102 protein-coding genes and 5 tRNA genes (2 of these 107 only partly in view) are annotated in these 113081 nt (G+C 70.7%); 36 read left to right on the plus strand and 71 right to left on the minus strand.

From position 1 onward, the window contains the following. Positions 1-831, minus strand: partial view of a translation elongation factor 4 gene (gene lepA / locus ACFVR6_RS04005; RefSeq protein WP_386959073.1) — the beginning only. It extends 1020 nt beyond the left edge of the window; 831 of the gene's 1851 nt are visible here — the first part of the coding sequence; its start codon is at positions 829-831; its stop codon lies beyond the left edge, outside the window. 223 nt (positions 832-1054) lie between these two features. Here lepA and ACFVR6_RS04010 point away from each other — a divergent pair, with 223 nt between their 5' ends. After that, positions 1055-5782: an ExeM/NucH family extracellular endonuclease gene (locus ACFVR6_RS04010; RefSeq protein ID WP_386959075.1), complete on the plus strand. Its 4728-nt coding sequence runs from the start codon at positions 1055-1057 to the stop codon at positions 5780-5782. A gap of 69 nt (positions 5783-5851) precedes the next feature. Further along, a complete protein-coding gene (locus ACFVR6_RS04015; RefSeq protein WP_386959077.1) occupies positions 5852-6586 on the plus strand; it encodes an alpha/beta fold hydrolase in 735 nt (244 codons plus the stop codon). Here ACFVR6_RS04015 and ACFVR6_RS04020 read toward each other — a convergent pair. Next, positions 6525-7847 (minus strand): MFS transporter, encoded by a 1323-nt coding sequence (locus ACFVR6_RS04020; protein ID WP_386959079.1) that lies wholly within the window; start codon positions 7845-7847, stop codon positions 6525-6527. The genes ACFVR6_RS04015 and ACFVR6_RS04020 overlap by 62 nt on opposite strands. 241 nt (positions 7848-8088) lie before the next feature. Between ACFVR6_RS04020 and rpsT the strand changes: the two genes are divergently transcribed. Further along, complete coding sequence (rpsT, locus tag ACFVR6_RS04025) at positions 8089-8349, plus strand: 30S ribosomal protein S20 (RefSeq protein WP_386959080.1); 261 nt, start codon at positions 8089-8091, stop codon at positions 8347-8349. Positions 8350-8787: 438 nt separating this feature from the next. Here rpsT and holA read toward each other — a convergent pair whose 3' ends face one another. The 5 genes from holA to ACFVR6_RS04050 form a co-directional block, all read right to left on the minus strand. Beyond that, positions 8788-9840 carry a DNA polymerase III subunit delta gene (gene holA / locus ACFVR6_RS04030; RefSeq protein ID WP_386959082.1) on the minus strand — a complete coding sequence of 351 codons (1053 nt, stop codon included), beginning with the start codon at positions 9838-9840 and terminating at the stop codon, positions 8788-8790. Positions 9841-9849: 9 nt separating this feature from the next. Beyond that, the gene (locus ACFVR6_RS04035) at positions 9850-12228 is read right to left on the minus strand and encodes a ComEC/Rec2 family competence protein (protein WP_386959084.1); all 2379 of its coding nucleotides are present in this window, start codon (positions 12226-12228) and stop codon (positions 9850-9852) included. Next, positions 12225-12842: a helix-hairpin-helix domain-containing protein gene (locus ACFVR6_RS04040; protein WP_386959085.1), complete on the minus strand. Its 618-nt coding sequence runs from the start codon at positions 12840-12842 to the stop codon at positions 12225-12227. The genes ACFVR6_RS04035 and ACFVR6_RS04040 overlap by 4 nt, the downstream gene beginning before the upstream one ends. 292 nt (positions 12843-13134) lie before the next feature. Beyond that, the gene (leuS, locus tag ACFVR6_RS04045; RefSeq protein WP_386959087.1) at positions 13135-15714 is read right to left on the minus strand and encodes a leucine--tRNA ligase; all 2580 of its coding nucleotides are present in this window, start codon (positions 15712-15714) and stop codon (positions 13135-13137) included. Positions 15715-15784: 70 nt separating this feature from the next. Beyond that, positions 15785-17101, minus strand: a complete 1317-nt coding sequence (locus ACFVR6_RS04050; RefSeq protein ID WP_386959089.1) for an anthranilate synthase component I family protein — start codon at positions 17099-17101, stop codon at positions 15785-15787. A 41-nt stretch (positions 17102-17142) separates the two neighbouring features. Here ACFVR6_RS04050 and ACFVR6_RS04055 point away from each other — a divergent pair, with 41 nt between their 5' ends. From ACFVR6_RS04055 to ACFVR6_RS04070, 4 genes are all read left to right on the plus strand, one after another. Further along, positions 17143-17826, plus strand: coding sequence for a DedA family protein (locus tag ACFVR6_RS04055; protein ID WP_386959091.1), 684 nt, complete (start codon positions 17143-17145; stop codon positions 17824-17826). 5 nt (positions 17827-17831) lie between these two features. Continuing rightward, positions 17832-18881 carry an App1 family protein gene (locus tag ACFVR6_RS04060; RefSeq protein WP_386959093.1) on the plus strand — a complete coding sequence of 350 codons (1050 nt, stop codon included), beginning with the start codon at positions 17832-17834 and terminating at the stop codon, positions 18879-18881. A gap of 85 nt (positions 18882-18966) precedes the next feature. Then, entirely contained in the window at positions 18967-19683 is a 717-nt protein-coding gene (locus tag ACFVR6_RS04065; protein WP_386959095.1) for an SOS response-associated peptidase, read from the plus strand. 206 nt (positions 19684-19889) lie between these two features. Further along, a complete protein-coding gene (locus ACFVR6_RS04070) occupies positions 19890-20780 on the plus strand; it encodes a 3-methyladenine DNA glycosylase (RefSeq protein WP_386959097.1) in 891 nt (296 codons plus the stop codon). Here the strand turns inward: ACFVR6_RS04070 and ACFVR6_RS04075 are convergent. Continuing rightward, positions 20765-21976 (minus strand): glycoside hydrolase family 3 N-terminal domain-containing protein, encoded by a 1212-nt coding sequence (locus tag ACFVR6_RS04075; RefSeq protein ID WP_386959099.1) that lies wholly within the window; start codon positions 21974-21976, stop codon positions 20765-20767. The two genes, ACFVR6_RS04070 and ACFVR6_RS04075, sit on opposite strands and share 16 nt — an antisense overlap. Before the next feature lie 51 nt (positions 21977-22027). Then, a complete protein-coding gene (locus tag ACFVR6_RS04080) occupies positions 22028-22642 on the minus strand; it encodes a GyrI-like domain-containing protein (RefSeq protein ID WP_386959101.1) in 615 nt (204 codons plus the stop codon). A gap of 57 nt (positions 22643-22699) precedes the next feature. Between ACFVR6_RS04080 and ACFVR6_RS04085 the strand changes: the two genes are divergently transcribed. Then, positions 22700-23461, plus strand: coding sequence for a ZIP family metal transporter (locus ACFVR6_RS04085; protein ID WP_386959103.1), 762 nt, complete (start codon positions 22700-22702; stop codon positions 23459-23461). 14 nt (positions 23462-23475) lie between these two features. On the opposite strand, the gene ACFVR6_RS04090 is transcribed toward ACFVR6_RS04085, so the two are convergent. Further along, on the minus strand, positions 23476-24636 hold the full coding sequence (locus tag ACFVR6_RS04090; protein ID WP_386959104.1) for an MFS transporter: 1161 nt from the start codon (positions 24634-24636) through the stop codon (positions 23476-23478). Between the two features lie 43 nt (positions 24637-24679). Here ACFVR6_RS04090 and ACFVR6_RS04095 point away from each other — a divergent pair, with 43 nt between their 5' ends. After that, positions 24680-25255 carry a TetR/AcrR family transcriptional regulator gene (locus ACFVR6_RS04095; RefSeq protein ID WP_386959106.1) on the plus strand — a complete coding sequence of 192 codons (576 nt, stop codon included), beginning with the start codon at positions 24680-24682 and terminating at the stop codon, positions 25253-25255. A gap of 60 nt (positions 25256-25315) precedes the next feature. On the opposite strand, the gene ACFVR6_RS04100 is transcribed toward ACFVR6_RS04095, so the two are convergent. Then, positions 25316-26068: a MerR family transcriptional regulator gene (locus ACFVR6_RS04100; RefSeq protein ID WP_386959108.1), complete on the minus strand. Its 753-nt coding sequence runs from the start codon at positions 26066-26068 to the stop codon at positions 25316-25318. A 148-nt stretch (positions 26069-26216) separates the two neighbouring features. Beyond that, positions 26217-26292 (minus strand) — tRNA-Ala (locus ACFVR6_RS04105). Positions 26293-26416: 124 nt separating this feature from the next. Here ACFVR6_RS04105 and ACFVR6_RS04110 point away from each other — a divergent pair. Further along, the gene (locus ACFVR6_RS04110; RefSeq protein WP_386959109.1) at positions 26417-26842 is read left to right on the plus strand and encodes a VOC family protein; all 426 of its coding nucleotides are present in this window, start codon (positions 26417-26419) and stop codon (positions 26840-26842) included. A 3-nt stretch (positions 26843-26845) separates the two neighbouring features. On the opposite strand, the gene rsfS is transcribed toward ACFVR6_RS04110, so the two are convergent. From rsfS to rplU, 9 genes are all read right to left on the minus strand, one after another. Continuing rightward, positions 26846-27223, minus strand: a complete 378-nt coding sequence (rsfS, locus tag ACFVR6_RS04115) for a ribosome silencing factor (protein WP_386959111.1) — start codon at positions 27221-27223, stop codon at positions 26846-26848. Beyond that, positions 27220-28290 carry a hypothetical protein gene (locus ACFVR6_RS04120; protein ID WP_386959113.1) on the minus strand — a complete coding sequence of 357 codons (1071 nt, stop codon included), beginning with the start codon at positions 28288-28290 and terminating at the stop codon, positions 27220-27222. The genes rsfS and ACFVR6_RS04120 overlap by 4 nt, the downstream gene beginning before the upstream one ends. Further along, positions 28287-28883 (minus strand): nicotinate-nucleotide adenylyltransferase, encoded by a 597-nt coding sequence (gene nadD / locus ACFVR6_RS04125; RefSeq protein WP_386959114.1) that lies wholly within the window; start codon positions 28881-28883, stop codon positions 28287-28289. The genes ACFVR6_RS04120 and nadD overlap by 4 nt, the downstream gene beginning before the upstream one ends. A gap of 9 nt (positions 28884-28892) precedes the next feature. Then, on the minus strand, positions 28893-29117 hold the full coding sequence (locus tag ACFVR6_RS04130) for a hypothetical protein (RefSeq protein ID WP_386959116.1): 225 nt from the start codon (positions 29115-29117) through the stop codon (positions 28893-28895). A 49-nt stretch (positions 29118-29166) separates the two neighbouring features. Next, a complete protein-coding gene (locus tag ACFVR6_RS04135) occupies positions 29167-30435 on the minus strand; it encodes a glutamate-5-semialdehyde dehydrogenase (protein ID WP_386959117.1) in 1269 nt (422 codons plus the stop codon). Between the two features lie 9 nt (positions 30436-30444). Then, a complete protein-coding gene (gene proB / locus ACFVR6_RS04140; RefSeq protein WP_386959119.1) occupies positions 30445-31281 on the minus strand; it encodes a glutamate 5-kinase in 837 nt (278 codons plus the stop codon). Further along, positions 31278-32792: a GTPase ObgE gene (gene obgE, locus ACFVR6_RS04145; protein WP_386959121.1), complete on the minus strand. Its 1515-nt coding sequence runs from the start codon at positions 32790-32792 to the stop codon at positions 31278-31280. Before obgE ends, proB begins: the two co-directional genes overlap by 4 nt. An 83-nt stretch (positions 32793-32875) precedes the next feature. Beyond that, a complete protein-coding gene (gene rpmA, locus ACFVR6_RS04150) occupies positions 32876-33133 on the minus strand; it encodes a 50S ribosomal protein L27 (RefSeq protein ID WP_191717567.1) in 258 nt (85 codons plus the stop codon). 18 nt (positions 33134-33151) lie between these two features. After that, positions 33152-33460, minus strand: a complete 309-nt coding sequence (gene rplU / locus ACFVR6_RS04155; protein WP_191717568.1) for a 50S ribosomal protein L21 — start codon at positions 33458-33460, stop codon at positions 33152-33154. Between the two features lie 226 nt (positions 33461-33686). Here rplU and ACFVR6_RS04160 point away from each other — a divergent pair, with 226 nt between their 5' ends. Continuing rightward, a complete protein-coding gene (locus ACFVR6_RS04160; RefSeq protein ID WP_386959123.1) occupies positions 33687-33953 on the plus strand; it encodes a DUF4031 domain-containing protein in 267 nt (88 codons plus the stop codon). Positions 33954-33960: 7 nt separating this feature from the next. Here the strand turns inward: ACFVR6_RS04160 and ACFVR6_RS04165 are convergent, their stop codons facing one another. Further along, positions 33961-36420 carry an Rne/Rng family ribonuclease gene (locus tag ACFVR6_RS04165; protein ID WP_386959125.1) on the minus strand — a complete coding sequence of 820 codons (2460 nt, stop codon included), beginning with the start codon at positions 36418-36420 and terminating at the stop codon, positions 33961-33963. A 291-nt stretch (positions 36421-36711) separates the two neighbouring features. Between ACFVR6_RS04165 and ACFVR6_RS04170 the strand changes: the two genes are divergently transcribed. Continuing rightward, positions 36712-37287 (plus strand): vitamin K epoxide reductase family protein, encoded by a 576-nt coding sequence (locus ACFVR6_RS04170; RefSeq protein ID WP_386959127.1) that lies wholly within the window; start codon positions 36712-36714, stop codon positions 37285-37287. Between the two features lie 150 nt (positions 37288-37437). Here the strand turns inward: ACFVR6_RS04170 and ndk are convergent, their stop codons facing one another. The 4 genes from ndk to ileS are packed head-to-tail and all read right to left on the minus strand — an operon-like array spanning position 37438 to position 43019. Then, positions 37438-37851, minus strand: a complete 414-nt coding sequence (ndk, locus tag ACFVR6_RS04175; RefSeq protein WP_386959129.1) for a nucleoside-diphosphate kinase — start codon at positions 37849-37851, stop codon at positions 37438-37440. Position 37852: 1 nt separating this feature from the next. After that, positions 37853-38275, minus strand: coding sequence for a DUF4233 domain-containing protein (locus ACFVR6_RS04180; protein ID WP_386959131.1), 423 nt, complete (start codon positions 38273-38275; stop codon positions 37853-37855). Beyond that, positions 38263-39615, minus strand: a complete 1353-nt coding sequence (locus tag ACFVR6_RS04185; RefSeq protein WP_386959133.1) for a bifunctional folylpolyglutamate synthase/dihydrofolate synthase — start codon at positions 39613-39615, stop codon at positions 38263-38265. Before ACFVR6_RS04185 ends, ACFVR6_RS04180 begins: the two co-directional genes overlap by 13 nt. Then, positions 39612-43019: an isoleucine--tRNA ligase gene (gene ileS / locus ACFVR6_RS04190; protein WP_386959135.1), complete on the minus strand. Its 3408-nt coding sequence runs from the start codon at positions 43017-43019 to the stop codon at positions 39612-39614. The genes ACFVR6_RS04185 and ileS overlap by 4 nt, the downstream gene beginning before the upstream one ends. Before the next feature lie 221 nt (positions 43020-43240). Between ileS and ACFVR6_RS04195 the strand changes: the two genes are divergently transcribed. Further along, positions 43241-43900, plus strand: coding sequence for a pentapeptide repeat-containing protein (locus ACFVR6_RS04195; RefSeq protein WP_386959137.1), 660 nt, complete (start codon positions 43241-43243; stop codon positions 43898-43900). A gap of 25 nt (positions 43901-43925) precedes the next feature. On the opposite strand, the gene ACFVR6_RS04200 is transcribed toward ACFVR6_RS04195, so the two are convergent. The 5 genes from ACFVR6_RS04200 to ACFVR6_RS04220 form a co-directional block, all read right to left on the minus strand. Further along, the gene (locus tag ACFVR6_RS04200; RefSeq protein WP_386959139.1) at positions 43926-45455 is read right to left on the minus strand and encodes a dipeptide ABC transporter ATP-binding protein; all 1530 of its coding nucleotides are present in this window, start codon (positions 45453-45455) and stop codon (positions 43926-43928) included. Next, positions 45452-46264: an ABC transporter permease gene (locus ACFVR6_RS04205; RefSeq protein WP_386959141.1), complete on the minus strand. Its 813-nt coding sequence runs from the start codon at positions 46262-46264 to the stop codon at positions 45452-45454. The genes ACFVR6_RS04200 and ACFVR6_RS04205 overlap by 4 nt, the downstream gene beginning before the upstream one ends. After that, complete coding sequence (locus ACFVR6_RS04210) at positions 46261-47277, minus strand: ABC transporter permease (protein WP_386959143.1); 1017 nt, start codon at positions 47275-47277, stop codon at positions 46261-46263. Before ACFVR6_RS04210 ends, ACFVR6_RS04205 begins: the two co-directional genes overlap by 4 nt. After that, complete coding sequence (locus ACFVR6_RS04215) at positions 47274-48878, minus strand: ABC transporter substrate-binding protein (RefSeq protein ID WP_386959145.1); 1605 nt, start codon at positions 48876-48878, stop codon at positions 47274-47276. Before ACFVR6_RS04215 ends, ACFVR6_RS04210 begins: the two co-directional genes overlap by 4 nt. 198 nt (positions 48879-49076) lie before the next feature. Continuing rightward, the gene (locus ACFVR6_RS04220; protein WP_386959147.1) at positions 49077-49901 is read right to left on the minus strand and encodes an endonuclease domain-containing protein; all 825 of its coding nucleotides are present in this window, start codon (positions 49899-49901) and stop codon (positions 49077-49079) included. Positions 49902-50223: 322 nt separating this feature from the next. Here ACFVR6_RS04220 and valS point away from each other — a divergent pair, with 322 nt between their 5' ends. Then, a complete protein-coding gene (valS, locus tag ACFVR6_RS04225) occupies positions 50224-52797 on the plus strand; it encodes a valine--tRNA ligase (protein ID WP_386959148.1) in 2574 nt (857 codons plus the stop codon). 1 nt (position 52798) lies between these two features. Continuing rightward, the gene (locus ACFVR6_RS04230) at positions 52799-53047 is read left to right on the plus strand and encodes a hypothetical protein (protein WP_386959149.1); all 249 of its coding nucleotides are present in this window, start codon (positions 52799-52801) and stop codon (positions 53045-53047) included. A gap of 7 nt (positions 53048-53054) precedes the next feature. On the opposite strand, the gene ACFVR6_RS04235 is transcribed toward ACFVR6_RS04230, so the two are convergent. Together ACFVR6_RS04235 and ACFVR6_RS04240 are read right to left on the minus strand one after the other, a co-directional pair. Next, complete coding sequence (locus tag ACFVR6_RS04235) at positions 53055-53294, minus strand: hypothetical protein (protein WP_386959151.1); 240 nt, start codon at positions 53292-53294, stop codon at positions 53055-53057. Continuing rightward, complete coding sequence (locus ACFVR6_RS04240) at positions 53291-53914, minus strand: ArsR/SmtB family transcription factor (protein WP_386959153.1); 624 nt, start codon at positions 53912-53914, stop codon at positions 53291-53293. The genes ACFVR6_RS04235 and ACFVR6_RS04240 overlap by 4 nt, the downstream gene beginning before the upstream one ends. Positions 53915-53998: 84 nt before the next feature. Here ACFVR6_RS04240 and ACFVR6_RS04245 point away from each other — a divergent pair, with 84 nt between their 5' ends. Continuing rightward, positions 53999-56053 carry a M3 family metallopeptidase gene (locus tag ACFVR6_RS04245; RefSeq protein ID WP_386959154.1) on the plus strand — a complete coding sequence of 685 codons (2055 nt, stop codon included), beginning with the start codon at positions 53999-54001 and terminating at the stop codon, positions 56051-56053. Between the two features lie 24 nt (positions 56054-56077). Here ACFVR6_RS04245 and ACFVR6_RS04250 read toward each other — a convergent pair whose 3' ends face one another. From ACFVR6_RS04250 to ACFVR6_RS04275, 6 genes are all read right to left on the minus strand, one after another. Continuing rightward, entirely contained in the window at positions 56078-57196 is a 1119-nt protein-coding gene (locus tag ACFVR6_RS04250) for an epoxide hydrolase family protein (protein WP_386959156.1), read from the minus strand. Between the two features lie 54 nt (positions 57197-57250). Continuing rightward, a complete protein-coding gene (clpX, locus tag ACFVR6_RS04255) occupies positions 57251-58516 on the minus strand; it encodes an ATP-dependent Clp protease ATP-binding subunit ClpX (protein ID WP_386959157.1) in 1266 nt (421 codons plus the stop codon). A 168-nt stretch (positions 58517-58684) separates the two neighbouring features. After that, positions 58685-59353: an ATP-dependent Clp protease proteolytic subunit gene (locus ACFVR6_RS04260; protein WP_386959159.1), complete on the minus strand. Its 669-nt coding sequence runs from the start codon at positions 59351-59353 to the stop codon at positions 58685-58687. A 22-nt stretch (positions 59354-59375) separates the two neighbouring features. Further along, positions 59376-60023 (minus strand): ATP-dependent Clp protease proteolytic subunit, encoded by a 648-nt coding sequence (locus ACFVR6_RS04265; RefSeq protein WP_386959161.1) that lies wholly within the window; start codon positions 60021-60023, stop codon positions 59376-59378. A 134-nt stretch (positions 60024-60157) separates the two neighbouring features. After that, positions 60158-61726 (minus strand): trigger factor, encoded by a 1569-nt coding sequence (gene tig / locus ACFVR6_RS04270; protein ID WP_386959163.1) that lies wholly within the window; start codon positions 61724-61726, stop codon positions 60158-60160. A gap of 75 nt (positions 61727-61801) precedes the next feature. Then, a tRNA-Pro gene (locus ACFVR6_RS04275) sits at positions 61802-61875 on the minus strand. Between the two features lie 116 nt (positions 61876-61991). On the opposite strand from ACFVR6_RS04275, the gene ACFVR6_RS04280 reads away from it, so the two are divergent. After that, a tRNA-Gly gene (locus tag ACFVR6_RS04280) sits at positions 61992-62065 on the plus strand. A gap of 328 nt (positions 62066-62393) precedes the next feature. Here ACFVR6_RS04280 and ACFVR6_RS04285 read toward each other — a convergent pair. Continuing rightward, positions 62394-62933 carry a gamma carbonic anhydrase family protein gene (locus tag ACFVR6_RS04285; protein WP_386959165.1) on the minus strand — a complete coding sequence of 180 codons (540 nt, stop codon included), beginning with the start codon at positions 62931-62933 and terminating at the stop codon, positions 62394-62396. Between the two features lie 117 nt (positions 62934-63050). Here ACFVR6_RS04285 and ACFVR6_RS04290 point away from each other — a divergent pair, with 117 nt between their 5' ends. Continuing rightward, positions 63051-63536: a Dps family protein gene (locus tag ACFVR6_RS04290; protein ID WP_386959167.1), complete on the plus strand. Its 486-nt coding sequence runs from the start codon at positions 63051-63053 to the stop codon at positions 63534-63536. Between the two features lie 49 nt (positions 63537-63585). Here ACFVR6_RS04290 and ACFVR6_RS04295 read toward each other — a convergent pair whose 3' ends face one another. Genes ACFVR6_RS04295 through ACFVR6_RS04315 form a run of 5 tightly spaced genes read right to left on the minus strand, consistent with a single transcriptional unit; the run spans position 63586 to position 68516 of the window. Continuing rightward, complete coding sequence (locus ACFVR6_RS04295) at positions 63586-65088, minus strand: amidohydrolase (protein ID WP_386959169.1); 1503 nt, start codon at positions 65086-65088, stop codon at positions 63586-63588. Next, complete coding sequence (locus tag ACFVR6_RS04300) at positions 65085-65726, minus strand: FMN-binding negative transcriptional regulator (RefSeq protein ID WP_386959170.1); 642 nt, start codon at positions 65724-65726, stop codon at positions 65085-65087. The genes ACFVR6_RS04295 and ACFVR6_RS04300 overlap by 4 nt, the downstream gene beginning before the upstream one ends. After that, positions 65723-66721 carry an Fpg/Nei family DNA glycosylase gene (locus ACFVR6_RS04305; RefSeq protein ID WP_386959172.1) on the minus strand — a complete coding sequence of 333 codons (999 nt, stop codon included), beginning with the start codon at positions 66719-66721 and terminating at the stop codon, positions 65723-65725. Before ACFVR6_RS04305 ends, ACFVR6_RS04300 begins: the two co-directional genes overlap by 4 nt. Beyond that, positions 66721-67266, minus strand: a complete 546-nt coding sequence (locus ACFVR6_RS04310) for a ribose-5-phosphate isomerase (protein WP_386959174.1) — start codon at positions 67264-67266, stop codon at positions 66721-66723. Before ACFVR6_RS04310 ends, ACFVR6_RS04305 begins: the two co-directional genes overlap by 1 nt. Before the next feature lie 47 nt (positions 67267-67313). After that, positions 67314-68516 carry a ferrochelatase gene (locus tag ACFVR6_RS04315; RefSeq protein ID WP_386960239.1) on the minus strand — a complete coding sequence of 401 codons (1203 nt, stop codon included), beginning with the start codon at positions 68514-68516 and terminating at the stop codon, positions 67314-67316. 157 nt (positions 68517-68673) lie between these two features. Here ACFVR6_RS04315 and pepN point away from each other — a divergent pair, with 157 nt between their 5' ends. The 4 genes from pepN to ACFVR6_RS04335 all read left to right on the plus strand — a co-directional run bounded on the left by pepN (position 68674) and on the right by ACFVR6_RS04335 (position 74583). Continuing rightward, positions 68674-71229, plus strand: coding sequence for an aminopeptidase N (gene pepN, locus ACFVR6_RS04320; RefSeq protein ID WP_386959176.1), 2556 nt, complete (start codon positions 68674-68676; stop codon positions 71227-71229). Between the two features lie 105 nt (positions 71230-71334). Continuing rightward, positions 71335-72420 carry a mechanosensitive ion channel family protein gene (locus ACFVR6_RS04325; protein ID WP_386959178.1) on the plus strand — a complete coding sequence of 362 codons (1086 nt, stop codon included), beginning with the start codon at positions 71335-71337 and terminating at the stop codon, positions 72418-72420. Then, a complete protein-coding gene (locus tag ACFVR6_RS04330) occupies positions 72417-72884 on the plus strand; it encodes a globin (protein ID WP_386959180.1) in 468 nt (155 codons plus the stop codon). The genes ACFVR6_RS04325 and ACFVR6_RS04330 overlap by 4 nt, the downstream gene beginning before the upstream one ends. A gap of 37 nt (positions 72885-72921) precedes the next feature. Next, on the plus strand, positions 72922-74583 hold the full coding sequence (locus ACFVR6_RS04335; RefSeq protein WP_386959182.1) for an FAD-binding dehydrogenase: 1662 nt from the start codon (positions 72922-72924) through the stop codon (positions 74581-74583). 33 nt (positions 74584-74616) lie between these two features. Here ACFVR6_RS04335 and ACFVR6_RS04340 read toward each other — a convergent pair whose 3' ends face one another. Beyond that, positions 74617-75288: a hypothetical protein gene (locus tag ACFVR6_RS04340; protein WP_386959184.1), complete on the minus strand. Its 672-nt coding sequence runs from the start codon at positions 75286-75288 to the stop codon at positions 74617-74619. 85 nt (positions 75289-75373) lie between these two features. On the opposite strand from ACFVR6_RS04340, the gene ACFVR6_RS04345 reads away from it, so the two are divergent. Further along, positions 75374-76222: an acyl-CoA thioesterase gene (locus tag ACFVR6_RS04345; protein WP_386960242.1), complete on the plus strand. Its 849-nt coding sequence runs from the start codon at positions 75374-75376 to the stop codon at positions 76220-76222. A 10-nt stretch (positions 76223-76232) separates the two neighbouring features. Here the strand turns inward: ACFVR6_RS04345 and ACFVR6_RS04350 are convergent, their stop codons facing one another. The 4 genes from ACFVR6_RS04350 to ssb are packed head-to-tail and all read right to left on the minus strand — an operon-like array spanning position 76233 to position 79583. Further along, positions 76233-76697 carry an acyl-CoA thioesterase gene (locus tag ACFVR6_RS04350; RefSeq protein WP_386959186.1) on the minus strand — a complete coding sequence of 155 codons (465 nt, stop codon included), beginning with the start codon at positions 76695-76697 and terminating at the stop codon, positions 76233-76235. 19 nt (positions 76698-76716) lie between these two features. Further along, positions 76717-78396 carry an energy-dependent translational throttle protein EttA gene (gene ettA / locus ACFVR6_RS04355; RefSeq protein WP_386959188.1) on the minus strand — a complete coding sequence of 560 codons (1680 nt, stop codon included), beginning with the start codon at positions 78394-78396 and terminating at the stop codon, positions 76717-76719. A 50-nt stretch (positions 78397-78446) separates the two neighbouring features. Beyond that, entirely contained in the window at positions 78447-78953 is a 507-nt protein-coding gene (locus ACFVR6_RS04360) for a DUF6993 domain-containing protein (protein WP_386959190.1), read from the minus strand. Between the two features lie 45 nt (positions 78954-78998). Then, entirely contained in the window at positions 78999-79583 is a 585-nt protein-coding gene (ssb, locus tag ACFVR6_RS04365; protein ID WP_386959192.1) for a single-stranded DNA-binding protein, read from the minus strand. 412 nt (positions 79584-79995) lie between these two features. Between ssb and ACFVR6_RS04370 the strand changes: the two genes are divergently transcribed. Beyond that, positions 79996-80247: a hypothetical protein gene (locus ACFVR6_RS04370; RefSeq protein WP_386959194.1), complete on the plus strand. Its 252-nt coding sequence runs from the start codon at positions 79996-79998 to the stop codon at positions 80245-80247. A 1-nt stretch (position 80248) separates the two neighbouring features. Here ACFVR6_RS04370 and ACFVR6_RS04375 read toward each other — a convergent pair whose 3' ends face one another. After that, positions 80249-81679 (minus strand): MocR-like transcription factor YczR, encoded by a 1431-nt coding sequence (locus ACFVR6_RS04375; protein WP_386959195.1) that lies wholly within the window; start codon positions 81677-81679, stop codon positions 80249-80251. Positions 81680-81740: 61 nt separating this feature from the next. Here ACFVR6_RS04375 and ACFVR6_RS04380 point away from each other — a divergent pair, with 61 nt between their 5' ends. Then, a complete protein-coding gene (locus ACFVR6_RS04380; protein ID WP_386959197.1) occupies positions 81741-82358 on the plus strand; it encodes a membrane protein YczE in 618 nt (205 codons plus the stop codon). 3 nt (positions 82359-82361) lie between these two features. On the opposite strand, the gene ACFVR6_RS04385 is transcribed toward ACFVR6_RS04380, so the two are convergent. Continuing rightward, positions 82362-82574, minus strand: coding sequence for a methyltransferase (locus ACFVR6_RS04385; RefSeq protein ID WP_386959199.1), 213 nt, complete (start codon positions 82572-82574; stop codon positions 82362-82364). A 99-nt stretch (positions 82575-82673) separates the two neighbouring features. On the opposite strand from ACFVR6_RS04385, the gene ACFVR6_RS04390 reads away from it, so the two are divergent. From ACFVR6_RS04390 to ACFVR6_RS04415, 6 genes are all read left to right on the plus strand, one after another. Then, positions 82674-82746: transfer RNA gene (locus ACFVR6_RS04390), tRNA-Arg, on the plus strand. A gap of 42 nt (positions 82747-82788) precedes the next feature. Continuing rightward, entirely contained in the window at positions 82789-83415 is a 627-nt protein-coding gene (gene orn / locus ACFVR6_RS04395) for an oligoribonuclease (RefSeq protein WP_386959201.1), read from the plus strand. Positions 83416-83452: 37 nt separating this feature from the next. Further along, a tRNA-His gene (locus ACFVR6_RS04400) sits at positions 83453-83528 on the plus strand. 176 nt (positions 83529-83704) lie between these two features. Then, complete coding sequence (locus ACFVR6_RS04405) at positions 83705-84055, plus strand: metallopeptidase family protein (RefSeq protein ID WP_386960245.1); 351 nt, start codon at positions 83705-83707, stop codon at positions 84053-84055. After that, the gene (gene clpS, locus ACFVR6_RS04410; RefSeq protein WP_386959203.1) at positions 84055-84351 is read left to right on the plus strand and encodes an ATP-dependent Clp protease adapter ClpS; all 297 of its coding nucleotides are present in this window, start codon (positions 84055-84057) and stop codon (positions 84349-84351) included. Before ACFVR6_RS04405 ends, clpS begins: the two co-directional genes overlap by 1 nt. Beyond that, positions 84348-84857, plus strand: a complete 510-nt coding sequence (locus tag ACFVR6_RS04415; protein WP_386959205.1) for a DUF2017 family protein — start codon at positions 84348-84350, stop codon at positions 84855-84857. Before clpS ends, ACFVR6_RS04415 begins: the two co-directional genes overlap by 4 nt. 45 nt (positions 84858-84902) lie before the next feature. Here the strand turns inward: ACFVR6_RS04415 and ACFVR6_RS04420 are convergent, their stop codons facing one another. The 6 genes from ACFVR6_RS04420 to gatC all read right to left on the minus strand — a co-directional run bounded on the left by ACFVR6_RS04420 (position 84903) and on the right by gatC (position 90654). Further along, positions 84903-85496 carry a hypothetical protein gene (locus tag ACFVR6_RS04420; protein WP_386959207.1) on the minus strand — a complete coding sequence of 198 codons (594 nt, stop codon included), beginning with the start codon at positions 85494-85496 and terminating at the stop codon, positions 84903-84905. After that, positions 85471-85791, minus strand: a complete 321-nt coding sequence (locus ACFVR6_RS04425) for a hypothetical protein (RefSeq protein WP_386959209.1) — start codon at positions 85789-85791, stop codon at positions 85471-85473. The genes ACFVR6_RS04420 and ACFVR6_RS04425 overlap by 26 nt, the downstream gene beginning before the upstream one ends. Before the next feature lie 55 nt (positions 85792-85846). Then, positions 85847-87112 carry a DNA polymerase IV gene (locus tag ACFVR6_RS04430; protein ID WP_386959211.1) on the minus strand — a complete coding sequence of 422 codons (1266 nt, stop codon included), beginning with the start codon at positions 87110-87112 and terminating at the stop codon, positions 85847-85849. Between the two features lie 196 nt (positions 87113-87308). Further along, positions 87309-88847, minus strand: a complete 1539-nt coding sequence (gene gatB, locus ACFVR6_RS04435) for an Asp-tRNA(Asn)/Glu-tRNA(Gln) amidotransferase subunit GatB (RefSeq protein ID WP_386959212.1) — start codon at positions 88845-88847, stop codon at positions 87309-87311. Further along, a complete protein-coding gene (gatA, locus tag ACFVR6_RS04440) occupies positions 88847-90358 on the minus strand; it encodes an Asp-tRNA(Asn)/Glu-tRNA(Gln) amidotransferase subunit GatA (protein ID WP_386959214.1) in 1512 nt (503 codons plus the stop codon). The genes gatB and gatA overlap by 1 nt, the downstream gene beginning before the upstream one ends. Continuing rightward, the gene (gene gatC / locus ACFVR6_RS04445; RefSeq protein ID WP_386959216.1) at positions 90355-90654 is read right to left on the minus strand and encodes an Asp-tRNA(Asn)/Glu-tRNA(Gln) amidotransferase subunit GatC; all 300 of its coding nucleotides are present in this window, start codon (positions 90652-90654) and stop codon (positions 90355-90357) included. The genes gatA and gatC overlap by 4 nt, the downstream gene beginning before the upstream one ends. A gap of 70 nt (positions 90655-90724) precedes the next feature. On the opposite strand from gatC, the gene ACFVR6_RS04450 reads away from it, so the two are divergent. Beyond that, the gene (locus ACFVR6_RS04450) at positions 90725-92425 is read left to right on the plus strand and encodes a long-chain-fatty-acid--CoA ligase (RefSeq protein WP_386959218.1); all 1701 of its coding nucleotides are present in this window, start codon (positions 90725-90727) and stop codon (positions 92423-92425) included. A gap of 4 nt (positions 92426-92429) precedes the next feature. On the opposite strand, the gene ACFVR6_RS04455 is transcribed toward ACFVR6_RS04450, so the two are convergent. The 4 genes from ACFVR6_RS04455 to ACFVR6_RS04470 form a co-directional block, all read right to left on the minus strand. Further along, positions 92430-92924 (minus strand): DUF4262 domain-containing protein, encoded by a 495-nt coding sequence (locus tag ACFVR6_RS04455; RefSeq protein WP_386959220.1) that lies wholly within the window; start codon positions 92922-92924, stop codon positions 92430-92432. Positions 92925-93022: 98 nt separating this feature from the next. Then, complete coding sequence (gene ligA, locus ACFVR6_RS04460) at positions 93023-95350, minus strand: NAD-dependent DNA ligase LigA (protein ID WP_386959222.1); 2328 nt, start codon at positions 95348-95350, stop codon at positions 93023-93025. A 28-nt stretch (positions 95351-95378) separates the two neighbouring features. Continuing rightward, entirely contained in the window at positions 95379-96476 is a 1098-nt protein-coding gene (gene mnmA, locus ACFVR6_RS04465; protein WP_386959224.1) for a tRNA 2-thiouridine(34) synthase MnmA, read from the minus strand. A gap of 9 nt (positions 96477-96485) precedes the next feature. Further along, positions 96486-97670, minus strand: coding sequence for a cysteine desulfurase family protein (locus tag ACFVR6_RS04470; RefSeq protein WP_386959226.1), 1185 nt, complete (start codon positions 97668-97670; stop codon positions 96486-96488). Between the two features lie 83 nt (positions 97671-97753). Here ACFVR6_RS04470 and glgX point away from each other — a divergent pair, with 83 nt between their 5' ends. From glgX to glgB, 3 genes are read left to right on the plus strand one after another with little or no spacing between them, the layout of a single operon-like run. Beyond that, positions 97754-99838, plus strand: coding sequence for a glycogen debranching protein GlgX (gene glgX, locus ACFVR6_RS04475; protein ID WP_386959228.1), 2085 nt, complete (start codon positions 97754-97756; stop codon positions 99836-99838). A gap of 47 nt (positions 99839-99885) precedes the next feature. Further along, positions 99886-101970 carry an alpha-1,4-glucan--maltose-1-phosphate maltosyltransferase gene (locus tag ACFVR6_RS04480; RefSeq protein WP_386959230.1) on the plus strand — a complete coding sequence of 695 codons (2085 nt, stop codon included), beginning with the start codon at positions 99886-99888 and terminating at the stop codon, positions 101968-101970. Then, positions 101967-104108, plus strand: a complete 2142-nt coding sequence (glgB, locus tag ACFVR6_RS04485; RefSeq protein ID WP_386959232.1) for a 1,4-alpha-glucan branching protein GlgB — start codon at positions 101967-101969, stop codon at positions 104106-104108. Before ACFVR6_RS04480 ends, glgB begins: the two co-directional genes overlap by 4 nt. A 591-nt stretch (positions 104109-104699) precedes the next feature. Here glgB and ACFVR6_RS04490 read toward each other — a convergent pair. Both ACFVR6_RS04490 and ACFVR6_RS04495 read right to left on the minus strand, forming a co-directional pair. Beyond that, positions 104700-105641 carry a tetratricopeptide repeat protein gene (locus ACFVR6_RS04490; protein WP_386959235.1) on the minus strand — a complete coding sequence of 314 codons (942 nt, stop codon included), beginning with the start codon at positions 105639-105641 and terminating at the stop codon, positions 104700-104702. Further along, the gene (locus tag ACFVR6_RS04495) at positions 105638-107422 is read right to left on the minus strand and encodes a glycosyl transferase (RefSeq protein WP_386959237.1); all 1785 of its coding nucleotides are present in this window, start codon (positions 107420-107422) and stop codon (positions 105638-105640) included. The genes ACFVR6_RS04490 and ACFVR6_RS04495 overlap by 4 nt, the downstream gene beginning before the upstream one ends. 160 nt (positions 107423-107582) lie before the next feature. Between ACFVR6_RS04495 and ACFVR6_RS04500 the strand changes: the two genes are divergently transcribed. Next, positions 107583-108656, plus strand: a complete 1074-nt coding sequence (locus ACFVR6_RS04500; protein ID WP_386959239.1) for an AI-2E family transporter — start codon at positions 107583-107585, stop codon at positions 108654-108656. Positions 108657-108707: 51 nt separating this feature from the next. Here the strand turns inward: ACFVR6_RS04500 and ACFVR6_RS04505 are convergent, their stop codons facing one another. From ACFVR6_RS04505 to pyrH, 7 genes are all read right to left on the minus strand, one after another. Beyond that, positions 108708-109427 carry an alpha/beta hydrolase gene (locus ACFVR6_RS04505; RefSeq protein WP_386959241.1) on the minus strand — a complete coding sequence of 240 codons (720 nt, stop codon included), beginning with the start codon at positions 109425-109427 and terminating at the stop codon, positions 108708-108710. Position 109428: 1 nt separating this feature from the next. Beyond that, complete coding sequence (locus ACFVR6_RS04510; protein ID WP_386959243.1) at positions 109429-109713, minus strand: hypothetical protein; 285 nt, start codon at positions 109711-109713, stop codon at positions 109429-109431. Between the two features lie 11 nt (positions 109714-109724). Further along, positions 109725-110303 carry an aggregation-promoting factor C-terminal-like domain-containing protein gene (locus tag ACFVR6_RS04515; protein WP_386959245.1) on the minus strand — a complete coding sequence of 193 codons (579 nt, stop codon included), beginning with the start codon at positions 110301-110303 and terminating at the stop codon, positions 109725-109727. A gap of 170 nt (positions 110304-110473) precedes the next feature. Continuing rightward, a complete protein-coding gene (locus tag ACFVR6_RS04520; RefSeq protein WP_386959247.1) occupies positions 110474-111082 on the minus strand; it encodes a DivIVA domain-containing protein in 609 nt (202 codons plus the stop codon). Then, a complete protein-coding gene (locus ACFVR6_RS04525) occupies positions 111079-112101 on the minus strand; it encodes a phosphatidate cytidylyltransferase (protein WP_386959249.1) in 1023 nt (340 codons plus the stop codon). The genes ACFVR6_RS04520 and ACFVR6_RS04525 overlap by 4 nt, the downstream gene beginning before the upstream one ends. A gap of 8 nt (positions 112102-112109) precedes the next feature. Next, positions 112110-112664, minus strand: a complete 555-nt coding sequence (frr, locus tag ACFVR6_RS04530; protein WP_386960248.1) for a ribosome recycling factor — start codon at positions 112662-112664, stop codon at positions 112110-112112. Positions 112665-112730: 66 nt separating this feature from the next. Beyond that, positions 112731-113081, minus strand: partial view of a UMP kinase gene (gene pyrH / locus ACFVR6_RS04535; RefSeq protein ID WP_191717630.1) — the 3' end only. The gene runs 369 nt beyond the window's last position; only the last 351 of its 720 coding nucleotides appear in the window; the start codon falls outside the window, past its right edge — the gene reads right to left on this strand; it ends in the stop codon at positions 112731-112733.

A 113081-nucleotide genomic window follows, 5' to 3' on the forward strand; every position in this document is an offset into this window, starting at 1 on the left:
CTTCACGCCCGTGATGAGGTAGCCCACTTCGCCGACGCCGAGACCCTTCGAGGGCACGGGTTCGGGGCTGGACACGCCGATCTCCAGCAGTTCGTGCGTCGCGCGCGTGGACATCATCTGGATGCGCTCGCGCGGCTCCAGCTTGCCGTCGATCATGCGCACGTAGGTGACGACGCCGCGGTACGCGTCGTAGACCGAGTCGAAGATCATGGCGCGGGTCGGCGCGTCGGGATCGCCCTGCGGGGCGGGGATGTCGCGCGCGATGCGGTCGAGCAGCTCCTCCACGCCCACGCCGGTCTTGCCGCTGACGCGCAGCACGTCCTCGGGGCGGCCGCCGATGAGACCGGCGAGTTCAGCGGCGAACTTGTCGGGGTCGGCAGCGGGAAGGTCGATCTTGTTGAGCACCGGGATGATGTGCAGGTCGTTCTCGAGCGCGAGGTAGAGGTTCGCCAGCGTCTGCGCCTCGATGCCCTGCGCGGCGTCGACGAGCAGGACGGCGCCCTCGCACGCGGCGAGGGAGCGGCTGACCTCGTAGGTGAAGTCGACGTGACCGGGGGTGTCGATCATGTTCAGCGCGAAGGTCTGGTCGTCGCTGGCCCACGGCATCCGCACCGCCTGCGACTTGATCGTGATGCCGCGCTCGCGCTCGATGTCCATGCGGTCGAGGTACTGCGCGCGCATGTCTCGGTCGGAGACGACGCCGGTGATCTGCAGCATGCGGTCGGCCAGGGTGGACTTGCCGTGGTCGATGTGGGCGATGATGCAGAAATTGCGGATCTGCTCGGGCGGCGTAGCGGCGGGAGCAAGAGGCTTCAGGGCACGGGGTGACATGTCGCGTCGAGTCTACCGGCGTGCGGCCGAACGCCTGTCGGTACGCGTCTGCGGCGTGGCCTAGCGGAAGTCGGGAAGGCGCGCCATCGACACGCCGTCCATCCGTTCGTGAGAAGAAGTTAACCAATCTGACCCTTGCCGAAGGTGCCCGTTTGACCGAATGCTCAATGAGGCGGACGGTGTCTGCGCGAATCCCACGCGCCCGAGCCGCTCGGAGATGACCGTGACCCACCGCACCTCGCCTGTGCCCTCGCGCCGATTCGGCCGCCGATCCATCGCCGCCGTTGCGGCCTTCGCCACCACCGCCGCGGGCCTCGCGCTCGTGCCGACCGCGGCGACGGCGGCCGTCTCCGTCGACGCGCCGGTCGTGATCTCGGAGGTGTACGGCGGCGGCGGAAACGCCGGCGGCGCGTTCAACCGCGACTTCATCGAACTGGCGAACGTCTCCGACGCCGCGGTGGACCTCTCCGGCTACAGCGTGCAGTACGCCTCCGCCACCGGGGGCAACTGGCAGCTGACGCCGCTCACCGGCATCACCCTGCCCGCCGGGGCGCAGCTGCTGATCGGCGCTGCTCCAGGGGCGGATGCCACCCAGCCCGCCATCACCCCCGACGTCGATGGCGGCCTCGCTCTCAGCGGCAGCCAGGGCAAGGTGGCGCTGGTGTCGACGCAGACGCCGCTCTCCGGCTTCAGCGGCCTCGTGGGCCTGCCCGAGGTCGTCGACTTCGTCGGCTGGGGCGCGGCGAACCACTTCGCCGGCGCGGCGCCGGCCCCGGCGACGACCAATCCCCAGAGCATCAGCCGCAACGCCGAGTTCGGCAACACCGCCGACAACGCCGCGGACTTCGCGCTCGCCACACCCACCCCGGTGGGACGGGGCGGCACCGAGCCGGAACCCGAGCCGGAACCGGAGCCCGAGACGATCGCGATCCGCGACCTGCAGGGCACGACGGACACCTCCCCGTACGCGGGTCGCACCGTGACGACCAGCGGTGTCGTCACCGCGCACTATCCGACGGGCGGCTTCGGCGGCTACGTCATCCAGTCCCCCGGCACCGGCGGCGCGCTGGATCCCGCGACCCACGGGGCATCCGACGCCGTCTTCGTCCGCGCGCCGCAGGCGACCGGCGAGGTCGCCCTCGGCGACACGGTGGAAGTCACCGGGCTCGTCGGCGAGTACCAGGGGCTCACCCAGATCGAGGTGGCCCCGGGCGCGGCGACCACGCTCGAGGATGCCGCAGCGCCCGTGCCGGCGACGCTCGCATGGCCGGCCGATGCGGCCCAGCGTGAGGCGCTGGAATCGATGCTGCTGGCTCCACAGGGCACGTTCACCGTCACGAACACCTACTCCACCGGCCAGTACGGCGAGGTGGGTCTCGCCGCCGGCGATGAGCCGCTGCGCCAGCCGACGGACGTCGCACGCCCGGGTTCGCCCGAGGCCGCGGCCGTGGCCGCCGACAACGCCGCACGCGCGGTGACCCTCGACGACGGCGCGAGCACCAACTTCCTGAGCGCCGCCAACAGCGCCCTGACTCCGGCCTATGTCTCGCTCGTCGAGCCGGTCGTCGTCGGTGGCACGGCGACCTTCGCCGCCCCGCTCATCGTCGACTTCCGCAACGGCGCCTGGAAGCTCAACCCGACCAGCCCGCTCGTCGGCGACGGCTCGGGTGACGACACGGTGACCTTCTCGAACCCGCGCACCGCGGCCCCCGACGACGTGGGCGGCGACGTCTCGATCGCGTCGTTCAACGTGCTCAACTACTTCACCACCCTCGGCGCCTCGACCCCCTCCTGCGTGGCATACACCGACCGCTTCGGCGACGGGGTGACGGTGCGGGAGGGCTGCGACCAGCGCGGCGCCTGGGATGCCGATGACCTGGCACGTCAGCAGGCGAAGATCGTCGCGGCGATCGAGAAGCTCGACGCCGACGTGGTGGGCCTGATGGAGATCGAGAACTCCGCCGCCCTCGGCGAACAGGCCGACGAAGCCACTGCGACGCTCGTCGCGGCCCTGAACGCCGCGGCAGGCGAAGACACCTGGGCCTACGTCGCGTCGTCGGCGGACCTCCCCGACCCCGCGGGCCAGGATGTCATCACCAACGCGATCATCTACCAGCCGGCTGCCGTAACCCCCGTGGGCGCCGCCCGCGCGCTGGGCGACCAGAGCGGTGACGACCAGGCATTCGGCAACGCCCGTGAGCCCATCGCCCAGGTGTTCGAGCCGACCGGCGGCGGCGAGCCGGTGCTCGTGGCGGTCAACCACTTCAAGTCGAAGGGTTCGGCGGGCCCGTGGCCCGGCGACGCCGATGCCGGCGACGGGCAGGGTTCGTCGAACGAGTCCCGGGTGCGCCAGGCGACGGCGCTGCGCGACTGGGTCACCGAGATCCAGGGCGATGTCGACGCCGTCGCACTCGTCGGCGACTTCAACTCCTACGGCTACGAGGACCCGCTCCAGGTGCTCTACGACGCCGGCTACGTCAGCGCCGAGCAGGCCTTCGACGTGGACACCCGGTCGTACAGCTTCTCGGGCCTGTCCGGCTCGCTGGACCACGTGCTGCTGAACGCCCAGGCCCGCGCCCGTGCGACCGGTGCCGACATCTGGAACATCAACTCCGGTGAGGCGCTCGCTCTGGAATACAGCCGGTTCCGCTCGCACGGCACCGAGTTCTACGCAGCCGATGTGTACCGCTCGAGCGACCACGACCCGATCAAGGTCGGGCTCACCGCCGACGCCGCCCCGGTGGCGTTGACACTCCTCGGGATCAACGACTTCCACGGGCGCATCGACGCCAACACCGTGAAGTTCGCCGGCACCGTCGAGCAGCTGCGGGACGCGGCATCCGGACCCGTGCTGTTCCTCTCGGCGGGCGACAACATCGGCGCCTCGCTGTTCGCCTCGTCGGTCGCGCAGGACCAGCCCACCATCGACGTGCTCAATGCGCTCGGCCTGCACTCCACCGCGGTGGGCAACCACGAGTTCGACCGTGGCTGGGCGGACCTCGACGGCCGCGTGCAGGATGCCTTCGATGCGCCGCAGCTCGGCGCGAACGTCTACCTCGCCGGCACCGACACCCCGGCGCTGCCGGAGTATTCGCTGCACGAGGCGGACGGGCTCACGGTGGGCGTCATCGGCGCCGTCACCGAGGAGACGCCGTCCCTCGTCTCCCCCGCCGGCATCACCGACCTCGAATTCGGCGACCCGGTCGCAGCGGTCAACCGCGTGGCGGCTCAGCTGAGCGACGGCGACGCCGCGAACGGCGAGGCTGATGTGCTGGTGGCGCTCTACCACGAGGGCGCCGGGGCCGGCACGCCGGACGGTGCGACGCTCGAGCAGGAGCTCGCGGCCGGTGGGCCGTTCGCCGCCCTCGTGAACGACACCGCCGCCGAGGTCGACGCGATCTTCACCGGCCACACGCACAAGGAGTACGCCTGGTCGGCGCCGATCCCCGGCACCGACCGCACCCGCCCGATCGTGCAGACCGGCTCCTACGGCGCGCGCATCGGCGAGATCACGCTGACCGTCGACCCGAGCACCGGTGAGGTGTCGGCACACACCGAGCGCAACGTCGCACGCACCACGACCGCCGACGCGGAACTGATCGCACAGTTCCCGCGCGTGGCCGAGGTCGACCGCATCACGAAGGCCGCACTGGCTGCAGCGGCGGAGATCGGCAACACCGGCGTCGGTGAGGTGGCCGCGGACATCACCACCGCGCACGCGGGCGGTTCGTTCGTGGACGGCGTCTGGACCGGCGGCACCCGCGACGACCGGGCATCGGAATCGACGCTGGGCAACACCGTCGCCAACATGCTGCGCGACTCGCTCGCCGACCTCCCCAACGGCGCCACGATCGGCGTCACCAACCCGGGCGGCCTGCGTGCGGACCTGTGGGACACCCAGGCGGAGTTCGGTGCGCAGGCCGTACCGGCACTCCCCGACGGTACGGTGTCGTTCTCGCAGGCCAACGCGGTGCTGCCGTTCAACAACACGTTGGGCCTTGTGACGCTGACCGGTGAGCAGTTCACCACGATGCTCGAGCAGCAGTGGCAGACGAACCCCGACGGCACGGTGCCGCAGCGCCCGTACCTGCAGCTGGGCCTCTCGGACAACGTCACGTACACGTTCGATCCCGCCCTCCCCGCGGGGGACCGCATCACCTCGGTGACGATCGACGGTCAGCCGCTGGATCCGGCGGGCGAGTACCGCATCGGCACGTTCTCGTTCCTGGCGGCGGGCGGCGACAACTTCCGCGTCTTCACCCAGGGAGCCGACTACGTCGACACCGGGCTCGTGGACTACGAGGCGTGGGTGGACTACATCGCCGACTCCTCGCCGCTGGCGCCGTCGTTCGCACGTCACGCCGTGCAGGTCAGCGGTGTCCCGGAGGTCGTGGAGGCAGGAGCGGCCGTGCAATTCGCCGTGGCCGGCCTCAACCTCACGAGCCGTGGTGCGCCCGAGAACACGGTGCTGTCGGTGGCGCTCGGCGACACCGTGCTCGGCGAGGTCGCGGTCACGGCGGGCGCGGCGACGGTCGCCGTCTCCCTGCCGGCGGACGTGCCCGCCGGTGCCGCGGCGCTCACCCTCACGGCCCAGCCCTCGGGCACCGTCGTGACCGTGCCGATCGAGGTGGCGCAGCCGGTCGTGCTGGCAGAGACCACCACGCACCTCGTGCCGCTGCTGCCGGTGCACATCAACCGCTTCCTGCCGACGACGCTCGTCGCGTACGTGCAGCAGAGCGGTGCGCGCCCGGCCGGTGTGGTGGAGTTCCGCGAGGGCGGCGCCGACGGCACGGTCGTCGGCACCGCCACCGTGCGCAGCGACATCGCGTCGCTGCGGCTCGGGACGCTCAGCCGCGGCATCCACACCTACACAGCGGTGTTCGTGCCGGCCGACCCCGGCACCGTGGCGGGCTCGTCGAGCCGCACCGCCACCGTGCGGGCCATCGGCTGAACCGGCCACGCCGGCCGGCGGCGGGTGGGGCCCTCCCCCTCGCCGCCGGTCGGCTCGTAGGCTGATGCCATGACGGTGCAGGTCGTGCTGGTGCATGGGATCCGCACGTCGGCGAGCATGTGGCGCGCGCAGGTGGCCGCTCTGACCGGGCAGGGCGTGCCCGCCCACGCGGTGGACCTCCCCGGTCACGGCACGCGCATGGCCGAGACGTTCACGCTCGACGGCGCATTCGCGACGATCGACGAGGCGGTGCGGGATGCCGCGACCCGCGGCCCCGTGCTGCTGGTGGGGCACTCGATGGGTGGCCTGCTCGCCACGGAATACGCGGGGCGGGAGCAGCGTCCACCGCTGGCCGGTCTCATCGGGGCATCCTGCACCGCGATCCCGCGCGGCGTGGGCCTGGCCGCCTACCGGCTGATCGCCCGGGGGTTCGATGCCCTGCCGGGTCGGGGCATGTGGTTCACGCAGCGGATGCTCGCGCGCACTCTGCCGGAGGAGACGCGCGCCGACTTCGGCGCCGGCGGCTACGCCTTCGACGCGCAGGATGTGGCGATGCGGAGTCTGTCGGTGCTCGACCTGCTCACCGCGCTGCGGCGCATCGACGTGCCCACGTGGTTCGTGAACGGCCAGTACGACCAGCTGCGAGTCAACGAGCGCCTCTTCGTGGGCCTGGTGCCGGGGGCCGAGCTCATCGTCGTGCCCCGCACGACCCACCTCGTCACAGCGATGCGCCCCGACGTGTTCAACGCCGTGCTGCGACTGGCGATCGCGACGATCGAGCGGGACGCACCCGCGCCGTCATGAGCGCGCCCGCGACCGAGAAGGCGGCGGCCGCGGCGAAGAGCAGCCAGAACCCGCCGACCGCGGCGACGAGCAGCGCGCCCACGAGCGGGCCGAGCAGCTGCCCCAGGTTCGCCGCGACGTTGACGATGCCCAGATCGCGCGCATGGTCGGCTTCGCTGGGCAGCAGGTCGGTCGCCAGCGCCAAGCCGACCGACGTGAACGCCCCGTAGCCGACGCCCAGCAGGGCACCGGCGATGAGGGTGGTCCCGTAGGCGGGCGCGACCGCCAGCACCACCGCCGCGACGGCTTGGATGAGGGCGGATGCCACGACGATGCCGGTGCGGCGCTGCGTGCGGTCCGACAGCCAGCCGCCGGCGACGGAGGCGAGGACGACGAAGACCGTGTAGACGAGGATCAGCAGCAGCAGGTCGTCCTCGGCGCCGGCGGCGGGGCGGCGGAGGCCGTACAGGAGGAAGAACAGCAGCAGCGCCGTGCCGAGGCCGTTGCCGATGTTCACGACCAGGCGGCCGGACACCACCCAGAGGAAGTCGGGGTCGTGGAGGGCCTCGAGGCGGCGGGGGCGGGCGGGGTGGCCGGTGGGCTCGTGGGCGGTGGCATCCCGGGTGTCGGGATGCCGGGCGTCGGGATGCCGGGCGGGGGTCGGTGAGACGTCGACGACGGGGTCGGGCAGCAGCAATGCGGCCACGGTGCCCACGACCGCCATGAGCACGGCCAGGAGCAGGTACCCCGTGACGATGTCGAGTTCCAGCAGGGCGATCACGCCCACCCCGACGACGAGCCCGAGCGCCTGGGCGGAGCCGACGGCGCCCGACGCGGCGCCGCGTTGCGTGGTGAGCTGATCGGCGATGAGGGCCGTGAACGCGGCGGATGCCGCGGCGAACCCGACCGACACTCCGATCCAGGCCGCGCCGATGAGCCAGGGACCGTCGGCGAACGCGGTCGCCACGAGGGCGGCGGCGGCCAGCCAGCTGCCGCCGAGCGCCCATGGGCGGCGCCGGCCGAGGCGGGAGCGGGTGCGGTCCGACAGCGCACCGGCGATGGGGCCGACCACGATCGAGGCGACTCCCCCGGCAGCGAGCACGACGCCCGACCAGATCACGCCCGCGATCCAGCCGTCGGCGTCGTCGGGCGTATCCAGCTGCAGAGGCAGGAGGAGCTGGATCGGCACGAGCTGCACCGCCCAGAGTGCGAGCCATGCGAGGGTGAACAGGGTGAACCAGCCGGCGCCGACGCGCGGGCGGGATGCGGCAGAGTGCGTCATCGCAGTCCTCCCCCGGCGTCTCGGCCGGGCGGCGAGCCGGTCGGGTGCCGGCGCGACCGATCATGCCGTACCCGGGACCCCTCGCGCGAGAGGTGGCGCGTGACGGGGCGATGCCCGCGGACCTGCTAAACTCGGTACTTGACTTGCGTGTGGGCTTCCACTCTCACACGACCGTCGGGCGGCATCCCTCTACTGGTGCCCGACATTCCACCGATCACTCCGAACGAAAGATACGTCGAACGTGGCGAACATCAAGTCGCAGATCAAGCGCAACAAGACCAACGAGAAGGCGCGCGAGCGCAACAAGGCCGTCAAGAGCGAGCTGAAGACCGAGGTGCGTCGCACCCGCGAGGCCATCGCCGCCGGCGACAAGGCCGCAGCCGAGAAGGCTCTCGTCAAGGCGACGAAGAAGCTGGACAAGGCCGTCAGCAAGGGCGTCATCCACGAGAACCAGGCTGCGAACCGCAAGTCGGCGATCGCGAAGCAGGTTGCCGCGCTCTGAGCGTAGCCGTACCGAAGGCCCGTCCCATCCGTGGGGCGGGCCTTCGTCGTTCCCGGCGTCGTCACCCCGCCGGTTCGGCGCCGGGCTGCTCCCGGGCTGCTCCGGTGTCACTAATGGCGGGTGTTCCCACGCCGCACTGTGCGGACGTGACACCCGAGCCGCCCGGGGGCGGCCGCGGTGGGGTCGGGGCGGTTCCGGTGTCGCTTGCGGTGGGTGTTTCGGCACCGCACTGTGCGGACGTGACACTTGCGCAGCCCGGGCGCCCGGGCGCGGCAGGCGGGGGCCGAGGGGGCGCGCCGGGGCGGTTCCGGTGTCGGTTGTGGTGGGTGTTTCGGCACCACACTGTGCGGACGTGACACTTGAGCAGTCCGGGCGCCCGCCGGGGTCGCGCGGGCGGGCGGCGACGCGCGGGCGGCGACGGGCGGGCGGCGCGGCGGGTCAGGAGCCGAAGGGCTGCCGGGTCGCGATCACGGTGACGAGACGTTCGACGGCGAAGACGGCATCGCGGGAGCCGCCCTTCACCTCGGCATCCGCCCGTGCTGCCGCTTGGATCGCCATGCCCAGCGACGTCTCGTTCCAGCCCATCAGGTCACGGCGGGCACGGTCGACCTGCCAATCCTTGAGCCCGAGGCGGGCGGCCAGCGCCGACGACGAATCGCGGTGACCCGCGACCCGCGCCATCGTGCGCAGCTTCGATGCGATCGCGGCGACCATGGGCACGGGGTCCGATCCGGATGCCAGCGCCTGGCGCAGCGCCAGCAACGCCTCCCCGTAGCGGCCGGCGATGGCGGTGTCGGCCACCGCGAACGCGGAGGTCTCCACACGGCCGCCGTAGTACCGGGTGACGATGGCCTCGGTGATGTCGTCCGGGACGTCGGAGATGAGCTGCTGGCACGCGGCGGCCAGTTCGGTGAGGTCGTCGGCGAAGGCCGAGACCAGAGCGCGCAGCGCGGGAGCCGCGATGCGCTTGCGCGCCGCGCTGAATTCCCCCGCCGCGAAGTCGTAGCGGTCGCTGTCGCGCTTGACCGCGGGGCACGCGACCTCGACACCGCCGCCCGTGCCCGCTCGGATCGCGTCGAGGAGCTTCTTGCCGCGCACGCTCGACCCGGTGTGCCGCAGCACGACCGTGGCACCCTCCTGCGGATGCTCAAGGTACGAGATCGCCTCGGCGAGGAACGTGTCGGAGCACCTCTCGACCCCCGACACCCGCACGAGCCGGGGCTCGCCGAACAGAGACGGCGACGTCACGCCGAGCAGTGTGCCGGCGGTGTAATCGTCGGCGCGGATGTCGGTGACCTCGAGGCTCGGATCCTCGGTGCGCAGATACTCGCGGATACCGGCGATGGCGCGCTCGGCGCAGACCTCTTCCGGCCCGGACACCAGCACGATCGGCGCGGGCTCCGGGCTCCGCCAGGAAAGCTGACGGATCTTGCTCGCCGTAGCCTTGCCCGCGGGCTTGCGTGCAGGGGGTCTGCGCGCGGGAGGAGCCATGCCTCCAGCCTATCCCGGGCCGTGGACACCGCCGCTCGGCGGAGCGCGCTCGCGCCACACCGCGAGGGCGCCGTCCGCCACGGCCACCACGACGATCCCGTCGCGATCCGTGCGCGCGGTCGAGGCGCCGAGGGATGCCAGGAGTCGCAGGATCTCCGCGCGCGGATGCCCGTAGTCATTGTCCTCGCCGACGGTCACGACCGCGACCACGGGCTGCAGCGCGCGATACAGCTCGTCGGCCTGGTCGGCGCTGCCGTGGTGGGCGATCTTGACCAGCTGGTAGCCGGATCGAAGCCGCCCCGACGCCAGCAGCGTGCGTTGCGGCGCCGCCGAAAGGTCGCCCAGGAACAGGCTCGTCGGCACACCACCCCCGGCGATCTCGAGGACGACCGAGCTGTCGTTGCCGGGGAGGAAGGCAACGGAACCCGAAGTCGGCCACAGCACGCGCCAAGCGGCATCCCCGAGCTCCCCCGCCAGCCCGGCTGCGGCGTCCGTGAGGTGAGCTCCTCCCTCGGTGAGGCGTCGCAGCACGGCGTGCGCAGCGGCATCCGGGACCGGTCCGTGCAGAGCGAGCTCCACGCGGCCGTTCACCGCGGCGATCCCGCCGACGTGGTCGACGTCGAAGTGGGTCAGCACGAGCAGATCGATGCGGCCGACCGCGAATCGCCGGAGGCACTCCTGCAACCGCTCCGGATCCGGTCCGGTATCGATGAGCGCGATCGCGTCGGCCGAGCGCACGAGTACGGCGTCGCCCTGGCCGACGTCGCACGCCGCGACGGACCACGCCGTCGGCACCGTGGTGGGAGCCAGCACGCCCGACAGTGCGACGCCGCCGGCCCCGACCCCGATCAGCGCTGCGAGTGCGGCGGACGCCACCGCGCGGGTCACGCGCACGACGGGTCCGCGCCCGCGTGCGATGAAGACGACGACGATCGCCGCGCCGACGCCGGCCAGCGACGCGATGCCCCAGCCGCTGTCCAGCCAGGGCACGCTCGCCCCCGGCAGACGCGCGACGGTCTCCGCGGTCCCCGCGATCCAGGTCGCAGGGATCCACGCCACGGCTGCGAGCCCCGCCTGGAGCACGGGAATGGGCGCCGCCAGGCACGCGGCGAGCCCGACGATCGTCGCGAGGGGGGCGGCAGGGGCGGCGAGCAGGTTCGCGGCCACGCCGTAGAGCGACACCGACGGCTCCACGATGATCAGCAATGGGCCGCACGCGAGTTGCGCCGCCAGCGGCACCGACAGTGCGAGGGCGAGTGGCCGCGGCATCCACCTCGCGATGCCGTCGGCCAGGGGGCCTGCGAGCAGCAACAGGGATGCCGTCGCGGCGACCGACAGCGCGAACCCGATCTCCCCCGCGAGCCAAGGATCGCCCACGAGCAGGACGACCACCGCGAGGCAGAGCATCGACAGCCCCGCGCCGACGCGCCCGAGCAGCACCCCCAGCATCGCGACGGCCGCCATGACCGCCGCCCGCGCCACGCTGGGCTCCGGTGTCACGAGCGCGACGAAGCCACCGAGCGCGACGAGCGCGACCAAGACGCGGATGCCACGCGTGGCGCCGCAGAGCGCCGCGATCGCGAACGCGATGCCGACGACGAGGGCGCAGTTCGCCCCGGACACCGCAGTGAGGTGTGAGAGCGACGACGCCTTCATCGCGGCATCCAGCTCCGACGAGACCGACGCCGTGTCGCCGACCGCGAGACCGGGGACGAGCCCCGCACCCGGCGGCGGCAGATCGTGCGCGGTGGCGACGAACCGCTCGCGCAAGTGGGCGGTCGTCGCCAACAGTCCCCGCGGCGGGTTCACCACGTCGGCACCGGTCGTCGCCTGCACGATGAGCACCGAGCGCTCCCCCGCATCGGCGCGGAAGGCCGTGCCGAACACCTCCACGCGGGCACCCGGAGCCAGATGCGCGAGGCCGCGGACATCCTCGGGTGACACCCGCACCGTCACCGGGAGCGCGACCGCGTGGACGTCGACCCCGATACGCACCTGGTCGACGACGGCATCGAAGCCGAGCCCCCGCGCGGTCGGCTCGACCTTGCCGGTCACCGTCGCCGTGATCCGCAGCGCGCGGCCGCCGTCGATGGACAGGTGGTCGATCGAACGGCTCGGCTGGGCGAGCGCCAGATGCGATAGCACCGCGGCCGCACCCGCGCATGTGAGCACGGCCACCGCGGCGGTCGTGCGCGGTGTGGGGCGCCGCGCGGTCGCAGTGAGGACGAGTGCACCCAGGCAGGCGGACCAGGCGGCGATCGCGGCCCACGCAGCATCCGGCGCGACGTGCGTGTCGGCGTACACGGCTCCCCACAGTGCGGCGGCCCACGCGCCGGCCGCCACTGGAATGAGGCGCAGATCGCGTCGCCTCGCGCGCCGCAGGCTCACACGGTGACCAGCTCGCGCAACGCCGCGAGCATCTTGTCGCCGATCCCCGGCACCGCCAGCAGGTCGTCCACGCTCGTGAACCGGCCGTTCTGGTCGCGCCAGTCGATGATGCGCTGTGCCATCGCGGGCCCGATTCGCGGGAGGGTGTCGAGGGCGGCGAGGTCCGCGGAGTTGAGGTTGACCTTGCCGCCGGGGACCGTCGCGCTTCCCCCGGTGCTCGACAGCGGTGCAGGCGGGGGCGCCTCGCCGATGGCCGGCACGTGCAGCTGCTCACCGTCGGTCACGATGCGCGCGAGATTCACCGCCGCCTGGTCTGCGGTGTCGGTGAAGCCGCCTGCGGCGGATACGGCGTCCACGACGCGGGCGCCCTCGTCCAGTCGATACAGGCCCGGCGCCATGACGGCGCCGGAGACGTGGACGTAGACGGCGGGCGCCGGCGGGGAGGCAGCGAGGGTGGCATCCGTCTCGGTGATGGTGATCGTCTCGACCGGCGCCGTCGTCGTGCGCAGGATGCCGATGGCGACCGTCACCGCCAGCGCGGCGATCACGACGACCGTCACCGCGCCGACGCCGAGGCGCCGTCGGGCACGCGGTGCAGGGTCGTCGACGGTCACGCAGTCACGCTAGGCGCGGTTGCCGGGCATGAGGATGCCGCTGGGGACCATCCGTGGAGAGGTCGCCCGAATCAGCCGCGGTGGAGGTGGCGGCGTGCCGGCGCGGCGGTGTGAGCGGCCCCCGGCATCCCTCGCCACGTTTTCGGGGATCGCCGGTTCTTCGGAGCGACGCGCCCCGGAGCCTCCGAAGAACTGCAGATCTCCGCAGAACTGGCGAACGGGCGCCCCGCGCCCCCCCCACACGACGGCGGGGCCGCGGCACACGCCGCGACCCCGCCTCCGAGACTCCGGCTCAGGCCGTGGTGAAGCTCACGACCTTCGGCGCCCGCACGACGGCGCGGGTGATCTCGCGGCCGGCGAGCGAGCGCACCACGCGCTCGTCACCGCGGGCCATCGCTTCCAGCTCCGCGGCATCGATGCGCGCCGAGACCTCGAGGGTCGCGCGCACCTTGCCGTCGATCTGCACGATCGCCTTGACCGAGTCCTCGACGAGGAGCGTCGGGTCGGCCTGACGCCACGGCACGAGGCCGATGAACGGCTCGTATCCGAGGATCGACCACATCTCCTCCGCGGTGTGCGGGGCGAACAGGTCGAGCACCATCGCCGTCACTTCGGCGGCTTCGCGCACGGCCGGGTCGGCCGCGCCCGCACCGGAGTCGATCGTCTTGCGGGTGGCGTTGACGAGCTCCATGAGGCGCGCGACGACGACGTTGAACTTCGTCTGCTCGACCAGGCCGGGGGCGTCGGCGAGCAGGCGGTGGGTCACGCGGCGCAGCGCGGGGTCGCCCTCTGCCCACACGACGTCGGGCTTGCTGCTGACATCGCCCGCGATGCGCAGGGCGCGCGCCAGGAACTTCGCCGCCCCCACGGTGGAGACGTCTGCCCAGTCCTTGTCGTCCTCGACGGGGCCGGCGAATGCCAGTCCCACTCGCAGCGCATCGGCGCCGTGGGCGTCGAGCTCCTGCTGGAACAGCACCAGGTTGCCCTTGCTCTTGGACATCTTCGCGCCGTTCAGGATCACCATGCCCTGGTTGATCAGGCTCGAGAACGGCTCGGTGAACTCGACGTGGCCCATGTCGTAGAGGGCCTTCGTGATGAAGCGCGCGTACAGCAGGTGCAGGATGGCGTGCTCGACGCCGCCGATGTAGAAGTCCACCGGACCCCAGCGGTCGGCCTCGCGCTGCGAGAACGGCTGCGTCTGGTCGCCCGGCGAGAGGAACCGCAGGAAGTACCACGAGCTGTCGACGAACGTGTCCATCGTGTCGGGGTCGCGGCGCGCCGGCTCGCCCGTCTCCGGGTCGACCGTCGTCACCCACTCTGTCGCCGCTCCCAGCGGCGACGAGCCCTTCGGCGTGAGGTCGAGGCCCTTCACCGAGGGCAGTTCGACGGGGAGCTGGTCGGCGGGAACCGGCACGATGCGGCCGTCGTCGGTGTGCACCATCGGAATGGGAGTGCCCCAGAACCGCTGACGCGAGATGAGCCAGTCGCGCAGGCGATAGGTCTTCGCGGCGCGGCCGGTGCCGGCAGCCTCGAGCAGCTCGATCGCGCGCGCGATGGCGTTGCGCTTGCTCAGCCCGTCGAGCGGGCCGGAGTTGATCATGCGGCCTTCGCCGGTGAGTGCGATGCCGGTCTTGACCGGGTCGGTCTCGTCCGCGGCATCCGCACCCGGGTCGACCGGCACGCCCTCGTCGTCCAGTTCGATCACCGGAATCGCACCGGTGACCGGCGCGCTGGTGTCGACGACGACGCGCACCGGCAGGTCGAACGCGCGGGCGAAGTCGAGGTCGCGCTGGTCGTGCGCGGGCACGGCCATGACGGCGCCGTGACCGTAGTCGGCCAGCACGTAGTCGGCGGCCCAGATCGGCAGGCGCTCACCGTTGACCGGGTTGATCGCGTAGCGCTCCAGGAAGACACCGGTCTTCGGGCGGTCCGTGGACTGCCGGTCGATGTCGGTTTCCTTCTGCACGCGCTCCAGGTAGTCCTGGAACCGCATGCGCACCTCGGCGGATGCGCCCGCGGCGAGTTCGGCGGCCAGGTCGGAGTCGGGCGCGACGACGAAGAACGTCGCCCCGTGCAGCGTGTCGGGGCGCGTGGAGAAGACCGTGACCTTCTCGGCGCGGCCCTCGATCTCGAAGTCGATGTCGGCGCCGATCGAGCGGCCGATCCAGTTGCGCTGCATCTGCAGCACCTTGTGCGGCCAGAAGCCTTCAAGCTGATTCAAGTCGTCCAGCAGCCGGTCGGCGTACTCGGTGATGCGGAAGTACCACTGGGTGAGCTTCTTCTTCACGACCTCGGTGCCGCAACGCTCACAGCGCCCGTCGACGACCTGCTCGTTGGCGAGCACCGTCTGATCGTGGGGGCACCAGTTGACCGGGCTCTCCTTGCGGTAGGCCAGGCCGCGCTCGAACAGCTGCTGGAACAGCCACTGGTTCCACTGGTAGTAGTCGGGGTCGCTCGTGTGCAGCACCCGGCTCCAGTCGAACGAGACGCCGTACTGCTTCAGGCTCGCCTTCTGCTGGTCGATGTTGACGTACGTCCACTCACGCGGGTCGGCGCCACGCTTGATGGCGGCGTTCTCGGCGGGCAGGCCGAACGAGTCCCACCCGATCGGGTTGAGCACGTTGTAGCCGCGGTGGCGCCAGAAGCGGGCCACGATGTCGGAGTAGAGGTAGTTCTCGGCGTGACCCATGTGCAGGTCGCCGGAGGGATACGGGAACATCGCCAGCACGTACTTGCGCGGACGGGTGTCGTCGTCACCGCCGGCGCGGAACGGGTCGGCCTGCTCCCAGAGTCGCTGCCACTTCTCCTGAATCGCGTGCACGTCGAATCCGGCGCTGTCGCCGGCGGAGTCTGAGGAAGGCGTGTGGGACACGGAATATTGCCAATCGTGGGGTACTCGGGTCGCGTGAAACGCGTCGTTCCACATTACCGGACGGGCTGTGTCACCAGCCGGGGGGAACGTGTGCGCCCAGGGCCGCGAGCGGGGCGCGGGCCTTCACCGCGACCTCCGCGACCTCTGCAGCTGGGTCGGAGCCCCATGTGATGCCGCCGCCGGCGCCCACGTACGCGCCACCCGGATGCACGACGATCGAGCGGATCACCATCGCGAGATCCAGTGCCCCGTCGGCGCCCACCCATCCGAAGCAGCCGGCGAACACCCCGCGCGGCGCCGCCTCGAGCCGGTGGAGGATCGTCATGGCCGACAGCTTCGGCGCCCCGCTCATGCTGCCGGCGGGGAAGGTCGCCGCCAGCAGCTCCCCCACCGTGACGTGCGGCAGCAGCCGGCCGCTCACGGCGCTGACCAGTTGGTGCACCGCCGGGTAGGACTCGACCGACAGCAGGGCGTCGACGGCGACGGATGCCGGTGCGCACACGCGCGACAGATCGTTGCGCATGAGGTCGACGATCATGACGTTCTCGGCGCGTTCCTTAGGGCTCGCCTGCAGTTCCGCCGCCAGCGCGGCATCCGTGTCGGCATCCGTCCCCCGCGGACGGGTGCCTTTGATCGGTCGCGTGCGCACGAGCCCGTCGGCCGCCTCGAGGAAACGCTCGGGACTGGCCGAGACGAGCGCGACGTCGTCGCTGCGGATGAGACCGCCGTGATGCGCGGGTGAGGACGCCCGCAGCCGCAGGTGCGCGGCCACCGGGTCGATCGGCTCCGCCGCGACGACGTCGAAGCGCGTGGTGAGGCACAGCTGGTAGGCGTCGCCCTCGCGGATGGCGTCGCGGCACTGCTCGATCCGGCGCGCGTACGCGGACGCGCTCACGCGGGCGCGCGCGACCCGCGGTGCGGCCGGGGTGAGCAGGGGACGCGGGGCGCTCGCCCATGCGGCCGCCTGGGCCGCGAAGGCCTCGACCTCGGCAGCGGGCGCGACGGCCCACATCCGACCCTGAGAGTGGTCGAACGCGACGAAGCGCGTGGCGCGCAGCCACATCTCCTCCGGGACGGCCGTGTCCGCGTGGTGCGGCGCGCCGGCGCGGCCGGCGCGGCCGGCGGCGCCGTCGTAGCCGATCCATCCGACCCAACCGCCGTGGAATGGTCCCCACTCGCAGGCCGCTGCGCGGGGGGTCCCCAGCGCGACCGAGCGCACCGCGGCGGCGTCGGTTTCGGGCTCCCCGATGCCGATCCAGCTCCAGCCGTTCGCGGCATCCGGTCCGGCATCCAGCCAGAAGGCGTGGCGCTCCGCCGCGGGCCCCCCGGCGAACACCGACGCCGGATCGGCCCAGGCGAGCGGCAGGGCGGACAGGGCGGGGAGCACCTTCTCAGGCTAGAGGGCGGCAGCGGCTCTAGGCTCTGACCGTGAACGAGTTCCTCACCTGGATTCTGGACGCGGTTCAGAGTGTCGATCCGGTGCTGCGCACCGTGCTGGCAGGGCTCGCCATTATGCTCGAGACCAGTGTGCTCGTGGGGCTCGTCGTCCCCGGCGACACGATCGTCATCGTCGCCGGCACCGCCGTCGCCTCGCCCGTGGAGGGCGTGGTGCTGGTGATCACCGTCATCATCGGCGCGCTCGTCGGAGAGAGCATCGGGTTCTGGCTCGGTCGGGTCCTCGGCCCGCGCATCCGTTTCTCCCGCCTGGGCGCGAAGATCGGGGAGCGCAACTGGGTGAAGGCGGAGATGTACCTGCGCCGACGCGGTGGACCGGCGATCTTCCTGTCGCGCTTTCTGCCGGTGCTGCACTCGGTCGTGCCGCTCACCGTCGGGATGAGCGGGTTCGCCTACCGTCGCTTCCTCGCCTGGACGCTCCCCGCCTGCACACTGTGGGCGGTGGCCTACGTCGGCGTGGCCGCCGCAGCCGCCGGCACCTACCGGGAACTGTCCGACCGCATCCACTTCGCCGGGTACATCTTCGTCGGCGTCATCGTGGCCTTCCTGCTGCTCGCCTACCTCGTCAAGCGCCTGATCGCGCGACGCGAGCGCCGCCACCTCGAGGCAGAAGACGCAGCATTGTCACCACATGCCGAGGAGGGCATGGGAGACTGAACGGGATGCCCGGCACAGACCCTGCTCCCCCGCGCCCGAAGATCCTCTGGATCGCGCGCATGGAGTACCGCTTTCACTCGTGGCGCGAGCGGCGCGCACGGCGTCGCGGCCAGCTCCCCACGGTTGCCGCCTTCCCCGGCTACGGGGGCCCCGACTGGGTGCGGGTGCTCGGACGCGTGCTCATCGTTCCGGCGGTGCGCACCGACTCCCGCGGCGAGTACGCCAGCTTCCGCGGCTGGCGCAGCTTCGCCTCCGTGCCGATCGGTTTCGCTCAGGTCACGATCGACATCGACGGTGTGAAGCACGAGGTCGTCGCCGACCGGGGCGGCGTGATCGATGCGACCCTGCCGGGCACCCTCTCGCCCGGGTGGCAGCCGATCACGATGTCCGTCGAGGGCGGTGAGCCGGTGGAATCCCGCGTGTTCATCGTCGCTCCCGAGGTGCGCTTCGGCATCGTCTCCGACGTCGACGACACCGTGATGGTCACCGCACTCCCCCGGCCGCTGGTCGCCGCGTGGAACTCGTTCGTCCTCGACGAGCACGCCCGCCAGCCCGTGCCGGGGATGGCGGTGCTGCTCGAGCGCATCGCGCGCGAGAACCCGGGGTCGCCGATGATCTACCTGTCCACCGGCGCCTGGAACGTGGCTCCCACGCTCATGCGCTTCCTGCGGCGCCACGTCTTCCCGCCCGGCGCCATGCTGCTCACCGACTGGGGGCCCACCCACGATCGGTGGTTCCGCAGCGGCCGGCAGCACAAGGCCAAGAACCTGGCGCGCCTCGCCGAGGAGTTCCCCGACATCAAGTGGCTGCTCATCGGCGACGACGGCCAGCACGATGACGCGCTGTACACCGCGTTCGCGGCCGAGCATCCCGACCGTGTGGCCGCCGTCGCGATCCGGCGCCTCTCCGCGACCGAGGCGGTGCTCGCCGGTGGCCGCACCGTCGTCGACGACCACTCCGCGGCGGGCGTGCCGTGGGTGACCGACTCCGACGGCGCCGGGCTTCTCGACCGGTTGGCCGACGTCGGCGTGGTCGAGCCCGACCCGCCCGCTTGAGCGGCTGACTGCCCGACCCGCGCCCAGCGCGACGGCGCGGCTCACCTCGCGGCCGGTGTCGGTGCCGCCGCGTACGCTTGCACTCATGTGTGGTCGCTTCGTCGTCGCCAATGTGGCATCCGAACTGGTCGGCGTCCTGCGCGTCGACGTGCAGGGCGATGTGCTGCCTCCGCCCTCGTACAACATCGCGCCCACCGCGCGAGCGGCCATCGTGCTGGACTCCGCCAAGACCGAGCCTGCGACCCGTCGCCTCGAATCGGCACGGTGGGGGCTCGTCCCCGGCTGGGCGAAGGACCCGAGCATCGGCTCGCGTGCGTTCAACGCCCGGGCCGAGGAGCTCGAGGACAAGCCGATGTTCCGCAATGCCCTCATCAAGCGCCGCGCCGTGGTTCCGGCATCCGGCTACTACGAGTGGAAGCAGGTCGACGGCGGCAAGGTGCCGCACTACATCCATCCCGCCGACGACGAGCCGATGTTCTTCGCCGGGCTCTACGAGTGGTGGAAGGATCCGGCCAAGGCCGACGATGACCCGGAGCGGTGGCTGCTGAGCTTCACCATCCTCACGCGCGACTCCATCGGTCACCTGGGCTCGATCCACGACCGCATGCCCCTGTTCATCGACGGCGACTTCGCCGACGCATGGCTGGACACCGACACCGACGACCACAATGTGCGCGACCTGTTGGATGCCGCGATCGACGCGGCGCCCGCCCTGGGCGACACGCTGGAGGACCATGTCGTGTCGTCCGCGGTCGGCAACGTGCGCAACGACTCCCCCGAGCTCATCGAGCCCGCCGCGTAGTCGAGCGGCACCCCCGGCATCCATCACCCGACCCCGCCCCTGCGCGGGACGTCTTCGCTGCTGCTGAGACGAGGGGATCTGCCGAGATGCGGACGAATGGGCGGTAGCCGCCCGCATCCGGGCAGATCTCCGCATCCAGGCGACGGATGCCGCGACCGAGATAGCGCGGCATCCGCGTCTCGTCACGACGCGCGTAGGCTCGAGGGATGACCGCGCTCGCCTCACGCACCGTCACGGCGCTGAGCCGTGCCGAGTGGCAGGAGCGCGAAGACGCGCACCACGCCCGCGCGGACGGACTCACCGCGGGGCGCCGGGAACGCGCCGCGCGCGGTCAGACCCACCCGGTCGACGACTTCCTCTACACGTACTACTCCTACAAGCCCGCGTTGCTGCGCCGATGGCATCCGGGCGCCGGCGTCGAACTCGCCGATGCAGCGGCCACGCCGCGCGCGGCCTGGAGCTGGTACACCGCCGGCGCCGCCCCCGGCAGTCTGCGGGTCGACGTGGCGGGATTCACCGAGGCCAAGTCGGACCTGCTCACGCTGTGCGAGCGGATGCTGCGCCTGACCGCCGCGCGGCCCGGCCAGTTCGGCTGCTTCGGCCTGCACGAATGGGCGATGGTCTACCGCGCGCCCCAGCCCCGTCACGCGGTGCCGCTGCGGCTGGGTCAGCGCGGCACTGACGACGTCGTCGAGGCGCACGATCTGCGCTGCACCCACATCGACGCGTTCCGCTTCTTCACCAAGGATGCCGTGCCGCGCAACCGTTTCACCCCCACGCGCGCCGATCAGCCGATGCGCGAGCAGCCCGGGTGCCTGCACGCCGGGATGGACGTCTACAAATGGGCGATGAAGCTCGGGCCGATCGTGCCCGGTGAGCTGATGCTGGACGCCTTCGAACTGGCACGGGACATCCGCGCACTCGACATGGCCGCCTCCCCCTACGACCTCGCCGACTGGGGCGTCGCGCCCGTGCCCATCGAAACCCCGGAGGGCAAAGCGGAGTATGTGCGTCACCAGCGCGGCTTCGCCGAGCGCGCCAACGCCCTGCGCCACGCGATCCTCGACGCGTGGCGGCCTGATCAGCCGACGGGCTGACACTCCGGGCACGGCAGCAGCGCGCCCGGCACCTGCTGCAGCCGCAGCTGGGTGACCCGCGTCGCCGCCTCCGCCAGACGCTCCGCGGGCAGCGCGCCCGAGTCCGCTGCCGCGGTGATGCCGTCGACGATCCGTCCGGCCATGCCCGCGTCCGACAGCATCACCGACATCACCATGTCGTTGCCCGCGGCGACCGCGGCGACGGCGTTGGCGACGGGATCGGCGTACCGGGGGTCGCCGGTGTTCTGCAGCATCCCCAGGTCGTCGGTGATCGCGACGCCCTCGAAGCCGAGGTCCTCGCGTGCGATGCGGTGCCATTCGGTCGACAGCGTCGCCGGTGCCGCATCGACCGCCGTGAAGACGAGGTGGCCGAACATCAGCACCTCCGCACCGGCGTCGATCCCGGCGCGGAAGGGCACGGCATCCGCCTGCTCCCACTGTGTCAGCGACAGGTCGGTGGTCGGGAGCATGTGATGCGAGTCTCCCGGCGCCGCGCCGTGACCCGGGAAGTGCTTGAGAGTGCTGGCGACGGCCGAGGCCTCACCCTCCACCGCCGCTCTCACCCGCTCCGCCGCGGCATCAGGACTCGTGCCGAGGGCCCGGCGGAAGATGAAGCTGTCCGGGTCGGAAGGCACGTCGGCGACGACGCCGAAGTTCACCGTCGCGCCGCCCCGCTGCAGCAGAGCGCCCCGCCCTGCGAAGGCATCGGCGGTCGCCGTCGCGGGTTCGTTCTTCAGTGTCACCGCGCCGGCGAAGTCGTCCCAGGGCAGCCGGGTCACGTCGGCGCCCTCCTCGTCGATGCCGATCAGTGGCGGGAGCCCCGGGTCGATGGTCAGCGCGTCGGTGATCTGCCGCAACGCGGACTCGTCACCGGGCACGTTGGCTCCCATGAGAATGAACCCGCCGAGCCCGTCGGCGGCCATGTAGTCGTGCAATGTTGCCGGATCGGCCGTGGGGATGTGTCCCATGACGACGGATGCCGCACGCTCGCGGGTCGACATCGCCTCGACGAGACGCTCGGCCTGGGTGATGAGGGCCGCCTCGTCCGCCGGCGTCACGACGACACCGGAGCCCGACCCCGACGAGGACGCGGATGCCGCTTCCCCGGCGGTCGCACCGTGCGCGACCGCCGGTGTCGCGATCCCGAGGACCGCAATGCATGCGGTGATCCCCAGGAGTCGGACGGTACGGCGCACCGGGCCAGTGTACGTGCGGGTCCTGACGCCTTCGTGGGAGGAAGGCGACGCTCAGGCCGGAAGGACGGGCTGGCGGAGGATGGTGCGCAGTCTGGCGGGCTCGACCTTGCGGAAGTCGCTGAGGTAGATCTCGTGATGCTTCCCGGTCATCTGCAGCCCGGCGTCGGGGATGAACTCGTCGTGCATGCGCTCGAGCACCCCGGCTTCGTCGTCGAACGAGCCGACGTGCAGGGTCTGCACGCAGCGACCCTCCGTGATCGTCTCGAGGCGCAGCTGGGCGAGAGCGGCGGGTGGCTCGCCGTCGGCGACCTTCGCCACCGCGGAATCGAACATCTCCCTGGTGATCCACTCGGGCACCATCATCAGCGCGGTCCATCGCCACGCCGCCTTGTTGCGACGGCTCGTGAACTCGGCCATGTCATCGGCCCACCACTGCGCCTCCAGTGGCATGACGACGTAGTCGCGGTCCAGCTGCTGCTTGCTGGCGAACTTGAGCTTGTAGCCCACGGGATACAGCGTCGCGATGGCATCCGAGAAGGCCTGCGACGTGTTCGGGTCACCCTGCCCCTCCACCGCGAGGTACTGCATCGGCGGCACATCGACGACGCGGAACGACCCGGCCGGCGCCCGGTACACATCCATCGTCTTCTTGAAGTCGGTCTTCATCCCGCGATGGTGGCATGAACGCACGACAGCGGTGCCTCCGGGGACTACGGTGACGACATGACCGGGGTGGGGCTGGCCGCATTGAGCGGACTCATCGGCGGCGGCACCCTGCTGATCGGGGCCGCTGTCGCCTGGTTCGTGCGGATTCCGCAGCGCGTCACCGCCGGCATCCTGGCGCTCGGGGCGGGGGTGCTCATCGCGACCCTGGCATTCGAACTGGTGCTCGAAGCGGCCGATGACGGCGGCCCGGTGCCCACGTCGATCGGCTTCATCGCCGGCGCCATCGTCTACAGCATCGCCGACTGGCTCGTCTCCCGCCCGCCGCAGCCCGCCGAGCACCGGCCGGCCAACGTGGTCGCCCGCCGCAGCTCCGCCCGGCTCGCCGGCGGTCCCGGCGCGGCGATCGCGATCGGCGCGCTCATCGACGGCATCCCGGAGTCCATCGTCATGGGTCTCTCGGTCGTGCACGGCGGCATCAGCATCCCCATCGTGGCGGCCGTGGCCATCAGCAACTTCCCCGAAGGGCTCGGGTCCACGGCCGAACTCAAGCGCGGCGGAGCGACGGCGGGCGCCGTGGGGCTGCTGTGGGGCGGGATTGCGCTCGCCACCATCGTCGCGTCTGTCGTGGGCTACCTGGCGTTCCAAGCGGCATCGCCGTTCGCCGTCGCGCTGACGACGGCGACCGCCGCCGGTGCGCTGCTGGCGATGATCTGCAACACGATGATCCCCGAGGCGTTCGAAAAGCAGCAGATGCTCACGGGCCTGTGGGCGACGCTGGGGTTTCTCGGCGCCTTCCTGCTGCATCTGGTCGGTGGCTGAGGCCTGCTCGGACGTCAGGCGCTTGCAGGTCGGGCCGCACGCGCCCCGCGACCGAGCGCGGGCACGAGCGCCCCGGCGGCGGTCAGGGCGGCGGCGACGAGGAAGGCGACGGTGTAGTCGGTCCACGGGATGAGCGCGCCGATCACGGCCGCGCCCACCGCCTGCCCCAGCACCAGTGTGATGAACAGCAGCGCGGTCCCCGCAGCGGCCCGTTCGGCATCGATCTGCGCCGTCCAGCCGATGAGCGCGCCACTACCGGCGACATAGCCCCACCCGAAGACGGCGCAGGCAGCGAGGACGAGTGGCACGGAGTTCGGTGCGACCGTCAGCACCGAGGTCGCGACGGCCACGGTCAGTACCGCCGTGGTCCAGGCCCGTCGCGGGCCGAGGTGACCGGTCCACCGGGCTGTCGCCATGACGGCGATGCCCCCGGCACCCAGCGCCGTCCAGGCGACCACCGTGAGTACGGGCGGAGTGCCGGATGCCACCAGCAGCGTGCGCGCGTAGGTCCAGACCGCAGCCGACCCGACCCCGAGCAGCAGCGCGGCCAGGAGCAATCTCCAGTGGGCGGCGAACCAGGAACCGGGAGGGAATGACACGGGTGCGGGAGCATCGCCTCGCGTGCCCCCGCGCCGATCCGCCACGAGGACCAGCGCCGTGACCCCGAGGGTGAACGCGCCGGCGACGGCCCACGCGAGCCGCCAGTCCGGTAGCAGCCAGAGCGCCAGCAGGCCCGCGGCGACGAGCCCGGGACCCGTCCCCGCGTTGACGATCGTCTGCGCACGTGGGTCGTCCGCCGTCGTGGCGCTGCGCTGCAGCAGGGCCACGAGAGCGGGCGACGCCAGCCCTGCACCGGCGGAGCCGGCGACGGCGAACACGGCGAACGCCGGCACGTCGGGTGCGCCCGCCATGCCGATCGCGCTGGCGGCGGCGCTGAGCCCTGCCGCGATCACAAGGGTCCGTGGATGACGGGTCGCGGCGAACAGACCGACGAGGGCGCCCAGGCAGTACACGACCGACGCACCGCTCGAGATGAACCCGGCCACCGAGACGCCCATCCCGAGCGCGTCCTGCACTTCCACCAGGTAGAGGCCGTAGGCGAAACGCACGAGCCCGTAGGTAGCGGCGATCAGGCCCGTGCCGGCAGCGATCAGCAGCAGACGTGTGGCATCCATAGATGAAAACGAGCGTTTCACTTTTTCACTCTAGAGTGCAGTCATGGCTCTGCGCGCGAATACGGAAGAGCGGTTGCTGGATGCCGCCGACGAGCTGTTCTTCAGCCACGGGATCGCGGCGACCCCGATCGACGCGGTGCTCCGCCGGGCCGGTGTATCTGCTGCCACGCTGTACCGGGGTTTCACGAGCAAGGAGTCGCTGCTCGCGGCAGCGCTCGACCGCCGCCACCGGGCGTGGCTGAAGACCTGGGACGAGGCAGTCGCGACGCACGACACGGCAGAGGGCAGGTTGCTGGCCGTGTTCGACGCCCTCGACGCCTTCCGCGCTCGACCTGCGGGATCCCGCTGGTGCGCATTCCTCGGCTCAGCCGCGGAGTACGCCGATGCACCGCCAGAGCTCGCGAGGGCGCTGCGCACGGAGTCAGAGACGCTCCGGGCACGCCTGGCGGAGTATGCCGCCGAGGTCGACGGCGCCCGCGCGGATGAGCTGGCTGAGCAGCTGTTGCTGGTGATCACGGGTGACCTCGCAATGCGGCTGCGCTCCCCCGCGCAGACCACGGACACCGCTCGTGAGATCGCCCGGGCACTGATCGCGTCGCAGGCATCCGCGACCTCGTGATGTCGGGTGCGGTTTCACGGCTCGCACCGCGATCCGGGCACGGGCGGCTGTCCAGCACGGTCAACCCGTTGCCGTTGAGCCCGTCTGTGAGCTGTGGAGCCGCTCGTACGCGAGCAGCGTGGCGCGGATGAGCACATCCTGCTGCGCAGGATTGAACAGCGCCGAGATGGCTTCGGTCAGCGCCTCGGCAGCCGCGGACTTGTTCCGCGCGACCTGCGGCATCGACGGGTCGAGCCACGGGTAGTCGGCGATGTTCTGCGCGAGTGTGACGGCATACCGCTCGACCAGATCCTGCCGCGTCTGCTCATCCGCATCGGGCTCCAGCCGCTCCAACTCCGCGCTGAGATCTCCCGGGTCGTCCTCCACCATTCTGCGGACATCCGCCATGGCCTCATCGTCAAGGAGCTGCCCGTACAGGTGCACGAGCGAACGGTCCGTCTCCGACAGTCGCGAGGCCACCGCCTCGAATCCGGCGGGGGTGTCGGCGGGCACGTCCTCGCGGAGGATCACGGCGATGTCCGCGCGCGCCCGCTGGAGGCGCTCGATCGTCGTTTGGAGCTCCGCGTCGATCTCCCGCAGCGCCTCCGACGCGTCTTGCGCCTCATCGGTGACCTCATCGATCTGCGACAGCGGCACGCCGAGTCCCACGAGGCGCCTGATGCGCAGCAGACGCACCAGGTGCTGCACGTCGTACTGCTTGTACCCGTTGTAGCGACGCTGTGGCTCTGAGAGAAGCCCGAGGCGGTGGTAATGGCGGATCGTGTTCACGGTCGTGCCGGCGAGGTAGCCGAGTTCGCTCGTGCTCCAGGGCATCACGGGCTCCTCTCGGGCTGGCGGTCGTGTGCTGCTCGTCACCAACACCGTACCCACACGGCGTATGCCCGCGCTGCGGTGGCAGCTCGCGGGAGGCCGACGACATCGCCCCGAAAAACACGAAAACCTCCGGGGTGACCGGAGGTTTTGGTGGACCTGAGGGGACTCGAACCCCTGACCCCCTGCATGCCATGCAGGTGCGCTACCAGCTGCGCCACAGGCCCTTACGCTGCCCCGCGGGGCAACTCATTAAGCCTACAACACGACGGGCGGGTGAATCGAATCGACCGCGATGTCCGGGCGTGTCCGTACAGTGAGAGCCATATCCCAGACCTGTGGAGGCGCGACATGGCGACGCTGGGCAACATCACCCTCTACGCGGACGACCCGAGGTCGCTGGCCCATTTCTGGTCCGGCGTCTTCGGGTACCCGGCTCTGGAATGGGAGGATCCGCTGCGACGTGAGTTGCTGGACGCGGGGCTCACCGAGGCCGATCTCGCCACGCGAGCCCTGGCAGAAGACCCCGCGGGGATTGGTCCGAGGTTGTTCTTCCATCACGCCGACGGCGCGAAGTCGGGACGCAACCGACTGCACCTCGATGTGTCGACCGTGCCCGAAGGCAGGCCGACGCGCGAACAGCTCGACGCCGAGAAGGATCGGCTGGTCGCGCTCGGCGCCGAGGTGGTGCGCCTCGTGGAGCAGTCCTGGGGCCCCTGGGCCGAGCTGTACTACCAGCTGCGCGATCCCGAGGGCAATGAGTTCTGCCTGCAGTGAGGCTCAGTCGGCGTTCGCGGGCGTGGCGAGCTCGACCGGGATGACCGGGCAGTCTTTCCACAGCCGCTCGAGACCGTAGAACATGCGGTCTTCCTCGTGGAAGACGTGAGCCACGAGGTCGCCGAAGTCCAGCAGCACCCAGCGCGCCTGGTCGCGGCCTTCGCGGCGCAGACGCTTGTGCCCCGCTTCGAGCAGCTTCTCCTCGATGCGGTCGGCGATCGCGGCGACGTTGCGTTCGCCGTGTCCGGTGACGATCAGGAACGCATCGACCAGCGGCAACGGCTCCGATACGTCCAGGGCGACGATGTCGTCGCCTCCCGTTGCATCGGCTGCCTGCGCAGCGATCTGAACCATTTCACGTGACTGCGCACTGGCGGTCATGAGAACACCCCCGTGGTGACAGCAAGAATGAGCACACCCACGAGCGTGAGTGCGAGTGCGCCGGCAGTGATGGCCAGCGCCATCATGAGGCGCCCGCCCTTCTCCGGCGCGGGCGGCTGGATGATCTCCCCGGCCGCCTTCGAGGTGCTGACCGCGGCACTGGCCGCGATCGGCGTGGGCGAGGATGCCGGCGGCAGCTCACCATCGATGAGTGCTGCGTCGACGTCCTTGCCGTCGGCCACACCGGGCGCGTGCCCGTTGGAGCCGAGACCCTCGGGCAGGGCGAAGGTGCCCGTGATGAGCACCTCCCCCGTGGCCGTGACGGGACCGACGAGCGGCCCCGATGACGGCGTCTGCGAGAGGATGAGCGCGTTGGACGCGGTCAGTGATCCGTTGCCGCTGCTGCGGGCAAGGATGTGGTCGAAAGACGCGGGAAGTTCCGCGGACATGACGTCGCCGGCGAGCAGCTCGGCGCCAAGCGCGCTGTTGACGACGGGACGCTCTTCTTCGACGTCGGCTGCCTCATCGGCCGGGGCAGCCGCGGGCTCCTCGGCGGCGTCGGCGGCCACGGGCTCCGGGTCGACCTCGTCGTCCTGCTGGACGGCCTGTTCGGCGGTGTCGTCCGCGGCTTCGACGGACTCCGTCACGGTGGGCTCGGCGTCCACGTCCTGCGTCGCTTCGGCGGGCGCGGCTTCCTCGGCGGGCGCGGCCTGCTCCGCGGGCGGGGCGAAGGGGGAATTCTCGCGCTCGGCCGTCTCGGCGGCGTGTGCGGCCATGACGTCGGCGGTGATGACGGGCACGGACGCCGTGCGGATGCGCTCCTGCTGGCGTGCCTGGCGGCGGGTCAGTGGACTCGCGCCCAGGTCGACACTCGCGTCGGAGGCGGGCGCGGGAGGCACCTCGGCGGGCGCGGCAGGGCGCGGCAGCGGTGCGGCCACGACAGGCGGCGGGGCCGGGGTCTCGTCAGGGGTGTCGCCGGGGGTGATGATCGGGTTCGCCGCGGTGTTGCGCAGGTCACGCATTTGCTTGCGCGTCAGCGGCGGAGTGGGCTGCTCGGGTGTGCTCATGCCATGCTCCGATAGAGGTGATGCTTCGCAATGTATTGGACGACACCGTCGGGAACCAGATACCACACCGGATAACCACGATGTACGCGGCTGCGGCAGTCGGTGGACGAGATCGCCAACGCGGGGACTTCCAACTGACTCACTCCCTCGGGTGGGAGGTCATCGATGTTCAGCACGTGGCCGGGGCGGGACACCGCCACGAAGTGCGCCAGCCGCCAAAGCTCATCGTGATCACGCCAGGTGAAGATCTGCGCGATGGCATCCGCGCCGGTGATGAAGAAGAACTCCGCATCCGGCCGCTGCGCCCGCAAGTCCCGCAGCGTGTCGGTCGTGTACGTCGGCCCGCCGCGATCGATGTCGACGCGGCTGACGGTGAACCGCGGGTTGGATGCCGTGGCGATCACGGTCATCAGGTACCGGTGCTCCGCGGCCGACACGTCATGCTTCTGCCAGGGTTGGCCCGTCGGCACGAACACGACTTCGTCGAGATCGAGCGACTGGGCGACTTCACTGGCCGCCACCAGGTGGCCGTGATGGATCGGATCGAACGTTCCGCCCATCACTCCGATGCGCGGTGCCCGCGGAGAACTCATACCGCCGGCCTAGTGGTGCCCGTGCCCCGCCTGCGTGAGTTCGTCGGCGTGGGTGCGCGCGTAGGCCTCCGCTTTGGGGGCGTGACGGTTGGCGACGTTGCGGTACGACAGCGTCACCAGTCCCAGCGCCGTGAACACAACGAGTGCGACGATGCCGTAGCCGATGGTGTCGAGGAGACCGACGTGGTGTTCGGTCTCCGCCGCGGCGAGAGCGGTGATCGTGGCGAAAGTCATGCGGGCTCCGTTCGAGTTGCGTGTGGTGCGCGATATCCAGCTTAGGCGGTCAGTGGCGGATCTGCCCGGCGCCACGGGCAAGCCACTTGGTGCTGGTCAGCTCCGATAGGCCCATCGGCCCGCGCGCGTGGAGTTTCTGGGTGGAGATGCCGACCTCGGCGCCGAAGCCGAACTCGCCGCCGTCGGTGAAGCGGGTGGAGGCGTTGGCCATGACGACGGCCGAGTCCACCTCGGCGAGGAAGCGCTCGGCGCGCTGTGCGTCTTCGGTGATGATCGACTCGGTGTGGCCGGTGGAGTAGCGCCGGATGTGGGCCAGCGCCTCGTCGAGATCGTCGACCACGCGCATCGAGAGGTCGAGGCTCATGTGCTCGACGGCGTACTCGTCGTCGGTCACGGCGACCACGCCGTCGGCGAGGATGCGGGTGGTGTCGTCGCCGTGCACGGTGACGCCCTGGGCTTGCAGCGCGGAGACGACCGGCGGGATCAGCCGCGGCGCGGCGTCGGCGAGCACCAGCACCGTCTCGACGGCGTTGCACACGCTCGGGCGCTGCACCTTGGCGTTGACGACGATGTCGCGCGCCCAGTCCAACGGCGCGGTGGAGTCCAGCACGATGTGCACGACACCCGCGCCGGTCTCGATCACCGGCACGAGCGACTCGGTGACGACCGTCTCGATCAGCTGCGCGCTCCCCCGCGGTACCAGCACATCGACCAGCCCGCGCGCCTGCATCAGTTCGCGGGCGCCGTCGCGACCGAAGTCGTCCACGGTCTGCACGGCCTCGGGGTCGAGGTCGCGGTCGGCGAGGGCTGCGCGGATGACGCCGACGAGCGCCGCGTTCGACTTCTCGGCGGCGCTCCCGCCGCGCAGCACCACGGCGTTGCCGGAGCGCAGCGCGAGCGCGGCGATGTCGACCGTGACGTTGGGGCGCGCCTCGTAGATCGCACCGACCACACCGAACGGCACCGACACCTTCTGCAGCCGCACGCCGGTCGGCAGCTCCCGCTCGTCGAGCACACGACCGACCGGGTCGGGCAACGCGGCGACGTCGCGCACGGCGGCGGAGAGGCCGGCGATGCGCGTGGCATCCAGTCGGAGCCGGTCCTGCAGCCCTGCGGACATGCCGTTCGCGCGGCCGCGTTCGAGGTCTTCGGCGTTCGCGGCGACGATGTCGTCGACGGCACCGTCGATCGCGTCGGCGACCGCGTGGAGGGCGGCGGCCTTGTCGGCGTCACTGAGGAGCGCGATGCTGCGGGCGGCGTCCTTGGCGCGCTGCATCCGCTCGCGCGCGGTCGTCGCCGTCGCGGTCAGGGGGGTCATCCGGCCAGTTTAGCCGTGGCCCGCGGGGCTCGTCTCGACGGCGCCGGTCACGGGCGCGACCCCGGCCGGGTTCGGCTCGAACCAGGTTCCGATGGCTGCGCCCGCGAGGGCATCGCCGACGAGATCGGCACTGGTGACGAGTACTCCCACCCCGGATGCCGCGGCGAGGCGGGCGGCGGAGACCTTCGTGGCCGCTCCCCCGGTGCCGACGCTGTTGACCACGACCGACCCGAATTCGTACCCGGACAGATCGTCGTCGAACGCGACGTGGGAAATGGGCTCAGCGCCCGGCTCCGACGGCGGGCGGGTGTACAGGCACTCGATATCGCTGAGCAGCACCAGCGCGTCCGCGCCGATGAGCCGGGCGACGAGGGCGGCGAGCCGGTCGTTGTCGCCGAAGCGGATCTCGTGCGTGGCGACGGTGTCGTTCTCGTTGACGATCGGCAGGATGCGAAGGCCCAGCAGCCGCTCCATGGCGCGGCGCGCGTTGGAGCGGTGAGTGGGGTTCTCCAGATCGCCCGCGGTCAGCAGCACCTGGCCGGCCACGACACGGAAGACCCGCAGCGCCTCCTGATAGCGGTAGATGAGGATGTTCTGCCCCACGGCGGCCGCGGCCTGCTGGGTCGCGAGGTCGCTCGGACGCTCATCGAGCTCGAGGAACGGCATGCCGGTGGCGATGGCGCCGGAGGACACCAGCACCACCTCCACGCCGCGGGCATGCGCCGCCGCCAGGGCCTCGACGATCGCCTGGATCTTGCCGGCGTTCTCGCCGCTGATCGACGACGACCCGACCTTGACGACCAGGCGCCGGGCCGAGCGAACGGCGGCGCGATCCCCCGCTGTCACCGAGCGCTCTCCTCGTCACGCTCCGAGCTGCGCTCGGCGATGCGTTCGGCCTCGAGATCCGCGCGGGCCTGCGCCTTGGCATCCATGCGGTCGTGATAGCGCTCGCGCCGCTGCGACGTGGTGCGCCGCGGGTTGAGGTCCAGACGCGGGTCGGTGCCGCGGGGGGCGGTCATGAGCTCCGCTGCGGAGCTCATCGTGGGGTGCCAGTCGAACACGACACCGTCGCCCTCGCCGATGACGACGGTCGAACCCGCCGTCGCGCCGGCCTTGAACAGGCCGTCTTCGACGCCGAGCTTCTCGAGGCGATCGGCCAGGAAGCCGACGGCCTCCTCGTTCTGGAAGTCGGTCTGCTGCACCCAGCGCACCGGCTTGTCGCCGAGGATGCGGTACAAGTTGCCGTACGTGCCGCCTTCGACGCGGATCTCGAAGTCCTTCTGCGACCCCTTCGGGCGGATGACGATGCGCTCGGGGGCGGAAGTGGCGGCCTGGTGGGCGCGGTGCTCGGAGACGACCTCGCCCAACGCGAAGGTGAGCTGGCGCAGGCCCTCGTGGCTGACGGTGGAGATCTCGAACACGCGGAAGCCACGTGCCTCGAGGTCGGGGCGCACGAGGTCGGCGAGGTCCTTCGCCTCGGGGACGTCGATCTTGTTGAGGGCGACCAGCTGCGGGCGTTCGAGCAGCGGCGTCTGGCCCTCGGGCACCGGGTACGCGGCGAGCTCGGCGAGGATGACGTCGAGGTCGGTGAGCGGATCGCGGCCCGGCTCGAGCGTCGCGCAGTCCAGCACGTGCACGAGCGCCGTGCAGCGCTCGACGTGGCGGAGGAACTCGAGTCCGAGACCCTTGCCCTCGCTCGCGCCCTCGATGAGCCCCGGCACGTCGGCGACGGTGAAGCGCACATCGCCGGCCTGCACGACGCCCAGGTTCGGGTGCAAGGTCGTGAACGGGTAGTCGGCGATCTTGGGACGCGCGGCGGAGACCGCGGCGATCAGGCTCGACTTGCCGGCGGAGGGGAACCCGACCAGCGCCACATCGGCGACGGTCTTGAGTTCGAGCTGGATGTCGCCTTCCCAGCCGGGAGTGCCCAGCAGTGCGAAGCCCGGGGCCTTGCGCTTGGGGTTCGCGAGCGACGCGTTGCCGAGGCCGCCCTGTCCGCCGGGAGCCACCACGACGCGTGTGCCGGGCTCGACCATGTCGACGAGCGTCTGCCCCTCGGCATCCTTCACGACCGTGCCGACCGGCACCGGAAGCTCGAGCGACTCGCCGTTCGCGCCGGAGCGGTGGTCGCCCATGCCGAAGCCGCCGTTGCCGGCGGTGCGGTGCGGCGAGTGGTGGTACGACAGCAGGGTCGTCTCCTGCGGGTCGGCGACGAGGACGATGTCGCCACCGTTGCCGCCGTTGCCGCCGTCGGGGCCGGCGAGCGGCTTGAACTTCTCGCGGCGTACCGACACGCAGCCGTTGCCGCCCTTTCCGGCGCGCAGATGCAACGTCACTCGATCCACGAAGGTCACCATGAGCTGCTCCTCAGCTGTCGGAGAAAAAAGCGAGGGGCGAGCCGAAGCCCGCCCCTCGCCGAGAATTCAGTGCGATACCGCGGTCACTCCGCGGCGGCGACGATGTTGACCACCTTGCGGCGGCCCTTCGAGCCGAACTCGACCGCGCCGGCGGCGAGGGCGAACAGGGTGTCGTCCTTGCCGCGGCCGACGTTGGCGCCGGGGTGGAAGTGGGTGCCACGCTGGCGGACGATGATCTCGCCGGCGTTGACCTCCTGGCCACCGAAGCGCTTCACGCCCAGTCGCTGGGCGTTGGAGTCGCGACCGTTACGGGTGGAGCTTGCGCCCTTTTTATGTGCCATCTCTGCGTCTCCCTCGGCTTACTTGATGCCGGTGACCTTGACGCGCGTGAGGTCCTGACGGTGCCCCTGGCGCTTCTTGTAGCCGGTCTTGTTCTTGAACTTCTGGATCACGATCTTGGGGCCGCGCAGCTCACCGAGGACCTCGGCAGTCACGGTGACCTTCGCGAGCTTGTCGGCGTCGGTCGTGACGGCGTCGCCGTCGACGAGCAGCACCGCGGGCAGCTCGAGGGTCTCGCCGACCTTCGTCTGCTGACGGTCGAGAACGACGATCGTGCCGACCTCGACCTTCTCCTGGCGGCCACCGGCGCGCACAACTGCGTAAACCACTTCACACCTGTTTTCGTCTGGGAGCGCGAGGCTCCGATTGTCTTGCGAGACTCGCTCTGGGAAAGATAAGTCTGGGTGCCCTGCCGATCGCTGAACAGCCACCGGCGTTCGCGCTCCGCCCGAAGATGGGGAAACGCGTCGCACCAAAGGTTGAGTTTAGCCGATGCCGGGCCACATGCCAAAAGCTCCAGGGTGCGTGTCGCGGCGAAGCCCTAGGATCGGTTGGATGGCGATCCTGATCGACGACCCGCGCTGGCCGGCGCACGGCAGGCTGTGGGCCCATCTGATCAGCGACACCGCGCTGGAGGAGCTCCACGCGTTCGCGGCCGCCAACGGCATCCCGCGTCGCGGTTTCGACCTCGATCATTACGACGTCCCTGAAGAGGCGCACACACGCCTCGTGGCCGCCGGCGCTGTTCACGTCGACGGCCACGAGCTGGTGCGCAGGCTGATCGCGTCGGGGCTGCGCGTACGCGCACGCGACCGACGCTAGGTGCGGGCTACTCCCCGTCGGTCACGTGGGGCACCGGAGTGCCCGTGAGAGCGGCGGTGGACACGCGTCGGCGTCCACGCCCCTGGCCGGGGGCCTTCGGCTCGGGAAGGGCCTGCAGGACCGAATCCAGCAGCAGATCCTTCTCGGTCTTCGGAGCGGCCGACTCGGTGCGCTTCTTGCGCGCCTTCTTCGGACGCTCGCTGCGCTCGGCCCGCTCGGGAGCCGGGGGCAGCACGACCGACACCTCGGGCGCAGCCTCGGCCTCTGCCGCCGCCTCACCCTGGGCCGGGTGGATCGTGGATGCCGCGATCTGCGCGAGAGCCGACTTGACGCCCTCGGTGATCACGTGCGTGCCGCCGGTAGGGGCGGGAGCGGGCGGAGCCTGGCGGGGGCGGCGCGCGTTCTGGTTGCCACCGTTACCGCCATTGCCACCGTTGCCACGGTGCTTGACGACCGGGTCGTGGTGCACGACGACACCGCGACCGGCGCAGACGTCGCAGGCCTCGCTGAAGGTCTCGAGCAGGCCGAGACCCAGCTTCTTGCGGGTCATCTGCACGAGGCCGAGCGAGGTGACCTCGGCCACCTGGTGCTTCGTGCGGTCGCGGCTCAGGCATTCGACCAGGCGCCGCAGCACCAGGTCGCGGTTGGTCTCGAGCACCATGTCGATGAAGTCGACGACGATGATGCCGCCGATGTCGCGCAGGCGCAGCTGACGCACGATCTCCTCGGCCGCCTCGAGGTTGTTCTTGGTGACGGTCTCCTCGAGATTGCCGCCGGAGCCGACGAACTTGCCGGTGTTGACGTCGATGACCGTCATCGCCTCGGTGCGGTCGATCACGAGGGAGCCACCCGAAGGCAGCCACACCTTGCGGTCCAGCGCCTTCTCGATCTGCTCCGTGACACGGAACTCATCGAACGGGTCGTGGTCGCCTTCGAACGCCTGCACGCGGTCGAGCAGGTCCGGGGCGACACCGGCGAGGTAGCTGGTGATGGTCTCGTACGCGTCTTCGCCCTGGATGAGCATGCGCGTGAAGTCCTCGTTGAAGACGTCACGGACGATCTTGACGAGCAGGTCGGGCTCGGAGTGCAGCAGCGCGGGGGCGCCGACCGTCTCGACCTGCTTGCTGATGTGCTCCCACTGGTTGGTGAGGCGCTGCACATCGCGGGTCAGCTGGTCCTCGGTGGCACCCTCGGCGGCGGTGCGCACGATGACACCGCTGGACTCGGGCAGCACCTCCTTGAGGATGCGCTTGAGGCGGGCGCGCTCGGTGTCGGGGAGCTTGCGCGAGATGCCGTTCATGGCACCGCCCGGCACGTACACGAGGTAGCGGCCGGGGAGCGAGATCTGGCTCGTCAGGCGTGCGCCCTTGTGACCGACCGGGTCCTTGGTGACCTGGACGAGCACGCGGTCGCCCGACTTCAGCGCCAGCTCGATACGACGCGGCTGGTTGCCGGTCTCGACGGCATCCCAGTCGACCTCGCCGGAGTACAGCACGGCGTTGCGGCCGCGGCCGATGTCGACGAAGGCGGCCTCCATGCTGGGGAGGACGTTCTGCACGCGACCGAGGTAGACGTTGCCGATCAGCGACGCGTCCTGGCTGCGGGCGACGTAGTGCTCCACGAGCACGTTGTCCTCGAGCACGGCGATCTGCACGCGGCCGTTCTTGGAGCGCACGATCATCTCGCGGTCCACCGACTCGCGGCGGGCGAGGAACTCGGCCTCAGTCACGACGGTGCGACGGCGACCGGCTTCACGGCCGTCACGACGGCGCTGCTTCTTCGCCTCGAGGCGGGTGGAGCCCTTGATGCGCTGCGGCTCGGTGATGAGCTCCACGGCGCGCTGGCGCGGGGCGGCAGCGGGGGGTGCGTCGTCGAAGTCGTCACCGCCACGACGGCGACCACGGCGGCGCGCTGTGGAGCTGCCGGGCTGTTCGCGGTCGCTGCGGTCGGGACGATCGTTGCGGTCGCGGTCGCGGTCGCGGTCGTTGCGGTCACGGTCGTTGCGGTCGCGGTCTCGGTCGTCCGCGTCGTCGAGCGGCGGGCGGCCGCTGCGCGCGGGCGCCGGAAGCACCGGCGGCGCGTAGAAGTGCAGCTGCGTCGACACGGCCGACACGAAGTTCTCGGGCAGCAGGCCCAGGCTCACCGCGGTCACGGGTCCCTTGGGCTCGTCGTCGGACTTGTCCCCGGTCTGCTCCTGCGCCTCGTGCTCGGATGCCGCGGTGTCCGCGTCGGACGCGCCCGCGGTTTCGGCGGGAGCGTCGGGCTCGGCATCCGCGGCAGCCTCTACCGGCTCAGCCGCCGGCTCCGTGGCCTCGGTGGCGGGCTCGGACTCCGCAGCGGCATCCGCTGTCTCGGTCGGCGCCTCGACGGCGGCATCCGGCGTCTGAGACAGCGACGCGAGGTCGAGCTGCTCGGGCGTCAGGGCGCCATCTTCGGAAAGGGGATCTGTGCGGGTCTCATCGGACATCACCGGCGTACTCCTTGCGGGCGACACCGCGCGTCGCCCGGCGAAATCTCGTGCGGTGCCGCCGTCATCTCGCTGTGACGGTGCGGCTCGCGAACTCTCACTGGGTCTGCAGCCGGCTCATCGGCGGGCTGCGCTGGGCGTTCATCGCCCGAAGTCTTCGGCGATGCGGTCGCGGCGCGGCCGCGGGTGCATCAGCCACCATTATCGCACTTCCGGCGCGTTCTGTGTTTTCGGGTTGGTGGGAGGTCGCTGCGCAGCGTGATCCTGCGGCCGCAATGGCATAATCCGGGGATGCCCGAAAGCCGCTCCGACCGACCGACCGTCCTCGCTGTCTGGCTCGTCATCGCCGGCGTCATCGGCTGGTGGGCGGCGTTCTCGCTCACCATGGAGCGCTTCCACCTGCTGGCCGATCCCGATGCGACGGCGGCCTGCGACTTCAGCCTGCTGGTGCAGTGCACGGCGAATCTGGAATCCGCTCAGGGCAGCGTCTTCGGATTCCCCAACCCGATTCTCGGGTTGACGGGATGGGCCGCGCCCATCGTCGTAGGCATGGCGATCCTTGCCGGGGCGCGGTTCGCGCGCTGGTTCTGGTGGTGCTTCTGGGCCGGCACGGCACTCGCGTTCGGCTTCGTGCTGTGGCTCATCGGGCAGAGCGTCTTCGCGCTCGGCACGCTGTGCCCGTGGTGCATGGTCACCTGGGCGGTCACCATCCCGACGTTCTACGCCGTGACAGTGCAGGCACTGCGCGTCTCCGGCATCCGGTGGGCCCGTCGCCTGGGTCCGTGGGTGCCGCTGGCGACCTTCGTCACCTACGCCGCGATCGCCCTGGTCGCCCAGCTGAACCTGAACTGGCTCGGCCAGCTCTGACCCCCGCCCGTCCCCGCTGCCGCCGAGTGAGCATTCGTACCCGCGAGTGAGCATTCGCGTCGCCGAGTGAGTACTCGCGACGAATACTCACTCGGGACGACGAATACTCACTCGGGACGACGAATACTCACTCGCGGTGCTGCTGGGGGGTCAGAACCAGATCGACAGCTCGCGGGCGGCGGACTCGGGGCTGTCCGAGCCGTGCACCAGGTTCTGCTGCACGGCGACGCCCCAGTCGCGGCCGAAGTCGCCGCGGATCGTGCCGGGCGCGGCGGTGGTCGGGTCGGTCGTGCCCGCGAGCGAGCGGAAGCCCTCGATCACACGGTTGCCGGCGAGGCGGATCGCCACCGACGGTCCCGACATCATGAACTCCACCAGCGGCTCGTAGAACGGCTTTCCGGCGTGCTCGGCGTAGTGCTGCTCGAGCCGCTCGCGGTCGGGTTCCACGAGCCGCAGGTCGACGAGCGAGTAGCCCTTGGCTTCGATGCGGGCGAGGATCGCTCCGGTCAGCCCCCGCGCGACGCCGTCGGGCTTGACCAGGACGAGGGTTTCTTCGGTGGACATGTCAGTCTCCGTTTCGCTGTTCGGCCTCGGCTGCCAGACGCGCGTTGCGCCGGTCGAGCGAGGCACCTTTGATGGTCGCATAGGCCCACATCGCGCCGAAGATCAGCGCGACGAGGACGAGCGCCGGCACGAAGATCGCGCCGACGACGATGGTGAGCTGCAGCACCCAGCCGAACGCGATGGCCCAGCGGTGGCGCACGAGGCCGGCGGTGAGCATCATCAGCACCGCGATGACGCTGCCGGCGACGATCCCCCACCACTGCCCGATGCCGGCGGGGAGCGCCTGCAGCCCGAAGACCGCCAGGCCCGCCAGGAACGCGACGATCGACTCGAACACGAGCACGATGGATGCCAGCGACTCCTGGGCCCCGCGCGCACGCCGCACCCGGGGTGCGGCCGTCTTCCGGGCGCTCACGCGTTCCACCCGCTCTTCCAGTCCTCTTCGGATGCCACGGTCATCGCCTCGCCGGCCAGCACGACGCTGCCGGCGATGATGACGGCCCGGCGCTCGGATGCCGCGGCCCACTCCCGCGCCGCCGACGAGGCGTCCGCGACGTCGGGGTGCACGCTCACCTGCGCACCGAGCGCTTCGGCGAGGTCGGCGATGGCGTCGGGGTCGGTGGCACGGTCGGATTGCGGCGCGGTGGCGAACACGTGCGCCGCGAGGGGTGCGAGCTCGGCCACGACACCGGAGACGTCCTTGTCGGCGAGGGCGCCGAGCACGACTCCCCACTCGTCGAAGTCGAACGCGTCGCGCAGCGCCTGCGCGAGGGCACGGGCACCGTGCGGGTTGTGTGCGCCGTCGACGATCACCGTGGGGGCGATGCCGATGAGCTGCAGGCGCCCGGGCGAGGTCGCCTCACCGAGACCCTCGGTGAGCACGTCGGCGGCCAGCGGCTGCGTCGCGGCACCGAGGAGCGACTCCACCGCGGCGATGGCCAGCGCGGCGTTGTGTGCCTGGTGCGCGCCGTACAGCGGCAGGTAGAGGTCGCTGTACTGACCGGCCAGGCCCCGCACCGCGATGAGCTGCCCGCCCACGGCCATGCGGTCCTCGGTGAGGGCGAACCCCTCGCCCTCGAACGCGATCGTGGCGTCGTTGGCGGCGGCAGCCGCACGCAGCACCCGCTCGGCGGCGGCATGCTGCTCTGCCGAGACGACGGCGGCACCCGGCTTGATGATGCCCGACTTCACCTCGGCGATCTCGGCGATCGTGCCGCCCAGCCGGTCGGCGTGGTCGAGGTCGATCGGCGCGAACACCGCGACGTCGCCGTCGGCGGTGTTCGTGGAATCCCACGACCCGCCCATGCCCACCTCGATCACGGCGACGTCCACGGGCGCGTCGGAGAACGCGACGAACGCGACCGCCGTGAGCAGCTCGAAGAAGGTCAGCGGCTCTTCTCCGGCCCCCGTCAGCTCGGCGTCGACGAGCTCGACGAACGGCGCGACTTCGTCCCACGCGTCGGCGACCGCGGCGTCGGCGATGGGCTCGCCGTCGACCATGATCCGCTCGGTGAACCGCTCCAGGTGCGGGCTGGTGAACAGCCCGGTGCGCAGCCCGTGGGCGCGCACGAGGCTCTCGATGATGCGGCTCGTCGACGTCTTGCCGTTGGTGCCGGTCACGTGCACCACGCGGTAGTTGCGCTGCGGGTCGCCGAGGTACTCCAGCAGCCGCGCGGTGCGCTCCTTGCGCGGCTGCACCCAGCGCTCGCCCGCACGGGCGAGCAGTGTCTCGTAGGCGGCGTCGGCCCTGCGGCGATCGTTCATGCGCTCACCCGGCTCACCGCGACGTGGAAGCCGCCCTGGTTGGCATAGGTGCCGGCCGGCACGTACGCGACGTGGTCGGGAGTGTCTCCGAAGACATCCGGATGCCACGTGGCGTCGGGTGTCTGCGGCACCTCGATGTCACGCCCTGCCACACGGGCGGCGAGGTCGACGGCGAGGGTCTCCCCCGCGACGTCCGCCGCGTCGATGCCCGTCTCGAGCGACGACGCGTCGTCGGCCGATTCGAACAGCAGCTGCAGGCGGATGCGGTCGCTCACGTCGAAGCCGGCGGCCTTGCGGGTGTCCTGCACGGCGCGCACGACGTCGCGCGCGAAGCCCTCGGCCTCGAGCTCGGGGGTCGTCGTGGTCGACAGGAGCACGAAACCGGCCCCCGGCAGCAGCGACAGCGCCTCGCCCTCGGGGCGGCCGCTCGTCTCGAGCACGAGTTCGTACTCCCCCGGCTCCAGCGCCACGCCGCCGGCCGTGACGACCCCGTCGGTCTCGGACCAGTCACCGGCCTTGGCCGCCTGGATCACCTGCTGCACCTGCTTGCCCAGACGCGGGCCGGCGGCGCGGGCGTTGACCGAAAGTCGGTGCGTGATGCCGTAGTCGGCGCCGGTGTCCTCGCGCAGCTCGACCAGTTCCACCGCCTTGACGTTCAGCTCGTCACGCAGGATGTCGTCGAACTGTCCGAGCGCGGCGGCATCGGGCACCACCACGGTCAGCAGCGGCAGCGGCAGCCGCACCCGCTTGCCCTCGCGCTTGCGCAGCGCGTTGGCGACGCTGGTGACGTCGCGCACGGCATCCATCGCGGTGCGGATGTCGTCGGCGGCGGGGAACGCGTCGGCATCCGGCCAGTCCTGCAGGTGCACGCTGCGTCCGCCGGTCAGGCCCTGCCAGATGTTCTCGGCCACGAGCGGGATGAGGGGCGCGGCGACCCGGGTGAGGGTCTCCAGCACCGTGTAGAGCGTGTCGAACGCCTCCCGGCTGGTCGGGTCGTCGTTCACCCCGACCCAGAACCGGTCGCGTGATCGGCGGATGTACCAGTTGGTGAGCGCCTCGACGAAGTCGCGCAGCTTGGCGGCGGCCGTGGTGGAGTCCAGGGCGTCGAGCTCGGTCGCGACGTCGCGCACCAGATCGCCGGTGAGGGCGAGGATGTACCGGTCGAGCACGTGGGTGGAGTCCGTGCGCCAGGATGCCTCGTACCCCTCGCCGCCCGTCGCACCGCCGGCGGCGTTGGCGTAGGTGGAGAAGAAGTACCAGGCGTTCCACAGCGGCAGCAGGAACTCCCGCACCCCCGCACGGATGCCCTCTTCGGTGACGATGAGGTTGCCGCCGCGCAGCACGGAGCTGGCCATGAGGAACCAGCGCATCGCGTCGGAGCCGTCGCGGTCGAACACCTCGGAGACATCCGGGTAGTTGCGCAGCGACTTGGACATCTTCAGCCCGTCGCTGCCCAGCACGATGCCGTGGCAGGCGACGCCGGTGAACGCGGGGCGGTCGAACAGCGCGCCGGAGAGCACGTGCATGACGTAGAACCAGCCGCGGGTCTGGCCGATGTACTCGACGATGAAGTCCGCCGGTGCGTGCTCGTCGAACCATTCGCGGTTCTCGAACGGGTAGTGCACCTGTGCGTAGGGCATGGAGCCCGAGTCGAACCACACGTCGAAGACGTCCTCGATGCGCCGCATCGTCGACTGACCGGTGGGGTCATCCGGGTTGGGACGGGTGAGGTCGTCGATGTAGGGCCGGTGCAGGTCCACCTCGCCCTGCTCGTTGCGCGGGAGACGGCCGAAGTCGCGCTCCATCTCGTCGAGCGAGCCGTAGACATCCACGCGCGGGTAGGCGGGGTCGTCGCTGCGCCACACCGGGATCGGCGAGCCCCAGTAGCGGTTGCGGCTGATCGACCAGTCGCGGGCGCCCTCGAGCCACTTGCCGAACTGCCCGTGCTTGACGTTCTCGGGCGCCCACGTGATCTGCTCGTTCAGTTCGATCAGGCGATCCTTGATCGCCGTGACGCGCACGAACCAGCTGGAGACGGCCTTGTAGATGAGGGGGTTGCGGCACCGCCAGCAGTGCGGGTACGAGTGCTCGTAGCTCGCCTCGCGCACAAGGCGGCCCTCGGCCTTGAGCAAGCGGATGAGGGGCCGGTTGGCATCCATCCACAACTCGCCGGCGACGTCGGTCACCTGCGGCAGGAAGCGACCGCCGTCGTCGAGGCTCATGATGAGCGGGATGCCGGCGGCATCCGTGATGCGCTGGTCGTCCTCACCGTAGGCGGGCGCCTGGTGCACGATTCCGGTGCCGTCGCTGGTGGTCACGTAGTCGTCGACGAGGATGCGCCAGGCGTGCTCGGTGCCCCAGACCTCGGCGTCGGCGTAGTAGTCGAACAGTCGGTCGTAGTGCACGTCGGCGAGCTCGGCGCCCTGCACCCGCTGCTGCACGGCCGCGTGGGCGGCCTCGGCGCTGTCGTAGCCGAGGTCCTTCGCGTAGCCGGCGAGCAGGTCTTCGGCCAGCAGATACCGGTGCGACTCGCCCTCGGCGCGGTCCTCGTGCACGTCGGCGGCACCGTTCGGGCCACCGGGCACGACGACGTAGGTGATGTCGGGACCGACCGCGAGGGCGAGGTTGGTCGGGAGCGTCCACGGCGTCGTCGTCCACGCGAGCGCGCGCACGGCGGTGAGCCCCATCGCCTCGGCCTTCGTGCCGACGAGCGGGAAAGTGACGGTCACCGACGGGTCCTGACGCATCTTGTAGACGTCGTCGTCCATGCGCAGTTCGTGGTTGGACAGCGGCGTCTCGTCGCGCCAGCAGTAGGGCAGCACGCGGTGGCCCTCGTAGGCGAGGTCCTTGTCGTAGAGCTCCTTGAAGGCCCACAGCACCGACTCCATGAACCCGGTGTCGAGCGTCTTGTAGCCCCGCTCGAAATCGACCCAGCGCGCCTGACGGGTGACGTAGTCCTCCCACTCGTGGGTGTACTCCAGCACCGACGAGCGCGCCTTCGCGTTGAACGCGGCGATGCCCATCTGCTCGATCTGGCTCTTCTCGGTGATGCCGAGCTGCTTCATCGCCTCGAGCTCTGCCGGCAGGCCGTGCGTGTCCCAGCCGAAGACGCGATCGACCTTCTTGCCGCGCATCGTCTGGAAACGCGGGAAGAGGTCCTTGGCGTAGCCGGTGAGCAGGTGGCCGTAGTGCGGCAGCCCGTTCGCGAACGGCGGGCCGTCGTAGAAGACCCACTCCGGGGCGCCCTCGCGTTGCGCGATCGACGCGCGGAACGTGTCATCGGCCTCCCAGAAGGCCAGCACCTCGCGTTCGATGTCGGGCAGGCGCGGGCTCGGCACGACTCCGGGGGTCAGGCCGAACGCGGCGCCGTCGCCTGAGCTTGTCGAAGGTCGGGGATAGGTCATGTCACTCCAGCAGGTTGCGATGCGTCCTGCGAGGACGACCCTTCGGGCCGCGGTACCACCCCGCGTGGCCCCGGCGAACCGTGGGCCCTCTCTCACTGCGGCTGTGACGGGCCTGCCCCGCTCGGTTCTACTGACGGTTTCCCGCGTTCTTCCGAGAGCTCCCCGGTGATGGCCGGATCGATGCTGATCATCCGATTCTACGCGTACGTAGGCTCGGATGCATGCCTGCGCGTCCACTCCGTCCCGTTCCGCCGCGAACCGCTGCGCCCGACCTGCCCGCCCTGCTGGCATCCGTCACGACCCTGGACCGCCGCAGCGACGTCACCCAGTCGAGGATCGAAAGCCTCTCGGGCGACGTGGATGCCGCGCACTCCCGGCTCGTCGAGTGCGAGATCGCGGTGGCGCCGCTGGAGCGACTGGACCTCACCGGTGCGACGCTGATCGACGTCGAACTCGAGGACGTGCGGGCCACGACCCTTGCCGCCGTCAGCGGCACGTGGCGCTCGGTGCGACTCACGGGCGGCCGCATCGGCACGCTCGACCTGTCGCGCGCGCAGCTCGATGCGGTGGAGATCCGCGGTGCCCGCATCGACTACCTGTCCCTCGGGCAGGCGACCGCCGCCGACATCCTCATCGCCGACTGCGTGCTGAGCACCCTCGACATGCCCGCCGCACGGCTGGACCGGGTGCGCTTCGAAGGATGCCGCGTGGACGACGTCGACACCCGGGAGCTCCGCGCCACCGACCTCGACCTCCGCGGCCTCGAGGCCCTCGGCTTCACCGACCTGCGCGCGCTCCGCGGTGCCACCCTCGCGCCGCACCAGGTGTCGGCGCTCGCCGAGTCGTTGGCGGCGGCACTGGGGATCGACGTGCGGGACTGAGTCGCGCCGCGGCCGGCTGCGGGCGTCAGCGCCCCGCCGCGAGCAGCTCGCGCGTGAAGGGATGCCGGGGTGCGGCGAACACCGCAGCCACCGGCCCCTCCTCCACGACGGCGCCGTCCTGCATCACCAGCACGTCGTCGGCGATGGCCGCGATGACGTCGAGGTCGTGCGAGACGAAGACCATCGTGAGCCCGCGCTTGGCCTGCAGGCGCCGCAGGAGCGCCAGCACGCGTTCGCGCACGGTGGGATCCAGCGCCGACACCGGCTCGTCGAGCACGAGCACCTCGGGGTCCACCGCCAGTGCCCGCGCGATGGCGGCACGCTGGCGTTGACCGCCCGAGATCTGCGCCGGGCGCCGACGCGCGAGCGCGGCATCCAGCCCCACCTCCGTCAGCAGGGCGGCGGCGCGGGAGCGACGTTCCGCGCGCGGCACGCCACCGGCGGCGAGTGCCTCGCGCACCGACCGGCCGATGCTCCACCGCGGGTCGAGTGCTCCGAGAGGGTTCTGATGCACGAGCTGGACGCGCCGGCGCAGCGCCTGCTCGGTGCGCCGCGACCACAGCGTGCCGTCGATGCTCACCGTGCCCGCGTCGGGCTGCTCGATGCCGACGATCATGCGCGCGAGGGTCGTCTTTCCCGAGCCCGACTCCCCCACCACGCCGAGCGTGCGGCCGCGCACGAGGTCGAAGGAGACCTCCCGCACCGCGGGCCGGTCGAACGATTTCGACAGGCCTCGGGCGGACAGGAGTGGAGCTTCGGCCCGCCCGTCGCAGACCTGCGCGCGCGGAACGTGCCGTGAGGCGGCGATGAGCTCCCGGGTGTGGGGATGCTGCGGCGCGTCGAACACGTCGGCCGTCGCCCCCTCCTCGACGAAGACGCCGCCGCGCATCACGGCCACACGATCGGCGATGCGGCGGACCGCGGCGAAGTCGTGGCTGACGAACACGACGGCGGTGCCGCGATCGGCGATCGAGCGCAGCAGATCGAGCACCCGCGCCTGCACGGTCGCGTCCAGCGCCGTGGTCGGCTCGTCGGCGATGAGGACCGCAGGCTCCCCCGCCAGAGCCGACGCGATGAGGGCGCGCTGACGCAGGCCGCCGGACAGCTGGTGCGGGTACTGCCGCGCACGGTGGGCCGGGTCGGGCATGGCGACGTCGGTGAGCAGAGTCTCGACGCGCGCCTGGCGTGCCGCGCGCGGCATCCGCGGCTCGTGGATCACGAGCGGTTCGGCGACCTCCGCCCCCACGCGGCGCAGCGGATCGAGGGAGACGAGGGCGTCCTGGGAGACGAGCGCGATGCGCGTGCCGCGGAGCCTTCGCCAGCCGCGCTCATCGAGGTGCAGTGCGTCGACGCCGTCGATGCTGAGTGCGTCGGCGGTCATGCGGGCGCCCTCGGGGATGAGCCCCAGCAGCGCGCGCGCCGTGAGCGACTTGCCCGCGCCCGATTCGCCGACGATGGCGAGGCACTCCCCGGGGGCGACGCTCAGCGACACCCCCGCGACCGGGGTCGTTCCGCCGAACGAGATGCGCAGTCCCGACACGTGCACCGCGTTCACGAGAGCCTCCCGTCCGCGCGGGACCGGAGGGTGCGCCCGACGATCGTGGCGGCCACGACCGTGAGCGTGATGGCCGCGCCCGGGAACACCGACACCCACCACGCCTGGCCGATCACGTTGCGCCCACCCGAGAGCATGAGTCCCCATTCCGGTGTGGGTTCGGTGGGTCCGAGCCCGAGGAAGCTGAGTCCTGCCGCGGCGAGGATGCTGGTCCCGATGCCGATGGTGGCGAGCACGCTGAGGGAGCCGACGACCCCCGGCGCGACGTGACGGACGAAGGCGAGCGGGCCGGGGACCCCGAGGATGCGGGCGGCCTCGACGTGCTCGGCGTTGCGCAGCGTGCGGGTCTGCGCGCGAGCGAGCCGCACGTACACCGGCACGGCGGCGATCGTGACGGCCAGCGCGACGTTCGCGGGCCCCGGACCGAGCACGGCGACCACCACGAGGGCGATGAGGAACTCGGGGAACGCCAGCAGGATGTCGGTGGCGCGCATCGCGACGGCATCCACCGCCCGCGGCGCGACGCCCGAGAGCGAGCCCACGACGAGGCCGATCCCGAAGGCGAGGGCAGTCGCGAGCAGGCCGATGCCCACCGACCGCGCGGCGCCGTAGACCACGCGGGAGTACACGTCGCGCCCGCTCTGATCGGTGCCGAACGGATGCTCGGGCGAAGGTGCCAGCAGCGCCTGACGCACATCGGTCTGCAGCGGGTCGAGCGGGGTGAACAGCTGCGGCGCGAACGCGGCGACCGCGATGACGGCGAGCACGGCGACGGCCGCGCCCAGCAGCACACGCTGCGCGGGCCTCATGCCGGCACCCCCGCACGCGGGGCGACCGGGGAGGGCAGGCGGCGCAGGCGCGGGTCGAGGAGCGGGTAGGTGAGCTCCACGATCGTGTTGACGACGACGAACACCACCGCGCTGAGCAGGATGATGCCGGTGATGACGGGCAGGTCGCGGTCGGTGATGGCCGCGAGTGTCACGCGACCGAGGCCCGGGCGGGCGAAGACGGTCTCCACGAGCACGGCGCCGCCGAGCAGCGAGCCCACGAGGTACGCGGCGAGGGTGAGTGCCCCCGTCGCACCGTGACGGAGGGTGTGGTGCAGCGTCAGCCGCGTCGGCGCGGCGCCACGGGCGCGCACGGTCGTGGTGAACGGCTGCCGCTCGGCGGATTCGATGCTGTCACGGAGCACCTGGCCGAGCAGCGCTGCCACCGGGAGGGCGAGCGTGACGGCCGGGAGGATGAGCGTCGCGGGGTTGCGCGACCCCGACACCGGGAACCACCCGAGCCCGAACGCGAAGACGCTGAGCAGCACCAGCCCGATCCAGAAGACCGGCGATGACAGCACCACGAGCTCCACGCCGGCCGCGACCGTGCGCGCCGCGCGGCCGCGGGCGACGAGGGCGACGGCGAACGCGATGGTGAGCGCGATGATCAGGGCCAGCACCGACAGCTGCACGGTGGCGCCCAGCTGTCGCCCGATGACCTCGGTCACCGGCATCCGCAGCTGGTACGACTCCCCCAGGTCCCCGCGCAGCAGCTGTCCGAGGTACGCGAGGTACTGCTCCAGCGGCGGCCGGTCGAGCCCGAGCTCGGCCCGGATGCCGTCTTTGACCGCTTCGCTGACCTGCGCCTGCGGGCCGAGCATCACCGACACCGGGTCACCGGGGATCACGCGGAACGCGAGGAAGGCGAGGGTCGCCGCGCCCCAGAGCACGACGACGATCGAGACGGCGATGCCGGCGGCACGGATGGCGACGCGGCGGAGCGTCTGCCGCGTCGGACCCGCCGTGATCTCAGCGCCTGGTGGGCGCGCGCTCACTCGACCGTCACGCCGAAGAAGAGCGGGCGTCCGTACAGGTCGTACTCGAGGCCCGAGATGGTGTCGCCGACGGCAGTGATGAACGCGGGGCTGTACAGCGGCACGATCGCGACGTGCTCGGCGTTCCACTGCTGCACCTCGCGGTAGAGCACCGCGCGCTCGTCGGCGTCCGTGCGCGCCACGGCATCCTCCAGCAGCAGGTCCATCGCCGGGTCATTCACCTGCGAAGCGTTCTGGAACCCTTCGCTGTGCAGGTGGCTGCGCAGGAGGTCCGGGTCGACGCCCGAGAAGCCCCAGTCGGTGAGGTCGAACGTCTTGGGACCGTACTGCTCGTTGTAGGCGCCCGGCTCGAGCACCTCGCGCACGATCTCGAAGCCGACGGCCTTGAGGTCGGACTGGATCGCGTTGGCCAGCGCCGCACGGTCATCCGGCACGGGAGTCCAGGCGATCCAGCGGGCAGACAGCCGCTCGCCGTCCTTGGTGCGGTAGCCCTCGCTGTCGCGCTCGGTCCAGCCGGCCTCGTCGAGCAGCGCCTCCGCGGCCGCGGCGTCGAAGGGCCACGTGCCTTCGAGCGAAGCGTCGTAGGTCGGGGTCGTCGAGCCGAGGATGCTCCAGGCGCGCGGGAACTGGCCGAAGTAGATCTCCTCGACGGCGGTGTCGATGTCGATGGCTCGGCTGAACGCCTGGCGCACGCGCTGGTCGGCGAACACGCCGTAAGCCTCGTTGAGGTACAGGGAGTACGGCAGGCCCGGGTATTCGATCGAGTCGATGGTGAGGGTGTCGCCGAGGTCGGCGGCGAGGCTCGGCGGCAGCTGGCTGGCGAGGTCGGCCTCGCCGCTGTCCACCACGCCCGCGCGCACGGCGGCCTCGGGGAGGATGCTCACCCGCAGAGTTTCGAACGACGCCGCGCCCTGACCGTCGGGGCCCCACGCGTAGTCGTCGTTGCGGGTGTAGACGATCTCTTGGTCGGGTGTGTAGTCGGTGAGCTCGAACGGGCCGGTACCCACCGTGACGCCCGGGCCGCCGGCCTTCAGGCGGTCGGCGGACTCCGCCAGCACCGCCGGCGAGTAGAAGCCGAGCTGCGCTGTGCTCGCCGCCTGCAGGAACGGAGCGTAGGCCTGCGTGAACTCGACGCGCACGGTGTGGTCGTCCACGACTTCGGTGCCGGCGTAGAACTCCGCGCCCATCATGCTCGCGGCCTGCGCCGACGCGGTCTCGGGATCGACGATGCGGTCGAAGTTCGCCTTGACCGCCGCGGCGTCGAACGGCTCGCCGTCGTGGAAGGTGACGTCGTCGCGCAGCTCGAAGGTGTAGCTCGTGCCGTCGTCGGAGACCTCCCACGACTCGGCCAGCCACGGCGAGAAGCTGCCGTCGGCCTCCTGGAACACGAGGGAATCGAGTGCCGCGCGCTGCACGAGCGCCGACACGTCGAGCTGGCTGGTCTGCGGATCCATGTGGCCGGCCGACAGGTTCGCGCCCTCGATCGCCCACACCACCTCGCCCCCCTCGGCGGAGTCGCCACCGATGGGCGCGCATGCGCCGAGGGCGAGGGTCGCGACAGCGAGGACGGACAGGGGAAGCAGACGGCGAAGCGAAGGCATGCGAGACCTCGGGAAGGATCGAACGGGAGACCTCCCACGCTACCCCTTTCTGGACGGGGTGGATCTATGTGGGTCACGCGACCCTCGGGGGCCTCATGCGTCTGCCCGGATGCGGGGATCTGCCCGGAGGCGGACGCCTGCGCGGCATCCACCCTTGTTCGGGCAGATCTCCGCATTTCGGGCACCGGATGTCGCGCCTCAGCGGGCGCGATGCAGTCCCTGAGCGACGGCGCGCTGGATGATCTCCTGCACACGATGCCAGTTCTCGACGACGTCCACGTAGTCGACGCGGATGACGTGATACCCCAGCAGCATGAGCGTCGCATCGTGGGCGATGTCGGCGCGCCGCTGCGCACCCACATGGTGGCCGCCGTCGATCTGCAGCACGAGCCGGTCCCCGATGAGGAAGTCGACAGGGCGCCCCGCGATCCAGGCCTGGGACAGAATCGGCAGGTTCAGCCACCGCAGACGTGGCGGCACGAAGCTCTCGAGCCCGGAATCGGCGAACGGGTTGGCCTGCGCGAGCACCCGGCGCGCGGAGGGTGGCAGCGGCAACCGTTCGAGCGAGGCCCGCTCCACCAGGCGGCGGCGCAGTGCCGAGTCCCATATGGCCAGCGCCTGCTCGAACGGCAGGCAGCGGGCGACCGTCGCGAGCACGTTCTCGACGGGGTCGACGAGGGCATCCGGATGCCGCGACAGCAGCGGACGTGCCCAATGGACCCTCGCTCCCTCGGCACGGATGCCGCCGGCGTTGGGCTTCGCGGCGACATGCGGCTCGCTCTCGGACAGCACCCACAGCCCGAGCCGACGCGCCTGCGTGACGCACGTCAGCACCACACCATCGCGCGCCGCCGCGACGAGCAGCGGATCGGCGCCGGGAACGGCCACCCACACCCGGTGCGCGCGCGTCAGCTGACCGCGGGCCACCGCCTGGGCGACCTGATGCTTGCTGAACCCAGCCGCCTGAAGCGAGACGCTGCGGGCCACGCCGCCCTGGGCGGTGACCGCCGCGATGAGATCCATGCAGCGAGTGTGGCGACCTGCGGCCTGCGCGCGCGGACGACGAGGGCCCAATGGGGACGGATCTCTGCGCCCGCGCCCTGGGGAGGAGGCGCGTCGCGCCACACCGGCCGTCGTCCGGATGCGGAGATCCGCCCGGATGCGGCCGATGCAGCGGCATCCACCCTTGTGTGGGCGGATCTCCGCGTCTCGGCAACGAATGCGCCGCCACGGCGCCGACCGTGCGGCGCGGCGCGAGCCCTCAGCGCCCGCCGGTAAACTGTGCGGACGGTCCACACTCAGGCACGCTCACACAGTGCCGCACATATCGCTCGAGGAGTCCCCCATGTCGCAGATCCCTGACAAGCCCGCGCTGGAAGGCCTCGAGCAGAAGTGGGATGCCGCGTGGAGCGAACAGGGCACCTACCTGTTCGACCGTGACGCGGCCAAGGCCAAGGGCCGCGCCGGCGTCTTCTCCGTCGACACTCCCCCGCCCACGGCCTCCGGGAGCCTGCACATCGGGCACGTCTTCTCGTTCACGCACACCGACGTGAAGGTGCGTTACGAGCGCATGCGCGGCAAGACGGTGTTCTACCCCATGGGCTGGGACGACAACGGCCTGCCCACCGAACGCCGCGTGCAGAACTACTACGGCGTGCGCTGCGACCCCACGCTTCCCTACGACGCCGACTTCACGCCCCCGTTCGAGGGCGGCGACAACAAGAGCAGCAAGGCCGCCGACCAGGTGCCCATCAGCCGCCGCAACTTCATCGAACTGTGCGAGAAGCTCACCGTCGAGGACGAGAAGCACTTCGAGGCGCTGTTCCGCCAGCTGGGCCTCAGCGTCGACTGGACCCAGACCTACCGCACCATCTCGGACGAGACGATCCGCACGAGCCAGCTCGCGTTCCTGCGCAACGTCGAGCGCGGCGAGGCGTACCAGTCGCTGGCACCCACGCTCTGGGACATCGACTTCCGCTCCGCGATCGCCCAGGCCGAGCTCGAGGACCGCGACCAGCCGGCCGCGTACCACCGCGTGGCCTTCCACCTCACCGACGGCTCCGGCGACATCGAGATCGAGACCACGCGCCCCGAGCTGCTCGCCGCGTGCGTCGCGCTCGTGGCCCACCCCGACGACGAGCGCTACCAGCCGCACTTCGGCTCGACGGTGCGGACGCCCCTGTTCGACGTCGAGGTCCCAGTGCTGGCGCACCCGCTCGCGCAGAAGGACAAGGGATCGGGCATCGCCATGATCTGCACCTTCGGGGACGTGACCGACATCATCTGGTGGCGCGAGCTCGATCTCCCCAACCGCACCATCCTCGGCAAGGACGGCCGCATCGTGGCCGAGGCCCCCGACGTCATCGTGACGGATGCCGCGCGCGCCGCGTACGCCGAACTCGCCGGCAAGACGGTGTTCAGCGCCAAGAAGCGCATCGTGGAGCTGCTGCGCGAGTCGGGCGAGCTCATCGGCGACCCGAAGCCGTTCACCCACCCCGTGAAGTTCTATGAGAAGGGCGACCGCCCGCTCGAGATCGTCTCGACCCGCCAGTGGTACATCCGCAACGGCGCCCGCGACGCCGAGCTGCGCGAGAAGCTGATCGCCCTGGGCGCCGGCATGGACTGGCATCCGGACTTCATGCGCGTGCGCTACGAGAACTGGACCAACGGCCTCACCGGTGACTGGCTCGTCTCGCGCCAGCGCTTCTTCGGCGTGCCGATCCCGGTCTGGTACGCCCTCGACGACAACGGCGAGCGGGACTACAGCCGCGTGCTCACGCCCGACCTCGCGAGCCTGCCCGTCGACCCCACGAGCGACGTCCCCCCGGGTTACACCGAGGACCAGCGCGGCGTCCCCGGCGGCTTCGACGCCGAGAAGGACATCTTCGACACCTGGGCGACCTCCTCGCTCACGCCGCAGCTCGCCGGTGGCTGGGAGCGCGACCCGGAGCTCTGGGACCTCGTCGCCCCGTTCTCGATGCGCCCGCAGGGTCAGGACATCATCCGCACGTGGCTGTTCTCGACCATGCTGCGCAGTGCCCTCGAGGACGACCGCGCGCCGTGGACGGATGCCGCGATCTCCGGCTTCATCGTCGACCCCGACCGCAAGAAGATGTCGAAGTCCAAGGGCAACGTCGTGACGCCGGCGGACATCCTCGCCCAGCACGGGACGGACGCCGTCCGCTACTGGTCCGCCTCCAGCCGCCTGGGCGCAGACGCGGCGTTCGACCCGCAGAACCCGACGCAGGTGAAGATCGGCCGGCGCCTGGCGATCAAGGTCCTGAATGCCGCCAAGTTCGTGCTGTCGTTCCCGGTCCCCGCGGGCGCCGAGGTGACCCACGCGCTGGATGCCTCCATGCTCGCGACCCTGGACGGTGTGGTGCGGGAGGCGACGAAGGCGTACGAGGCATACGACCACGCCCGCGCGCTCGAAGTGACCGAGGCCTTCTTCTGGACGTTCTGCGACGACTACCTCGAGCTCGTCAAGGAGCGCGCCTACAACCAGGGCGATGTCGGGCAGGCATCGGCAGCGCTCGCGCTGCGCCTGGCACTGTCGACGCTGCTGCGACTGCTCGCGCCGGTGCTGTCGTTCGCGACGGAAGAGGCCTGGTCGTGGTTCGAGGAAGGTTCGGTGCACACCGCTTCGTGGCCGGAGCCCCTGGGCATCGAGGGCGACCCCGCGGTGCTGCGCATCGTCGGCGAGGCGCTCATCGGCATCCGTCGTGCGAAGACCGAGGCGAAGGCTTCGCAGAAGACCCAGGTCGAGCGTGCGACGATCGGTGCCAGCGAGACCGCTGCGGCGGCTCTCCGCCTCGCGGAGGGCGACCTCAAGGCCGTCGGCCGTGTCGCCGAGATCACCTACCAGGACGCCGAGACCACCTCGGTGCTCGAGATCGTGCTCGCTCCCCAGGAGGTCTGACATGCAGCTCGGAACCCGTTGGACTTCCGGCGACGAACCGCCCGCAGCGGTGCCCGCCAGCATCCGCGGCCAGATTCAGGCCGTCGACCGGGCGATCCCCGGCGACGATCTGGGTCAGCCACGCCCGCGGTGGACGCTCACGTTCCTCGAGGGCCGGCCGATCGCGGAGCTGGAGACGGGCGTCGTGGTCTCGCTCGACGCCGAGGGCAATGCGGTGGTCGGACACGACCCCGACGACGACTTCGCCTGATCGGGCGTCAGTGCAGGCGCGGACCGAGCGACAACGCCGCGGTGCGCAGCAGGTCGTCTTCGCGGCGCTGACGATCGATCGCGATCGTGCGCTGCGCGACGGCCTGCTCCAGTCGGTGGGCGCGACGCTGCATGCGGTGCGCGACGAGCCGTTGCGTGGCCGTGGCCAGTCGCAGCGCGGCCCGTTCCACGAGGGTGGGGTGCACCGGGAGGAACCGCTCCGACATCGACTCGGCGTACGCGGTCATGACTGGTCCCCTTCTGCGAGTGGGAACAGGTCGGCGCGGATCGTGACCGGCCGCACGTCCTCCCCGCTCTGATCCCGGTATCTGTCGACGGTCTCGTCGATCACCGCGGCGATGCGCGCCGAGACATCGGCGAGCTGGGCGGCGGTCAAGCGCACGTTCGCGGTGGAGATCAACGCCGCGTCCTGCCACTGCTCCGGCTCGGTGTCGTTGCCGGAGGTCACGAACTGCATCAGCTGCTGATGACGGCGGTCGTAGAGCGACGACATGACCAGCTGCATGGCGGCCCGGCCGGCGATCGTGGGCATGCCGCCGGGCGCCGCGAACGACACCGCGCCCGCCGGGCGCTCCCACCAGCGTTCCCGGGCCGTGCCGCGACCGGCGACCTCGCGGATGAGGTCGTGCTTCGCCAGCGCACGCAGGTGGTAGCTGGTCGCCCCGGTCGACTCCCCCAGTCGCTCGGCCAGCGAGCTGGCCGTCTGCGGTCCGTACTGGCTGATGATGTCGTAGATGGCGACGCGGATGGGATGCGCCAATGCCTTCACCGCCCCGGTATCGAGCACCCGCACCGGCGGCCGGCCTTGGTCCTGCGCCGGGTCGGTGGGAGCGTCTTCGGAGGTCATGTTGCAAAGCTACCTTTGCAAGGACTTCTTTGCAAGGGTTTCTTTGCATCGGTGCGCGCGGACGGATCAGCCTAGGCTGAAACGATGACGGACGAGAGCAACCCCCTGCTGGCCCCGAGCACACTCCCCTACGAGCTGCCCGACTACCGCGCGATCCGCGCTGAGCACTACCTGCCGGCATTCGAGGCTGTCTTCGCCCAGCAGCGCGCCGAGGTCGACGCCATCACCGCGAACCCCGACGCCCCCACGTTCGAGAACACGATGACGGCGCTGGAGCTCTCGGGTGACCTGCTGGGGCGGGTCGCCCACGCGTTCTACACCGTGTCTTCGGCGGATGCCACGCCCGACATCCAGGCAGTCGAGGAGACCCTCGCACCACTGATGTCGGCGCATCAGGATGCCATCCAGCTGGACAGCACTCTCTACGCCCGCGTGCGCGCGCTCTTCGAGCGGCTCGACGAGCTCGACCTCACTCCCGAGCAGCGCTACCTGGTGGAGCGCCGTCACACCCAGATGAGCCACGCCGGGGCGGGCCTGTCCGACGAGGCGAAGCAGCGTCTCACCGCGCTCAACCAGCGGCTGTCCACGCTCACCACGACGTTCGAGAAGAACCTTCTCGCCGACACCAACGAGCTCGCGGTGGTCTTCGACGATGTCGCCGAACTTGACGGGCTCACCGCCGGGGAACTCTCCGCCGCCGCCCAGGCGGCCGCCGACCGCGGGCTCGAGGGCCGCTATGTCGTCGCGCTCACCCTGTTCACGGGGCACCCCTACCTCTCGTCGCTGACAGACCGCGAGTCCCGTCGGCGCCTGCTGGCGGCATCCCGGTCGCGCGGCTCCCGGGGCAACGCCCACGACAACCGGGGTGTGCTGCGCGAGATCGTCCGACTGCGCGCCGAGCGCGCCGAGCTGCTGGGCTACCACAACCACGCCGCGTACATCACCTCCGACGAGACGGCGGGCTCCCCCGCCGCCGTGCGCGAGCTGCTGTTCCGCCTCGCGGCGCCCGCGGCGCGCAACGCCGCGCGCGAGCGCGCCGCACTGCAGGAGATCGTCGATGCCGGGCCTGAGCCGTTCCCCCTCGAAGTGCATGACTGGGCGTTCTACACCGAGCAGGTGCGCCAGGCGCGATACGACCTCGATCGGGCGGCGCTGCGCCCCTGGTTCGAGGCCGAGCGCGTGCTGCAGGACGGTGTCTTCTTCGCCGCCACCGCGCTGTACGGCATCACGTTCACCGAGCGTGCGGACCTCCCCTCCTACCACCCCGAGGCGCGGATCTTCGAGATCCACAACGCCGACGGCTCGGCGCTGGGTCTCTACGTGCTCGACCTGTACACGCGCGACACCAAGCGCGGCGGCGCCTGGATGAACTCCATCGTGACGCAGTCGCGTCTGCGCGGCACCGCGCCCGTCGTGGTCAACAACCTCAACGTGGCCCGTCCCGCCCCCGGGCAGCCGACCCTCCTCACCCTGGACGAGGTCAACACCCTCTTCCACGAGTTCGGCCACGCCCTCCACGGGCTGTTCGCAACGGTCACCTACCCGAGCTTCGCGGGTACCAACGTCTACCGCGACTTCGTGGAGTTCCCCAGTCAGGTCAACGAGATGTGGATCTACTGGCCGGAGGTGCTGAGCAACTACGCGCGGCACATCGACACCGGCGAACCGCTGCCGGCTGAGGTCGTCGACAAGCTCGCCGCGTCCGAGACGTTCAACCAGGGCTTCGCCACCAGCGAGTACCTCGCTGCTGCATGGATCGATCAGGCCTGGCACTGCCTGGGCGCGTCGGATGCCGCCGCGGACATCGATGTGGCGGCGTTCGAAGCGGGCGCCGTCACCGAGATCGGTCTGCACAGCGAGGTCGTGCCGCCCCGATACTCCTCGACGTACTTCGCGCACATCTTCTCCGGCGGCTACAGCGCGGGCTACTACTCGTACATCTGGAGCGAGGTGCTCGACGCCGACACCGTGGAGTGGTTCCACGAGAACGGTGGGCTCACTCGCGCCAACGGCGACCGCTTCCGCCAGCGCCTCCTCGGTGTCGGAGGTTCGAAGGATCCGCTCGAGGCCTACCGCGACTTCCGCGGCCGGGATGCCGAGATCGAGCCGCTGCTCACGCGGCGCGGCCTGACCGACTGACCGCCGCCCGCCGACGGGCCGGCCTCACAGCAGACCGAGCCCGTCGGCGAAGGCGCGTACGCGTTGCGCCATCGCCTGCGGCACCTCGGCCACGGCGAAGTGCCCGCCCTCGTCGAGGCGTTCGAAGGCGCGGAGGTCCCGGTAGAAGCGCCGTGCGAGCGACTCCGGGTAGTCCCACTCGTGCCGCTGGATGTGCACCGATGCGGGCACGGTCACCGGCGGGATGGGGGCGGGCTGGTCTGCACCCTCGTAATACGGGCGGAACGACGAGCCGATGCTCTCGGTCGCCCAGTAGATCATCGCCTCGGTGAGGATGCGTTCGCGCGAGATGCGCCGCTCGACCGCACGCGGGTCATCGGTGGGGCTGTCACCCCACTCGACGAGCTTCTCGGTGAGCCACGCGAGCAGTCCCGCGGGCGAGTCGTTCAAGGCGACGGCGAGGGTGTCGGGGCGCGTCGCCTGCACGTGACCGTAGGCGCCGTCGGGACCGTGGGCCTCACCGAGCCGGGAGAAGAACGCCGCCTCGGCGGGATCGGACAGCGCGTCGCGTTCGTCCTGATACACGAAGTGCGCGTGCGTCACCAGGATTCCCGCCACCGCCTCGGGGTGGCTCGCTGCCAGCAGGTCGTTGACGTTGGCCGACACGTCCTCGCCGTAGGTGAGGTAGCGGGAGTACCCGAGCACGTCGGTCATGAGCGCGTGCATCGTGTCGACGAGGCGCTGCTCGGTGAACGGCCCGTCCCGGTACGGCGACGAGAAGGCGAAGCCGGGGAAGCTCGGGACGACGACGTGGAAGTCGGACAGCAGGTCGACGAAGTCCAGCTGCAGGGCGAAGGTGTGCGGCCACCCGTGCATCACGAGCAGCACGGGCGCGTCGTCGCGCTGCGCCCGGCGATGCACGAAGTGCACGGTGGCGTCACCGATGTCGGCGAGGAACTGCGGGTGACTGTTCAGCCAGCGCTCCCGCTCGCGCCAGTCGAAGTCGCGCCACGACGCGACCAGTTCCCCGAGGTACTCGGCGGACATGCCGGATGCCGGGGCGCGTGGGGAGTCGGGGAGCAGTCGTGTCCGGTCCAGACGCCTGCGCAGATCATCGAGCAGGTCGTCGCCGGCGTGGAAGGCGAAGGGTCGTACCTGGGTCATGCCGCAGACACTAGGGGCGGCCTCGGACATCGGCCGCGGGATGCGCCCGCAGGGTCAGGCGCTCTTGCGCTTCTGACGCAGCAGCAGCGTCGGGGCCGCGCCGTCGACGACGGCCGGGGTGATGACGACCTTCTCGACGTCTTCGGCCGACGGGATCTCGAACATGATGGGGCCGAGCACGTCTTCGAGGATGGCCCGCAGCCCACGTGCTCCGGTCTTGCGCAGCACCGCGAGGTCGGCGATGGCGCGCAGGGCGTCTTCCTCGAACTCCAACTGCACCCCGTCGAGCTCGAACATGCGCTGGTACTGCTTCACCAGGGCGTTGCGCGGCTCGGTGAGGATCTCCATCAGGGCGTCCTGGTCCAGCGGCGCGACGGAGGCGACGACCGGCAGACGCCCGATGAACTCGGGGATGAGCCCGAACTTGTGCAGGTCTTCGGGGAGCACGTCACTGAACAGGTTGAGGTTCTCGCCCTTGTCGTGCAGCGGCGCGCCGAACCCGACGCCGTGCTTGCCGACGCGCGAGGAGATGATCTCCTCGAGCCCGGCGAAGGCCCCCGCCACGATGAACAGCACGTTCGTCGTGTCGATCTGGATGAACTCCTGATGCGGATGCTTGCGGCCGCCCTGCGGCGGCACCGAGGCGACCGTGCCCTCGAGGATCTTCAGCAGTGCCTGCTGCACGCCCTCCCCCGAGACGTCGCGGGTGATCGACGGGTTCTCGGCCTTGCGGGCGATCTTGTCGACCTCGTCGATGTAGATGATGCCGGTCTCGGCGCGCTTCGTGTCGAAGTCGGCGGCCTGCAGCAGCTTCAGCAGGATGTTCTCGACGTCCTCGCCGACGTAGCCCGCCTCGGTGAGGGCGGTGGCATCCGCGACCGCGAACGGCACGTTCAGGCGCTTCGCGAGGGTCTGGGCGAGGTAGGTCTTGCCGCAGCCGGTGGGACCCAGCAGCAGGATGTTGCTCTTGGCGATGTCGATGTCGTCGGCGCGCTGCTCAGCGGGCTGCAGGGTGCCGTGGGCACGGATGCGCTTGTAGTGGTTGTAGACGGCGACCGACAGCGCGCGCTTGGCGGACTCCTGGCCGACGACGTACTCCTCGAGGAACGAGAAGATCTCGCGCGGCTTCGGCAGATCGAACTCGGCGACCTCGCCCGAGCCGGACTCCGCCATGCGCTCTTCGATGATCTCGTTGCACAGCTCGACGCACTCGTCGCAGATGTACACGCCCGGTCCCGCGATCAGCTGCTGGACCTGCTTCTGGCTCTTGCCACAGAAGGAGCACTTGAACAGGTCGGCGCTTTCACCGATGCGAGCCATCAGGCTCCTCCTCACTGCCCCCAGTCGGGCGCTCTCCGAGCCTAACTGCTGGCTGCGACATCGGGCGGCATTTGCGGCGCCCGATGTCGCGGGCGAACGCAACGGGGTGGAAAGCGCAAAGCCCCGCCCGTCGAAGGAACGACGGACGGGGCGAGCGGCATCCGCGTGTCAGCTGGTGATGGCAGCCTGACCGCGCTTGCGCGTGGTGAGCACCTGGTCGACGAGACCGTACTCGAGCGCATCGTTCGCCGAGAGGATCTTGTCGCGGTCGATGTCCTTGTTGACCTGCTCCTGCGAGCGGTTGGAGTGCTTCGCGAGCGTCTCCTCCAGCCACGTGCGCATGCGCAGGATCTCGGCCGCCTGGATCTCGATGTCCGACGCCTGTCCGTGGCCGGCCTCGCCGACGGCGGGCTGGTGAATGAGGATGCGGGCGTTTGGCAGCGCCAGACGCTTGCCGGGGGCACCGGCCGCCAGCAGCACGGCGGCAGCGGATGCCGCCTGCCCGAGCACGACGGTCGAGATCTGCGGCGACACGTACTGCATGGTGTCGTAGATCGCCGTCATGGCGGTGAACGAGCCACCGGGCGAGTTGATGTACATGACGATGTCGCGGTCGGGATCCTGCGACTCAAGCACGAGCAGCTGGGCCATGACGTCGTCGGCCGACGCGTCGTCGACCTGCACGCCCAGGAAGATCACGCGGTCTTCGAAGAGCTTGTTGTAGGGGTCCTGGCGCTTGTAGCCGTATGCCGTGCGCTCCTCGAACTGCGGGAGGATGTAGCGGCTGTTCGGCATCTGCAGGCCCTGAGGGGCGCCGCCGAAGGTGGGGGTGTGCATTGTGTGTGTCTCCTCCGGGGTCTCAGTTGGCGGGGTCGTCGCCGACAGTGACGCCGTCGACGGCTGTTCCGCCGCCGCCGGTGACGTCTGCGGCGTGCTCGCGGATGTGGTCGACGAAGCCGTACTCGAGCGCCTCATCGGCGGTGAACCAGCGGTCGCGGTCGCCGTCGAGGTTGATCTGCTCGACCGACTTGCCGGTCTGCGCAGCGGTGATCTCGGCGAGGCGGCGCTTCATCGAGAGGATGAGCTGAGCCTGCGTCTGGATGTCGCTGGCGGTACCGCCGAAGCCGCCGTGGGGCTGGTGCAGCAGCACACGGGCGTTGGGCGTGATGTAGCGCTTGCCCTTCGTTCCGCTGGTCAGCAGCAGCTGACCCATCGAGGCCGCCATGCCGATGCCGACGGTGACGATGTCGTTGGGCACGAACTGCATCGTGTCGTAGATCGCCATGCCGGCGGTGATCGAGCCGCCGGGCGAGTTGATGTAGAGGTAGATGTCCTTCTCGGAGTCCTCCGCTGCCAGCAGCAGGATCTTGGCGCAGATCTCGTTGGCGTTGTCGTCACGCACCTCCGACCCGAGCCAGATGATGCGGTCCTTCAGCAGCCTGTCGAAGACGCTGGTCGCGACAAGGGGTTCGGCCATGTTCACTCCTGTTTCCGTGGTCCGTCGCAATGAATCTACCGGCGCGTCACGGGCGACCCGCCCGTGTTCGCCCTGGGCAGAGTGCCCGCTGCGACGATGGGGTGAAACACCGACGGGACGGATGCCGCAGCATCCGCCCCGTCAGCGTCGTCGATCGGGTCGACTTACTTCTCGTCCGTGGCCTTCTTGGCGGCCTTGCGGGTCGCCGGCTTCTTGGCAGGCTCGGCGTCGGCTGCGGGCTCCGCAGCGTCAGCGGCCTTCTTGGCGGCGGGCTTCTTGGCAGCCGGCTTCTTGGCGGGAGCCTCGGCGGCGTCGGCCTTCTTGGCCGGAGCCTTCTTGGCGGGCGCCTTCTTGGCGGGCTTCTCCTCGGCCTCGATGACGGCGTCGGCGTCAGCCGCGGCATCCGCGATCTCCTGCGCCTCTTCGACGACCTCTTCCTCGGCGGAAGGCTCGTCCTCGAGGGCGATGAAGCCGGAGAGGTCGACGGGCTTGCCGTCGGTGTCGACGACCGTGACCTTGCCGAGCGCCAGTGCCAGCGCCTTGTTGCGCGCGACCTCGCCGATCATCGCGGGCAGCTGGTTGCCCTGCTGCAGCGCGTTGACGAACTCCTGCGGGGCCATGCCGTACTGGGCGGCCGACTGGATCAGGTACTGGGTGAGCTCGTCCTGCGAGACCTGCACCTTGAACTGCTCCGCGATCTTGTCGAGCACCATCTGGGTGCGGAACTGCTTCTTGCTCGCCTCGGTGACCTCGGCGCGGTGCTCGTCGTCCTCGAGACGGCCTTCGCCCTCGAGGTGCTGGTGCACCTCGTCCTCGACGAGCTGCTCGGGCACGGGGATCTCGGTCAGCTCGATGAGCTTCTCGACGAGCTTGTCGCGCGCGGCGGAAGCCTGCGCGAAGCCCGACTGCTCGCCCACACGCTCGGCGAGGCTGGCGCGCAGCTCGGCGATCGTGTCGAACTCGCTGGCGATCTGCGCGAAGTCGTCGTCGGCCTCGGGAAGCTCGCGCTCCTTGACGGCCACGACCGTGACGGCCACCTCGGCCTCGGAGCCGGCGTGGTCGCCGCCGACGAGCTTGGAGCGGAACGTGGTGTCCTCACCCGCGGTGAGCGACTCGATCGCCTCGTCGGTGCCCTCGAGCAGTTCGCCCGAGCCGACCTCGTACGACACGCCCTCGGCGCGGTCGATCTCGTTGCCGTCGATCGTGGCGACGAGGTTGAGCTCGACGAAGTCGCCCTTGGCGGCGGGACGATCGACGGTCACCAGCGTGCCGAAGCGACCGCGGAGGCGGTCGAGCTCGGCGTCGACGGCGGCCTCATCGGTCTCGACGGCGTCGACCTCGATGGTGAGGTCCTCGTAGGCGGGGAGCTCGAACTCGGGGCGGACGTCCACCTCGACGTCGACGACCAGGTCGCCGGAGAAGTCCTTGTCGCTGGGCCACTCGACGACCTCGGCGGCGGGACGGCCGACCACGCGGATCTCGGTCTCGTTGACGGCGGCGCGGTAGAACCCGTCCAGGCCCTCGCTGACGGCGTGCTCGATGACCGCACCACGACCGACGCGCTGGTCGATGATGGGCGCGGGCACCTTGCCCTTGCGGAATCCGGGGATCTGGATGTCCTCGGCGATGTGCTCGTACGCGTGTGCGATGGCGGGCTTCAGTTCGTCCGGGGAGACCGTGATGTGGAGCTTGACCCGGGTCGGGCTGAGCTTCTCGACGGTGGCGTTGACCATTCCTGTTGCTTCTCCTTGGGTGATCCGCGCAGACGCGCGGAGGCGGAAAGTCTGGATGTCTGGGAGGTCGTTACGTCGGGGCGACAGGATTTGAACCTGCGGCCTCCCGCTCCCAAAGCGGGCGCTCTACCAAGCTGAGCTACGCCCCGGGTTGTGCGCACGCACGCGTGCGCCGAAACGACCCCGGGAAGTCTAGCCGACCGCGCCGTGTCCGCGCTGAGCCCGCGGTTCGTCTAGACTCATGGATGCCGCGGCATGCCGCTGCGGGGATGTAGCTCAATGGTAGAGCCTCAGTCTTCCAAACTGATGGTGCGGGTTCGATTCCCGTCATCCCCTCCACTGATTGCAAGGGTTCCAGGCCCGTCCTGGGGGTCTGCGCCTACATTCCGGCCACCGGCGAGTCAGCTGCCACCCGCGTCACACCGCCGAGCGTGGCCCACCTCGCGCTCTGCGATGGCGCCGATTCGCGTCGGAATTCAGGCTCCGGCGACGAAACCGCGTTGCGGGGCACCCGGGAGCGACCACAGCCTGAATTCCGACGGGGCGGGCGCGGGAACGCCGGCGGAGCCGGGCGGAGACGGCTGTCGGAATTCAGGCTGTCGCGCCGAAACAGTGCCGTCGCACGCCCGGCAACGGCCCACAGCCTGAATTCCGACAGCGACCGCCGTCAGCGGGCGCGGACGGCTGTGGCGTGGTTCTGCAGATGTGCGCGGTAGACGTCGGCGTTGCGGCGCAGCTTCGCCCGTTCCTCTTCGGTCAGCTCGCGGCGCACCTTCGCGGGGACCCCCGCCACGAGCGACCCGGGCGGCACGACGGTGCCCTCCAGCACCACCGCTCCCCCGGCTACGAGCGACCCCGCGCCGATGACGGCGCCCGAGAGCACGACGCTTCCCATGCCGATGAGCGAGCCGTCCTCGACCGTGCAGCCGTGCACGACCGCGTTGTGGCCGATGGAGACGTTCTCGCCGATGACGACGGGGCTGCCCGCGTCGACGTGCACCGACACGTTGTCCTGCACGTTGCTGCCCGCACCGATCGTGATGGTGTCGCTGTCGGCGCGCAGCACCGCGTTGTACCAGACGCTCGCCTCCTCCCCCAGGGTCACCGCGCCCACCAGCCGCGCGCCGGCGGCGACGAACGCGGAGTCGGGCACGTGCGGGGTCGCATCGGAGACGGACAGGACGGAGGCTTCGTCGGCAACGGTCATGCCCCGAGCGTAGGGCCGCGCCGCCTCCGTAAGCCGAGCCTCAGCTTGCTTGCGGAATACCGCCGCCTGAGTAGCGTTGTGGCGAGCAGGGTGACACCCCGCCGATAGGAGACGACCATGACGAAGAACCAGACCATCCCCGCCACCGCCGCCGACCCGACCGTCGCCGCCGGAACCGCCCAGTTCCTCACCCCCGTCGTCCTCGGCCTGCAGGCTCTCGCCGTCAACGGCAAGCAGGCGCATTGGAACGTACGCGGCGCGAACTTCCAGTCCATCCACGAACTTCTCGACACCGTCGTCGAGCACGCGCAGGGCTGGGCGGACGACGCCGCCGAGCGCATCGTCGCCCTCGGCCTGCCGATCGACGCCCGTGTGTCGACGGTCGCCCAGAAGGCCAAGCCCACCGCCGTTCCCGCCGGCTTCACGCAGTGGGATGCCATCGTGCGCGATGTCCTCGCCGACATCGACGCCGTCCTGATCGACCTGCAGGCCGCCATCGACGGGCTCGACGAGGTCGACCTCACGAGCCAGGACGTCGCCATCGGCATCAAGGCGGGCCTCGAAAAGGACCGCTGGTTCCTCTTCGCCCACCTCGCCGAGTAATCCTCGACTCCACGAAGCCCCGCGCCGATCGGTGCGGGGCTTCGTCGTGTCACCCGTCGGCGTGCGTGAGGCGCCCGGCGATCATCGTCGCCGCCACTGCCATGCCGCGCAGGGTCCGCTCGTCGCAGACGAGGGGGTCGTGGGAGACGACGGCGAGGTCGGCGACCCCGCCGATGCGCAGCGCCGATCCACCGGCGGAGCCGTTCTCGGTGGATGCCGCGAGAGCGGTGGCCGCATCCACGGCCTGCGCCGGCTGCCAGGGCTCCCGTCCATCGCGGGTGCGGTACACGGCCGCGGCCATGCCCGCCCAGGGGTCGAGGGCCGACACCGGTGCGTCCGAGCCGAACAGCAGGTTCACCCCGGCATCGGCGAACGCCCGCAGCGGATACGGCTGCGCGGTCTGGGTGGCCCACACCGTGTCGGTGATGTCCCGGTCGTCCAGCGCGTGCTCCGGCTGCACGCTCGCGCCGACCTCGAGGGCGGCGAAGCGGCGCACGTCGGAGTGGGCCACCAGCTGTGCGTGCTCGATCGTCCCGGAGGCGCCCGTGAGAGCGAAGGCATCCAGTGCGTGCGCGTTCGCGACGTCGCCGATCGCGTGGATCGCCGACGACAGACCGGCGCCCGTGGCCCGGGTCATCAGCGCGAGCAGCTCGTCGGGCGGCACCGTGAGCATGCCGTGGTTGAAGGGGTCGCCGGGGTAGGCGTGCGAGCACGCAGCGGTGTGCGTGCCGAGCGAGCCGTCGGTGATGACCTTGAGGGACCCCACCCGGAACAGCCCCGCAGGGTCGACCGCATCGTCGGTCTCGAGCCCCAGGCCGATCGCACGTTCGAGGTCGGCCGGATAGATGCCGAAGCGCGCGCGCACGATGTCGAAGCCCTGCGCGGCGCGGCGCGCCCAGGCATCCGCGTTGAAGGCCATGTCGAAATCGACGATGCCGACGACGCCGCGCGCGGCGGCGGCGCGCGCCATCCGCGCCACCGCGGCGTCGGAGACGTCGGTGGGCACGAGGTTCAGCCGGCGGGAGATCTCGAACGCCGGTTGCTCGCGCAGCAGTCCCGAGCCCGATGCCGGGTGGCCCTCGCGGCGGAGCGCGGCGGAATTGAGCCACACGCTGTGCACGTCGGCGTTGATCAGGTAGGTCGGCACGTCGCCGGTCGCGGCGTCGAGTACGGCGAGCGTGGGTTCGTCCGGCCACAGCGCATGACGGAAGCCGGTGCCCACACGGCGGCCGTCGCCCTGCACCGGCGCGTCAGCCATGATCCGCGCCGCGTGCGCCGCACTGGTCGCGTGGCCGAGCGATTCGCGCTGCGCGACGAGCGCCCACTGCACGGTGTGCACGTGGTGATCCCAGAGCCCCGGCACGAGCCAGCCGCCGTCGGCGTCGAGCACGACGCCGCGCCGAGGCAGGGCCTTCGCCGGCGCGATGTCGGCGATCACGCCGGCGCTCAGGTGCACGTCGACCGCGTCGCCGCCGAACGGGTCGGTCCGGTCGGCACCGGTCAGGCGCACGTTGGCGACGACGTCGACGCCGTCACCCACCGTCGGGCTCACGCGCGTCCCTTGCGGGCGTCGTGGGCGCGACGCATCTCCGCGGCCAGGCGCGGGTCGGTGTATCCGGCTGCGCCGGCATCCAATTCGGTCACGATGGTCTCCACGACGTCGTCGGGCTTGTTCTGGCTCAGTTTGCGTTTGGCGACCACGCGCGTGGGGGTGAGTCGGAAACCGACCGTGCCCTTCTCGAGGCGGTGCACGAAGTCGGCGTCGTTGGGCCGTTCCCACAGCAACCGCGGCTGCGGCATGCTGCCCTCGAACCGGGCAACGAGCCGGTCGAGCACCGCGAGGTTCTCCTCGGTGCTCAGCAGTTCGGGGACGCCGCTCAGGTGCACCGAGACGAAGTTCCAGGTCGGCACGGCTGCGACGTCACCGTACCAGCCGGGCGAGATGTAGCCGTGCGGACCCTGCACGACCACAAGCAGCTCGCGCTCCCCCAGCCCGTGGATGAGGTCGTCGGGCTTGCCGACGTGCCCCACGATCGTGAGGTCGTCGCGGGTGTCGTCCAGCAGCACCGCGTAGTGCGAGGCGACGAGACCATCGTCGGTGTGGCTCACGAGGGTCACCCACGGGTTCTCGTCGATCACGCGGCGCAGTTCCGCGACGTCGGTCATGGCGAAGCTCGGGTTCTGCCTCACGCCTGGCACCTCGGGCACCAGTAGAGCTTGCGCGTGGCCATCTCCTCGACGACGATCGCCGTGCCGCACACGCGGCAGGGCAGCCCTGCCCGGTGGTACACCCAGTGCCGGTCGTCGCGGGAGGCCATGGCCTTGCGGTAGTCCTCGGGCGCCAGGTCGTCCATCGTCATCATCTGGCCGGTCTCGACGCCGATCGACAGCAGCGTGACCCAGTCGCGCCAGAGCGCGCGCACGGTCTCCTCCGGCACGTCGCGCCCCGGCGTGTGGGGGTTCTGCCGTGCCCGGAAGAGCATCTCTGCGCGGTAGACGTTGCCGATGCCGCTGACGACCGTCTGGTCCATCAGGAGCAGCCCGATGGGAGTGGGTTTGCGGCGCACCGTCGCGGTGAAGCGCTCCTCGCCGGCGGTGGGATCGTCCACGAGCGGGTCGGGTCCGAGCTTGGCGACCGTCGCCGCCATCTCGTCGGCGGTCTGCAGCTCGCACGACGTCGGCCCGCGCAGGTCCGCGCAGGTGATGTCGGTCATGAGCCGCAGGCGCACCTGTCCGACGACCGCGGGCGGCCACTGCTCGTCGTCGGCCAGGCCGGTGGTCTGCTCCGACATGCGCACGTGCACGCGCGTGCGCCGTGGGGCGCCGATGGAGGCCAGCGAGTTCTCACCGGCGGCGTCGAGGATCGGGGCGTCTTCGAGCACGGTGCCGCGCTGGTTGGTCTGCCCCATCCGCCCGTTGGCCGCGGCGATCGTCGGGTCGACCAGGATCTCACCGGCGAAGTCCCATGCGCCGTACATGCCCAGGTGCACGCGCAGCCAGATGGCATCGTCGAACGCGAGGAACATCTGCTTGCCCACCGCACGCACCTCGGTCGCGGTGCGGCCGTCGAGGACGGCGGCACCCTCGACGAATCGGCCCTGCGGGCTGGATGCCGACACCCGGCGTCCGACGAAGTTGCGGTCGAACTGCCGGGCGATGCGGTGGACGGAGTGACCCTCGGGCATCAGCCTGCTTCCGGGTCGAACGAGCTGTCGTCGGCGGCCAGCACGTCGGGCTGGTCCGCCGCCGCACGCGGGTCGGGCAGCAGCGACCCGTCGGTCTCGTACGCGGCCAGCTGCGCGATGCGGCGGGCGTGACGCTCGTCACCCGAGAACGGCGTGGCGATGAACCGGTCGATGAAGGCCGCGGCCTCGTCGAACGTGTGCTGGCGGGCGCCGATCGCGATCACGTTGGCGTCGTTGTGCTCGCGGGCCAGTTCTGCCGTCGCGATGCTCCACACCAGAGCCGCCCGGGCGCCGCGCACCTTGTTCGCCGCCATCTGCTCGCCGTTGCCCGAGCCGCCGAAGACGACCCCGAGGGTGTCGACGCCGGCGTTCTGGTCGCGCACCACGGCCTCGGCGGCGCGGATGCAGAAGGCGGGATAGTCGTCGAGCGGGTCGTAGTCCAGCGGCCCGTGGTCCACGATCTCGTGCCCCTGGCCGGCCAAGTGGTGCTGCAGGTGCGTGGAGAATTCGAGGCCGGCGTGATCGGTCGCGATGTGGATGCGCATGCGTCGATTCTAGGGTCGGCGCTCCGGCCCGCGGACGTGCGTGCGGGTCAGGGCGCGATGCCGGCGGCGGCGGGCTTGAACCCGGCGCGCACGTTCTCGCAGCAGGCAGGACGGCACACGTCGAACCAGGGCCCGAGCGCCGTGCGGTGCGGACGCTCGGCGGTGGGGGTGCCCTCGACGCGTTCCATCACGAGGTCGATGAGACCCGTGACGTATGCGGGGTCGACGCCCGGCGTCGCGGTGCGCACGGCCCGCAGCCCCGCCTCTTCGGCGGCTTCCACGGCCTCGGTGTCGAGGTCCCAGAGCACCTCCATGTGGTCGCTGACGAACCCGAGCGGCACGATGGCGACCGCGCGCACACCGGCATCCGGGAGCGTCTCGATCACATCGACCACGTCGGGCTCGAGCCACGGCTGCGAGGGCGGGCCCGAGCGCGACTGGTAGACGAGATCCCAGGCGACGGATGCCGCGTCGGGACGCTCGGCGGCGAGGTCGCCCATGATGACCTCGGCGACGGCGCGGTGCTGCGCGGCATAGGCGCCGCCCTCGCCCCAGTCGACGTCGCGCGGGCCGGAGCGCACCGCGTCGTCCATCGGCACGCTGTGGGTGGAGAACAGCACGCGGATCTCCGACGCGGCGATGCCATCGTCGAGGAAGCCCGCGACCGCCTGCGACACGCCCGCGCTGATGGGCGCGACGAAGCCGGGGTGGTCGAAGAACTGGCGCACCTTGTCGATGGTGACGACGTCGCCCAGTCCGGTGCGCGTGAGCACCTGCGCGAAGTCCTCGCGGTACTGGCGGCAGCTGGAGAACGAGCTGTAGGCGCTCGTGGCGATGGCGATGAGCGAGGTGTGCCCGGCGGCGGCGGCCTCCTTGACCGCGTCGTCGAGGTAGGGGCCCCAGTTGCGGTTGCCCCAGTACACCGGCAGGTCGATGCCGCGACGGGCGAGTTCGTCCTCGAGGGCCGCCTTCAGCGCACGGTTCTGGTCGTTGATGGGGCTCACGCCGCCGAAGTGGCGGTAATGGTGCGCGACTTCTTCGAGACGTTCGTCGGGGATGCCGCGTCCGGCGGTGACGTTGCGCAGGAACGGGATGACGTCGTCCTGTCCCTCCGGCCCGCCGAAGCCGGCGAGGAGGATGGCGTCGTAGGCCACCGGGATCTCGATGTGCGGGGCGCCGGAGGCGGCTGCGGGAGAGGCGAAGGGGACCTGTGGGGCCTCGCCGTTCGTGACCGATGGGGTGTCGTCGATTGCGCTCACCCTCCCATCTTCGCACCGCCGCGCGCCCCGATCGCGCGCGGCGCCTCGCCGCCGCCGCCGTGGGCACGCGGTGCCTGACGACGTAGGCTGTGGGGCGGGCCCGCGCCGTCGGGCCCCCTCAGACACCCGAACATTTGGGAGAACCGCCGTGCCCGGAGAGAACCTCACCCGCATCGAAGCGCAGGAGCGTCGTGCCGTCCTAGACCCGGCGACGGCCGTCTCATACGAGGTCGACCTCGACCTGAACCGCGGGGCGGAGGTGTTCGGCTCGCGCACGACCGTGCGCTTCGGTGCGACCCCCGGCGCCGCCACCTTCATCGACCTCATCGCCGGTGAGGTGCGGGAGATCACCCTCAACGGCCGCAGCCTCGACCCCGCTGCCGTGTTCGCCGACTCGCGCATCGCGCTGGACGGTCTCGCCGCCGAGAACGAGCTGACGATCGACGCGGACTGCCTCTACACCAACACCGGTGAGGGCCTGCACCGCTTCGTCGACCCCGTCGACGGCGAGGTCTACCTCTACTCGCAGTTCGAGGTTCCCGATTCCCGCCGCATGTTCGCGGTGTTCGAGCAGCCCGACGTGAAGGCGACCTTCCAGTTCACCGTCACCGCGCCCGAGCCGTGGCACGTGGTCTCCAACTCCCCCACGCCCGAGCCCCAGCGCCACGGCGACGGCACGGCGACGTGGACCTTCGAGCCCACCCCGCTCATCTCCTCCTACATCACGGCGCTCATCGCCGGCCCCTACCAGGCGACCTTCTCCGAGCTGACGAGCGCCTCCGGCCGCGTCATCCCGCTCGGCGTCTACGCCCGCAAGAGCCTGTGGCAGTTCCTCGACGCCGACTACATCTTCGACAAGACGCGCGAGGGGTTCGCGTACTTCGAGGAGAAGTTCGACTACCCGTACCCCTTCGCCAAGTACGACCAGCTGTTCGTGCCGGAGTTCAACGCCGGGGCGATGGAGAACGCTGGCGCGGTGACCTTCACCGAGACCTACGTCTTCCGCAGCAAGGTGACCGACGCCGTCAAGGAGCGCCGCGTCGTCACGATCCTGCACGAGCTGGCCCACATGTGGTTCGGCGACCTCGTGACGATGCGCTGGTGGAACGACCTGTGGCTGAACGAGTCGTTCGCCGAGTGGGCGTCGACCATGGCCACCGCCGAAGCCACCGAGTGGGAGGCGGCGTGGACCACCTTCAACGCGATGGAGAAGACCTGGGCATACCGCCAGGACCAGCTGCCCTCGACCCACCCCGTCGTCGCGCAGATCAACGACCTCGAAGACGTGCAGGTCAACTTCGACGGCATCACCTATGCCAAGGGTGGCTCCGTGCTCAAGCAGCTGGCCGCCTGGGTCGGCATCGAGCAGTTCTTCGCCGGTGTGGCCGCGTACTTCAAGAAGAACGAGTGGTCCAACACCGAGCTGTCCGACCTCATGGTCGAACTCGAGCGCACGAGTGGCCGCGACCTGTCGACCTGGTCGAAGAAGTGGCTCGAGACCGCCGGGGTCAACACGCTCTCCCCTGAGATCGCCACCGACAGCGACGGCACCATCACGCGCTTCGCGATCGTGCAGACCGCTCCCGCGGACTACCCCACGATCCGCCCGCATCGCGTCGGCATCGGCTTCTACCAGCTGCAGGGCGACGCGCTCGTGCGGGTGCACCACGAGGAGCTCGACGTCGACGGCGACCTCACCGAGGTGCCCCAGCTCAAGGGCCGTACGCGCCCCGACCTCGTGCTGCTCAACGACGAGGACCTCGCCTACGCGAAGATCCGCCTCGACGACCGCTCGCTGCAGACCGCGATCGAGCACCTGAGCAAGATCAGCGACCCGCTCGCGCGGTCGCTCGTGTGGGGCGCCGCGTGGGACCAGACCCGCGACGCCGAGGCATCCGCCACCGACTACGTCGACCTCGTGCTGCGCAACATCGGCACCGAGACCGAGTCGACCACCGTGCGCACGACGCTGGGACAGCTGCTGCTCGCGGCGTCGTCCTACGTCACCCCGTCGCGTCGCGACGAGACGCGGGCGCGGGTGGCCGACGCTCTGTGGGAGCTCGCGCAGGCGGCTGAAGCGGGCAGCGACAGCCAGCTGCAGTTCGTCACCGCGTTCGCCGGCGCCGCCAGCACCCCCGCCCACGCCGAGACGGTGCGGGCACTGCGGGCGGGCGAGCGGTCGCTGGAGGGCCTCGAAATCGACACCGACCTGTCGTGGCAGCTGCTGATCTCGCTCGCTGCGGCCGGCGCCGTCGACGCCGCGGCGATCGATGAAGCCCTCGCCGCGGACAACACGGCCAAGGGCGGCGAGTTCGCGGCCCAGGCCCGTGCGGCCCTGCCCACGGCCGAGGCCAAGCGCGACGCCTGGTCGTCGCTCATCGACACCGCCGACGCGCCGAACACCATCGTGCGTGCCGCAGCCGCCGGCTTCGTCCACCCTGCCGGTCGCGCTCTGCTCGCGGAGTTCGTGCCCGCGTACTTCGACATGCTGCTGCCCATCTGGGAGTCGCGCTCGTACCAGATCGCGCAGTACCTCATCGTGGGTCTGTACCCAGCGGCACTGGCGGACGTGGCCCTGCGCGATGCGACGCGCGCGTGGCTCGCCGAGCACCAGGACGCCCCGCCGGCACTGCGCCGCCTCGTCGCCGAGAATCTCGCCGGCGTGGAACGCGCCCTGTCGGTGCAGGCGCGCGACGCCGAGTAACCGGAACATCGACCGCGCCCCGGTCCCGCTCGCTCGGGTCCGGGGCGCGGTGCTGTGCGGCCGCGCTCAGCCGCCGCAGAGGGCACGGTCAGTAGGATCGGGACGATGGACGACGTGACCAATCCGGACTTCTGGGGCCGTGTGCTCAAGTTCCTCATCACGGCGGGCTGGAACCTGCTCGCCGTGGCCGCCATCATCCTCGGTGGAATCCTCGCCACCTGGGTGCTGCGCATCGTCATCCGCCGCACCGTCGATCGCATCGTCTCGGGTGCGAAGTCGAAGGCACGCGTCGACGACACCCAGGCGCTGGACCGCTCGCCCCTCGCCCAGGTGCGCCTCGTGCAGCGCACGCGCACGCTCGGCACCATCCTGCAGAACATCGTCAATGTGGCGATCGTCATCGTCGTGGTGCTGCTGGTCGTGCAGGTGCTCGCGCCCACCGCGCTCGGCTCCTTCGCCCTGCTCTCGGCCGCCATCGGCGCCGGTCTCGGTTTCGGTGCGCAGAACATCGTCAAGGACGTGCTCAACGGCATCTTCGTCGTCGCGGAGGACCAGATCGGCATCGGCGACGTCGTCGACCTCGGGCTGGCCACCGGCGTCGTGGAGTACGTCTCGGTGCGCGTGACCCACGTCCGCGACGTCAACGGCACGCTCTGGTACGTGCGCAACGGCGAGATCACCCGCATCGGCAACATGTCCCAGGGCTGGTCGCGCGTCATCATCGACCTCGCCGTTCCGGCCGATGCCGACCTCGACGAGGTCGAGAAGCAGATGCTCGATGCCGCGCGCAGCCTGCAGAAGGACCCGAAGTGGCGTACGCGCATCCTCGAGAACCCCGAGGTGTGGGGCCTGGAGTCGATCGACGGTGACGCCCTGGTCATCCGGCTCGTCATGAAGACGCGCGCCAACGCGAAGGACGACGTCGCCCGCGAGCTGCGGATGCGTCTCAAGCACGCGATCGACGAGATGGGACTGTCCCTGCCGCACCTCAATTCCATCGTGCTGACGGGCATTGAGGGCGCGCAGCGCGTGCGCGGCGCCAACCCGCCGGTCACCAAGCCCACGCCCGTGCCGGCGGAGGCGCGCCCGGTCTGGAAGCCCAAGCGCACCGGCAAGAACGCCAAGACAGACCCGGATGCCGCGCCGCCCAGCCCTGCGGCATCCGACGACGGGGAAGAGAAGACCACATGACCGACAGCGCTCCTGTCTCGTTCTACGACGAGATCGGCGGCCACGACACGTTCGTGCGCCTCGCCGCGGCGTTCTACCGGGGTGTCGCCGAAGACGACGTGCTGCGGCCGATGTACCCGGAGACCGACCTCGAGCCGGCGACGCGTCGGCTGGAGATGTTCCTCGCCCAGTACTGGGGCGGGCCGACGCAGTACAGCCAGGAACGAGGTCACCCGCGCCTGCGCATGCGCCACGCCGCGTTCCACGTCAACCCCGACGCCCGCGACCGGTGGCTCGCGCACATGCGCGTCGCCGTCGACGAGCTGCAGCTCTCGCCCCTGCACGAGGCGACGCTCTGGGACTACCTCGAGCGGGCAGCGCATGCCATGGTGAACACGTTCGAGCCGACCGGCATCGGTCCTGCGTCCGCGGGTCGTGACGCATCGGGGATGACGCTGGTCAGCCGGCCGCCCGACCCCCGCTGAACCGTACCGCCTCGCATCGACGACGAAGGAGTCGCCCATGACCGTCCGCATCACGACAGACGTGCTCGTCATCGGCTGGGGGCTGTCCGGGCTCGTCGCCGCCAGTGAGGCCGCAGCCGCGGGCAGGCGTGTGGTGATCGTCGATCAGGAGCCCCGCACCAACCTCGGCGGGCAGGCGTGGTGGTCGTTCGGGGGGCTGTTCTTCGTCGACTCGCCCGAGCAGCGACGTCTCGGCATCCGCGACTCCCCCGATCTCGCCCGGCAGGACTGGTTCGGCACTGCCGGCTTCGACCGCGACGAGGATGCCTGGCCGCGCCGCTGGGCCGAGGCCTACCTCGACTTCGCGCACCACGAGAAGCGCGCCTGGCTGCGGGAGAAAGGGCTCGGCTTCTTCCCCGTCGTGGGGTGGGCCGAGCGCGGCGGGTACACCGCCACCGGCCCCGGCAACTCGGTACCCCGGTTCCACATCACGTGGGGCACCGGCCCCGGCGTCGTCGCGCCGTTCCAGGGCGAGGTGGAGCAGGCCGAGGAGGCCAGGCGCCTCACGATCCTCGCGCGCCACCGCGTGACCGCACTGACCCTCGCCGACGGCGTCGTCACCGGGGCCACCGGCGAGGTGCTGGCGCCCTCGGGTGCGGCGCGGGGCGTGGCGACCTCCCGCGAGGTGGTGGACGACTTCGAGATCGTCGCGGGTGCGACGATCGTGACCTCCGGCGGCATCGGCGGCAACCATGCCCTCGTGCGGGAGCGGTGGCCCGAGCGCCTGGGCACCCCTCCCACCTCGATGGTGTCGGGGGTGCCCGCGTATGTCGACGGGCACATGCTGGGGGTTGCCACCGCGGCGGGCGCACGCGAGATCAACGGCGACCGGATGTGGCACTACGTCGAGGGCATCCAGAACTGGCATCCGGTGTGGCCGCAACACGGCATCCGCATCCTCCCCGGGCCCTCGTCGGTGTGGCTCGACGCCACCGGTGCGCGCCTCCCCGTCCCCCTCTTCCCCGGTTTCGACACGCTGGGCACGCTCGCGCACCTGCGGCGCACCGGACACGACCATTCCTGGTTCGTGCTGTCCTACAAGATCATCGAGAAGGAGTTCACGCTCTCCGGCAGCGAGCAGAATCCCGACCTGACCGGCAAGGACGTGAAGCTGCTGCTGTCGTCGCGGCTGGGCAAGGGCGCCTCGGGACCCGTGCAGGACTTCCTCGACCACGGTGCCGACTTCGTCGTCCGTGACACGCTCGACGACCTCATCGCGGGCATGCGCGCCCTGCCCGGCGGTGAAGCCCTGGATGCCGCGCGGGTGCGCACCGAGGTGCAGGCGCGCGACCGGGAGATGGACAACGACTTCACGAAGGACGCGCAGATCGCGATGCTCCGCTCGGCGCGCTCGTTCCGCGGCGACCGGCTCGTGCGCACCGCGGCGCCGCACCGCATCCTCGATCCCGCAGCCGGACCGCTCATCGCGGTGAAGCTGCACGTGCTCACCCGCAAATCGCTCGGTGGACTGCAGACCGACCTGCACTCGCGCGTGCTCGGCGCCGACGGCGAGACCGTGCCGGGACTCTACGCGGCGGGCGAGGCGGCAGGCTTCGGTGGCGGCGGCATGCACGGCTACCGTGCGCTGGAGGGCACGTTCCTCGGCGGATGCCTGTTCTCCGGGCGCCTCGCCGGACGCGCGGCGGCGGCGCTGCTGTAGCGCTACGGGCCGGACGAGCGGTACGGGCTCGCGTCAGGCGGCCGCGCCGGTACCGCGCACGGGCGTGAGACCCGACTTCACCGGTCCCCGGACCAGCACATGCCCACGACGGAATGTGAGCCGTGTCCACGGGCCCGCGGTGCGCACCGCGACCGTCTCGGCACCACCGATGAAGCCGAGGCCGAACGCCGCGAAGGCCGCGCCGAGCGGCAGGCCGGCAAGCGCCTCGTCGGGTGCGCCCCATACCGTGGCGCGCACCGCCCGGACGGCGTCCTCCCCGGCATCGCGGGGAACGGTCTGCGCCACCGCCGCGATTCCCCACTGGGCGCGGGCGGCGACCGTCGCGGCATCCACCGCCGGAGCCTCTGCCCACCCCGCGCGCGGCGGCGCGATGCCCGCCCACGCGGCCGACACGGCTACGGCGGGAAGTTCCAGCTCGGTCGGTTCATCGGATGCCACGAGCGCCGTCCCGTCGATGACGATGTCGGTCTCGAGCTCGGGGTCGACGGTCGTTGCGCGCAGCCCCAGCACCGTCGGGGTGGCATCCAGCAGCCCGCGCGGTGCAAGTGGCGCGCACGTCATCACGAGGGTCCCCGCCGACGCCTGCAATCGCACCGTCCCGTCACCGAGGCGGGTGGCGCGGGAGGCGAACGTGGCGGCGTCGGCTGCGGCGCGGGCATCGGGGAAGCGAAGACGGTGCGACATCCCGCCTAAACTATCAACCGGTGCTGTGCGCGCCGCGCAGAACAGGAGAGCCGTGACCGATTCGAAGCCCGATCCTGTCGCGACGATGCTCTCGGTGATCGACCTGGCCGCCTCCGAGGCACGCACGACCGAAGACATCTTCACGGGCGCCTCGCACGCCATGCCGTCCGGCAGGGTCTTCGGCGGCCAGGTGCTCGCGCAGGCCATCGCCGCCGCCGCGCGCACGCTTCCGCCCGAGCGCATCCCGCACTCGATGCACGGGTACTTCCTGCGTCCCGGCGACGCATCGAAGGGCATCACGTTCTCGGTCGACCGCATCCACGACGGCCGCTCGTTCTCGACCCGGCGCACGCAGGCCTACCAGGAGGGCGTGCCGATCTTCTCGATGATCTCCTCGTTCGAGGACGAGGATCCTGGCATCGAGCATCACGCGCCCATGCCCGCCGGGGTCCCCGCCCCCGAGGAACTCGCCGGAGCCGACGGGCTCAGCCCTCAGGTCCACCCGATGTCGCAGCGGGTGCTCGCCGACGGTCCGCTGGAGCTGCGCTACGTCGACTCCCCGATCTACGACACCGTCGAGGGCGCGCACGTCCCGCACCAGATGGTGTGGATGCGCACGCGGTCGCGCCTGCCCGATGACCCGGCCGTGCACCGCGCGGTGATGGCCTACCTCAGCGACTTCACGATCCAGGAGCCGGTGCTGCGCGCGCACGGCGTATCGTGGTCCACCCCTGGCCTCAAGGTCGCGAGCCTCGACCACGCCATGTGGTGGCACCGGTTCGGCCGCGTCGACGAGTGGGTGCTCTACGTTCAGGAGTCCCCGAGTGCCCGCAGCGGGAGGGGCCTGTCGACCGGCCGCATCTACAGCCGATCGGGCGAATTGCTGGCCAGCGTCGCGCAGGAGATCATGATCCGCGTGCCCGGCCTTCGCTGACCCCGTCGCCTCAGCGGCGGTGCGCGTAGGAGATCGGCGCGCTGACGTACGGCTCCCACGCCTCGCGCATGCGCGGTGTCAGTCGTGTCGGCCGACCTGTGGCGGCGTTGACCATGACCACGACGGCCGTCGAACGGGCGTACAGCATCTGCGGCGTCTCGCCGACCGGGCTGTAGACGTCGTAGCAGACGTCGATGCTCGATCCGCCGATCCGCCCGATCCACAGCTGCACGTCGAGTGGCCGCTGCTGGTACGGCACCGGCGCGAGGTACTCGATCTCCTGGCGCGCGATGAGGGTCATCGTCTCGCCGTTCGCACTGAGCCCCGCCTCGAGCACTGCGGTCGGCGGACCGTCCATCCCGGCATCCGGCTGCCAGAAGGCGCGCAGCCGCGCCTCCTCGAGCAGCTTCAGCATCGAGGTGTTGTTGACGTGGTTCAGCGCGTCGAGGTCGCCCCACCGAAGGTGGATCGGCACGTGAATGCGCCGAGCGGCCTCAGTCACGCGTGAGCTTGCGGTACGTCGACCGGTGCGGGTTGGCCGCGTCCGGACCGAGGCGCTCGATCTTGTTCGCCTCGTAGGCCTCGAAGTTGCCCTCGAACCAGTACCACTGCCCGGGGTTCTCCTCGGTGCCTTCGTACGCCAGGATGTGCGTCGCGATGCGGTCGAGGAACCACCGGTCGTGCGTGATGACCACGGCGCAGCCGGGGAACTCCAGCAGGGCGTTCTCGAGCGAGCTGAGGGTCTCGACGTCGAGGTCGTTGGTCGGCTCGTCGAGGAGCAGCAGGTTGCCGCCCTCCTTGAGGGTGAGGGCGAGGTTCAGGCGGTTGCGCTCACCACCGGAGAGGACGCCCGCCTTCTTCTGCTGGTCCGGGCCCTTGAAGCCGAACTTCGACACGTAGGCGCGCGAGGGGATCTCGATCTTGCCGACCGTGATGATGTCCAGGCCGTCGGAGACGACCTCCCAGAGCGTCTTGTTCGGGTCGATGTTGGAGCGGGTCTGGTCGACGTAGCTGATCTTGACCGTCTCGCCGATCTTCAGCTGACCGCCGTCGAGCGGCTCGAGGCCCACGATCGTCTTGAAGAGCGTCGTCTTGCCGACACCGTTCGGGCCGATGACACCGACGATGCCGTTGGGCGGCAGGCTGAAGCTCAGCCCGTCGATGAGCGGACGGCCGTCGAAGCCCTTCTCGAGCTTCTTCGCCTCGATGACGATGCCACCCAGGCGCGGCCCCGGCGGGATCTGGATCTCTTCGAAGTCGAGCTTGCGGGTGCGGTCGGCCTCCGCAGCCATCTCTTCGTAGCGGGCCAGACGCGACTTCGACTTGGCCTGGCGGCCCTTCGCGTTGGAGCGCACCCATTCAAGCTCTTCGGCGAGGCGCTTGGCGAGCTTGGCGTCCTTCTTGCCCTGGATCGCGAGGCGCTCGCCCTTCTTCTCCAGGTAGGTGGAGTAGTTGCCCTCGTAGCCGATCAGGCGGCCGCGGTCGACCTCGGCGATCCACTCCGCGACGTTGTCGAGAAAGTACCGGTCGTGGGTGACGGCGATGACGGCGCCTGCGTACTTCTGCAGGTGCTGCTCGAGCCAGAGCACGCTCTCGGCGTCGAGGTGGTTGGTGGGCTCGTCCAGGAGCAGCAGGTCGGGCTTCTGCAGGAGCAGCTTGGTGAGCGCCACGCGGCGCTTCTCACCACCGGAGAGATTCGCGACCGAGGCATCCGCCGGCGGCGTGCGCAGGGCGTCCATCGCCTGCTCGAGCTGGGAGTCGAGGTCCCAGGCGTCGGCGGCGTCGATCTCCTCCTGCAGCGTGCCCATCTCGGCCAGGAGCGCGTCGAAGTCGGCGTCCGGGTCGGACATGAGGGCGGAGATCTCGTTGAAGCGGTCGACCTTCGCCTTGATGGCGATGCCCTCCTGGATGTTCTCCAGCACGGTCTTGCTCTCGTCGAGCTCCGGCTCCTGCATGAGGATGCCGACCGTGAAACCGGGGGTCAGCTTCGCGTCGCCGTTGGACGGCGTGTCCATGCCCGCCATGATCTTGAGGATCGTCGACTTGCCGGCGCCGTTGGGGCCGACCATGCCGATCTTCGCCCCGGGGAGGAACGACATCGTGACGTCGTCGAGGATCAACTTGTCGCCCACAGCTTTACGGGCGCGGACCATCTGGTAGATGTACTCAGCCATATCCGTTCAAGTCTACGGGGCTTTGGCCGGGGCGCCGACGCCGCCGGGACTCACCAGTCGATCGGACGGGTGGCGCCGAGCAGACAGCCTCCGCTCGGCAGGGCGTCTGTGGTGATCGTGATGACGGTGTCGGCCACGGGACCGACCTGGCCGACGAGACACTCCTGGCCCCACCGCACCGAGAACTCGAGCGACTCTGCGGGATTGCCGATGGTGGAGGCGTCGTCGGTGATCTGCATGGCCGCTTTGTCGAAGCCCGCGCCGACCAGCGCGTCGATGTAGGCGCGACCCTCCGCTTTCTGCGGGGACGCCCATACCGACTCGGCGACGGCGGTGAACAACGGGAGGTTGTCCGCCGCGGAGCCTTCGGGAACCAGCTGCGGGGCGGCCGGCGTGGGAGCAGCCGGGCTCGGAGTCGACCCCGCCGTGCCGCTGGCCGCCGTGGGCGCGGGCTCGGGCTGCGCGGTGCACCCGGCCAGGAGGCCTGCCGTGAGCAGCGCGACGACGACCGGGATGCCGCAGCGGCGGATCCGGGCGTTGAGGGCGGGGTGGGGCACGACGGAAGTCTATGGCGGTCCACCCGTGCTGCCCTCCGAGGCGGATCAGAACGGCGTCTCACGTCCCGCCGCGCCCGCCCACGCCAGCTCTCCCTCGGCGGGCCGCGGTGCCGGTGCCTCGTCGTCTGCGCGGACCGCGGCGGCCTCGGGTGCCTCGGCGGCGCCGACGGATGGAGCGTCGCCGTCGGACGACGGTGGCAGCGCCCAGCCCGCGGCATCCACCGCGCCGGTGGGCGCCGGACGATCGCCGCGCGAGTCGTTCCGATCCTCACCGCGCGCCCGCCGCGTGAACACCGTGGTGCCCCAGCGCAGGTCGGGGCCGATCGCGGCCGCGTCGATGTCGGCGGTGACCCCGCTGCGACTGTCGTTCTCCCACGTGCGCAGGCGCAGCGTGCCGGTGACGATGACCCTGTCGCCCTTGCGCAGCGACAGCAGGGCGTTCTCGGCGAGGGTGCGGAACGCCGAGACGTGGAACCAGTTCGTATAGGCATCCACCCACTGCCCGGTGTCCTTGTCCAGTCGGCGCTGCGTGCTGCCGACGCGAAAGCTCACGACCGCGTCTCCGCCGGCGGTGGTGCGCCGCTCGGGATCGGCCGCGAGGTTTCCCGCCACGGTGATGGTTTCGCTCATGGTGATGTCGTCCTCTCTGATCGCACGGACGTCGTGTCCGCCGCTCCGGCACCCGCGTGCCCGTCGGATGCCGGAGCCCTTCCAGAGTGACGACACCGCCATCGCTGCGTGCGGCGCGGCGGCCTGATTCGGGACGATTCCGCCCGATCGGGCCCTGTGGAGGAGCCGCGCGTCGTCGCGCGTCGGCATCCGCCCGCATCGGCCGCCGGCGTCCGTTGCGGCGTCCGCCGCATGCGCCACGCCGAGAAACCACCTCTGGGACGAAACACCCCGCATCGCGCGGTGTCTCCGCCGGGAAGTGGTTTCTCACGCGCGGTCGGCGCACGACGGCGGGATGCCGCGCGCCGGCGACCGCAGCCGGTGTCGGCGGTCGCAGATATCTTCGAACCGACCGCATCGGAAAGGAGACTCGATGATCACCACCGCCGCTCCCCCGGTCCTGACGGGTGCCGGGTCGTCACTGCACCTTGTGCCCGCCGGACCTGAACTGTGGCGCGTCGTCGACGGTGACGGGCGCATCGTGGGGCACGTGCAGCGCCTCGTCGACGACGGCGATCCCCGCTATCGGGCGCTGAGGTATCAGCCGTCACGCCGAGCCTTCCGCACGGTCGGCGACTTCTGGACCGCGGCGGACGCGGTGGACTGCCTCCGCCTCGGGGGGTGAGTCAGACGACTGCTTCCAGCGCCTCCACGTATCCCGCGGGCGCGTCCCCCCGGGCTCGCTCCCACGCCTGCGCGAGCACATCCACGGCGTGGACGAGCTGTTCGGGCGTCGAGGTGAACGGCAGGCGGAGGTGCCGTTCGTGGCCACCGTCGAGAGAGAAGCGCGCACCCGTCGACAGCAGCAGGCCCTCGGCCCGCGCGCGCAGCACGAGCGAGGAGCTCAGCGGTGCGCCGAGCCCGACCCAGAGCGAGACTCCCCCGTTCACGTGCGGCACGTCCCATTCCGGCAGCCGCCGCGCAAGGGCCTCTGCCAGTGCATCCCGTCCCTGGCGCAGCACCGCCGCCCGCTGCGCCCGGATCTCGGGCATGTGGGGGAAGAGCGCCGTCGCCAGTGCCTGCTCGAACTCGGGGGTTCCGAGCTCGCGCGCGGGCCGCGCCGCAACCAATCGCGCGATGATGTCCGCGTCCGCACGGATCCATCCGACGCGCAGTCCACCCCAGACGGTCTTTCCGAGCGAACCGAGGCGGATGACATCGGGGGCGGTCGCGGCCGCCGCAGCGAAGGCGGGTTCGGCCGTGGTGGTCTCGATCGAGAGGTCGGCTGTGGTCTCATCCAGCACCAGCAGACTGCCGGCCCGCTCTGCGGCGACGAGGAACGCCTCCTGCTCGCCGGGCGTCATCGTGCGACCGGTGGGGTTGTGGAACCGCGGGATGAGGTACGCGGCCGTCGGCATGCTGCGCGCGAAGACCTGGGCAGCGCGGTCGAGATCCCATCCGTCCGCAGTCGTGACCGGAACGCCGATCAGACGCGCCCCCGCGGAGCGGAAGGCGTCTGCGGCATGCGGGTAGGTCGGCGTCTCCAGCACCACCGGCTCGCCGCGCCCGACGAGCACACCGGCGATGAGGTGGATGGCGCTCTGCGCTCCGGTGGTGACCATGATCTGCGACCGGTCGGTCGGGATGCCGCGCGCGGTGTAGTCCTCGGCGATCGCCGCGCGAAGAGCGCGCGAGCCGAGCACGTCGTAGCCGGCACGGGCGACGATGGTCGGCGCATCGGCGATGAGCTGCGCCATGACTCCCGCGAGGCCGGGCCAGGCCGCAGGGCTCGCCTGCTGGAGGTCGAGTGCGTCGGGGGCGGCCCGCACGCGGCCGGCGCCACGGCGCCCGAGCGCCACGGTGATGCTCCCCGAGCCGCGCACGCTCTCGATGTGACCGGACTCGCGGAGGCTCCGGTAGGCCGCCGAGATGGTGCTGCGGCTGAGCCCGAGGGCCGACGCCAGTTCCCGTTCCGCGGGCAATGCAGTGCGCGGCGCGATGCGGTTGTCGAGGCACAGCAGCCGGATGCCGTCGGCCAACGCCTCATAGGCAGGCTCTCGCGTGCGCCACCCACCCAGAACGGCGGTGAGCGCGCGGGCAGAGATGCGGGACAGCACAAGGCCACGATATCGGAATTGGCCTCTCCGAGGCAGTCCAATTCTGCGATTGACTGGTCGCATGACCAGACGCGTGACGCAGTTGATCGTGGGACTGCTCCTGTTCGGCGCCGGCTGCGCGCTCATGATCCAGGCCGGCATCGGTCTGGACCCGTGGACGGTCTTCGCGCAGGGGCTGGAGCGCCAGACCGGCATCGGCATCGGCTGGATCACCGTGATCGTCGGCGCTGCCGTCCTGGCGGCATGGATCCCACTGCGTCAGCGGCCCGGCATCGGCACGGTCGCCAACATCCTCCTCGTCGGCACGAGCATCCAGTTCACGCTGCTGTTCGTTCCGGAGATCGAAGGCTGGCCGCTCCAGTTCGCGGTGTTCTTCGCCGGGATCCTGACGGTGGCCGTGGCATCCGGCCTGTACATCGGCGCCCGCTTCGGTCCGGGACCGCGCGACGGACTGATGACCGGGCTGCACGCGCGCCTGGGTTGGCCGATCTGGGTGTGCCGGCTGCTGGTCGAGGCGACCGTGCTGATCGCCGGGTGGCTGCTGGGCGGCACGGTCGGCATCGGCACGGTGCTGTTCGCCGTCCTCATCGGTCCGCTCGTGCACGTCGCGCTGCCCCTGCTCGACACACGCCGCGCGGCGCCGCCCACGATGGACGTCGCCGCACAGCCCGCCGGCTGAGGTTCAGTGCTCGCGGAACTCGGGCCAATCCGAGCCGGGGCGCATCTGGGAGTGCAGGGCGTTCTTGGCCACCTCCATGGACGGATACGTGCCCAGGACGTCATCGGCACCCGCCATCGTCACGAGGTAGCCCTCGTCCAGTTTGCGAATCGTGCCGGCGACACCACCGGTGCCGTACGCGACCCACAGTGGAGTGCGCTTCTCGGTCGTGCTCATCTTCGAACTCCTTCCGACACGGCGACGCTACCGCCACACCCCGCGGAAGGCCACACCGTGCACGGTGTTCTCGGAGCGTCGCAGGTAGCCTGGGAGGGACCCCTCGTAGCTCAGTGGATAGAGCAGGAGCCTTCTAATCTCTTGGTCAGGCGTTCGAATCGCCTCGAGGGGACGCGCGGAAGCCGTGTCCGAACCCGTCGATAGGATGGGTTACATGGTGGGCCCTTCTGAGAACGACAGACTCGTGTGGATCGACTGCGAGATGACCGGGCTGGACCTGGCGGTCGATGAGCTGGTCGAGATCGCGATCGTGATCACCGACTTCGAGTTGCGTGCGGTCGACCCGGGCTTCCAGATCGTCATCAAGCCCGACGCCTCGGCGCTGGCGAACATGAACGATTTCGTGACCAAGATGCATGAGGCCTCTGGCCTGCTGGCCGAACTCCCCGGCGGCGTGAGCCTGGCCCAGGCGGAGCATGAGGCGCTGGAGTACATCCAGAGATTCGTGCCGCTCGAGGGCAAGGCGCCCCTGGCAGGCAACACCATCGGCACCGACCGTATGTTCCTGGCGAAGTACATGCCGCGTGTCGACCGGTGGCTGCACTACCGCAACGTCGACGTCTCGAGCATCAAAGAACTCTCACGCCGCTGGTACCCGCGCGCGTACTTCCACGCGCCGGCGAAGGAGGGCGGTCACCGCGCCCTCGCCGACATCCGGGAGTCGATCCGCGAACTGGCGTATTACCGCGAAGCGGTCTTCGTGCCCGCGCCCGGTCCGACCAGTGACGATGCGCGTGCCGCCGCGGCTGCCGCGGTGTCATCATTCGCTCCAGAGTTGTGAGAGAATTGAGAGGTTGCCTGCTGATGCAGGAGACATGGTGGGTATAGCTCAGTTGGTAGAGCGCGGCCTTGTGGTGGCCGATGTCGCGGGTTCGAGCCCCGTTACTCACCCCAAGTGATACAGGCCCGGATCGGGTCGAGGAATCCCCTCGATCGGATCCGGGCCTGTGTCGTTGTTCGGCGTCGGGCGGCCTGTCGGGCGGCCTCGATAAGATGAGCCAACGGGTGCGCACGCGAGGAGCATGGCTTCACTCGCGCGAGGAGGAGACCACGATGTGTCGGCGGGACGGATGATCCAGATGGATGCCGCGGCGTTCGAGACCCTCGTCACCGACGAACTCGACCGCCTCCCCGACGACATGGTCGACGGCCTCGACAACGTCGTGTTCGTCGTGGAGGACCGCCCCGAGGACGGCAGCCTCGACCTGTTCGGCCTCTACGACGGCTGGGCGCTGACCGAGCGCGACCGGTACGGCATGGGCGAGCTTCCCGACCGCATCCTGATCTACCGGGAACCGCACCTCCACGCCTGCGACACCGTCGACGCGCTCCGCGACGAAGTGCATACGACCCTCGTGCACGAGATCGCCCACTTCTACGGCATCGACGACGAACGCCTCCACGAACTGGGCTGGGCCTGATGAGCATCGCCCTGCCCGACATCGATGAGGTGACCCGCTCCGACGAACGGGTCGATCCGGAGCGACCGTGGCAGACGGTCGTCTGGAACGACCCGGTCAACCTCATGACCTACGTCGTGCACGTGTTCCGGGAGTATTTCGGACACCCGCCCGAGGTCGCCACGCGTCTCATGCTCGCCGTGCACCACGAAGGCCGGGCAGTCGTCTCGGAGGGCCCGCGCGAACAGATGGAGCTGCACGCGCAGGCGATGCACGACTACGGGCTCTGGGCGACCGTGCAGCAGGCACCGCAGTGAACCGGGACAGCCCCGTGGTGCTGGAGATCAGCGTCATCGAGGCGGCCCACCTCGCGGACCTCGTCGGGCAGTTCGCGGAATTGCTCGCCGAATCGCCGACGGACGGCTCGTTGCTGCCCGACGACCCTGCACTGGCCCGGCTCGTCCCCGACGCCTACCGCGACGATGCGGCGGCGGCGCGGGAGTTCCGCGCGCTCACCGCCGCAGACCTGCTCCAGCGTCGGCAGGATGAGGCCGTCGCGGTACTGCAGGACCTCTCCCCCGACGGCGAGCCCTGGGATACCGGCGGGCTGAGCGACGACGAGCTCACCGAAACGGTCGAGATCCGGCTCCCTCGCGCCCGCGCGCAGGCATGGCTGCGTACGCTCAACGCGCTGCGCCTGGTCCTGGCCACGCGCCTCGGCATCGACACCGACGACGACCACGATGACGGTGACCCACGATTCGGCATCTACGACTGGCTCGGCTACCGCCTCGACGGGCTCGTCGCCGCGCTCGACGCGTGATCGCGGCGCGGCCTCGCCGCGCTCGCGGGCAGGCGATGCCCGCGCTCAGGGCACGTCGAAGACGTGGGTCGCCAGTTCCCGCGGTCCGTCCTGGGCGAGGTGACGCTCCTCCTGCGCCGCCCAGCGATCCCAGTGCGGCCGATACGCGTCGCCGTCGCGGCCGATGGCGCGCGCCATCCGCGTCTCGGTCGGCGAATCGAGCCAGACCCGGATGCCGGCGAGCTGCGCGCTCGGGGCAGTGAGCGCTCCGGCGCCCTCGACGATGAGCGGGAGTGCGGGGTCGACCACGTGCGTTTCCGCGCGCGCGCCGGCATCCCAATCCCAACGCTGCCACACACCGTGCTCGCCGCGGGAGTGCGGCAGGAGGATCCGCTCCCGCGCATAGTCGGCACCCGCGGCAAGCCCGTCCCAGCCCGGATACAGCGAGTCGAGCGCGATCACGTGCACGCCCCCCGATCGCGGCCAGCGCGCGGCCAATTCGCGCGCCAGCGTCGATTTCCCGGCGCCGCTGCGGCCGTCGATCAGAACGATCAGACGAGCGGTTCCCGCGCGGCGCACCGCATCGACCAGCGCGTCGGCGGCAGCGTCGAGCGCGGGCGAGAGGGCGTCGACGCTACTTCTTGAGGGCTCGGATGACACGGCTGAGCGCACGCCCGGCCACCCACACGAAGGGGATCGCCACCGCGAGGAACGACACCACGTTCGGCTCGAACCGCAGGTCATCGCCCTTGCGCACGTAGGCACCCAGCGGCACGGCGTAGCCGCCACCGCCACCGCCGCCGTTGCCATCGGCATCCGAACCGCCGCCGAAGCCGGACCACGCCAGCGCGACCGGGACGAGGGTGATGCCGTCGAGCTCCTGCTTCTCCCCGTAGGCGCTGGTGACGCCGAACGAGGCGGACTGCTTACCGAGATCCAGTGCGATGTTGGGCATGCCCCCACCGTACCGGCCGAAGCCGCTCCGGCCCAGCGGGATCAGTGAGCAGTGCTCAGGCGCGGTCGTCCCGTGGCGGCCGCGGGTTCGTCGGCAGCGCGCCGAGATCACGTGCTTTGCCGAGCAGGGTGGCGCGCGTCACCGCGGCGCGGCCGAACCGCTCGCGGGCGCCGTCGAGGGCTTGCTCGATGCGGCGCCAGTCGCCGTCGTCGTCCCAGAGGGTGAGCGCCCCGCCGCCCGCCGGGCGCAGATTCTCGGCCCGCACGCCGATCAGACGCACCGGCATGCGCAGGTCGACGTGGGCGAACAGGTCCCACGCGGCATCCCCGATGCGCTGGCCGACGGCGGTCGGTTCGGGCAGAGTCTGCGAGCGGGTGATGGTGGTGAAGTCCGCGAAGCGGAGCTTCAGGGCGATCGTGGCCGCTTCCCAGCCGTTCGCGCGCAGGCGGGCGCCGACACGGTCGGCGAGTCGCCGCAGTTCGGTGCGGAGCACTGCGGGGTCGGCGATGTCGTCGTGGAACGTCTCTTCGTGACCGACGCTCTTCTCGACGCGTTCGGTCTGCACTTCACGGGCGTCGATGCCGTGTGCCAGTTGCCAGATGCGCTCTCCCATCGCGGGTCCGAGCGCGCGGTCGAGCACACCGCGGGGCGTGGCGAGCACATCGGCGACGGTGTGGATGCCACGACCGGCGAGGGATTGGGCGGCCTTCGGCCCCACGCCCCAGAGGGCGCCGACCGGTCGCGCGGCGAGGAAGGCCCGTGTCTCGGCTTCCGGCACGATCAGCAGACCGTCGGGCTTGGAGATGGTGGATGCCATCTTGGCCACGTGCTTGGTCGCCGCCACGCCGATGCTGCACACGAGGCCCGTCTCCGCCAGCACTCGGGCGCGCAGCGTGCGCGCGATCTCGCCCGGGCTCCCCCACAGCCGCCGTGCGCCGTGGACGTCGAGGAAGGCCTCGTCGATCGAGAGCGGTTCGACCAGCGGAGTGACATCGTGGAAGATCGCCATCACCTGCTTCGAGAGGGCGAGGTAGCGCTCGAAGTGGGGCATCACGACAATCGCCTGCGGACAGAGCCGGAGTGCCTGGCTGACGGGCATCGCCGATCGCACGCCGAAGCGCCGCGCCTCGTACGACGCGCTGGAGACGACACTGCGACCCTCGGGCGCGCCGATGATGATCGGCTTGCCCTTCAAGCTCGGGTCGTCGAGCACCTCCACGGCCGCGTAGAAAGCGTCCATGTCGACGTGGAGGATCCTGGTGCCCGTGTCGTCCGCGCCGTCGGGCGAGACGATCCGCCCCGTACCGTCACCGCGTCCCATATCTCCATCATCCCTGCATCCCCCGACACCGCCGAGTGAGTATTCGTCGCACCGAGTGAGTACTCGCGGAACCTCGCCCGAAAAGCGTCAGCCCCGCGCCGTGCGATGGCACGCGACGCGAGGCTGACACCAATGCTCACTCGGCGACGCGAATGCTCACTCGGCGACGCGAGTACTCACTCGGCGACGCGAATGCTCACTCGGCGGGGGTGGAGGCGCGCTCTAGGATCAGCTCGCGCACGCGCGCGGCATCGGCCTGGCCCTTCATCGCCTTCATCACGGCGCCGATCACCGCACCGGCGGCCTGCACCTTGCCGTCACGGATCTTCGCCATCACGTCGGGCTGCGATGCCAGCGCCTCATCGATCGCCGCGATGAGCGCCCCGTCGTCAGAGACGACGGCGAGACCGCGCACATCGACGACCTCCTGCGGCGTTCCCTCGCCGGCGATGACACCCTCGAGCACCTGGCGGGCCAGCTTGTCGTTGAGCGTGCCGGCATCCACAAGCACCTGAACCGCGGCGACGTCGGCCGGCGACACCAGTTCGCTCGGCTCACGGCCGGCCGCGTTCGCGAGGCGGGTGATCTCACCCGTCCACCACTTGCGGGCTGCTGCCGGAGTCGCCCCCGCCGCGATCGTCGCCTCGACCTCGGCCAGCAGACCGCCATTGGCGACGTCCTGGAACTCCAGGTCGGTGAAACCCCACTCGGCCTTCAGCCGGCGACGGTGGGCCGCCGGCGGCTCGGGCAGCGCCGCGCGCAGCTCTTCGATCAGCTCGGCGGAGGGCACCACCGGAAGCAGATCCGGCTCCGGGAAGTAGCGGTAGTCGTCCGCGTCGGACTTGGGGCGACCCGGCGAGGTGGTGCCGGTGTCCTCGTGCCAGTGGCGCGTCTCCTGGATGATCGTCCCGCCGGCGGCGAGGATCGCCGCCTGCCGCTGGATCTCGTGACGCACGGCGCGCTCGACCGAGCGCATCGAGTTCACGTTCTTGGTCTCGGTTCGGGTACCGAGCGGCGGGGTCGGCTCGCCCGGCGCCACGCGCGGCCGCAGCGAGACGTTGGCATCGCAGCGCAGGTTGCCGCGCTCCATGCGGGCTTCGGAGATGCCCAGACCCCGCACGATGTCGCGGATCGTCGCGATGTAGGCCTTCGCGATCTCGGGAGCCCGGTGCTCCGCGCCGATGATCGGCTTCGTGACGATCTCGACCAGCGGCACGCCGGCGCGGTTGTAGTCGACGAGCGAGTACTCGGCGCCCTGGATGCGACCGGTCGCGCCACCCATGTGGGTGAGCTTCCCGGCATCCTCCTCCATGTGCGCGCGCTCGATCGGGATCACGACGGTCTCGCCGTCGGACAGCTCGATCTCGACCTGGCCCTCGAAGGCGATCGGCTCGTCGTACTGCGAAATCTGATAGTTCTTGCCCAGGTCCGGGTAGAAGTAGTTCTTGCGCGCGAAGCGGCTCGACGGCGCGATCGAGCATCCGAGGGCGAGCCCGAGGCTGATCGACGAGCGGACGGCCTCGGCGTTGACGACGGGCATGGAGCCGGGAAGACCCATGTCCACGGGCGCGACGAGGGTGTTGGGCCCCGCCGCGTGGTTCTTCTCGTTCGCGGGGTTGCCCGCCGCGGAGAACATCTTCGTCTCGGTGTTGAGCTCGACGTGCACCTCGAAGCCGAGAACCGGCTCGAACAGCTCCAGCGCCTTGTCGTAGTCCATCAGCGCGTTCTTCGCCATCAGCGGTTTCCTCCCAGCATCGGAGCGCGCTCGAGCAGCGGCGCACCCCATCGATCGACGAGCACGGACTCCACGGCGGCACCCACGCGGTACAGGCGCGCGTCCTCTCGCACGGGGGCGAGGAACTGGATGCCGACGGGCAGCCCGTCTTCGGCGGCGAGCCCCGACGGGATCGAGATGCCCGGCACACCGGCGAGGTTCGCAGGGATCGTGGTGACGTCGTTGAGGTACATCTGCAGCGGGTCGTCGATCTTCTCACCCAGGCGGAAGGCCGTGGTGGGCGCCGACGGCGTCGCGATGATGTCGACCTGCGCGAACGCCGCGTCGAAGTCCTGCTGGATGAGGGTGCGCACCTTCTGCGCCGAGCCGTAGTAGGCGTCGTAGTAGCCGGCCGACAGCGCGTAGGTCCCGAGGATCACTCGGCGCTTGACCTCGGGGCCGAACCCGGCATCGCGGGTGGCGGCCATGACGTCCTCGACGGTGCCGCCGGGGACGTTCACGCGCATGCCGAAACGCACCGAATCGAACTTCGCCAGGTTGCTGGATGCCTCGGCGGGGAGGATCAGGTAGTACGCGGCCACGCCGTACTCGAAGTGCGGGGCGCTGACCTCGACGATCTCCGCACCCTGGGCCTCCATCGCGGCGAGAGCCTCGCGGAACGACGCCGAGACGCCGGCCTGGAAGCCGCTGTCGTCGAGCTCGCGGATGACGCCGACCTTCAGGCCCTTCAGCACGTCGCCACGCGCGCCTTCGCGGGCGGCGTCGGCGAACGACGGCCACTGATCGGTGAGGGACGTCGCATCGTGCGGGTCGTGTCCGCCGATGACATCGTGCAGCAGCGCCGAGTCGAGCACGGTGCGCGAGACGGGGCCGACCTGGTCGAGGCTGGATGCCAGGGCGATGGCGCCGTAACGGCTCACTCCGCCGTAGGTCGGCTTCATGCCGACCGTGCCGGTGACGTGCGCCGGCTGGCGGATCGAGCCGCCGGTGTCGGAACCGAGTGCGATCGGCGCCTCGAAGGCGGCGACGGCGGCCGCGGAGCCACCGCCGGATCCGCCGGGGATGCGATCGAGGTCCCAGGGGTTGTGCGTGGGACCGTATGCCGAGTGCTCCGTGGAGGACCCCATGGCGAACTCGTCCATGTTGGTCTTGCCCAGCGGCACGAGTCCGGCCGCACGCGAGCGCGCGACGACGGTGGCGTCGTAGGGCGACATGAAGCCCTCGAGGATCTTCGACCCGCTCGTGGAGGGCATGTCGGTCGTGACCAGCACGTCCTTGATGGCCAGCGGCACACCGGCGAGCACGCCGAGCTGCTCGCCGGCGGCGCGGCGGCGGTCGATGTCGGCGGCGACGTCCAGCGCGTGGTCGCTGACGTGGAGGAACGCGTGCACGTCGCCGTCGACGGCGGCGATGCGGTCGAGGTGGGCCTGGGTCGTCTCGACACTGGACACCTCGCGCGACGCGAGGGAAGCGGCGAGGTCGGCGGCGGTGAGCCTGGTCAGATCGGTCACTGCTCTTCTCCCAGGATGGCGGTCACGCGGAAGCGGTCATCGGCGGCGTCGGGCGCGTTCTGCAGCACCTGGGCGACGGTGAGCATGTCGCCGGGGACGTCGGGGCGGAACACGTTCTGCAGCGGGACCGGGTGGCTCGTCGCCGGCACGTCGGCCGTGGCGACCGCCGAAACCTTGGCGATGTTGTCGACGATGACGTCGAGCTGGCCGGTGAGCTGCTCGACCTCCTCGTCGCTGAGCTGGATCCGGGCGAGAACGCCGAGATGGCGCACGAGATCGGGGGTGATTTCTGACACGCCCCAAGTCTACTTGGGCGCCCCCGCCCGCCCGCGCCGCCGAGGCGCATCGGCGCAATAGGGTGAAACCGTGACCTCGTACGATCCGCCGCGCCCGTGGACCCGCAGCTATGCCGCCGGTGTCCCCGCCGACCTCGCCCCCGTATCCGGGTCGCTCGTCGACATCGTCGCCGCCTCGGCGCGCGATTACCCCGATGCTGCTGCCCTGCAGTTCTTCGGCCGGGAGACGACGTACCGCCGGTTGCAGGATCAGATCGACCGTGCCGCCGCCGCGCTGCACGCTCGCGGCGTGCGCGCCGGAGACCCCGTGGCCATCGTGCTGCCGAACTGCCCGCAGCACATCGTGGCGTTCTACGCGGTGCTGCGCCTGGGCGCCGTCGTCATCGAACACAACCCGCTCTACACGCCGCGAGAGCTGCGCAAGCAGTTCGAGGACCACGGCGCCAAGCACGCCATCGTGTGGAGCAAGGCCGTCGCGACCGTGCAGGAGTTCCCCGCCGATCTGCACGTGCCCGACCTCATCTCGGTGGATCTCACCACCGCGATGCCGTGGACCACCCGCATGGCGTTGCGCCTTCCGATCACCAAGGCGCGCGAGTCGCGCGCGGCGCTGACCGAGCGCGTGAGCGGTGCGACGCCGTGGGAGCAGCTCGTCGCGCACGACCCGCTGCCGGCGTCGCACCCCATGCCCGCCACCGACGACCTCGCGATCATCCAGTACACCAGCGGCACGACGGGCACTCCGAAGGGGGCCGCCCTCACCCACCGAAACCTGCTCGCGAACGCCGCGCAGGCCCAGGCCTGGGTCCCTTCGATCACGCGCGGCAAGGGCTGCGTCGTCTACGCCGTCCTGCCGATGTTCCACGCGTACGGCCTGACCCTCTGCCTCACCTTCGCGATGTCGATGGGTGCCCGCCTCGTGCTGTTCCCCAAGTTCGACCCCGATCTGGTGCTCCCGGTGATCAAGAAGCACCCCGCGACCTTCCTGCCGCTGGTGCCCCCGATCGCCGACCGGCTGCTGTCGGCCGCGCGCGAGCGCCGGGTCTCGCTGGCCGGCATCGAGATCGCGATCTCCGGCGCCATGGCACTGCCCCACGAACTCGTCGTCCCGTTCGAGGAGGCCACGGGCGGCTACCTCGTCGAAGGCTACGGCCTCTCGGAGTGCTCCCCCGTGCTCATGGCCAACCCCGTCGCCGACAACCGCGTGCCCGGCACGGTGGGGCTTCCCCTGCCCGGCACCGAGTGCCGCGTGGTCGACCCCGACCAGCCCACACTCGATGTGCCCCCGGGGGAACGCGGGGAGCTGATCGTGCGCGGTCCGCAGGTGTTCCACGGCTACTACGGCCGGCCCGAGGAGACCGAGCGCGTCTTCGTCGACGGCTGGTTCCGCACCGGCGACATCGTCACGATCGACGAGGCCGGCTTCGTCCGCATCGTCGACCGCATCAAGGAGCTCATCATCACCGGCGGCTTCAACGTCGCGCCCACCGAGGTGGAGATCGCGCTGCGCCAGCACCCGCAGGTGAAGGATGCCGCAGTCGTCGGGCTCCCCGACGAGCGCACCGGTGAGGAGGTCGTCGCCGCGATCGTCGTCGACGGTGATGAGGACATCGACGTCGAAGCCATCCGCGCGTCGGTGCGCGGCATCCTGACGCCCTACAAGGTGCCCCGGCGCATCTTCGTGGTCGACGAGCTGCCGAAGTCGCTCATCGGCAAGGTGCTGCGCCGTCAGGTGCGCGAATCGCTCGAGAAGCTCGTCGCCGGCCACTGAGAGGTCAGAGCGCGGTGAACTCCCCCGGCCGGGGCTGCACCCACGGCGCCTCGGCATAGCCCGCCTCGCCCGGGAACCGTCCGTCGTCATCGGCGTAGCTGAGCTGCAGCACGGGCACGGACGCCTCATCGGATCGCTGGTAGAAGCGGTTGGCCGCGAAGACGATCGAGCCCGGGTTGGGGACGGCCTCCACCCTGACGTGCCAGGTGCCGTCGCCGGCGGTGAGCTGCTCACCGGGGGCGAAGTCCGCGCCGTCGCGCACCCGCGCAGAGAGCTCGTTGAGCACGGCAGCGGCGTCGTGCGGGCACACCCCGAACATCAGCAGCTCGGCGTGCCCGAGCCCGAAGAGCCCGACGGTGTAGGCGAACGACGGCTCCGCCCGCAGCTCATCACCGCTGACGTACTGGATGTAGGTGCCGTACCGGCGGATCACCTGCGCGGTGTGCCGGTCTTCTCGATCGAGCCATGCCTGCAGGGCGGGCTCGGGGATCTGGGTCATGATGCCTCCTCGTCGAAGCTGTCGGATCCCCAGAGACTAGAACATACCTCCGACAGCCGGCCGGGGCCGCGTCGCCGCCGGTGCCGCGGCGACGACGGCTACGCGGAAGCGTCCGGAGCCGGCCCCAGGGCATCGGGCCCCTGCTCGACGAGCACCTTGAACTGCGCCGCATCGATGACACGCACCCCCAGCTGCTCGGCCTTGGCGAGCTTGGAGCCCGCTCCCGGCCCCGCGGCGACGAAGTCGGTCTTCTTCGAGACGCTGGATGCCGCCTTGCCGCCCGCGGCGATGATCGCCTCCTGCGCGCCCTCGCGGCTGTAGCCCTCGAGCGAGCCGGTCGCCACGACCGTGACACCCTCGAGCACGCCGCCCGCCGCGGCGGCCGCACCGGGGCCGGGGTGGCCGGGCGTCGCGAGCTGCGCGCCGGCGGCCTCCCACCGCTCCACGATCTCGCGGTGCCAGTCCACCTCGAACCAGTCGATGAGGGCGTCGGCGATGATGCCGCCCACTCCGTCGACGGCGGCGAGCTCATCGCGGGATGCCGCGCGGATCGCGGCAACCGACCCGAACCACTGCGCGAGTGCGCGCGCCGCCACCGGGCCGACGTGACGGATGTTCAGCGCCACCAGGAACCGCCACAGCTCCTTGGTCTTCGCCTTCTCGAGTTCGTCCAGCAGCGTCAGCGCCTGCGCCGACGGCTGTGGGCCGGTACGCCCCTCCTTCTTCTCGGCGGCGCTGGGCTGGCGGCGAAACGGCGCCCGGCGCACGACCTCACCGGTCTTCTCATCCACACGCGGCTCCCCCGTCTCGGCGTCACGTACGACGACCTCGATGGGAACCAGCTGGTCCAGGGTGAGGTCGAACAGGCCCGCTTCGCTCTCGAGCGGCGGCTGCTCGGGCACCGTCGGCTGTGTGAGGGCTGCCGCCGTCACCTCTCCCAGCGCCTCGATGTCCAGCGCGCCGCGGGAGCCGATGTGCTCGACGCGCCCCCGCACCTGTGCGGGGCAGGCCCGCGTGTTGGGGCACCGCAGGTCGATGTCGCCCTCTTTCGCGGGGGCGAGCGGCGTGCCGCACTCCGGGCAGTCCGTGGGCATGACGAACGCGCGTTCGGTGCCGTCGCGCAGCTCGACCACGGGGCCGAGCACCTCGGGGATGACATCGCCCGCCTTGCGCAGCACCACGGTGTCGCCGATGAGCACGCCCTTGGCCTTCACGACCTGCTGGTTGTGCAGCGTCGCCTGCCGCACCACGCTGCCGGCGACCCGCGCCGGCGCCATGACGGCGAACGGGGTCGCCCGCCCGGTGCGCCCCACCGACACCACGATGTCCAGCAGCGTGGTGTTGACCTGCTCGGGCGGGTACTTGTACGCGATCGCCCAGCGTGGCGCGCGGCTGGTGGCCCCCAGCTCGTCGTGCAGGGCAAGCTCGTCGACCTTCACCACGACGCCGTCGATCTCGTGCTCGACCGCGTGGCGGTGTTCGCCGTAGTTCTCGACGAACTCGACCACGCCGTCGATCGACCCGGTCGTGCGGAAGTACGGGCTCGTGGGCAGCCCCCACTCGGCAAGGAGGCCGTACACCTCGCTCTGAGAGGCGACGGGCGGGTTCTGCCAGGCACCGATGCCGTGCACGAAGAGCCGCAGGGACTCCAGCCGCGCGCGACCGGCCTGAAGTTCCAGGCCGGTCTTCTTGTCGAGCTGCTGGCGCAGACCCCCGCTCGCCGCATTGCGCGGGTTGGCGAAGGCCGGGAAGCGGCGGGCGGCGCTGCGGTCGGCCTTCTCCTCGTCGACGCCACGGGCGCGGGCATCGGTGAAGACGCGTTCGCGCATGCGGGCCTGCAGCGCGTTGAGCTCATCGAAGGCGGCCACCGGGATGAACACCTCGCCGCGCACCTCGACCAGTGCGGGGTGACCGGTGCCGGCGAGGCGCTGCGGGATGCCGGAGACCTGCACGGCGTTGACCGTGACGTCCTCACCCACGCGGCCGTCGCCGCGCGTGGCGGCGGAGGTGAGCACGCCGTTCTCGTAGCGCAGGCTGATCGCCAGCCCGTCGATCTTCAGCTCGGTGAGCCAGCGCACGGGGCGCCCGGCGGATGCCTGCGCCTTGGCGCACCACTCGCGCAGTTCGCCGACACTGAAGACGTTGTCGAGGCTGAGCATGCGCTCGGCATGCGCGACGGGCGCGAACATCGAGGTCTGCGCGGCACCGACGGTCTGTGTCGGCGAATCCTGACCCTGCAGCTCGGGGAAGAACCGTTCGAGCTGCTCGAGACGCAGCATCCACGCGTCATAGGTGGCGTCGTCGACGATCTCGGCATTGCGGCCGTAGTACGCGTCCCGTGCATCGAGGATCTGCTCAGTGAGGCGGGCGGCCTCGGTGCGGGCATCGTCGAGCGAGGCGGGCGGGGAATCTGCGGCATCCGTCACCCGGTAAGTGTAGGACGGGCCGCCGACATCACACCGGCGCGGGGACCGCCGAGACCGTCCGGTCGATCGTGAACTGCCCGAGCACGCGCGTGCCGTCGTAGAGCACGGCGGTCTGCCCGGGAGCGACGCCCTCGAAGGGCTCGTGCGGCCGCACGGTCACGACGCCGCCGGCGATCACGGCGCGCGCCGGAACCGGGTCGGCGTGTGCACGGATCTGCACGTCGCAGTCGAATGCGTCCGCCTGCGGCGCCCGTCCCGCCCACGTGAACCGCTCCCCCGAGATCTCCGCCGTCGCGAGGGCCTCCTTGGGGCCGACGACCACGGTGTTCGACACCGGGCGCACCTCCAGCACGAAGCGCGGCTTTCCGTCGGATGCCGGGACCCCCAGCTGCAGGCCGCGGCGCTGCCCGACGGTGAAGGCGTGCGCCCCCTCGTGCGTGCCGATCACGGCACCGCTGCGGTCGAGGATCTCCCCCTGCTCGGCGCCCACCCGCTCGGCGAGCCAGCCGCGGGTGTCGCCGTCGGGGATGAAGCAGATGTCGTGGCTGTCGGGCTTCTGCGCGACGGTGAGGCCGCGCTGCTCGGCCTCGGCGCGCACGAGCGCCTTGGAGGGCGTGGCGCCGAGCGGGAAGTAGGTGTGTGCGAGCTGCTCGGCGGTGAGCACCCCCAACACGTAGGACTGGTCCTTCGCGGCATCCGACGCGCGGTGCAGCTCGCGACCCTGCTCACCGTCGACGAGGGTGGCGTAGTGACCGGTGCAGACCGCGTCGAAACCGAGCTCGAGGGCGCGCTCCAGGAGGGCTGCGAACTTGATCTTCTCGTTGCAGCGCATGCAGGGGTTGGGCGTGCGCCCGGCCTGGTACTCGCTGATGAAATCGGCCACGACGTCGTCGCGGAACCGCTCCGAGAAGTCCCACACGTAGAACGGGATGCCGAGGCGATCGGCCGCACGCCGGGCGTCGAGGGCGTCCTCGACGGTGCAGCAGCCGCGGCTGCCTGCGCGCAGTGTGCCGCCCGCGCGGGACAGCGCCAGGTGCACCCCGACGACCTCGTGCCCGGCGTCCACGGCGCGCGCGGCGGCCACGGCGGAATCGACTCCACCACTCATCGCCGCAAGAATCCGCATGCGTCCAGTCTACGAGCGCTCGCGGGCTCGGGCCCCGGATGCCGCTGCGCGCGCATGCGCCTCGGGAAGTGCGGCCAGGAACGCGTCGACATCGGCATCGACGGTCGTCCGACCCAGCGACAGCCGCAGCACACTGCGCGCGTCGTCTTCGGATCGCCCCAGCGCCAACACCACGTGCGACGGCTCGGGCACGCCCGCCTGGCACGCCGACCCCGTCGACACCGCGATGCCGCGTTGGTCCAGCAGGAACAGCAGCGTCTCACCGGAGACCCCGGGGAACAGCAGGTGGGCGTTGCCGGGCAGCCGATGCTCGGGGTCGCCCAGCAGCACGGCGTCCGGCACCAGCGCGCGCACCCCCGCGACGAGGCGATCGCGCAACGTCGCCAGCCGCACCGCCTCGCTCTCTCGCTCGGCGACGGCGCGTTCGGCCGCCGCGGCGAACGCGGCTGCCCCCGCGGCATCCTGGGTGCCCGAGCGCAGCGCCCGCTGCTGCCCGCCGCCGTGCAGGAGCGCCGTGGGGTTCGCGTGGCGCGAGACCACGAGCGCGCCGATGCCGACCGGCCCGCCCACCTTGTGTCCCGACACGCTGAGCGCACACAGCCCCGTCGCCCCGTCTGCCGCCGCCCGCCACCGACCGAAGTCGACGGGCACGTGGCCGAAAGCCCCGACGGCGTCCAGATGCAGCGGCACGCCGGCGGCCGTCGCGGCCGCAGCCAGCGCGGGCGCGTCGTTGAGCGTGCCGACCTCGTTGTTGGCGACGAGCGCCGTCGCCAGCGCCGCGCCCGGCAGCGCCGCCGCGAATGCCGCCTCGTCGATGCGTCCGGTCGGCGACAGCGCCACCGCGCGCACCGCGGCGTGCTCGTGCGTGTGCAGCCACGCGACGGTGTCGAGCGTGGCGTGATGCTCGCCGTCGGGCAGCGCGATCGCGTCGGTGCCGGCCGGGCGCGCCCACCACAGCCCCTTGATCGCGAGGTTCACCGACTCCGTGCCGCCGGAGGTGAACACGACCTCGATCGGGTCGCAGCCGAGGACGGCCGCCAGTCGCTCGCGGGCATCCTCGAGCACCCGCCGCGCGGCTTGACCCCCACCGTGGATCGACGAGGGGTTGCCGACGGTCTCGCTCGCCTGCAGCCACGCGTCGCGCGCTTCCGGGCGCAGCGGCGTCGTGGCCGCGTGGTCGAGGTAGACGTTCACCCCTCAACTCTCGCCCAGTGCCGTTCCCGGCGCCAGTCGGGCCGGGCGTCTGCGAGGTCCCGGCGGCGATTAGGGTTGTCGGCATGGCCAGCCCGAGCACGACCCCGGCCGCCCCGACCGCAGCAACCGGGCTGCTGAGCCCCTCGCTCGACGGCCTGGGCGCCACCTTCCACGATGGCGGCGGAACCCTCCGGGTGTGGTCGGCGCATGCGACCTCGATGGAACTCGTGTTGTTCGACGCGGACGACCTCGACTGGGCGACCGAGACGTTCGCGCTCGACCGCGCCGAGGGCGACGTCTGGCAGGTCACGACGCGGGCGCTGCGCCCCGGCGTGCACTACGCCGTGCGCGCGGACGGACCGAGCGGCCACGGCGACATGTTCAACGCGGAGAGTCTGCTGCTGGACCCCTACGCCCGCGGCCTCGTCTCGGGCGGCGTGACGGACTGGCGCGGTGTGGCCGTCGACGGCGCGTTCGAGTGGGGCGGGGTCGCGAAGCCCGGCATCCCGATGGCGCGCACCGTGCTGTACGAAGCGCACGTGAAGGGCGTCAGCAAGCGGCATCCCGATGTGCCGCCGGCCCTCCACGGCACCTACGCCGGCCTCGCACACCCGGCGATGATCGGCCACTTCCAGCGGCTCGGCGTCACGAGCATCGAGCTGCTCCCGATCCACGCGTTCGCGTCCGAACCGCGCCTGCTGCACCTGGGTCTGTCCAACTACTGGGGCTACAACAGCGTCGGCTTCTTCGCCCCGCACACCCCTTACGCCACCGAGGCCGCCCGCCACGCCGGGCCCGCGGCGGTGCTCGCGGAGTTCAAGGGGATGGTGAAGGGCCTGCACGAAGCCGGGCTCGAAGTCATCCTCGATGTCGTGTACAACCACACCGCCGAAGGCGAGATCGGCGACCCGCGCACGAGCCTGCGGGGCCTGGACAACCGCGCGTACTACCGGCAGCGCGACGACGGCTCCTACGTCGATGTCACCGGCTGCGGCAATGCGGTCGACACCTCGACGGATGCCGCGGCGCGCCTGGTGCTCGACTCGCTGCGCTACTGGGCGAACGACGTGCAGGTCGACGGCTTCCGCTTCGACCTCGCGGTGACCCTCGGCCGTGATCGCGCGCACGGGTTCACCCCCGACCATCCGCTCCTGCGCGCCATCGCCGAGGACCCGGCGCTGGCCGGTGTGAAGAAGATCGCCGAGCCGTGGGACATCGCCGGCTGGGAGCTCGGGCGCTTCGGCGACGGCTGGCACGAATGGAACGACCGCTACCGCGACCGGGTGCGCAACTTCTGGCTCAGCGACATCGACTACGCCCGCCGCGCCGAGACCGCGCCGGTGGGCGTCGGGGGCTTCGCCACGAGGCTGGCGGGGTCCTCGAACACGTTCAGCCGTGAGCGCGGACCGCTCGCCGGCATCAACTTCGTCACGGCGCACGACGGATTCACGCTGCGGGACCTCGTGTCCTACGACGTCAAGCACAACCTGGGCAACGGCGAGCATGGCCGCGACGGCGCCGACACCAACCGCTCCTTCAATCACGGCGCCGAGGGCGCCACCGACGACCCCGGCATCCTCGCCACCCGCCGCAAGGCGATGCGCAACCTGCTGGGCACCCTCCTGCTGTCGGCCGGCGTCCCCATGCTCACCGCGGGAGACGAGTTCGCCCGCAGCCAGCGCGGCAACAACAACGCCTACTGCCACGATTCGCCGCTGACCTGGCTCGAGTGGGAGCACGAACCCTGGCAGCACGACCAGTTCGCGCATGTGCAGCGACTCATCGCGCTCCGGCAGCAGAACCCGGCGCTGCGACCGACCCGTTTCGCCCACGAGGACGAGCCCGTCCCCGGCGCGTCGCACATGGACTGGTACGACGAGCACGGCCACACGATGTCGGCCGAGCGCTGGGGCGACCCCGCCCATCGCACGCTGCAGTACGTGGCCGCGTCGATCCCCGAGGCCGGGCCGCCCAACCGCGTGCTGCTGATCGTCCACGGCACCGAGAGGGACATCGACGTGGTGCTGCCGGCGATCGACGGGGTCACCCGCTACGTGTCCCTGTGGTCGAGCGCCGACGAGCGCCCGACCGCCGACGCGCCGCAGTTCGCACCCGGCGCCACGGTGCCCGTGATCGGCGCGTCCATGCGGCTTTTCCGCGCCGAGTGAGGGCGCGCTCGCTGTGTGTCGCCGATGCGTCGCGGTAGGTTCGTCACATGGCCACCACGACACGCACCAGACCGTCGAAAGCCTGGCGCAGCACCGCTGAGCTGCCCCTCCGCCCCGCCATCGCGTGGCAGTCGGCCGCCGACACCGCGGTCGGGCGCATCCCGATGGCACTGCCCCGGCCCAGCGTTCCGGACCCCGGATTCAGCCCCAGCGCCTTCGCCGGAGAAGCTGTCCCGTTCCGGGTGACGGCGTTCCGCGAGGGTCACGACCTCATCGGCGTGCACCTGCGGCTGTTCTCGCCCTCCGGCGAGGAATCACTGCACCGCCTGTCGCCCCTGGGTGACGGCTTCGACCGCTGGTGCGTGCTGGTCTCCCCGCTCGCGCAGGGCACCTGGCGGTTCCGTTTCGAGGCGTTCGGCGACGACTTCGCCACCTGGGAGCACGCCGCCGACCTGAAGATCGCGGCGGGGGTGGATGCCGCGCTCATGCGCGAGAGCGGTGCGCTGCTGTTCCTGCGCGCCGTCGCCGAGAAGTCGCGCCCGATCGCCGAACGCCGTCGCCTGGAGGCCGCCGCCGCACGCTTGCGCGACCGCGACGTCTCCGACCTCGCGGCTCTGGAGATCGTGCGCGACCCCGAGATCGCCGCGGGCTTCGCCGCCCGCCCGCTGCAGTCGCTCGTGACGATCGGCGCGACCTCCGACCTGCTCGTCGAGCGCGAGCGCGCCGGCGTCGGCGCTTGGTACGAGTTCTTCCCGCGATCCGAGGGTGCCACCCGCTTGAAGGACGGCACGGTGCAAAGCGGCACGTTCCGCACGGCCACGGGGCGCCTCCCCGCCGTTGCGGCGATGGGCTTCGACGTGCTGTACCTGCCGCCCATCCACCCGATCGGCGAACGCAACCGCAAGGGCCGCAACAACACCCTCGAGACCCAGCCGGGCGACCCCGGGTCGCCGTGGGCGATCGGCTCGGCGGCGGGCGGCCACGACGCCGTGCACCCCGACCTCGGCACCCTCGACGACTTCCGCGCGTTCGTGAAGGCCGCCGCCGGGCACGGGCTCGAGATCGCGCTGGACCTCGCCCTGCAGGCCGCCCCCGACCATCCCTGGGTCACCGAGCACCCGGAGTGGTTCACGACGCTTCCCGACGGCTCGATCGCGTACGCCGAGAACCCGCCGAAGAAGTACCAGGACATCTACCCGATCAACTTCGACAACGACCCCGAGGGCATCCGCGCCGAGGTGCTGCGGATCGTGCGGCACTGGATGGCGCAGGGCGTGAAGATCTTCCGCGTCGACAACCCGCACACGAAGCCGCTGCAGTTCTGGGAATGGCTCATCGCCACCGTCGCCGACGAAGACCCCGACGTCGTCTTCCTCGCCGAGGCGTTCACCCGTCCCGCACCCATGCAGCGGCTCGCGATCGCCGGGTTCCAGCAGAGCTACTCGTACTTCACCTGGCGCAACACCAAGGCGGAGCTCGAGGAGTTCCTCGGCTGGATCAGCGACGAGACCAGCGATTTCATGCGGCCCAATCTCTTCGTCAACACCCCCGACATCCTCACCGAGTACCTGCAGTACGGCGGGCGCCCCGCCTACCGGGTGCGCGCCGCGATCGCGGCCACGGCAGGGGCGTCCTACGGGGTCTACGCCGGCTACGAGCTGTACGAGAACGTCGCCCGTCCCGGCTCCGAGGAGAACATCGACAACGAGAAGTACGAGTACAAGTTCCGCGACTGGGCGGCGGCGGAGGCCGCGGGCGACTCGCTCGCGCCCTTCCTCACCCGGCTCAACGAGATCCGCCGAGCCCACCCGGCGCTGCGGCAGCTGCGCAACCTGCGCCTGCATTGGAGCGACGACGACGCGATCCTCGTGTACGCCAAGCACCTGCCGGCGGCACTGGCCCCCGACGGCAAGGCCGACACGATCATCGTGGTGGCCAACGTCGATCCGCACTCCGCGCGTCAGACCACGGTGCACCTCGACACCCGTCAATGGGGTGTGCGACCCGGCGACGCCTTCGACGTCGTCGACCTCGTCACCGGCGCCGAATGGACCTGGACCGACCACAACTTCGTGCGGCTGGACGCCTTCAACGAACCGGCACACATCCTGCACGTGAAGGAGCGCTCATGACCGCCCACGACGACCGCGTACTCGACACAGTCGCCACCGGCTCCTACCACGCCCCGCACGACGTGCTGGGGCTGCACCGCGTCGGCGAGGACGCCTGGGTCGTGCGCGCCCGCCGGCCGCTGGCCGCGACCGTGACCGCCCGGCTCGCCGACGGCCGCGAGGTCGCGCTTGGCCACCTGCGCTCCGGCATCTGGGAGGGTCGGTTCACGGCCACCGACGCGCTCCCCTACCAGCTGACCACGACCTACGACGACGGCACCGGCTACACCGCCGACGACCCGTACCGCTTCCTCCCGACGCTCGGTGAGCTCGACCTGCACCTCATCCGGGAGGGTCGCCACGAGCAGCTGTGGCACGTACTCGGGGCACACGTGCGGGTGCTGGGCGACACCGAAGGCGTCGCCTTCACGGTGTGGGCGCCCAACGCACAGGCCGTGCGCATCGTCGGCGACTTCAACCTCTGGGACGGACAGGGCCACTCGATGCGATCGCTGGGCTCCAGCGGCGTGTGGGAGCTGTTCGCGCCCGACCTCGGCATCGGCACGGTGTACAAGTTCGAGATCCTCACCCGGTCCGGCGAGTGGATCCTCAAGGCCGACCCGATGGCGCGACTCGCCGAGGTGCCGCCGGCGACGGCATCCGTCGTCACCGCGTCCTCCTACCGGTGGAGCGACCACGCGTGGATCGAGCGGCGGAGCGCGTCGGCGCCGCACGCGGAGCCCATGTCGGTGTACGAGGTGCACCTGGGCTCGTGGCGGCCGGGCCTGTCGTATCGGGATGCCGCGGACCAGCTCATCGGCTACGTCACTGCGCAGGGTTTCACCCACATCGAGTTCATGCCGCTGGCCGAGCACCCCTTCGGCGGCTCCTGGGGCTACCAGGTGTCGGGCTATTACGCCCCCACGAGCAGGTTCGGCGACCCCGACGACCTGCGTTACCTCATCGACCGCCTGCATCAGGCCGGTATCGGCGTGATCATGGACTGGGTGCCGGGACACTTCCCCAAGGACGCCTTCGCCCTGGCCCGCTTCGACGGCGAGGCGCTGTACGAGCACCCCGACCCTCGGCGCGGCGAGCACCGCGACTGGGGCACGTACATCTTCGACTACGGCCGCAGCGAGGTGCGCAACTTCCTCGTCGCGAACGCGCTGTACTGGTTCGAGGAGTTCCACATCGACGGGCTGCGCGTGGATGCCGTGGCATCCATGCTCTACCTCGACTACTCCCGCGAACCGGGCGAATGGGTCCCCAACATCCACGGCGGCCGCGAGAACCTCGAGGCGATCGGCTTCCTGCAGGAGGTCAACGCCACGTCCTATCGGCGTTTCCCCGGCATCGCCATGATCGCCGAGGAGTCCACGAGCTTCCCGGGGGTGACGGCTCCGACCGACCAGGGCGGGCTCGGCTTCGGGTTCAAGTGGAACATGGGCTGGATGAACGACTCGCTGCAGTACATCAAGCGCGACCCGATGTACCGCGCGCACCACGAGGGCGAGCTGTCGTTCTCTTTCGTCTACGCCTTCAGCGAGAACTACGTGCTGCCCATCAGCCACGACGAGGTCGTGCACGGCAAGGGGAGCCTGTTCGGACGCATGCCGGGCGACCACTGGCAGAAGCTCGCGAACATGCGCGCGTTCCTGTCGTACATGTGGGGCCACCCGGGCAAGCAGCTGCTGTTCATGGGCCAGGAGTTCGGACAGATCGCGGAGTGGGCCGAGGGGCGCAGCCTCGACTGGTGGCTGCTGGACCAGCCGGCGCACGCCGAGCTGCACGCATTCACGGCGAACCTCAACCGGGTCTACCGCGACAACGCGCCGCTGTGGCAGCGCGACCACGACGCCGCGGCGTTCGTGCGTCTGGGGGGCCCGACGTGGGATCCCAACGTGATCGCCTTCGCCCGAACCGACAACGCCGGCGACACGGTCGCCGTGATCTGCAATTTCTCCGGGGTGCCGATCCACGGCTTCGAACTCGACCTGCCCGAGGCGGGCACGTGGCGCGAAGTGCTCAACTCCGATGCGCAGGAATTCGGCGGCTCGGGCGTGGGCAACCTCGGGGCGGTACAGGCCGCCGACGGCGGGCGCGCCACCATGGTGCTCCCCCCGCTCGGGGTGCTCTGGCTGCGGCGCGACCGCTAGCCTGTCGGCGCTCGGCACCCGCTTCGGTCGTCACGTACGCCCGCTCAAGCGGGCGTACGTGGGGGCGGATGCGCGACCACCGAGCGCCGCGCGAGCGCGCGCACCCGCCTCGGTCGTCACGAACGCCCCCTCGCGCAGCGTACGAGGGGCCGGATGCGACGATCGAACCACGCACCGCCGGCGCGGGCGCGCGGCATCCCCTTCGGTCGTCGCGAATGCCCCGCTGCGCGGCGCGCGACGGGCCGGATGCGACGACCGAGCGCCGCGCGGGCCCGCCGCATCCCTTCGGTCGTCACGAATGCACCGACCTGAGCGCGCGAGCGCTACGACCCCTAGGTCGTCACGAATGCACCGACCTGAGCGCGTGAGCGGCCTTATGCGGCGACCGAACCACGCACCACTGGCGCGGGCGCGCGGCACCCCCTTCGGTCGTCGCGAATGCCCCACCGCGCGGCGCGCGCCGGGTCGGATGCGACCACCGAGCGCCGCGCCGGCCCGCGGCATCCGTCTCTGTCGTCACGAATGCACCGACCCGCGGCGCGCGAGGGGCCGCATGCGACGACCGAACGCCGCGCGGGCGGCGGAGCGGGCTCAGAACATGAGGTTGGCGAGCGACCGGCGGGCCTGCAACACGCGCGGGTCGGCGTCGCCGACCAGGCCGAACAGCTCGAGGAGCCGCTCCCGCACCGGAGCGCGCTCGTCGGCCGGAAGCGCCGCGAACAGGTCCAGCAGGCGGATGAAGGCGTCCTCGACGTGTCCACCGGCGAGGTCCAGATCCGCCACGGCGAACTGCGCCTCGACGTCGCGCGGTGCGGCGGCGGCAGCGGCGCGCGCAGCCTGCAGGTCGAGGTTCTGCACGCGCTGCAGCAGGCGCACCTGGCCGAGACCCGAGCGGGCCTCCTCGTCGCGGGGGTTCTCGGCGAGAGCGCGCTCGTAGGCCGAGACGGCGCGGGCGTAGTCGCCCGCCTCGATCGCCGCGAACGCCTCGGCGTGCAGCGGCGGCAGGGCCGGCTCCTCCGGCTCGGCGGTGGGCTCGCCCACGTCCACGGTGCCGGTCACGCCGTTCTGCGCGGCGAGCTGGAGCAACTGCGCGAAGACCTCGCGCACCTGCGCCTCGGGCACGGCGCCGGTGAACAGCGGCACCGGCTGGCCTGCGACGAGGGCGACGACCATGGGGATGGACTGCGCACGGAAGCCCTGCGCCAGCTGCGGGTTCGCGTCCACGTCCACCTTCGCGAGCACGACGCGACCGGCGAGCTCGGTGACGACCTTCTCGAGCACGGGGCTCAGCTGCTTGCACGGCCCGCACCACTCGGCCCACAGATCCACCACGACCGGGACGGTGCGCGAGAGCTCCAGCACCTGCCCGAAGGTCGCGTCCGTGACATCCATGATGAGGCCTTCGACCGGCGCGCCCGCGCCCGCGCTCGCGCCGCCCGGAGCCTCGCCGTTCGCCGGCGGCTGCGGACGGTTGCGCAGCGAGGAGAGGTCTACGGCGCCGCGCAGCACGGCGCCGGGAGTGGGGTCGGTCACGGGATCACCTTCGCGTCGAGGATGTTGGAGGTGTAGCCGAGCAGCTGGATCCGCTCGGACGAGGCCTTCGCAGGCACGTAGAAGAACAGCTGATCGCCGAAGGTCGTCGTGAATCCGGTGGCCGACTGCGTCGCCCCCGACAGCGTCGACACGGTCGGGTTGCTGTCGAGCTTGATCACGGCTTCTTCGTTGGTGGGCTTGACCGTCTCGTTCTCATCGACCGTCACGGCCACGATGGCGCCGTTCTCGAGGGTCGCGAGCGCCACCGGCGCCTGCGCCCCGGCGACGCTCTCGAACGTCAGGCTGCCGGTCTGGGCGCCGGTCTCGTTGAACGCCGCCAGGCGTCCGGCCCGGTCGTTGGCCACGCCGATGCGGAACTGGTCGGCCGCCTCGTCGAACAGGTCGGCGTATGCGCTCGCATCGCCGTTGTTGAGCACGTCCGCATAGGCGGATGCCAGGTCCTCCGGCGCGATCGTGAGGAAGGCGTTGTCGGGCGAGACCTGGGTGGCGCCGACGTAGGCGGGTGCGAGGGGCAGCTCCGCCGTCGAGTCCAGACCGCCGATGTACGAAAGCTTGTACGCCGCCCACGGGTCTTCCTGCGTGAGGAACATGATCGTGTTGCCGGTCTCCTCATCGCCGACGACCGCCATGAAGGTGCGCGGCCAGCCGTCGTACGCCTGCGGCAGCAGGATCGACAGGGGTCCCGCGGGGATCGCCGGCAACGGCTCCTCTTCGGGGATCGCGGCGCGCAGCTTGTAGTTGGTCTCACGCTCGGCCAGGGCAGGGCCGCTCAGTCGCAGGGCGGCGGCGGCCGCGTCGTTGGCCTCGTCGGCGGCCGCGACCTGATCGGCCACGCGCTGCACGATCCGCTCCGCCTGCGCCTCGGTGACGGCGGGGGCCTGCTGGCTCTCCGGCGCGATGACCGTGGCCGTGGGGGTGGGAGTGGGAGACCCGCCGAACTGCGGCCAGGCATCCGCCGAGCATCCGGTGAACAGCAGGGCGGTCACGGCGACGGCCGGGATCGCGATCAGGCTCCGGCGCTTGCCGGACAGGGCCCGCCGCGTGGGCGACGAGCTGACGACGCCCTTCGCCCCTTCTTCGGTGGCGAGGTCGATCGGCTCGGTGACGGGCATGGGCAGCCCCTTGCGCCGGGGCCCGCGGGAGCGGCGGACGTTGCGGATGCCGAGGATGTACAGCACGACGCCGATGGCCATCAGGATGCCACCGCCCACCAGCAGCGGGCCCGCCCACGGCGTCGAGTTGACCAGGGGCCAGGTGACGGTGAGCTCGGTGGGCGCCGGGGAGACGCCGTCGGCGGCGACGAGCACGCTCATCCCCTCGGGCAGTTGCAGGGTCTGGATGAGCAGGTCCTCCTGGACGAACTCATCCAGCCACAGGTCAGACCCGGCGGGGTTGCGGGCGGGTGCGGCATCCGTGCCTTCGGCGTCGGCCGCGGCGACCTCGGGCTCCACCAGCTCCGTCGCCACGGACCCGTCGTCCAGCGCGACGTGGGCGTACTCGGAATCGGTCAGCCACGCCTCGATGTCGGCGGTACGGCCGTAGGCGGCGAAGATCTCGCCCTCGCCCTGAGCCCGCAGGGTCTGCGAACCCGCGTTGCTGCGCAGCACCTCACCGTCCAGGAGCACGTATGGCACGTCCTCCTCGATCGCGATCGCTTCGCTGTGCGAGGTCGGTCCCTGGAACACGGTCCGCTGCGCGATGCCGGCGCCGATCATGAGGGCGGCGAGCACGAAGGCTGCCACGGCCCATACGAATCGCACGAAGAACACCTCTCTGGTCCCGCCGCACGGCACGAACGGGCACACATTCGACGTTTCAGCCTAGCGACTTTGACCTGAATGTCGCCCGGGAGGGCGCGGCGACACGGTTGTGGGTCCCGTCTGCGTATCCTGACGGGACCGACATCCACAGGAGGCGACCGTGAAGATCCAGCACCCGTTCCGCACGGCGCTGATAGCCACCCTGGGTGTGGGCGTGGGTCTGCTGATCATCTCCGGCGTCTCCACGCTGCAGACGATCCTCCTCTACGTCGGCACCGCGTTGTTCCTCTCCCTCGGCCTCGATCCCGTCATCTCGTGGCTCGAGCGTCGCCGGTTCCCGCGGTGGGCCGCGGTGATCACCACGATCCTCGCGGTGCTCGCCGCCTTCGCCGGGATCGTGCTGATGGTCGTGCCGATCATCGTGGGGCAGATCTCGGAGCTGGTCCGCCAGATCCAGAAGCTCTTCCGCTCCGGCGCGCTCGACGATCCGGTGACGGCCATCAAGGACTGGCTGCACGACGTGTTCCCCGTCCTCGACGTCGACGAGGTCTTCGGCTACCTGCAGGACTGGTACGAGTCGCTGGATCTCGGCCAGATCGGCACGACGCTGGGCGAGAGCATCATCGTCATCGGCGGAACGCTCATCGCCGGCCTCACGGGCGCCTTCATCGTCCTGATCCTCACGATCTACTTCACGGCGTCCACCCCGTCGCTGAAGGCCGCCGTGTACCAGCTGGTGCCGGCATCCAAGCGTGAGCGTTTCATCGACCTGGCGGAGCAGATCACCGACTCCGTCGGCTACTACGTGATCGGCCAGATGAGTCTCGGCGTCATCAACGGCGTGCTGAGCGCGATCTTCCTCACGATCATCGGCGCCCCGTTCCCCGCCGTGCTCGCCGTCATCGCGTTCTTCTTCTCGCTGATCCCGCTCGTGGGTACCCTGACCGGGTCGGCGATCATCGTGCTCACCTGCCTCATCCCCGGTCTCGGGTCGCCCACGACGGCCCTGGTCGCGCTCGTGTACTACGCGATCTACATGCAGATCGAGGCGTACGTGCTGTCGCCGCGCATCATGAACCGTGCCGTCTCGATCCCCGGCGCCGTCGTCGTCATCGCGGCCCTCGCGGGTGGGTCGCTCCTGGGCCTCCTCGGCGCGCTCATCGCGATCCCGGTGGCCGCGAGCGTGCTGATCATCTACCGCCAGGTCGTCATCCCGCGGCAGAACGAGCGCTGACCGCGGCAGAGGTCGTCGGATGCCGCGCACCGGCGGCATCCGGCCCTCGTCTCAGTCCTGGGGGCCGTCCCACTCCGTGGGCAGCGGCAGCGCTTCGGGATTGACCGCGGCGACGATCTCGGTGAGCACCCGCCTGGTCTGGCTCTCCCCCACCCACAGGTGGCGGCCGCCGTCGACCGGGATGAGCACGGCATGCGGGATGGCGGCGAAGCGCTCGGCGGCCTCCGCCGGACGCAGGTAGTCGTCGAGCTCCGGCACGATCACGACGACGGTGCGCTCATCGCCCGCCCACGCGGCGATCTCGTCAGCGGTAGCACGGTGCAACGGCGGCGAGAGCAGGATGACGCCCTCGACGTCGTGATCCCGGCCGTACTTCAGCGCGAGCTCGGTGCCGAACGACCACCCGACGATCCACGGGCGCGGCAGCCCGCGCTCGCGCACGAACGCCATCGCGGCGGCGACGTCGAACTGCTCGGCCTGGCCGCCGTCGAACTTCCCCTCGCTGGTGCCGCGCGGTGAGCTGGTGCCGCGCGTGTTGAATCGCAGCACGGCCAGCTGCGCGAGGGCGGGGAGGCGGGCGGCGGCCTTGCGCAGGATGTGGGAGTCCATGAACCCGCCGGCCGTGGGCAGCGGGTGCAGCGTCACCAGCGTGGCGACCGGCTCCCCCTCGAGCGGGGTGGCCAGCTCGCCGACGAGGGTGAGCCCGTCGAGGGTGTGCAGCTCGATGTCTTCGCGGTGCGCTGGCAGCTGCACCGGTCCGCGGATCTCCATGTCAGCCGATCCTCCAGCACTGCTGGTGCCAATGGCGCCGGTCGGCGAGGGCCGCCTGGTCACCGAGCACGCCGTCGGCACGCCAGGCCACCAGGTGCGCGACGCCCGGTTCGATGTTCCTGCCGCAGCCGGGGCAGGTGTAGGTCTTCAGCGCCTGGCTGGCCGACACCGGCTGCACCGTCCATTCCGCCCCGCGGCGGACTTCGGTGCGGCGCCAGCCTGCGATGAGGCGGTCCAGCGACGCGTCGCGCGACGGCGTCGGGCGACGGCGGTGGGATCGGGGCATGACGAGACCGATCACCACCAGTGGTTGCTGGTCCAGAAGTTGTAGGCGGCGGCCCAGCTGCCGTAGCGGCCGACGGCGTAGCCGTTGCCCCAGCGCAGGTTGTCGACCGGGTCGTAGCCGTTGCCGGGGACCTTGCTGCACGGCAGCGCCTGGACCAGGCCGCAGGCGCCGGAGGAGCGGTTGGTCGCGTTGGGGTTCCAGCCGCTCTCGCGGCCGACGATGTAGTCGACGTAACCCCAGTCGCTCTCCGCGATGCCCGCGGCCGCCATCCACTCCGCGGCGCTGCCGCCACCGGTGTAGTACAGCGGCGCGGCCGCAGCCTGCGACGAACTCGACGCCGTCTCCGGCTCGGGGGTGGGGGTCGGGGTCGGTTTGGGCGTGACGTAGACGCTGTAGCCGCTGCGCTCGAACGAGACGGGTGCGGGACCTTCGTCGCCGGCAGTGTCCAGTGCCTGGGCGTCGCCTGCGGAGTCGGCGTACAGCGAGACCGGGGCGTTGTCCTCGGCGACTGCGCTGGACAGCGCGCCGCCCATGGGGCCGATGTAGGCGCCGGCGAAGCCGACGACGGCGAGGGCGGCGAACACGCCCATCACGGGGCGTCGACGCGACAGGCGAGGCGGGGCGACTGCGCGCGCGGATCGGCGGGTCGCCAGGGTGCCGTCGGAGACAGGCTGCCGGGATGTCGGGTACGTCATCTCTTTGCCGGAAGTCACAGTGGACGAGAGTCTACCGGCTGATGCCTCGGGAGCCACGTCGCCGTTCATCCGATCGCGAGGATGACTTCGACGACCGCGTCGAGCACGGCATCCACTTGGGTTTCGCGGTACCCGCCGCGCTGCATGCGGAACGCGACGGTACGCACCTGCTCCACCGTGAGCGGCTCGCCGGCTTCGAGGTAGGCGACGAGCTTGTCGGCGACGACGTCGACCTCGTCGATGCGGTAGCCGTAGCGGAGCGCCCCGACACGGGCGAAGCGCTTGCCGCGCGGCCGTGAGAGGCGGTCGAGGATCTCCTGCGCGAGGTCGCGCGAGCGGCCGACCCACGCGCGTGCACCGGCACGCGACAGGGCGCGCTCGCGCTCGCGGGCGGCGAAGGCGTCTTCGATCCGGCCCAGCGCGGCATCCACCGGGGCGACGGCGTAGCCGTGCCGCACCAGGGGGAAGCCGACGCGGCGCACGTCGGCGCTGCTCATCGTCGCTTCCGCGGGGTCGGCCTCGAAGGCCTCCCGCGCGTAGGCGAGGAAGGCGTCGACGGCGCGCTTGTCGTATCCCTTCTGACGTCCGTGCACATCGGGGAACGGCGCGGGCGCAGCGGGGGCGGCGTCGTCGTCATCGACGGCACCGTCGGTGCCGATGTCGGAGAGGGTCATGCCACCACCAGGGGGAAGAACGCGAAGTACAGCGCGAGGGCCGGAACGGTCGAGGGGAGGATCGAGTCGAGACGGTCGAGGACGCCACCGTGGCCCGGGAGCCAGGAGCTCATGTCCTTGATGCCGAGATCGCGCTTGATCATCGACTCACCGAGGTCTCCGACCGTCGCGGTCGCGAGGATCACGAGACCGAAGATGAGACCCGCCCACCACGGCACGTGGAGCATGAACAGACCGAACAGCACGCCCGCGACGACGGCCGCGAGCACGGCGCCGCCGAAGCCCTCCCAGGTCTTCTTGGGGCTGATGCGCGGTGCCATCGGGTGCTTGCCGAACATGAGCCCGAACGCATAGGCGCCGGTGTCGGCGGCGACGGCGGTGCCGATCATCGCCAGCACCCACCACTCCCCCTGGTCCTGGCGCAGCAGGATGAGCAGGAGGCTGCCGAGGAATGCGACGTAGAGCTGGATGAAGCCCGCGATGAGCGCGTCGGACAGCACGTCGCCGTAGGTGCGGCCGTCCCGAGAGGCCATCTGCGCGACGAGGCGCCAGACGATCACGAAGGCGACGGCCACGAATGCGACCGTCCAGTGCTCCCAGTAGTCGAAGAAGTAACCGGCCAGCACGAGCGAGAGGGCGGCGATCAGCTGCGGCACCACGTCGACCCGCCGGCCGGCGCTCTGCAGTGCGCGCGAGAACTCGAACACGCCCAGCATCGCGACCGGCACCGCGAACACCAGGAACAGCGGCTTGAAGAACATCAGCGACCCGATGACGATCACGCCGAGGGCAAGACCCACCAGCGTTGCGACGATGAGGTCGCGCCCGGTGCGCTGCTTGATCTTCTCGTTCGCCAGGTCGAAGTCGGCGCGAGCACGTTCCACCTGCTGCTCGAACTCGGAACGGGCCGAGCGCAGGTGGCTCGTGAACTCGTCGCCGGCGTCGCCGGAGGCCCGGCGCCCGCCCGCACGCCGCGTGGGCGGCTCGGGCGTGCGCTCCGGGTCGGAAGCGTCGGTCATGAGGGGTCCTAGACCTCGAGCAGCTCGGTCTCTTTGCGCTTCAGCGCCTCGTCGATCGCGTCGACGTGAGCGCGGGTGAGCGCGTCGAGTTCCTTCTCGCCCCGAGCGATCTCGTCCTCGCCGACCTCGTTCTTCAGCGCGTCGAGATCGTCCTTGGCCTTGCGACGGATGCCGCGGATGTGCACCTTGTGGTCCTCGCCCTTGGTGCGCACGAGCTTGACGTACTCCTTGCGACGCTCCTGCGTGAGCTCGGGCATGGTGACGCGCACGATCGTGCCGTCGTTGCTCGGGTTCGCGCCCAGGTTCGGGGTGTCGCGGATGGCCTGCTCGATCGCCTTGAGTGCCGACTTGTCGTACGGCGTGATCACGATCGTGCGGGCTTCGACGTTGTTCAGCGACGCGAGCTGGGACAGCGGCGTCGGCGTGCCGTAGTAGTCCACGAGGATCTTCTGGAAAAGCTGCGGGTTCGCGCGCCCGGTGCGGACGGTCGCGAAGTCATCCTTCGCTCCCTCCACGGCACGGTCCATGCGTGCTCCGGCGTCAGCCAGCACATCGGCGATCACGGTCACTCCATTCGTCGGGGCAAATCTGTGGAAAGTCTAGTTGAGCCCGGCCGGGCGGCACGGGAGCTACGCCGTGACGAGGGTGCCGATCGGCTCCCCCAGCAGTGCGCGCGTCACGTTGCCGGCGGGCTCCATGCCGAACACGCGCATGTCCATGCGGTTGTCCATGCACAGGCTGAACGCCGTGGAGTCCACGACCTTGAGGCCGCGCTGCAGGGCGTCGCCGTAGGTGAGCCGGTCGATGCGGGTGGCATCCGGATCGATGCGGGGGTCGGCGGTGTAGACGCCGTCGACGCCGTTCTTGGCCACGAGCACCTCGCGGGCATCGATCTCCAGCGCACGCTGCGCGGCGACGGTGTCGGTGGAGAAGTAGGGAAGACCCGCGCCGGCGCCGAAGATGACGACCCGGCCCTTCTC

The organism is Microbacterium sp. NPDC058021, from assembly GCF_042885955.1.
Classification (GTDB): Bacteria; Actinomycetota; Actinomycetes; order Actinomycetales; family Microbacteriaceae; genus Microbacterium.

Bases quoted from the DNA above. Each gene is read 5' to 3' on its own strand.
- rsfS (WP_386959111.1), bottom strand. From the start codon at position 27,223: ATGACCGCCAGTGCGCAGTCACGTGAAATGGTTCAGATCGCTGCGCAG.
- gatB (WP_386959212.1), bottom strand. From the start codon at position 88,847: ATGGCGAAGAACGCGCTGATGGACTACGACAAGGCGCTGGAGCTGTTC.
- ACFVR6_RS04260 (WP_386959159.1), bottom strand. From the start codon at position 59,353: ATGCACACCCCCACCTTCGGCGGCGCCCCTCAGGGCCTGCAGATGCCG.
- ACFVR6_RS04285 (WP_386959165.1), bottom strand. From the start codon at position 62,933: ATGACCGTTGCCGACGAAGCCTCCGTCCTGTCCGTCTCCGATGCGACC.
- ACFVR6_RS04090 (WP_386959104.1), bottom strand. From the start codon at position 24,636: ATGGATGCCACACGTCTGCTGCTGATCGCTGCCGGCACGGGCCTGATC.
- clpS (WP_386959203.1), top strand. From the start codon at position 84,055: ATGAGCATCGCCCTGCCCGACATCGATGAGGTGACCCGCTCCGACGAA.
- ACFVR6_RS04060 (WP_386959093.1), top strand. From the start codon at position 17,832: ATGCCCGGCACAGACCCTGCTCCCCCGCGCCCGAAGATCCTCTGGATC.
- ACFVR6_RS04070 (WP_386959097.1), top strand. From the start codon at position 19,890: ATGACCGCGCTCGCCTCACGCACCGTCACGGCGCTGAGCCGTGCCGAG.
- holA (WP_386959082.1), bottom strand. From the start codon at position 9,840: ATGGCTCCTCCCGCGCGCAGACCCCCTGCACGCAAGCCCGCGGGCAAG.
- orn (WP_386959201.1), top strand. From the start codon at position 82,789: ATGGTGGGCCCTTCTGAGAACGACAGACTCGTGTGGATCGACTGCGAG.
- ACFVR6_RS04195 (WP_386959137.1), top strand. From the start codon at position 43,241: ATGCCTGCGCGTCCACTCCGTCCCGTTCCGCCGCGAACCGCTGCGCCC.
- obgE (WP_386959121.1), bottom strand. From the start codon at position 32,792: ATGGTGACCTTCGTGGATCGAGTGACGTTGCATCTGCGCGCCGGAAAG.
- ACFVR6_RS04100 (WP_386959108.1), bottom strand. From the start codon at position 26,068: ATGCCCTGGAGCACGAGCGAACTCGGCTACCTCGCCGGCACGACCGTG.
- ACFVR6_RS04130 (WP_386959116.1), bottom strand. From the start codon at position 29,117: ATGACTTTCGCCACGATCACCGCTCTCGCCGCGGCGGAGACCGAACAC.
- ACFVR6_RS04215 (WP_386959145.1), bottom strand. From the start codon at position 48,878: ATGCCTTCGCTTCGCCGTCTGCTTCCCCTGTCCGTCCTCGCTGTCGCG.
- ACFVR6_RS04170 (WP_386959127.1), top strand. From the start codon at position 36,712: ATGCCCGAAAGCCGCTCCGACCGACCGACCGTCCTCGCTGTCTGGCTC.
- ACFVR6_RS04160 (WP_386959123.1), top strand. From the start codon at position 33,687: ATGGCGATCCTGATCGACGACCCGCGCTGGCCGGCGCACGGCAGGCTG.
- ACFVR6_RS04250 (WP_386959156.1), bottom strand. From the start codon at position 57,196: ATGACCCAGGTACGACCCTTCGCCTTCCACGCCGGCGACGACCTGCTC.
- ACFVR6_RS04120 (WP_386959113.1), bottom strand. From the start codon at position 28,290: ATGAGCACACCCGAGCAGCCCACTCCGCCGCTGACGCGCAAGCAAATG.
- ACFVR6_RS04185 (WP_386959133.1), bottom strand. From the start codon at position 39,615: ATGAACGATCGCCGCAGGGCCGACGCCGCCTACGAGACACTGCTCGCC.
- ACFVR6_RS04515 (WP_386959245.1), bottom strand. From the start codon at position 110,303: ATGGGCGTGTTCGCCGCCCTCGCCGTCGTCGGCTTCGCCGGCGCCTAC.
- ACFVR6_RS04290 (WP_386959167.1), top strand. From the start codon at position 63,051: ATGACGAAGAACCAGACCATCCCCGCCACCGCCGCCGACCCGACCGTC.
- ACFVR6_RS04430 (WP_386959211.1), bottom strand. From the start codon at position 87,112: ATGGGACGCGGTGACGGTACGGGGCGGATCGTCTCGCCCGACGGCGCG.
- ACFVR6_RS04080 (WP_386959101.1), bottom strand. From the start codon at position 22,642: ATGAAGACCGACTTCAAGAAGACGATGGATGTGTACCGGGCGCCGGCC.
- ileS (WP_386959135.1), bottom strand. From the start codon at position 43,019: ATGACCTATCCCCGACCTTCGACAAGCTCAGGCGACGGCGCCGCGTTC.
- rpmA (WP_191717567.1), bottom strand. From the start codon at position 33,133: ATGGCACATAAAAAGGGCGCAAGCTCCACCCGTAACGGTCGCGACTCC.
- ACFVR6_RS04240 (WP_386959153.1), bottom strand. From the start codon at position 53,914: ATGACCTCCGAAGACGCTCCCACCGACCCGGCGCAGGACCAAGGCCGG.
- ACFVR6_RS04370 (WP_386959194.1), top strand. From the start codon at position 79,996: ATGATCACCACCGCCGCTCCCCCGGTCCTGACGGGTGCCGGGTCGTCA.
- ACFVR6_RS04235 (WP_386959151.1), bottom strand. From the start codon at position 53,294: ATGACCGCGTACGCCGAGTCGATGTCGGAGCGGTTCCTCCCGGTGCAC.
- ACFVR6_RS04480 (WP_386959230.1), top strand. From the start codon at position 99,886: ATGGCCACCACGACACGCACCAGACCGTCGAAAGCCTGGCGCAGCACC.
- ACFVR6_RS04330 (WP_386959180.1), top strand. From the start codon at position 72,417: ATGACCGACAGCGCTCCTGTCTCGTTCTACGACGAGATCGGCGGCCAC.
- ndk (WP_386959129.1), bottom strand. From the start codon at position 37,851: ATGTCCACCGAAGAAACCCTCGTCCTGGTCAAGCCCGACGGCGTCGCG.
- ACFVR6_RS04525 (WP_386959249.1), bottom strand. From the start codon at position 112,101: ATGACCGACGCTTCCGACCCGGAGCGCACGCCCGAGCCGCCCACGCGG.
- ACFVR6_RS04205 (WP_386959141.1), bottom strand. From the start codon at position 46,264: ATGAGGCCCGCGCAGCGTGTGCTGCTGGGCGCGGCCGTCGCCGTGCTC.
- ACFVR6_RS04510 (WP_386959243.1), bottom strand. From the start codon at position 109,713: ATGCCCCGATCCCACCGCCGTCGCCCGACGCCGTCGCGCGACGCGTCG.
- ACFVR6_RS04020 (WP_386959079.1), bottom strand. From the start codon at position 7,847: ATGACGCACTCTGCCGCATCCCGCCCGCGCGTCGGCGCCGGCTGGTTC.
- ACFVR6_RS04220 (WP_386959147.1), bottom strand. From the start codon at position 49,901: ATGGATCTCATCGCGGCGGTCACCGCCCAGGGCGGCGTGGCCCGCAGC.
- glgX (WP_386959228.1), top strand. From the start codon at position 97,754: ATGGCCAGCCCGAGCACGACCCCGGCCGCCCCGACCGCAGCAACCGGG.
- ACFVR6_RS04015 (WP_386959077.1), top strand. From the start codon at position 5,852: ATGACGGTGCAGGTCGTGCTGGTGCATGGGATCCGCACGTCGGCGAGC.
- ACFVR6_RS04385 (WP_386959199.1), bottom strand. From the start codon at position 82,574: ATGAGCACGACCGAGAAGCGCACTCCACTGTGGGTCGCGTACGGCACC.
- ACFVR6_RS04135 (WP_386959117.1), bottom strand. From the start codon at position 30,435: ATGACCCCCCTGACCGCGACGGCGACGACCGCGCGCGAGCGGATGCAG.
- ACFVR6_RS04520 (WP_386959247.1), bottom strand. From the start codon at position 111,082: ATGACCCTCTCCGACATCGGCACCGACGGTGCCGTCGATGACGACGAC.
- ACFVR6_RS04380 (WP_386959197.1), top strand. From the start codon at position 81,741: ATGACCAGACGCGTGACGCAGTTGATCGTGGGACTGCTCCTGTTCGGC.
- ACFVR6_RS04335 (WP_386959182.1), top strand. From the start codon at position 72,922: ATGACCGTCCGCATCACGACAGACGTGCTCGTCATCGGCTGGGGGCTG.
- ACFVR6_RS04245 (WP_386959154.1), top strand. From the start codon at position 53,999: ATGACGGACGAGAGCAACCCCCTGCTGGCCCCGAGCACACTCCCCTAC.
- ACFVR6_RS04345 (WP_386960242.1), top strand. From the start codon at position 75,374: ATGCTCTCGGTGATCGACCTGGCCGCCTCCGAGGCACGCACGACCGAA.
- ACFVR6_RS04095 (WP_386959106.1), top strand. From the start codon at position 24,680: ATGGCTCTGCGCGCGAATACGGAAGAGCGGTTGCTGGATGCCGCCGAC.
- ACFVR6_RS04340 (WP_386959184.1), bottom strand. From the start codon at position 75,288: ATGTCGCACCGTCTTCGCTTCCCCGATGCCCGCGCCGCAGCCGACGCC.
- ACFVR6_RS04065 (WP_386959095.1), top strand. From the start codon at position 18,967: ATGTGTGGTCGCTTCGTCGTCGCCAATGTGGCATCCGAACTGGTCGGC.
- glgB (WP_386959232.1), top strand. From the start codon at position 101,967: ATGACCGCCCACGACGACCGCGTACTCGACACAGTCGCCACCGGCTCC.
- ACFVR6_RS04310 (WP_386959174.1), bottom strand. From the start codon at position 67,266: ATGCGCATCCACATCGCGACCGATCACGCCGGCCTCGAATTCTCCACG.
- clpX (WP_386959157.1), bottom strand. From the start codon at position 58,516: ATGGCTCGCATCGGTGAAAGCGCCGACCTGTTCAAGTGCTCCTTCTGT.
- tig (WP_386959163.1), bottom strand. From the start codon at position 61,726: ATGGTCAACGCCACCGTCGAGAAGCTCAGCCCGACCCGGGTCAAGCTC.
- ssb (WP_386959192.1), bottom strand. From the start codon at position 79,583: ATGAGCGAAACCATCACCGTGGCGGGAAACCTCGCGGCCGATCCCGAG.
- ACFVR6_RS04325 (WP_386959178.1), top strand. From the start codon at position 71,335: ATGGACGACGTGACCAATCCGGACTTCTGGGGCCGTGTGCTCAAGTTC.
- mnmA (WP_386959224.1), bottom strand. From the start codon at position 96,476: ATGCGGATTCTTGCGGCGATGAGTGGTGGAGTCGATTCCGCCGTGGCC.
- ACFVR6_RS04165 (WP_386959125.1), bottom strand. From the start codon at position 36,420: ATGTCCGATGAGACCCGCACAGATCCCCTTTCCGAAGATGGCGCCCTG.
- ACFVR6_RS04085 (WP_386959103.1), top strand. From the start codon at position 22,700: ATGACCGGGGTGGGGCTGGCCGCATTGAGCGGACTCATCGGCGGCGGC.
- ACFVR6_RS04425 (WP_386959209.1), bottom strand. From the start codon at position 85,791: ATGCCCAACATCGCACTGGATCTCGGTAAGCAGTCCGCCTCGTTCGGC.
- ettA (WP_386959188.1), bottom strand. From the start codon at position 78,396: ATGGCTGAGTACATCTACCAGATGGTCCGCGCCCGTAAAGCTGTGGGC.
- ACFVR6_RS04110 (WP_386959109.1), top strand. From the start codon at position 26,417: ATGGCGACGCTGGGCAACATCACCCTCTACGCGGACGACCCGAGGTCG.
- valS (WP_386959148.1), top strand. From the start codon at position 50,224: ATGTCGCAGATCCCTGACAAGCCCGCGCTGGAAGGCCTCGAGCAGAAG.
- ACFVR6_RS04305 (WP_386959172.1), bottom strand. From the start codon at position 66,721: ATGCCCGAGGGTCACTCCGTCCACCGCATCGCCCGGCAGTTCGACCGC.
- ACFVR6_RS04505 (WP_386959241.1), bottom strand. From the start codon at position 109,427: ATGGAGATCCGCGGACCGGTGCAGCTGCCAGCGCACCGCGAAGACATC.
- ACFVR6_RS04230 (WP_386959149.1), top strand. From the start codon at position 52,799: ATGCAGCTCGGAACCCGTTGGACTTCCGGCGACGAACCGCCCGCAGCG.
- nadD (WP_386959114.1), bottom strand. From the start codon at position 28,883: ATGAGTTCTCCGCGGGCACCGCGCATCGGAGTGATGGGCGGAACGTTC.
- ACFVR6_RS04455 (WP_386959220.1), bottom strand. From the start codon at position 92,924: ATGACCCAGATCCCCGAGCCCGCCCTGCAGGCATGGCTCGATCGAGAA.
- ACFVR6_RS04405 (WP_386960245.1), top strand. From the start codon at position 83,705: ATGATCCAGATGGATGCCGCGGCGTTCGAGACCCTCGTCACCGACGAA.